The 113,928-nt window shown below is 63.3% G+C and carries 101 protein-coding genes and 1 pseudogene (2 of these 102 running past the window's edge); 42 read left to right on the top strand and 60 right to left on the bottom strand.

The window, feature by feature from the left end; genetic code table 11:
- From J2Y48_RS10310 to J2Y48_RS25345, 3 genes are all read right to left on the bottom strand, one after another.
- A protein-coding gene (locus J2Y48_RS10310; protein WP_310416709.1) for a hypothetical protein crosses the window boundary here: on the bottom strand, window positions 1–247 show its 5' portion. Its footprint begins 194 nt before the window's first position; only the first 247 of its 441 coding nucleotides appear in the window; its start codon is at window positions 245–247; the stop codon falls past the left edge of the window.
- Window positions 248–441: 194 nt separating this feature from the next.
- A complete protein-coding gene (gene corA / locus J2Y48_RS10305; RefSeq protein ID WP_310416706.1) occupies window positions 442–1,437 on the bottom strand; it encodes a magnesium/cobalt transporter CorA in 996 nt (331 codons plus the stop codon).
- 894 nt (window positions 1,438–2,331) lie between these two features.
- Entirely contained in the window at window positions 2,332–2,493 is a 162-nt protein-coding gene (locus J2Y48_RS25345; RefSeq protein WP_405030192.1) for a DUF982 domain-containing protein, read from the bottom strand.
- Between the two features lie 142 nt (window positions 2,494–2,635).
- Here J2Y48_RS25345 and J2Y48_RS10300 point away from each other — a divergent pair, with 142 nt between their 5' ends.
- Window positions 2,636–3,100, top strand: coding sequence for a BA14K family protein (locus J2Y48_RS10300; RefSeq protein ID WP_310416837.1), 465 nt, complete (start codon window positions 2,636–2,638; stop codon window positions 3,098–3,100).
- A gap of 53 nt (window positions 3,101–3,153) precedes the next feature.
- On the opposite strand, the gene J2Y48_RS10295 is transcribed toward J2Y48_RS10300, so the two are convergent.
- On the bottom strand, window positions 3,154–3,549 hold the full coding sequence (locus J2Y48_RS10295; RefSeq protein WP_310416704.1) for a PRC-barrel domain-containing protein: 396 nt from the start codon (window positions 3,547–3,549) through the stop codon (window positions 3,154–3,156).
- Window positions 3,550–3,737: 188 nt separating this feature from the next.
- Window positions 3,738–3,896, bottom strand: a complete 159-nt coding sequence (locus J2Y48_RS10290) for an entericidin (RefSeq protein WP_310416701.1) — start codon at window positions 3,894–3,896, stop codon at window positions 3,738–3,740.
- Window positions 3,897–4,463: 567 nt separating this feature from the next.
- Here J2Y48_RS10290 and J2Y48_RS10285 point away from each other — a divergent pair.
- Complete coding sequence (locus J2Y48_RS10285) at window positions 4,464–6,134, top strand: calcium-binding protein (protein WP_310416699.1); 1,671 nt, start codon at window positions 4,464–4,466, stop codon at window positions 6,132–6,134.
- A 74-nt stretch (window positions 6,135–6,208) separates the two neighbouring features.
- Here J2Y48_RS10285 and J2Y48_RS10280 read toward each other — a convergent pair whose 3' ends face one another.
- Window positions 6,209–7,000: a Hint domain-containing protein gene (locus J2Y48_RS10280; protein WP_310416696.1), complete on the bottom strand. Its 792-nt coding sequence runs from the start codon at window positions 6,998–7,000 to the stop codon at window positions 6,209–6,211.
- A gap of 307 nt (window positions 7,001–7,307) precedes the next feature.
- The gene (locus J2Y48_RS10275) at window positions 7,308–7,724 is read right to left on the bottom strand and encodes a septal ring lytic transglycosylase RlpA family protein (protein WP_405030191.1); all 417 of its coding nucleotides are present in this window, start codon (window positions 7,722–7,724) and stop codon (window positions 7,308–7,310) included.
- Window positions 7,725–7,899: 175 nt separating this feature from the next.
- Between J2Y48_RS10275 and J2Y48_RS10270 the strand changes: the two genes are divergently transcribed.
- From J2Y48_RS10270 to J2Y48_RS10260, 3 genes are read left to right on the top strand one after another with little or no spacing between them, the layout of a single operon-like run.
- Window positions 7,900–8,217, top strand: a complete 318-nt coding sequence (locus J2Y48_RS10270; RefSeq protein WP_310416691.1) for a PepSY domain-containing protein — start codon at window positions 7,900–7,902, stop codon at window positions 8,215–8,217.
- Window positions 8,218–8,234: 17 nt separating this feature from the next.
- Window positions 8,235–8,825 carry a general stress protein gene (locus J2Y48_RS10265; RefSeq protein ID WP_310416688.1) on the top strand — a complete coding sequence of 197 codons (591 nt, stop codon included), beginning with the start codon at window positions 8,235–8,237 and terminating at the stop codon, window positions 8,823–8,825.
- Window positions 8,822–9,901: a DNA topoisomerase IB gene (locus tag J2Y48_RS10260; RefSeq protein WP_310416834.1), complete on the top strand. Its 1,080-nt coding sequence runs from the start codon at window positions 8,822–8,824 to the stop codon at window positions 9,899–9,901. The genes J2Y48_RS10265 and J2Y48_RS10260 overlap by 4 nt, the downstream gene beginning before the upstream one ends.
- A gap of 66 nt (window positions 9,902–9,967) precedes the next feature.
- Here J2Y48_RS10260 and J2Y48_RS10255 read toward each other — a convergent pair whose 3' ends face one another.
- Window positions 9,968–10,396: an HD domain-containing protein gene (locus tag J2Y48_RS10255; protein WP_310416686.1), complete on the bottom strand. Its 429-nt coding sequence runs from the start codon at window positions 10,394–10,396 to the stop codon at window positions 9,968–9,970.
- Window positions 10,397–10,547: 151 nt separating this feature from the next.
- Here J2Y48_RS10255 and J2Y48_RS10250 point away from each other — a divergent pair, with 151 nt between their 5' ends.
- Window positions 10,548–10,730, top strand: a complete 183-nt coding sequence (locus J2Y48_RS10250; protein ID WP_310416831.1) for a DUF3008 family protein — start codon at window positions 10,548–10,550, stop codon at window positions 10,728–10,730.
- 72 nt (window positions 10,731–10,802) lie between these two features.
- On the opposite strand, the gene J2Y48_RS10245 is transcribed toward J2Y48_RS10250, so the two are convergent.
- Window positions 10,803–11,729 carry a LysR substrate-binding domain-containing protein gene (locus J2Y48_RS10245; protein ID WP_310416683.1) on the bottom strand — a complete coding sequence of 309 codons (927 nt, stop codon included), beginning with the start codon at window positions 11,727–11,729 and terminating at the stop codon, window positions 10,803–10,805.
- Between the two features lie 218 nt (window positions 11,730–11,947).
- Here J2Y48_RS10245 and katG point away from each other — a divergent pair, with 218 nt between their 5' ends.
- Window positions 11,948–14,140 (top strand): catalase/peroxidase HPI, encoded by a 2,193-nt coding sequence (gene katG, locus J2Y48_RS10240; protein ID WP_310416678.1) that lies wholly within the window; start codon window positions 11,948–11,950, stop codon window positions 14,138–14,140.
- A 208-nt stretch (window positions 14,141–14,348) separates the two neighbouring features.
- The gene (locus J2Y48_RS10235; protein ID WP_310416675.1) at window positions 14,349–16,052 is read left to right on the top strand and encodes a diguanylate cyclase; all 1,704 of its coding nucleotides are present in this window, start codon (window positions 14,349–14,351) and stop codon (window positions 16,050–16,052) included.
- Between the two features lie 94 nt (window positions 16,053–16,146).
- Here the strand turns inward: J2Y48_RS10235 and J2Y48_RS10230 are convergent, their stop codons facing one another.
- On the bottom strand, window positions 16,147–16,680 hold the full coding sequence (locus J2Y48_RS10230; RefSeq protein WP_310416672.1) for a DUF1643 domain-containing protein: 534 nt from the start codon (window positions 16,678–16,680) through the stop codon (window positions 16,147–16,149).
- The gene (locus J2Y48_RS10225; RefSeq protein ID WP_310416668.1) at window positions 16,677–16,853 is read right to left on the bottom strand and encodes a hypothetical protein; all 177 of its coding nucleotides are present in this window, start codon (window positions 16,851–16,853) and stop codon (window positions 16,677–16,679) included. Before J2Y48_RS10225 ends, J2Y48_RS10230 begins: the two co-directional genes overlap by 4 nt.
- Window positions 16,854–17,081: 228 nt before the next feature.
- Between J2Y48_RS10225 and J2Y48_RS25340 the strand changes: the two are divergent.
- The 4 genes and pseudogenes from J2Y48_RS25340 to J2Y48_RS10210 form a co-directional block, all read left to right on the top strand.
- Window positions 17,082–17,450 (top strand): annotated as a pseudogene (locus tag J2Y48_RS25340) (adenylate/guanylate cyclase domain-containing protein); the annotation flags it as partial.
- 48 nt (window positions 17,451–17,498) lie between these two features.
- Window positions 17,499–19,583, top strand: coding sequence for a BTAD domain-containing putative transcriptional regulator (locus tag J2Y48_RS10220; protein ID WP_405030201.1), 2,085 nt, complete (start codon window positions 17,499–17,501; stop codon window positions 19,581–19,583).
- Between the two features lie 13 nt (window positions 19,584–19,596).
- Window positions 19,597–20,379 carry a transporter substrate-binding domain-containing protein gene (locus J2Y48_RS10215; protein WP_310416662.1) on the top strand — a complete coding sequence of 261 codons (783 nt, stop codon included), beginning with the start codon at window positions 19,597–19,599 and terminating at the stop codon, window positions 20,377–20,379.
- Between the two features lie 103 nt (window positions 20,380–20,482).
- Complete coding sequence (locus J2Y48_RS10210; RefSeq protein WP_310416659.1) at window positions 20,483–21,724, top strand: YcaO-like family protein; 1,242 nt, start codon at window positions 20,483–20,485, stop codon at window positions 21,722–21,724.
- 23 nt (window positions 21,725–21,747) lie between these two features.
- Here the strand turns inward: J2Y48_RS10210 and J2Y48_RS10205 are convergent, their stop codons facing one another.
- Complete coding sequence (locus J2Y48_RS10205) at window positions 21,748–22,170, bottom strand: hypothetical protein (RefSeq protein ID WP_310416657.1); 423 nt, start codon at window positions 22,168–22,170, stop codon at window positions 21,748–21,750.
- Window positions 22,171–22,198: 28 nt separating this feature from the next.
- Window positions 22,199–23,656, bottom strand: coding sequence for a hypothetical protein (locus J2Y48_RS10200; protein ID WP_310416654.1), 1,458 nt, complete (start codon window positions 23,654–23,656; stop codon window positions 22,199–22,201).
- Window positions 23,657–24,097: 441 nt separating this feature from the next.
- Between J2Y48_RS10200 and J2Y48_RS10195 the strand changes: the two genes are divergently transcribed.
- Window positions 24,098–24,715, top strand: a complete 618-nt coding sequence (locus J2Y48_RS10195) for a hypothetical protein (protein ID WP_310416651.1) — start codon at window positions 24,098–24,100, stop codon at window positions 24,713–24,715.
- Between the two features lie 16 nt (window positions 24,716–24,731).
- Here J2Y48_RS10195 and J2Y48_RS10190 read toward each other — a convergent pair whose 3' ends face one another.
- Window positions 24,732–25,373, bottom strand: a complete 642-nt coding sequence (locus J2Y48_RS10190; RefSeq protein WP_310416648.1) for an alpha/beta family hydrolase — start codon at window positions 25,371–25,373, stop codon at window positions 24,732–24,734.
- Window positions 25,374–25,637: 264 nt separating this feature from the next.
- Between J2Y48_RS10190 and J2Y48_RS10185 the strand changes: the two genes are divergently transcribed.
- The 3 genes from J2Y48_RS10185 (at window position 25,638) to J2Y48_RS10175 (ending at window position 27,887) form a co-directional block, all read left to right on the top strand.
- Window positions 25,638–26,186 (top strand): threonine transporter, encoded by a 549-nt coding sequence (locus J2Y48_RS10185; protein ID WP_310416643.1) that lies wholly within the window; start codon window positions 25,638–25,640, stop codon window positions 26,184–26,186.
- A gap of 164 nt (window positions 26,187–26,350) precedes the next feature.
- A complete protein-coding gene (locus J2Y48_RS10180) occupies window positions 26,351–27,301 on the top strand; it encodes a formylglycine-generating enzyme family protein (RefSeq protein WP_310416641.1) in 951 nt (316 codons plus the stop codon).
- Between the two features lie 82 nt (window positions 27,302–27,383).
- Window positions 27,384–27,887: a heme-degrading domain-containing protein gene (locus tag J2Y48_RS10175; protein ID WP_310416638.1), complete on the top strand. Its 504-nt coding sequence runs from the start codon at window positions 27,384–27,386 to the stop codon at window positions 27,885–27,887.
- A 3-nt stretch (window positions 27,888–27,890) separates the two neighbouring features.
- On the opposite strand, the gene J2Y48_RS10170 is transcribed toward J2Y48_RS10175, so the two are convergent.
- The 11 genes from J2Y48_RS10170 to J2Y48_RS10120 all read right to left on the bottom strand — a co-directional run bounded on the left by J2Y48_RS10170 (window position 27,891) and on the right by J2Y48_RS10120 (window position 38,761).
- The gene (locus J2Y48_RS10170; protein WP_310416636.1) at window positions 27,891–28,169 is read right to left on the bottom strand and encodes a hypothetical protein; all 279 of its coding nucleotides are present in this window, start codon (window positions 28,167–28,169) and stop codon (window positions 27,891–27,893) included.
- A gap of 214 nt (window positions 28,170–28,383) precedes the next feature.
- Window positions 28,384–29,142 carry an ABC transporter ATP-binding protein gene (locus J2Y48_RS10165; RefSeq protein WP_310416634.1) on the bottom strand — a complete coding sequence of 253 codons (759 nt, stop codon included), beginning with the start codon at window positions 29,140–29,142 and terminating at the stop codon, window positions 28,384–28,386.
- Window positions 29,139–29,972, bottom strand: coding sequence for an ABC transporter ATP-binding protein (locus J2Y48_RS10160; protein WP_310416631.1), 834 nt, complete (start codon window positions 29,970–29,972; stop codon window positions 29,139–29,141). The genes J2Y48_RS10165 and J2Y48_RS10160 overlap by 4 nt, the downstream gene beginning before the upstream one ends.
- Window positions 29,969–30,889, bottom strand: coding sequence for a nickel transporter permease (nikC, locus tag J2Y48_RS10155; protein ID WP_405030200.1), 921 nt, complete (start codon window positions 30,887–30,889; stop codon window positions 29,969–29,971). The genes J2Y48_RS10160 and nikC overlap by 4 nt, the downstream gene beginning before the upstream one ends.
- A 5-nt stretch (window positions 30,890–30,894) precedes the next feature.
- Entirely contained in the window at window positions 30,895–31,953 is a 1,059-nt protein-coding gene (locus tag J2Y48_RS10150; RefSeq protein WP_405030199.1) for an ABC transporter permease, read from the bottom strand.
- 24 nt (window positions 31,954–31,977) lie between these two features.
- Window positions 31,978–33,621 carry an ABC transporter substrate-binding protein gene (locus J2Y48_RS10145; RefSeq protein WP_310416624.1) on the bottom strand — a complete coding sequence of 548 codons (1,644 nt, stop codon included), beginning with the start codon at window positions 33,619–33,621 and terminating at the stop codon, window positions 31,978–31,980.
- A gap of 41 nt (window positions 33,622–33,662) precedes the next feature.
- A complete protein-coding gene (locus J2Y48_RS10140) occupies window positions 33,663–34,715 on the bottom strand; it encodes a dipeptidase (protein WP_310416622.1) in 1,053 nt (350 codons plus the stop codon).
- A gap of 168 nt (window positions 34,716–34,883) precedes the next feature.
- Window positions 34,884–36,062 carry an N-acetylglucosamine-6-phosphate deacetylase gene (nagA, locus tag J2Y48_RS10135; protein ID WP_310416619.1) on the bottom strand — a complete coding sequence of 393 codons (1,179 nt, stop codon included), beginning with the start codon at window positions 36,060–36,062 and terminating at the stop codon, window positions 34,884–34,886.
- Window positions 36,059–37,087: an SIS domain-containing protein gene (locus J2Y48_RS10130; RefSeq protein WP_310416616.1), complete on the bottom strand. Its 1,029-nt coding sequence runs from the start codon at window positions 37,085–37,087 to the stop codon at window positions 36,059–36,061. The genes nagA and J2Y48_RS10130 overlap by 4 nt, the downstream gene beginning before the upstream one ends.
- A 22-nt stretch (window positions 37,088–37,109) precedes the next feature.
- Complete coding sequence (locus J2Y48_RS10125; protein ID WP_310416612.1) at window positions 37,110–37,874, bottom strand: GntR family transcriptional regulator; 765 nt, start codon at window positions 37,872–37,874, stop codon at window positions 37,110–37,112.
- Entirely contained in the window at window positions 37,871–38,761 is an 891-nt protein-coding gene (locus tag J2Y48_RS10120; protein ID WP_310416608.1) for an N-acetylglucosamine kinase, read from the bottom strand. Before J2Y48_RS10120 ends, J2Y48_RS10125 begins: the two co-directional genes overlap by 4 nt.
- 196 nt (window positions 38,762–38,957) lie before the next feature.
- Here J2Y48_RS10120 and J2Y48_RS10115 point away from each other — a divergent pair, with 196 nt between their 5' ends.
- The 9 genes from J2Y48_RS10115 to J2Y48_RS10075 all read left to right on the top strand — a co-directional run bounded on the left by J2Y48_RS10115 (window position 38,958) and on the right by J2Y48_RS10075 (window position 50,679).
- Window positions 38,958–39,851 (top strand): N-acetylmuramic acid 6-phosphate etherase, encoded by an 894-nt coding sequence (locus tag J2Y48_RS10115; RefSeq protein ID WP_310416605.1) that lies wholly within the window; start codon window positions 38,958–38,960, stop codon window positions 39,849–39,851.
- A gap of 46 nt (window positions 39,852–39,897) precedes the next feature.
- Window positions 39,898–41,157: an ABC transporter substrate-binding protein gene (locus tag J2Y48_RS10110; RefSeq protein WP_310416603.1), complete on the top strand. Its 1,260-nt coding sequence runs from the start codon at window positions 39,898–39,900 to the stop codon at window positions 41,155–41,157.
- A gap of 365 nt (window positions 41,158–41,522) precedes the next feature.
- Window positions 41,523–42,473: a sugar ABC transporter permease gene (locus tag J2Y48_RS10105; RefSeq protein ID WP_310416600.1), complete on the top strand. Its 951-nt coding sequence runs from the start codon at window positions 41,523–41,525 to the stop codon at window positions 42,471–42,473.
- Window positions 42,474–42,485: 12 nt separating this feature from the next.
- Entirely contained in the window at window positions 42,486–43,325 is an 840-nt protein-coding gene (locus tag J2Y48_RS10100) for a carbohydrate ABC transporter permease (protein ID WP_310416597.1), read from the top strand.
- Window positions 43,322–44,386, top strand: coding sequence for a Gfo/Idh/MocA family oxidoreductase (locus J2Y48_RS10095; RefSeq protein WP_310416595.1), 1,065 nt, complete (start codon window positions 43,322–43,324; stop codon window positions 44,384–44,386). The genes J2Y48_RS10100 and J2Y48_RS10095 overlap by 4 nt, the downstream gene beginning before the upstream one ends.
- A 13-nt stretch (window positions 44,387–44,399) precedes the next feature.
- Window positions 44,400–45,401 (top strand): ABC transporter ATP-binding protein, encoded by a 1,002-nt coding sequence (locus tag J2Y48_RS10090; protein WP_310416592.1) that lies wholly within the window; start codon window positions 44,400–44,402, stop codon window positions 45,399–45,401.
- Window positions 45,402–45,589: 188 nt separating this feature from the next.
- A complete protein-coding gene (locus J2Y48_RS10085; protein WP_310416589.1) occupies window positions 45,590–46,825 on the top strand; it encodes an efflux RND transporter periplasmic adaptor subunit in 1,236 nt (411 codons plus the stop codon).
- A gap of 11 nt (window positions 46,826–46,836) precedes the next feature.
- Window positions 46,837–49,977: an efflux RND transporter permease subunit gene (locus J2Y48_RS10080; protein ID WP_310416585.1), complete on the top strand. Its 3,141-nt coding sequence runs from the start codon at window positions 46,837–46,839 to the stop codon at window positions 49,975–49,977.
- Window positions 49,978–50,055: 78 nt separating this feature from the next.
- The gene (locus J2Y48_RS10075; RefSeq protein WP_310416583.1) at window positions 50,056–50,679 is read left to right on the top strand and encodes a TetR family transcriptional regulator; all 624 of its coding nucleotides are present in this window, start codon (window positions 50,056–50,058) and stop codon (window positions 50,677–50,679) included.
- A 51-nt stretch (window positions 50,680–50,730) separates the two neighbouring features.
- Here J2Y48_RS10075 and J2Y48_RS10070 read toward each other — a convergent pair whose 3' ends face one another.
- The 4 genes from J2Y48_RS10070 to J2Y48_RS10055 all read right to left on the bottom strand — a co-directional run bounded on the left by J2Y48_RS10070 (window position 50,731) and on the right by J2Y48_RS10055 (window position 55,534).
- Entirely contained in the window at window positions 50,731–51,054 is a 324-nt protein-coding gene (locus J2Y48_RS10070) for a hypothetical protein (protein WP_310416580.1), read from the bottom strand.
- A 46-nt stretch (window positions 51,055–51,100) separates the two neighbouring features.
- Window positions 51,101–52,273 carry an aminomethyltransferase family protein gene (locus J2Y48_RS10065; protein ID WP_405030198.1) on the bottom strand — a complete coding sequence of 391 codons (1,173 nt, stop codon included), beginning with the start codon at window positions 52,271–52,273 and terminating at the stop codon, window positions 51,101–51,103.
- A 62-nt stretch (window positions 52,274–52,335) separates the two neighbouring features.
- Complete coding sequence (locus J2Y48_RS10060; protein WP_310416574.1) at window positions 52,336–53,928, bottom strand: NAD(P)/FAD-dependent oxidoreductase; 1,593 nt, start codon at window positions 53,926–53,928, stop codon at window positions 52,336–52,338.
- On the bottom strand, window positions 53,915–55,534 hold the full coding sequence (locus tag J2Y48_RS10055; RefSeq protein ID WP_310416572.1) for an NAD(P)/FAD-dependent oxidoreductase: 1,620 nt from the start codon (window positions 55,532–55,534) through the stop codon (window positions 53,915–53,917). The genes J2Y48_RS10060 and J2Y48_RS10055 overlap by 14 nt, the downstream gene beginning before the upstream one ends.
- A gap of 159 nt (window positions 55,535–55,693) precedes the next feature.
- On the opposite strand from J2Y48_RS10055, the gene J2Y48_RS10050 reads away from it, so the two are divergent.
- The 3 genes from J2Y48_RS10050 to J2Y48_RS10040 are packed head-to-tail and all read left to right on the top strand — an operon-like array spanning window position 55,694 to window position 58,311.
- On the top strand, window positions 55,694–56,506 hold the full coding sequence (locus tag J2Y48_RS10050; RefSeq protein ID WP_310416569.1) for a methyltransferase domain-containing protein: 813 nt from the start codon (window positions 55,694–55,696) through the stop codon (window positions 56,504–56,506).
- A 41-nt stretch (window positions 56,507–56,547) separates the two neighbouring features.
- Window positions 56,548–57,207: a TetR/AcrR family transcriptional regulator gene (locus J2Y48_RS10045; RefSeq protein WP_310416828.1), complete on the top strand. Its 660-nt coding sequence runs from the start codon at window positions 56,548–56,550 to the stop codon at window positions 57,205–57,207.
- 27 nt (window positions 57,208–57,234) lie between these two features.
- Window positions 57,235–58,311, top strand: a complete 1,077-nt coding sequence (locus J2Y48_RS10040) for an ABC transporter substrate-binding protein (protein ID WP_310416826.1) — start codon at window positions 57,235–57,237, stop codon at window positions 58,309–58,311.
- A 249-nt stretch (window positions 58,312–58,560) separates the two neighbouring features.
- Here J2Y48_RS10040 and J2Y48_RS10035 read toward each other — a convergent pair whose 3' ends face one another.
- The 3 genes from J2Y48_RS10035 to J2Y48_RS10025 are packed head-to-tail and all read right to left on the bottom strand — an operon-like array spanning window position 58,561 to window position 61,414.
- Entirely contained in the window at window positions 58,561–59,658 is a 1,098-nt protein-coding gene (locus J2Y48_RS10035; RefSeq protein ID WP_310416823.1) for an ABC transporter ATP-binding protein, read from the bottom strand.
- 26 nt (window positions 59,659–59,684) lie between these two features.
- On the bottom strand, window positions 59,685–60,497 hold the full coding sequence (locus J2Y48_RS10030; RefSeq protein WP_310416566.1) for an ABC transporter permease: 813 nt from the start codon (window positions 60,495–60,497) through the stop codon (window positions 59,685–59,687).
- The gene (locus tag J2Y48_RS10025; RefSeq protein WP_310416563.1) at window positions 60,497–61,414 is read right to left on the bottom strand and encodes an ABC transporter permease; all 918 of its coding nucleotides are present in this window, start codon (window positions 61,412–61,414) and stop codon (window positions 60,497–60,499) included. Before J2Y48_RS10025 ends, J2Y48_RS10030 begins: the two co-directional genes overlap by 1 nt.
- A 226-nt stretch (window positions 61,415–61,640) precedes the next feature.
- Here J2Y48_RS10025 and J2Y48_RS10020 point away from each other — a divergent pair, with 226 nt between their 5' ends.
- Complete coding sequence (locus tag J2Y48_RS10020; RefSeq protein ID WP_310416560.1) at window positions 61,641–63,065, top strand: aminotransferase; 1,425 nt, start codon at window positions 61,641–61,643, stop codon at window positions 63,063–63,065.
- A gap of 279 nt (window positions 63,066–63,344) precedes the next feature.
- Here the strand turns inward: J2Y48_RS10020 and J2Y48_RS10015 are convergent, their stop codons facing one another.
- The 5 genes from J2Y48_RS10015 to J2Y48_RS09995 form a co-directional block, all read right to left on the bottom strand.
- Complete coding sequence (locus J2Y48_RS10015) at window positions 63,345–64,535, bottom strand: aromatic ring-hydroxylating dioxygenase subunit alpha (protein WP_310416558.1); 1,191 nt, start codon at window positions 64,533–64,535, stop codon at window positions 63,345–63,347.
- A gap of 189 nt (window positions 64,536–64,724) precedes the next feature.
- A complete protein-coding gene (locus tag J2Y48_RS10010; protein WP_310416555.1) occupies window positions 64,725–65,519 on the bottom strand; it encodes a DUF1194 domain-containing protein in 795 nt (264 codons plus the stop codon).
- A 380-nt stretch (window positions 65,520–65,899) separates the two neighbouring features.
- Window positions 65,900–66,580, bottom strand: a complete 681-nt coding sequence (locus tag J2Y48_RS10005) for a redoxin family protein (RefSeq protein WP_310416552.1) — start codon at window positions 66,578–66,580, stop codon at window positions 65,900–65,902.
- 16 nt (window positions 66,581–66,596) lie between these two features.
- A complete protein-coding gene (locus J2Y48_RS10000; RefSeq protein ID WP_310416549.1) occupies window positions 66,597–69,881 on the bottom strand; it encodes an adenylate/guanylate cyclase domain-containing protein in 3,285 nt (1,094 codons plus the stop codon).
- Window positions 69,882–70,020: 139 nt separating this feature from the next.
- Window positions 70,021–70,869, bottom strand: coding sequence for a LysR family transcriptional regulator (locus J2Y48_RS09995; protein WP_310416547.1), 849 nt, complete (start codon window positions 70,867–70,869; stop codon window positions 70,021–70,023).
- A 129-nt stretch (window positions 70,870–70,998) separates the two neighbouring features.
- On the opposite strand from J2Y48_RS09995, the gene J2Y48_RS09990 reads away from it, so the two are divergent.
- The 5 genes from J2Y48_RS09990 (at window position 70,999) to J2Y48_RS09970 (ending at window position 79,625) form a co-directional block, all read left to right on the top strand.
- Window positions 70,999–73,449, top strand: a complete 2,451-nt coding sequence (locus J2Y48_RS09990; protein ID WP_310416543.1) for an FAD-dependent oxidoreductase — start codon at window positions 70,999–71,001, stop codon at window positions 73,447–73,449.
- Entirely contained in the window at window positions 73,446–75,893 is a 2,448-nt protein-coding gene (locus tag J2Y48_RS09985) for an FAD-dependent oxidoreductase (RefSeq protein WP_310416540.1), read from the top strand. The genes J2Y48_RS09990 and J2Y48_RS09985 overlap by 4 nt, the downstream gene beginning before the upstream one ends.
- The gene (locus tag J2Y48_RS09980; RefSeq protein WP_310416537.1) at window positions 75,890–76,720 is read left to right on the top strand and encodes an isocitrate lyase/phosphoenolpyruvate mutase family protein; all 831 of its coding nucleotides are present in this window, start codon (window positions 75,890–75,892) and stop codon (window positions 76,718–76,720) included. The genes J2Y48_RS09985 and J2Y48_RS09980 overlap by 4 nt, the downstream gene beginning before the upstream one ends.
- A 90-nt stretch (window positions 76,721–76,810) precedes the next feature.
- Complete coding sequence (locus J2Y48_RS09975) at window positions 76,811–78,040, top strand: aromatic ring-hydroxylating dioxygenase subunit alpha (RefSeq protein ID WP_310416534.1); 1,230 nt, start codon at window positions 76,811–76,813, stop codon at window positions 78,038–78,040.
- Window positions 78,041–78,080: 40 nt separating this feature from the next.
- Window positions 78,081–79,625: a trimethylamine methyltransferase family protein gene (locus J2Y48_RS09970; RefSeq protein ID WP_310416531.1), complete on the top strand. Its 1,545-nt coding sequence runs from the start codon at window positions 78,081–78,083 to the stop codon at window positions 79,623–79,625.
- 104 nt (window positions 79,626–79,729) lie between these two features.
- On the opposite strand, the gene J2Y48_RS09965 is transcribed toward J2Y48_RS09970, so the two are convergent.
- Window positions 79,730–80,176 (bottom strand): Lrp/AsnC family transcriptional regulator, encoded by a 447-nt coding sequence (locus J2Y48_RS09965; RefSeq protein WP_310416528.1) that lies wholly within the window; start codon window positions 80,174–80,176, stop codon window positions 79,730–79,732.
- A gap of 120 nt (window positions 80,177–80,296) precedes the next feature.
- Here J2Y48_RS09965 and J2Y48_RS09960 point away from each other — a divergent pair, with 120 nt between their 5' ends.
- Complete coding sequence (locus tag J2Y48_RS09960; protein WP_310416525.1) at window positions 80,297–80,875, top strand: cysteine hydrolase family protein; 579 nt, start codon at window positions 80,297–80,299, stop codon at window positions 80,873–80,875.
- Window positions 80,876–80,924: 49 nt separating this feature from the next.
- Here the strand turns inward: J2Y48_RS09960 and J2Y48_RS09955 are convergent, their stop codons facing one another.
- The 6 genes from J2Y48_RS09955 to J2Y48_RS09930 all read right to left on the bottom strand — a co-directional run bounded on the left by J2Y48_RS09955 (window position 80,925) and on the right by J2Y48_RS09930 (window position 87,293).
- Window positions 80,925–81,431 (bottom strand): hypothetical protein, encoded by a 507-nt coding sequence (locus J2Y48_RS09955; protein WP_310416522.1) that lies wholly within the window; start codon window positions 81,429–81,431, stop codon window positions 80,925–80,927.
- 212 nt (window positions 81,432–81,643) lie between these two features.
- Entirely contained in the window at window positions 81,644–83,071 is a 1,428-nt protein-coding gene (locus tag J2Y48_RS09950; protein ID WP_310416519.1) for a gamma-aminobutyraldehyde dehydrogenase, read from the bottom strand.
- Window positions 83,072–83,102: 31 nt separating this feature from the next.
- The gene (locus J2Y48_RS09945) at window positions 83,103–83,915 is read right to left on the bottom strand and encodes an ABC transporter permease (protein WP_310416516.1); all 813 of its coding nucleotides are present in this window, start codon (window positions 83,913–83,915) and stop codon (window positions 83,103–83,105) included.
- Entirely contained in the window at window positions 83,905–84,855 is a 951-nt protein-coding gene (locus J2Y48_RS09940) for an ABC transporter permease (protein ID WP_310416514.1), read from the bottom strand. The genes J2Y48_RS09945 and J2Y48_RS09940 overlap by 11 nt, the downstream gene beginning before the upstream one ends.
- Complete coding sequence (locus J2Y48_RS09935; protein ID WP_310416511.1) at window positions 84,852–85,850, bottom strand: ABC transporter ATP-binding protein; 999 nt, start codon at window positions 85,848–85,850, stop codon at window positions 84,852–84,854. The genes J2Y48_RS09940 and J2Y48_RS09935 overlap by 4 nt, the downstream gene beginning before the upstream one ends.
- A gap of 282 nt (window positions 85,851–86,132) precedes the next feature.
- Entirely contained in the window at window positions 86,133–87,293 is a 1,161-nt protein-coding gene (locus J2Y48_RS09930; RefSeq protein ID WP_310416508.1) for an ABC transporter substrate-binding protein, read from the bottom strand.
- A 260-nt stretch (window positions 87,294–87,553) separates the two neighbouring features.
- On the opposite strand from J2Y48_RS09930, the gene J2Y48_RS09925 reads away from it, so the two are divergent.
- Entirely contained in the window at window positions 87,554–88,147 is a 594-nt protein-coding gene (locus J2Y48_RS09925; protein ID WP_310416505.1) for a CatB-related O-acetyltransferase, read from the top strand.
- A 44-nt stretch (window positions 88,148–88,191) separates the two neighbouring features.
- On the opposite strand, the gene J2Y48_RS09920 is transcribed toward J2Y48_RS09925, so the two are convergent.
- Window positions 88,192–89,100: a LysR family transcriptional regulator gene (locus J2Y48_RS09920; protein WP_310416502.1), complete on the bottom strand. Its 909-nt coding sequence runs from the start codon at window positions 89,098–89,100 to the stop codon at window positions 88,192–88,194.
- Between the two features lie 149 nt (window positions 89,101–89,249).
- Between J2Y48_RS09920 and J2Y48_RS09915 the strand changes: the two genes are divergently transcribed.
- Entirely contained in the window at window positions 89,250–91,856 is a 2,607-nt protein-coding gene (locus tag J2Y48_RS09915; RefSeq protein ID WP_310416499.1) for an AMP-binding protein, read from the top strand.
- A gap of 87 nt (window positions 91,857–91,943) precedes the next feature.
- Entirely contained in the window at window positions 91,944–92,357 is a 414-nt protein-coding gene (locus J2Y48_RS09910) for an ACT domain-containing protein (RefSeq protein WP_310416497.1), read from the top strand.
- 70 nt (window positions 92,358–92,427) lie between these two features.
- Here the strand turns inward: J2Y48_RS09910 and J2Y48_RS09905 are convergent, their stop codons facing one another.
- The 3 genes from J2Y48_RS09905 to J2Y48_RS09895 form a co-directional block, all read right to left on the bottom strand.
- Complete coding sequence (locus J2Y48_RS09905) at window positions 92,428–92,892, bottom strand: SRPBCC domain-containing protein (protein ID WP_310416494.1); 465 nt, start codon at window positions 92,890–92,892, stop codon at window positions 92,428–92,430.
- A gap of 354 nt (window positions 92,893–93,246) precedes the next feature.
- Window positions 93,247–95,247, bottom strand: coding sequence for a CocE/NonD family hydrolase (locus tag J2Y48_RS09900; RefSeq protein ID WP_310416492.1), 2,001 nt, complete (start codon window positions 95,245–95,247; stop codon window positions 93,247–93,249).
- A 26-nt stretch (window positions 95,248–95,273) separates the two neighbouring features.
- Window positions 95,274–96,863 (bottom strand): ABC transporter substrate-binding protein, encoded by a 1,590-nt coding sequence (locus tag J2Y48_RS09895; protein ID WP_310416489.1) that lies wholly within the window; start codon window positions 96,861–96,863, stop codon window positions 95,274–95,276.
- 122 nt (window positions 96,864–96,985) lie between these two features.
- On the opposite strand from J2Y48_RS09895, the gene J2Y48_RS09890 reads away from it, so the two are divergent.
- On the top strand, window positions 96,986–97,780 hold the full coding sequence (locus tag J2Y48_RS09890) for a helix-turn-helix transcriptional regulator (RefSeq protein ID WP_310416486.1): 795 nt from the start codon (window positions 96,986–96,988) through the stop codon (window positions 97,778–97,780).
- Window positions 97,781–97,790: 10 nt separating this feature from the next.
- Here J2Y48_RS09890 and J2Y48_RS09885 read toward each other — a convergent pair whose 3' ends face one another.
- The 12 genes from J2Y48_RS09885 to J2Y48_RS09830 all read right to left on the bottom strand — a co-directional run bounded on the left by J2Y48_RS09885 (window position 97,791) and on the right by J2Y48_RS09830 (window position 112,113).
- Complete coding sequence (locus J2Y48_RS09885) at window positions 97,791–98,189, bottom strand: cupin domain-containing protein (RefSeq protein ID WP_310416483.1); 399 nt, start codon at window positions 98,187–98,189, stop codon at window positions 97,791–97,793.
- A 37-nt stretch (window positions 98,190–98,226) separates the two neighbouring features.
- Window positions 98,227–98,613, bottom strand: coding sequence for a lipocalin-like domain-containing protein (locus tag J2Y48_RS09880; protein WP_310416479.1), 387 nt, complete (start codon window positions 98,611–98,613; stop codon window positions 98,227–98,229).
- Window positions 98,614–98,734: 121 nt separating this feature from the next.
- Window positions 98,735–99,706 (bottom strand): threo-3-hydroxy-L-aspartate ammonia-lyase, encoded by a 972-nt coding sequence (locus tag J2Y48_RS09875; protein ID WP_405030190.1) that lies wholly within the window; start codon window positions 99,704–99,706, stop codon window positions 98,735–98,737.
- Between the two features lie 71 nt (window positions 99,707–99,777).
- On the bottom strand, window positions 99,778–101,409 hold the full coding sequence (locus tag J2Y48_RS09870; RefSeq protein ID WP_310416476.1) for an ABC transporter ATP-binding protein: 1,632 nt from the start codon (window positions 101,407–101,409) through the stop codon (window positions 99,778–99,780).
- Window positions 101,402–102,229, bottom strand: coding sequence for an ABC transporter permease (locus J2Y48_RS09865; protein ID WP_310416474.1), 828 nt, complete (start codon window positions 102,227–102,229; stop codon window positions 101,402–101,404). The genes J2Y48_RS09870 and J2Y48_RS09865 overlap by 8 nt, the downstream gene beginning before the upstream one ends.
- Window positions 102,226–103,257 carry an ABC transporter permease gene (locus J2Y48_RS09860; RefSeq protein ID WP_405030197.1) on the bottom strand — a complete coding sequence of 344 codons (1,032 nt, stop codon included), beginning with the start codon at window positions 103,255–103,257 and terminating at the stop codon, window positions 102,226–102,228. Before J2Y48_RS09860 ends, J2Y48_RS09865 begins: the two co-directional genes overlap by 4 nt.
- A 95-nt stretch (window positions 103,258–103,352) precedes the next feature.
- Window positions 103,353–104,942 carry an ABC transporter substrate-binding protein gene (locus J2Y48_RS09855; RefSeq protein WP_310416471.1) on the bottom strand — a complete coding sequence of 530 codons (1,590 nt, stop codon included), beginning with the start codon at window positions 104,940–104,942 and terminating at the stop codon, window positions 103,353–103,355.
- Between the two features lie 297 nt (window positions 104,943–105,239).
- Entirely contained in the window at window positions 105,240–106,022 is a 783-nt protein-coding gene (locus J2Y48_RS09850; RefSeq protein ID WP_310416468.1) for a carnitinyl-CoA dehydratase, read from the bottom strand.
- A 4-nt stretch (window positions 106,023–106,026) separates the two neighbouring features.
- Window positions 106,027–108,081: an acetate--CoA ligase family protein gene (locus J2Y48_RS09845; RefSeq protein ID WP_310416465.1), complete on the bottom strand. Its 2,055-nt coding sequence runs from the start codon at window positions 108,079–108,081 to the stop codon at window positions 106,027–106,029.
- Between the two features lie 8 nt (window positions 108,082–108,089).
- Window positions 108,090–109,250, bottom strand: coding sequence for an acyl-CoA dehydrogenase family protein (locus J2Y48_RS09840; RefSeq protein ID WP_310416462.1), 1,161 nt, complete (start codon window positions 109,248–109,250; stop codon window positions 108,090–108,092).
- A gap of 247 nt (window positions 109,251–109,497) precedes the next feature.
- On the bottom strand, window positions 109,498–110,988 hold the full coding sequence (locus J2Y48_RS09835) for a carnitine 3-dehydrogenase (RefSeq protein ID WP_310416461.1): 1,491 nt from the start codon (window positions 110,986–110,988) through the stop codon (window positions 109,498–109,500).
- Between the two features lie 222 nt (window positions 110,989–111,210).
- Window positions 111,211–112,113 carry a 3-keto-5-aminohexanoate cleavage protein gene (locus tag J2Y48_RS09830; RefSeq protein ID WP_310416458.1) on the bottom strand — a complete coding sequence of 301 codons (903 nt, stop codon included), beginning with the start codon at window positions 112,111–112,113 and terminating at the stop codon, window positions 111,211–111,213.
- Window positions 112,114–112,224: 111 nt separating this feature from the next.
- Between J2Y48_RS09830 and J2Y48_RS09825 the strand changes: the two genes are divergently transcribed.
- The 3 genes from J2Y48_RS09825 to J2Y48_RS09815 all read left to right on the top strand — a co-directional run.
- Complete coding sequence (locus J2Y48_RS09825; protein ID WP_310416456.1) at window positions 112,225–113,199, top strand: GlxA family transcriptional regulator; 975 nt, start codon at window positions 112,225–112,227, stop codon at window positions 113,197–113,199.
- A 166-nt stretch (window positions 113,200–113,365) separates the two neighbouring features.
- Window positions 113,366–113,887, top strand: coding sequence for a DUF4142 domain-containing protein (locus tag J2Y48_RS09820; RefSeq protein ID WP_310416453.1), 522 nt, complete (start codon window positions 113,366–113,368; stop codon window positions 113,885–113,887).
- A 9-nt stretch (window positions 113,888–113,896) separates the two neighbouring features.
- Window positions 113,897–113,928 carry the 5' portion of a cupredoxin family copper-binding protein gene (locus J2Y48_RS09815; protein WP_310416450.1) on the top strand. It continues 298 nt past the right edge of the window, so 32 of the gene's 330 nt are visible here — the first part of the coding sequence; it begins with the start codon at window positions 113,897–113,899; its stop codon lies off the right edge, out of view.

Below are 113,928 nucleotides of genomic sequence, written 5' to 3'. Positions count from 1 at the left end.
TCATCGTTGGCTTTTCAGGCTCGGAGTTGTCGTTTGCGTTCAGGGTAACATCCGGCTCAGCGGTGGCGTCCGGCCCGCATTCCGCTTTTCTGAAATCGTTCCACTTCATGGTATTGCCGCTCCCCTGCGCGGCTTTGTATTTCGCGCTGCACTCCTTCATGGTGAGGGCAGCCGCCGGCGTTGCGATCGAAACGCTTCCAAGGGTGAGCAGGGTGATTGAGGCGAGGAGTGCAACACGAGACATCATAGCGATATCCTCCGATGGTGCTCGGATCATGCCACCACCAAACTACGCCAAATTGATGTCAGTTGCAGTTGACAGAGCTGTCCCCGGTCTCGCTGTCAGCGATTCCGGAGACAACCGGATCGTCGCGGCGGCTTCGTCCAAGTTCCTGTCGAGACGATGGGCTCGACGCGAGAATAAGCTGCCCGACCTTGCCGCTACAGCCAGCCTCGACGCTTGAAATAGAGGAACGGAAGGGCTGCCGAGAGGACCATCAGCAGGATGGCCCAGGGATACCCAGCGCCCCATTTCAATTCTGGCATGATCTCGAAGTTCATACCGTAGACCGAGGCCACTAGCGTTGGCGGCAGGAACACGACCGACGCCACCGTGAAAATCTTGATGATCTGGTTCTGCTCAAGGTTGATCAGCCCCAAGGTTGCATCGAGCAGGAAGTTGATCTTCCCCGACAGGAAGGCAGCGTGATCGCCCAGTGAACTTGCATCGCGTTGCAGGAGCTTTGTTAGCTGTCGCACTTCCTTGGATGGTTTCGTCGTCGGATGCTCGACGGCAACATGGTAGGCGACCAGCCGAGATATGCTGACCAGGCTCTCCCGAACACTGCTCAAGAATTCTCCCTTCTGTCCAAGCTGCTCGATAAGGGATTGCAGATTGCTGGTCATTTTGATCGAGGACTTGGATTTGCTCCGGAACACCTCGCGCGAAATGAGATCGATTTCATTGCCGATGCGCTCGAGCACGTCGGCCATCCGGTCAATGATGGACTCGATGATCCCGAGCATGACTTCTTCTCCAGAAGCGCAACTGCTCGAGCCGTTCGACCTCAAGACGCGATGTACGAACATCTGGAACGGTTTCGGGTCGGCATATCGGACCGTGACGAGTGTCCGGTCCTTCAGGATGAAGGTCACCGGGGTCTTGACTGGCCCATCGCCGTCGAGGTTCGTAAGCGCGGTGAGCGTCATGATCTCCGCCCCGCTTTCCTGGTAGAGGCGGGCGGATGGCTCGATCTCCTCCATCTCATCGCGCGTTGGGATTGAAATCCCCAGAGCCTCTTCCACGTGGTGGCGCTCGGCGGATGATGGACGGATAAGGTCGTACCACAACGCTGGAAGTGCAGCCTCGACGTGGACGAGACTATTGTTCTCGCTCAGGACGATGTGATCTGCTTCGCGGACGAAGATTTGCAGCATGATATTCGCTCCTTCAGGGCTATCGCCATCCGGAGCAGGATCAAGCGAATGAATCCCTTACCGGACAGTTCGGCAAAACGCGGTCGATGTTCGACTAGAGGGGTCCATTTACATGTCCTCAGAAACTGCGGTGTGAAGCGCCGCAACGGTTACCCGATGCGCCCAAAAATGAGCGTCGTCAAGCAAGATAAGGGCCTGATGTGAAGCGGAAATGTTGTCGCCTGGGGGCTCAGCCTAGGCGCGATAGCCAGAAAGAGCCTGCAATCAGTTAGAGCAATCGGCCGGTCCCTGTGTTGAACCGCACTCGCGGAACTGCCGGTTGGCGATCACTCGTCCAACCGACAGCGGATCTCGGCAAAAGTGCTAGCGTTCGGTGTAGTTTGCATCGACTAGTGCGCGGGCCACGGGCACCAAGCCCGGTTGCAGAACTCGTCGACGTAGTGATCTTGGCCTTGGTTTGTATGACCGATCAGGTTACTGTCGTGAAAAACATGCTCGGCATGTTCATTATGTTCGTGATGGGAGCCACTTTCTCTGGATAGTGCTCCAGTCGGCGAAGCAGCGAGCGCTATCGTTGCTATCGAAGCGATTGTTATTGCTAAGCGCATGGCACATCTCCAAGTTCTCTTTGTGCGTTCAAAGAAAACAGTACGTAACGATGACTAGGGAATCGCGTTTTGCAAACGCGTATCCACTAATAATAATATACACCCCTCTGTGCAATATACGCGGTAACTTCACGGTTCCAGACGATCACTCCGGCGTGACGATCAATTGACCGCCCTTCAGGCTAGAAGAAACCCGCCAAGGCGGGTTTAGGGCTTGGGAGGGGAAACTGCCCGTGCCGGGAAGCAGGAGGAAGGCAAGGCGGGTAGCGGCCCCATTAGCGCACAGCTATTCGATGGGAGGCAACTCTGCCAGGAACACTCCGGCCTCCCGGCATGCGGCGAGGAAGGCTTTGCGGCACTCTTGCGTCGTTCGGTTACCGCAAAGCGTGGCAATGCAGGCTCGCCTGGCCGTTCTGTAATGCGGCCCGTCGGTCGACGACCAAAGCAAGCTGCATGCTCACGGATTTCAAGCTCCCTGCAATCGTCTCGACGCAATGCCTCACGAGATTGTGAGGAGGGCCCTCAGCAGCCGTTCATGCCCTGTTCAACTGGCGCACGCATTTTAGGGGCGCAAATTGAAAGGGCAGAAAATGAAAAAACTCTCTGTTGTCGTCTTGGCTGCGCTAACCGCTTTCTCGGGCGTTTTGCCCGCCGGTGCAGCACCGTTCAACGTCGCTCCTCCGCATGCGAGCGCAACCGCTGATGTGCACGAGGTCCAGCACCGGCGCGACGGTCATGACCGGCGCCATGACTATCGGCGCGCTCCGCCACGCCATGGCTGGCATAACGGTCACAGGGGCTACAGAGACCATCGACCGGGCTATCGTCGTCACAATGATGGTTGGTGGTATCCGCTGGCTGCGTTCGGAGCCGGGGCCATCATCGGTGGGGCGATTGCAAGCCCTCCGAGATATGCGCCTCCGCCGCCGCGGTCGAACTACGCCTCAGCTCATGTCGAATGGTGCGCATCGCGCTATCGCACCTACAGGGCGTACGACAACACGTATGTCCCGCAGGTCGGCTACAGAGCGAAATGCGTCTCGCCCTATTACTGACCCGATAGGCCCGCCCGCCGCGGCAACCGCGGCGGGCAATTTTTTGGGCGCCGCTAGCGCTCCCAGCGACCTTCGTACTTGAATGCAGGGGCCTTCTTCAGTTCTTCCTTGGACGCGTTCATCACGGCCGTCCACTTCTTGTCGTTTTCCAGGTAGGTGACTTTTACCGCCGACGGGCCGACCATGACGTAGTGGTCACCCATGCCAAGAAAACCGCCGACCGAGACGACATACCCGTTCAGTTTGCCCTCGCCGATGACGAGGTCCTTGATTTCCCCGATCGTCTCGCCGGCATCGTTGGTGATGTTAAGGCCGATGAGGTTGTAGCTCAGGACGTCTGTCGGCTGGGCCGAGACGAAGGTCTCGGTCGTCGTTGTTTGTGCCGTCTGGGCGTGAGCCGCACTGACAAGCATCGTCGTCGTAGCAAGTGCAATCCATAAATTTCGCATGGCGACCACCTCCGGTGAAACTCCCCCAACGTCGGTGACGCGACCAGAGTTCCGGGCGGAAGCGACGAGTTTACAAGAATCAGCGATCGATTCGTTGCGGTGAACGAGCGGCTTGCCCGCTTTTGAGCAGGGCGCAGCATCCGGCGTCTCATCCGGTAGACCACGCGGCGCTCCGCCGACGCATGCCGTCATTGGGCGGCCTTTTCGACCGACCGTCCAGCAGACTGCGTCGCGTTGACAGTGTTGGCGGTGTCCTGCCCCATTCCTCTGATGGTATTGGCGCATCCGGAAAGCATCGAAATGGCGATGCAGATGATGCCGATGCCGGCGATTGTTGACTTGGTCATGGCAGATGTCCTCTGGAAGACTTGGGGACAATGCGACAACTGAGCGGCTTTCCCAAAGTGCCCGGCGTTGTGGGCAAACGCCGGGCAAAAGCACGGTTGGAAGCAAGTGGCGGAAGGGAGCCGCCACAGTTAAGGTATACCCTTCACCTGCCATCATTGCGATAGCCAAATGGAACTACTCGCGTAGACCGATCGAGCGACCGGCGGAAGCTCAGCTCCCGCCGGTCACGCTCGACCGCCAAGTCAAGCCGGTGCCCCGATTGGGGCCCCGACCGGCATGGTGTGCATCTCTTCCTGACAGGTGAATGAACGTCGGCGTTGGTAGAGGCGGGTGCGGGCGCGTGTCCCATCGGCTGCTGCCGGTTTCGTCCGGCCTCCCGACAACACCAGTCCGTCGAGCACTCGGTCGTTGTCTAAACATCAGAAAACCATGTGCTTCCTCGGTCGAAATAGCCTCCACGCCGGTGCTGTGGGGAACGAATACATCGTTTTTAGCAGAAGGCCACGAATATCTGAGTGCACCCGGACGTAGTACCTCGCAATGCAATACAAACGAGGATAGTGCACATGGCATTCCATCTTTTCACGTCAGACTCCATCGGCGCAGGCGTACAAGCCACTCTTGCAAACTGGGACGATCTCTATGTTGCCGCCGGGGTGACGGTCGCTCGAACAGAGGCCACAGTTGGTGTCGACGCCACGATTCTCGGCACAGGCGGTCAGCACCGGGTGGACATTGCCGGCACCGTTCTCGGTCCGGAAGTCGCGATCGATATCGGCGATTCGAGGGATGATGCCGATAACATCGTGAGCATCGCGGCAAGCGGCGTTGTGAGAGGGTACGATTTCGCTTCGGCCGCCGTTCGTATGAACGGGACCAGAAGCGAGCTCATCAACGCCGGCGATTTATGGGGGTGGAGCTCGGGCGTCATCATGTGCTCCTACGGTGACACGACGTCGAAGATCACAAACACCGGCACGATCGCAAGCAGCAGTAACGGCATTGTCAGAGTTGGCTTGGCCGAGATCGATGGGATCATTTCAGTCGACAACAGCGGGACCATTTCCGGAAAGGCTTCCTCGTACAGCGGAGGCAATGCCATCGCAAAGGATCTCATCACGAACGCCGGCCGCATGAACGGAGACATTTTTTTATACCGTGGCGATGACGTCTACAACGGCACGAACGGACGACTGTCGGGTTGGGTCTATGGCGGAGAAGGCAACGACGAGATCCGCGGCGGCATCGACAACGACACCTTTGACGGCGAAGCGGGTAACGACAAGCTCTATGGCGGTGTCGGCAACGACACGCTCAACGGCGGTGCGGACAAGGATCTACTGGACGGCGGCGTCGGCGCGGACACGATGTCCGGCGGCCTGGGGAACGACACCTTTGTCGTCGACAGCACCGGTGACAAGGTGATCGAAAAGGCTGATGAGGGCACCGATCTCGTCCAGGCGTCGATCTCCTACACCCTTGGCGCAAACGTCGAGAACCTGACGCTGACCGGCACGGGGAAGATCGACGGCACCGGCAACAGCCTGGCCAATGTCCTTGTCGGCAACGCCGCCAACAACGTTCTCGACGGCAAGTCCGGTGCCGACAAAATGCAGGGCGGCGGCGGCAATGACACCTATATGGTCGACAATCTCGCCGATGCCGTAGTGGAGAAAGCAAACCAAGGCATCGATCTCGTCAAAGCATCCGTCAGCCATAGCCTTTCAGCCAATGTCGAAAACCTTGCGCTGACGGGGACGGGAAACATCGACGGCACTGGCAACGGGCTTGCCAACGTGATCAAGGGAACCGCAGGGATCAATACGCTGAAGGGTGGTGCCGGCAACGATACGCTGATGGGCGAAGCCGGCAACGACCGACTCCATGGCGGTGCGGGAGCAGACAAACTCTACGGCGGATCCGGGGCCGACACCTTCGTTTTCGCGGCGATAGGTGACTCCACGGTGACTGCGAGCGACGTCATCTACGACTTCAACCGCACGCAGAAGGATAAGATCGACCTCAAGGCGATCGACGCCAGCACGAAGACCGGCGGCGACCAGGCCTTCACCTTCATCGGCACGGAGGCCTTCCACAAGAAGGCCGGTGAACTGCGCTACGAGATCAAACGCGGCGACACCTACATCCACGGCGACGTCAACGGCGATGGAAAGGCCGACTTTTCGATGGTGCTAGATCTCGCGCTGGCAATGAGCAAGGCGGACTTCGTCCTCTGAAGCGGATAATCGCGGACATCAAAAGGCCCGGCGCAGTTGACGCCGAGCCATTGGGAAAGTCACAATTCGATCGGCTAGGCCGCAACAACTTCGGCCCGCTTCGCAAGCCGTACATGGATCTTGTCGATCGGGTCGTTGTCCGCCGCGAAGGGGTGGATCGCTAACCGAAGCAGGGCTCTAAGATGATCACGCCCGCGGCAATGCAGGATCGGTGCCACAGGTGCCATTGCCGGTATCGTCCCATCCGGGAACAGACGCATGACTTCGGCAAAATTCGAGAATGCTTCGTGATTGTCTGCCTCGAGAAGAAGCGTCTCTGCCGGTACGCCTTCGGCGACCACCACCTCATGGCTATCGAGCAGAATATGATAGTACTCGATGGTGTCACGCCCCACCGGCAGGGCAGGGGCGATCGTTGTCCCGTTGACGAGATCCTTCGCCCTGATCAGCACGCCATCGATCAGCAGAGCGTGATGGGGAGAGACATAAAGATCGCTATGCGGCATGTTGTCTTCCAGGGCATGGCGAGAAATTCGGATAGGCAGGGCTTCCCTGTTCCGGGACACCCCGAAGGCCTGCCGACCGATCCACTTGATTGCCATCGATCGGCCGCGGGCGGTGCGAACGAGATCGCCAGCCTTTAGACTTTCGACGGCGATTTCGCCCGCCGGTGTCGCAATCATGGTTCCACGCAAGAAGCAGCGGTGGCGACCTCTACCCCTCCCGCCGTGCGCTGAGGCTAGCCCGGCGATCAGCGATGGAAGCGCTGCCAGGCCACCGACCGTCGCAATCTTGGTGCCAGCCGATGCAGCAAGCCCCAGAAAATGGCGTCTCGCGCGATTGATCTTGTCTGTTGATGAGAACATCACTCGGCTCCTTCGTTGGGCTTGCCCCCCGTCCTGGCACACCGTGAGTGGAATTTTCAGAATGGCGCGCTTCTAATCCCCGGATCAACCTGCCTGTTCGCAGCTTGAGTTTCCCAAAATGGATGCGGGGCCCACCAAAGGGTGTAGATAAGTTGTACCGACCCGAGAGGAGACCGCGAACGACCCGACGACCTGTCGGATCGCTTGGCTAGGCGTCACCAACATCAGTCATGGTTGCCGGCGTCAGAGCTTCCTCTTGACCGTGCTTGGTGCTGGGCGCGCCGCGCCGCCGATGAAGCGGGCCAGCCTAGCTGCCACTGCAGCCAAATGCAGCGGAACACAGAGGCGTACGTCCGCTGCGCGACCTCAATGGGATTTGCTGGAAGCAGACCTTGGTGTGGCCACTTCGGATCATGCCGATCTGGATCGCAGCCGCCCTGGACAGGTCGAGCACCCGGCCGCGCACGAACGGTCCGCGATCATTGATGCGTACGACGACGCTGCGGCCGTTGCTGGCATTGGTGACTTTCAGCTTCGTTCCGAAGCGAAGCGTCTTGTGGGCTGCCGTCAGGTGCGCCGGGTTCATGCGCTCACCGGAAGCCGTCTTTGAATGGAGGGCATACCAGGATGCGCGGCCACAGCCATCAGCCGCCGCGACGCATGGAAAAAATGCGTCGATGATCAGTGCGGCAACTGCGGCAGTAGCGAACGCGATCGACATCATCCTTTTTTCCAGTCGTGAAGTTTAACGGCCGCCCACTCGCGCCGCGGCTAGGCGAGGAACTCCTCAACCAGGGTTGGGTTCCAAGTGTGCTCCGGTACCCATGATGGTGCTGGAACAAACAAATCTCGGTGGGGGTTATGCCCCAGGTCAGACACCAGTGAACGAGGAACGGACAATGAAAACCGCCGTTTTTGGAGCCATTGCATTAATTGTGGCAGCGCCCGCTGCCTGGGCGCAGAGCAACGCACCGGCCGCAAAGCCGGGTGACAAGCCTGCGATCGTGACGCCGGGCGAGCAGAACCCGGCAGCACCGGTGACCGGCGAGAACAGCTTTACAGAAGATCAAGCCAAGGCGCGGATCGGCGACGCCGGCTACACCGGCATCTCGGATCTGGCCCTCGACGACACCGGCGTATGGCGCGCCAAGGCGATCAAGGATGGAAAGCCCGTCGTCGTTTCGCTCGACTACCAGGGCAACATCGTTGCCAATTGAAGACGAGGAGCACTGCCATGAGGACCGCAACAGGACTGTTCGACACGTACGAAGATGCCCGGCGCGCTGTCACCGACCTTGAGGCCGCGGGGATACCGGCTGACGACATCAGCATTGTTTCCCACGCTGGCGGCGCGGACAAGTCGTACGCCGCGGAAGGGCTAGGGGCGGGGGCCGGCCTCGGCGCGCTCGCCGGCGGTGCAGGGGGACTGCTGGCCGGACTGGGGCTCATGGCGATACCCGGCGTCGGGCCTGTTGTCGCAGCAGGTTGGCTGGCGGCAACTGCGGCTGGCGCAGCGGCCGGTGCCGCCGCTGGCGGCGCAGCCGGAGGGATTATCGGCGCGTTGATAAACGCGGGTATCTCCGAGGAAGAGGCGGACATCTATGCCGAAAGTGTCCGTCGCGGTGGGGCGATGGTCGTTGCCAAGGTCAGCGACACGCAAATGGCCGAGGCGGAGGACATTCTTCAAAATGCCAACCGCGTGGATGTTGCCTCGCGCGGCCTCGCATATCGGGAGGCGGGATGGAGCCGTTTCGACGAGTCCTCCCCTCCATATAGCGCTACGGAAATTGATGAGGAGCGCCGTCGCTGGCGTGCGGAACCATAGTCGCCCCTGAGATAAAAGAGACCACGTTTGACCGAGTATCGCCGGATGTTGACCTGGTCTATGTCAATGACAGCGAACCAGGCATCCGGCGAGAGAAGCGCGGGCGTGGGTTTTGTTACCGCTTGCCCAGCGGCGAAGCGGTGAGCGATCCGGCGATAAAGGCAAGGATCGCGTCGCTTGGTTTGCCACCCGCCTACACGGATGTGTGGATTTGCCTGCACGAGAACGGCCATTTGCAGGCAACGGGCTACGACGCGCGCGACCGTAAACAGTACCGATATCACAACGACTGGCAGGCACTTCGCAGCACCGACAAATTCGGACAGTTGATTCCGTTCGCAAGAGCTTTGCCGCGGTTCAGGCGGATCGTCCGACGACACCTCGAGGGACCTGTCTACAGCGCCGATACGGTTCTGGCGGGTTTGGTCACGTTGCTGGACGAGGAGCATCTGCGGGTCGGAAGCCAGGCCTACGCCGTGCAAAATCGCACCTACGGAGCCACCACCCTGTTGAAGCGCCATGTCCGACTCGACGAGGAACGGATTGAACTGAGTTTCGTCGCCAAGGGTGGCAGGCGCATACGTCGCGTGCTTCGTAATCCTCGGCTGCACCGAATCCTGGAGGCTGTGGCCGACCTGCCGGGGCGGCAGTTGTTTGTCTGCAGGAAAGAAGACGGTACGGTTCATCCGATTGATTCCGGCAGGTTGAACGCTTATTTGGCCGAGCATTTGGGCGCCGGGATCACGGCCAAGACATTTCGGACCTGGGCGGGGAGCGTTGCAGCCTTTGCGGCGGCGCGGGACGCATTGGAACGGGGAGAAAGGCCCACCATCCGCCGGATGTGCGAAGCGGCCGCGGCTACGCTGCACAATACGCCGGCAATCTGCCGCTCAAGCTACATTCACCCGGATATCATTGCACTGGCAGAGCGCGATGGTTCGCCCCCGGACCTCGGCGAACCTCGGGCCCTTGCGGGGCTGCGGGCGGAGGAAAATCGGCTGTTGGGTTTCTTGCTGCGCTCCAGCGACAACGATATCGCATCGCAGACGATGCCGACCTCTGTCGCGCGGCGATAGAAGCGCTGCTGTTGCGGGGACGGGCCTCTCGGAAAGCGGATCTGCCCGAGTGCCTCTGCTGGGTGGCTACGCCGCTCTCAAGTCCGCCTTCGCGATCGCGAGCTCGCGCGTCACGCGTTCAACATCACCCTCCACCTGCAAAACCTGTATGAGATTGTCATTCAGATCCGCGATTTTGACCTCACGGGCCAAACTGTTGCTGATGGCCCTGCGAACAAAGTTCTCGTCGCTCTCGTTCGGTGATCGTGTCAGCGCCTGAACGGCCTGGAGGATGGGGCTTGGAAAGCCCTCGGCCGCGAGCCGGTCAATCGACCAGGAGCGTGTCTTCTCCACAACGTCGTGAAGATAGGCGACTGTCTTCTCATCGGTGGACGCAACGTTTTCGGCGACGCGCCTGCAGTGCTCGAAATATGGCTCGCCGGCCTTGTCCAGCTGTCCTTGGTGCGCTTCATGTGCGATCTCGATCGCGCGGTTCAGCATCTCATTATCGTGCATGGTCGGCCTCCTGCGCCTGGACCTTGGCGAGGAATTGCAGGCCGCAACTTTTGTTCCTCCCAACCCGTTGGATCACCAAAAATGTTTGCCGGAGCGGAACCAGGCAACGTCCAAGCTGTTTCCATTTACCTGTCAAAGAGGAGGCATTCCCATGCCCGCAAAGTCAAAAGCCCAACAAAAGGCCGCCGGCGCCGCCCTGGCTGCGAAGCGCGGCGATATGAAAAAGAGCGAACTCAAGGGTGCTTCGAAAGAAATGGAAAAATCCATGACCGAGAAACAGCTCGAAGAGTTTGCTTCCACAAAGCGCAAAGGCAAACCGGAACACGCCAAATAACCGGAGACACGGCTCACGGAGGCCGAAATGCCCACTGCATGGGTGACGGCTCGGCAAACCCTGTGATGTTCGTTAAGATCCGCGCTTTCTTGGAGTTCTCTGCTGGCGTAGTGCGACGGCAGATTGGCGGACTACTTCGGAGATGCGCAGGTACTGTTCGGACAGCGGGCTCGCCTTCCGCCAGATCATGCCGATCGTCCGCGAAGGTTGAGGCGGCTCGAAACGGGCGACGGAAACCGGCGCTGACCGTGTTTCCACAGCAACGGCCATTTCCGGAATGAGGGTGACGCCGATGCCGGCGCCGACCATCTGGACGAGCGTCGATAAGGAGCTGCCGTCGAGCAGTTCCCGCGGTCGCGCCGATTGCAGGTTGCAGAACGACAGCGCCTGTTCGCGAAAACAATGCCCCTCTTCGAGCAGGAGCAGGCGCATTTCGCCGAGCATCTCGCGATCGGGCACCGGCTTTCCCGCGTCGTGGCCCGGCCGCACGAGCACGAAGTTTTCCTCGAACAGGGCAACCTCGGTGAGCGAGGGTTCGGACACGGGCAGGGCGACGATGGCCGTGTCGAGCCGGCCTTCCGTCAATTCCTGGATCAGCTTCTGCGTCTGGGTCTCTCGCACATGGATGTCCAAGCCGTCATGCAGCCGCGCAAGGTCGCCGATGATCCTGGGCAGCAGGTATGGCGCCACCGTCGGGATCACGCCCATCCGCAACCGTCCCACCAGTTGCTGCCGCGACGCGCGCGCCAGATCTTCCAGCTCGTCAACGGAGCGCAGTATATCGCGGACACGCTCGGCGAACCCCTCGCCGAAGCTGGTCAAGCGGATCTGCCGGGCGCCTCGTTCGAATAGCTCGGCGCCCAGTGTTTCCTCCAGTTCCTTGATCTGCACCGACAGCGCTGGCTGGGAGATCGCGCAGGCATCCGCTGCGCGGCCGAAGTGACCGTGCCGGGCGAGCGCCTCGAAGTAGCGAAGTTGTTTCAGCGTCAAATTCATCATAACTATCTCTTATCACAGTTATCAGGAAATCCAACTTCGGATTATCGGGCTGGTTTGCTACAGATCGAAGGCGGGGAGGAGAAGTCTCGTTCGCTGGCGTCGAACAGATTGCCGGCGGCAGTGACCCATCCCCTACACGGCCATGGAATCGACCGCCTTTTGGGGGTAACTTCCTGTGCAGCAAGTCCAACCAACGCAGCCACGACCGGAGAATTGAAATGGATACAAAGACTGAGAAGATCGAGAGCAAGTGCCCGGTCGCGCACACGAAGGCGGGCAAGGGGAACCGGGACTGGTGGCCGAACCAGCTCGATCTCCAGGTACTTCATCAGCATTCACGCCTGTCCAATCCGATGGACGAGGCGTTCGACTATGCCAAGGAGTTCGAAAGCCTCGACCTCGACGCTGTGATCAAGGACCTTCACGCCCTGATGACGGACTCGCAGGATTGGTGGCCGGCCGACTTCGGTCACTACGGGCCGCTGTTCATCCGCATGGCCTGGCACAGCGCGGGCACCTACCGGATCGGCGACGGGCGCGGTGGCGCCGGCGCCGGCCAGCAGCGGTTCGCCCCGCTCAACAGCTGGCCGGATAACGTCAACCTCGACAAGGCGCGCCGCTTGCTGTGGCCGATCAAGCAGAAATACGGCCGGAAGATCTCCTGGGCGGACCTGATGATCCTGACCGGCAACGTCGCCTTGGAGTCGATGGGCTTCAAGACCTTTGGCTTTGCTGGCGGGCGCGCGGATGTCTGGGAGCCGGAAACGGATATCTACTGGGGGCCGGAAGGCACGTGGCTGGCCGACGAGCGCTATAGCGGCGAGCGTGACCTCGACAACCCGCTCGCGGCCGTGCAGATGGGCCTGATTTACGTCAATCCGGAAGGTCCCAACGGCAATCCGGATCCGCTTGCCGCGGCACGCGATGTCCGCGAAACCTTTGCCCGGATGGCGATGAACGACGAGGAGACCGTCGCGCTGATCGCCGGCGGACACACCTTTGGCAAGACCCATGGCGCCGGTGATGCTGCTGCGGTGGGGCCCGAGCCGGAAGCCGCCGACATCGAACAGCAAGGCCTCGGCTGGGCGAGCAGCTTCGGCACCGGCAGGGGCGGCGACACGATCGGTAGCGGTCTGGAGGTTACCTGGACTTCGACGCCGACCAAGTGGAGCAACAACTTCCTTTGGAACCTGTTCGGTTACGAATGGGAACTGACGAAGAGCCCGGCCGGCGCACACCAGTGGACGCCGAAACATGGCATGGGCGCTGGGACCGTGCCGCATGCGCATGACAAGTCGAAGCGTCAAGCTCCGTCCATGCTGACCACCGACCTGGCCCTGCGCTTCGACCCGGAATACGAGAAGATCGCGCGGCGCTTCCTCGAAAATCCCGACCAGTTTGCCGATGCGTTTGCCAGGGCATGGTACAAGCTCACCCACCGCGACATGGGCCCGATCGCGCGCTATCTCGGCCCGCTCGTCCCGAAGGAGGTGCTGTCGTGGCAGGATCCCATTCCGGCGGTTGATCATGAACTGATCGGCGAGCAGGACGTGGCGGCGCTCAAGGCCAAGATCCTTGCGGCGGTGCCGTCGGTGCCGCAGCTGGTGTCGACCGCTTGGGCTTCGGCATCGACGTTCCGCGGCTCCGACAAGCGCGGCGGCGCGGACGGCGCACGCGTCCGGCTTGCGCCGCAGAAGGACTGGGAGGTCAACCAGCCTGCCCAACTGGCGGCCGTCTTGGAGAAGCTCGAAGCGATCCAGCGGCAGTTCAACGGGGCGCAGTCGGGCAGCAAGAAGGTCTCGCTTGCCGACCTGATCGTTCTTGGCGGCGCTGCTGCGGTCGAAAAGGCGGCGAAGGATGCCGGCTACGACGTGAAGGTACCCTTCGCGCCGGGCCGCATGGATGCCTCTCAGGAACAGACGGACGTGGCATCCTTTGCCCCGCTCGAGCCGATGGCGGACGGCTTCCGCAACTATGTCCGCGGCGGGCTGCGCCTGCCGCCGGAGATGGCACTGGTGGACAAGGCGCAGCTGCTGACGCTGACCGCACCGGAAATGACGGTTCTCGTCGGCGGCCTGCGCGTGCTCGGCGCAAATGCCGGCGACAGCACGCATGGCGTCTTCACCTCGCGGCCGGGCACGTTGACGAACGACTTCTTCGTGAACCTGCTCGACATGGGCACGCAGTGGAAGGCGGTCTCTGAGGCCAGGGACGTGTTCGAAGGACGCGACCGGAACACAGACGAGGTGAAGTGGACCGCCACCCGCGTCGACCTCATTTTCGGCTCGCATTCGCAGCTTCGGGCCCTCGCCGAAGTCTACGGCAGTGCCGACGCAGGGGAGAAGTTCGTGAGGGACTTCGTCTCGGCGTGGACCAAGGTGATGAACGCCGATCGTTTCGATCGGGCCTGATCCATATATAAGAACTTTCGGACGCAGCCGATGGACGGCTGCGTCTGATCGATGCAACGGTCTATGGCCAATCCGAGGCGGTGGAGACAATTGCCCTTGAGCTTTGTCCCAGTCATGGCGTGCCGACTAATTCGGGGTCGGTAACCGCATTTCAATGCTTGGCGTGTAGCGTCAATCCATGTCCTGGAATGTCCTCCGAAAAGCACTCGTGACGACGGTGCTGAGCTTCGTAATGCTTGCATCTCTGCACGCTGCCCCCCTTGGCGCTGCTGAATCTGTGAACATTCGCAGCTCGTGCTGGATGTCCAGCAGTCTATCGGACGCCTTGGTCACCGTCATCCGCTCGCCCGGGCGCTGGACCTGCGGAGATCGGACCTATTCGCTCGAAGGCGAGCGGACGCTGCTGCGGTTTGAAATCGGTCCAGACGATGCTCTTCCCCAATACCTCTTTTCAAGGCGAAGTGCGCTCACGGCTGTGCATCTGCTGGCAATCGATCGAGACGGCGCAATGCGCCAGACCTCTGTGCCGGCGGGTGACCTGTCTAGCGCCCTGTCTGGCGGGTACTTCAAGGCCGCTCTGCCGGAGATAACCCGCGACACACGAGAGGTCGTTGTCGCGTTCGATCTGCCGAGCCACCGGATGACGCTGGAGAGAGCCTATCTGTCACCGTCTGACCTCGTTCTGAGCCCGGACTTTCTGCGCTCCCTGCTCCTCCTGGCCACCCTTGCCGGAATGCTGTCCATGCCGCTCATTTTCAACGCGGCCTTCTACCGGATCCTGCGCGAGCCATTCGTGCTGTGGCATTCGATGCTCACTATCTCCTTGCTGCTGACCATCCTGGTGACTTCCAGTCTTGCAGTTGTTCTCTTCGATCCGCCGGCCATGACGTTGAGCTGGATGACGACGGTGATCTTCGGTCTCTCGGTCGCTTGCGGAGCGATGTTCACCCACAGTTTCATCGAACCCGGCAGCATGCATCCGTTCCTGCGTCGGGCGCTGCTCTATTGCGCCGCTTGGGCGATGCTTCTCAGCACGGCTCACGCGGCATTTCCGTTCGTGGGGCGCTCTGTTCAGTCGACAGTGTACACGGCGGCTTTTGCGCCGGTGGTCGTCATTTTCATATTGTCGGTTGCCGACGCGCTGCGGCGCGGAAGTCGCGCCGCCAAGTTCCAGGCGGTCGGCTATATGCCCATAGTTTTGGCCGGATTGGTGCGCTTGGTTACGGGCGTGGTTCCCTGGTTGCAGAGCAGCGATGCCATGCTCCTGTTCTATGTGGGTTGCGTATGCGAAGTCCTGTTCACCACGCTCGGCGTGGCAGACCGCTTCATGACGATCAAGCGCGAGCGAGACCACGCACGCTTCGAAGCTGACGTGCTCGAGCGCCTGTCCGAACGTGACGCACTGACGGGATTGCTCAACCGGCGGGCAATCGAGCAGAATTTTGCGAAGTTCCGAGCCGACGGCTACCGCACACTTGCCGTGCTCGACCTGGATCACTTCAAGCCGATCAATGATATTCACGGCCACGTGGTCGGCGATGCCGTGCTGAAAGCCGTGGCCGACGCGCTCCAGGCGGACCCGAAGGTTCATGCGTTCCGCCTCGGCGGCGAGGAATTCGTGCTGCTTGTGCGGGGAGAAGATGCCCAGGTTCGGGCGGAGCGCCGGCGCCAGGCGATTCCCGCGGTCGTCGCCAATGCCGTTCCAGGACTTGGGCGACCCGTGACTGCCAGCATGGGCATGACGGATGCGCCACCAAATGCTGATGCGCAGTTCGCAGAGCTCTACGAAGAAGCTGACAAGCTCCTTTACAAAGCCAAGCTTGCCGGCCGCAATCGAACCAAAGCAGCATCGGTGCGAGAATCGAACCATGAGATGGATCCAGTCTTCGGTGCTGTGGCCAGGCGGAGCTGACGGATTTGACCAAGGTGAATGCTGCCGCGATGGAAACGACGGCCGCTGAACTGCGCTTCGTTTTTCTCGACGTGCGGCAGTCCGTCCACACCGCCTAGATGTTGAAGGGCATCGCCGGCGGACAGTAGGCGACGCGTGGTTGCGTGGCCGGCACGTAGAGCGGGTGCCGCGGATACCCGGTCCCGGTCAGGCCGAGGCAGTCGATGTGGCGGCCGGCAATCGACAAGACTTGCCCTGCACGCGCCTGTGCCAGCGGATGTGCCCCCCAGGCGGCGATGATGGCACGGCGGCGTGCCGATGAAAGTGCTGCGCAAATTCTAGCCAAGTGGAAGTCATTATCCGGCCCGACTGGGTCTGCAACGCCCATCAGTTCCTTGGGTTTCGTGGCGCACTGCGCATAGAGGTTGACGACGATCAGCGCCCCGTAGCCCCAGAACCGGGTAAAGCACATGCACCGCCGGATGGTCGCATCGTCGACGTCGCCGTCCGCCCTTGACGGATTGAGCATGATCCAGACGAGTTGCCCGCCATCCTCGGACCAGCGTCGGTCGAGCGTGTAGCGATAGCGGCCGCAACGGGAAAAGACCGCGGCCCGCTCGCAGGGCGGAAAAGCCCGTCCCGGGCTCACGGGCGGGCCTTCGGTCCACGGCCAAGGCAATCGGGGCAGTGCTGCTTCAGCCATTCCACGGAGCGGCCCTGTTGCTTTTCGATGTGGCCAGCCGGTGTTTCGCCACTTTCGAACTCGTTTGTCGCGCAAGAGGCAAGGGCAGCCAGAACGAACAGGACGATCCCTTGTTTCATTGTTGCCTCATGCACCGTGCTCGGCAAAAGCGGGCATTTTACATCAGCCGCTGCCTTGAGGCGATGCTTGGGCGTGCGGTGATGTGCCGGCTGAAGTTTCACCGGAGCCGGCGTGCTTTCTTTAGTCTGTGCAACTCTGGAGCGGTGTTTTTCTCGCTGAGCCCAACGTAATTTGTACTGGGACCTACAGTTGTCGGTTAGTTGCAGCCAACACAGCGGCAGGAAACTATGCGGCACAGCATGCTAAAAGCTATCCTGTTTGCCGATGCTGTGCAGTATAGCCAGCATATGGCGGTGGACGAGCCGTCGACGGTTGAATCCATCCAGCGTTGTTTTGATGTATTTCGCACGCTTGCGCCTCAATACAGAGGTGAAGTCCTCAAGACGATGGGGGATGGTGCGCTCGCGGACTTCGAATCTGCGGTTGAAGCGCTTCGCTTTGGCTTGGAGGTCCAGAGCCGATTTCGCGAGATGGATGCGGCCCTTGCCCCCGATCGAAGAATAGACTTTCGAATAGGAATCGATCTTGGTGAGGTCCAATTTCGCGACGGAGAACTGTTCGGCCACATCGTCAACGTCGCCGCACGCCTGCAGTCGCTCGCTGAGCCGGGCAGCATCTGCATCTCGCAGGCGGTGTTTGACCAGGTGCATCGCCAAGTCGCCGCGACCTATCGCAGTCTCGGCCCCCAGGCCCTCAAGAATATCCCTCGCCCTGTTCTTGCCTATCAGGTCCAAGCGGGGGAGGAAAATGCGCAGGTTCGGGATGACCGACTGTTCCGCAGGCTGACGATCTCGGTCCTCGATCAGTTTTCCGTCCGGAGTTCCCTCGGTGAAGAGTTGACACCCGGTTCGCTGAAGGCACGGGCGCTGCTCGGCTATCTCGTTCTTAGCCATCGCTCTGGCGAGATGCGGGAGCGTTTGGCCGGACTTCTCTGGAGCGACCGGAACCGCATGGCGGCGCGGCACGCGCTTGCCGCTGTTCTAAAGCAGATCGGCGAGGCGTTCAGGCGAGCCGGCTCGGATGCTCTGACGAGCGGCAGCGACAAGGTCAGCGTGGCGCCCGCCGGCCTGGACGTCGACCTGCTCTCGATCAGCGAGGCGTTGGCACAAGGCTCAGTCTCGAATGCCTTGCTGGAGGGCCGTGTCTCGCCGGACGGCATACTGGCCGGGCTCGATCATGTCGATGACGTTTTCGCGTCATGGTTGCGCGTGGCAAGGCATCGCTGGCGAGAGCGCCTTGTCGAGCAACTGGAGCGATGCATCGAGCGCTTCGGCGGCGACGTGGTGTCGATGAAGCATGCCGCAACTGCGCTGCTCGCCATTGACCCAAGTCACGAGCGCGCCGCCTGCGTGCTGATGCGCGCCTATGCCTCTGAGGGGCAGGGGGCGGCGGCGCTGCGCGTCTATCGCGCGCTCGCCGACGTGCTGTCGTCCGAGTTCGGTATCGGTCCTTCCCCGGAGGCCGAGGAGATCGTCGCCGCTATCCGGTCCGGTCGCTCCGGGGCAGGCGCGATCGCGGCTCCGTCGGTCATCGCAAAGGGGCAGGCCGGCCGCTTGCCGGTCATCGAAGTCCGCCCGTTCGTTGCCCCCGACGCCATGATCGCCTCGGCCCATCTTCTGAGCGGGTTCCGTGCCGATATCATCGGGTGCCTGACCAAGTTCCGCGAATGGGTGATCATCGAGGATCAGGACAATGCGCTGGCCGAGCCGGGCAATGCGACGATCGACTACATGCTCGACGCACGCTCGCCGGTGGGCGAGGGCGTGGTGGTCGTCACGCTCATCGAGGTCAAGAGCAACCACGTCCTTTGGAGCGAGCGTTTCCCGCTGGCGCTGGAGGACTGGATCCAGACCTCGGCAGGGATTGCGCGACGGATCGCGGCGACGCTGGATATCTACCTTTCAGCCGAGCGCGTGTCTGGCAGTCACGGGCGGCGCGATCTCTCGCTCTCCGCCTACGACGCCTGGCTGCGCGGCGAGAACCTGCTGCTGCGCTGGGCCCCGGAGGCGGAAGCCGAAGCGGAAGTGTTGTTTCGTGAGGTCATCCAGACGATGCCGCAGTTCGCCCCGGCCTATTCCAGCCTCGCCAGCATCTTCAATGTCCGCCACCTGATCGTGCCGGGATTTCGTCGCGATCCACAGCTTGCGGCCGAGGCCCTCCGCCTTGCTCAGACGGCTGTGCAGCTCGATCCGCTCGAAACACGCGCCCACCTGACGCTTGCCTGGTCCTGTATCATGGCCGGCCGCTTCGAGCAGGCGGCGATCCACTATGACCTTGCCTTCGAGCTCAATCCCAACAACCCCCGCACGCTGCTTTCCTGCGCCCACGGACTTGCCTTTCTCGGTGATAGTGACAAGGCGGCGTCACTTGAGCGGCTGGCGCTGGAACTCTCGCCGGTGGTGGCTTCCTATCAATGGGGGTACATTGCCGGCATCCACTTCATCGCCGAGGACTACGCGGGGAGCGTATCGGCGGCTGAAAGAGGCGCCGGAAGCCTGCTCGACCTGCACGCGTGGCGTGCGGCTGCGCTGGCGCATCTAGGGCGGCCGCGCGAGGCGGGCGAAGCCTCGGCGGAATTCCTTGCCTCGGTGCGCCGGCAATGGGGGGACGCAGCACCGGACGATCCGGGCATCGTCTCGTGGGTGCTCCACGGTCTGCCGTTCAAGGACGAGAAGTGCAGGCAGCGGTTTGTGCATGGCCTTCGCATTGCCGGGCTGAATACCGAATAGACGGGAGGGTGAGATGAAAAGCCTGATCAGGATGATTGCACTTTCGTTCGCGCTCGTTGCCCTCGGTGTGTCGACCGTGCGCGCCGAGCCGATCAAGATCGGTATTGCTGCGGAGCCCTATCCGCCCTTCGCCTCGCTCGACGCGTCGGGCAAGTGGGTCGGCTGGGAGATCGAGTTCGTGAACGCGCTCTGCGACGAGGCGAAGCTCGACTGCGTGCTGACGCCGATCGCCTGGGACGGCATCATCCCGGCGCTCAACACCGGCAAGATCGATGTCATTGCTGCGTCGATGTCGATTACCGACGAGCGTAAGAAACTGATCGACTTTTCCGATCGCTACTATCGGTCGCCCGTGCGCATCGTCGGCCTGAAGAGCAAGAAGATGGACGCGACGCCGGCGGGGCTGAAGGGGCTGGTGCTCGGGGTCCAAGCCTCGACGACCCACGAAGACTATGCGCGCAAGCATTTCGCCGACTCTGTCGCCGAGGTGAAGATCTACCAGACGCAGGACGAGGCACAGCAGGATCTGGTCGCCGGGCGCATCGATGCCATCCAGGCCGAGGCGATCGGGCTTGATGCGTTCCTGGCGGCGGACCCGGGAAAGTCCTGCTGCGAGTTCAAGGGCGACGTTCCGGACGACCCGGAGATCCTTGGGCTGGGTGCCGGACTGGGGTTGCGCAAGGACGACGCCGCGCTGCGGCAGACCCTCAATGCGGCGATCAAGGGGATCCGCGCAAACGGCAAGTACAACGAAATCACGACGAAGTATTTTTCCTTCGACATCTATGGCGATTGAGGCGACCTGAAATTGCGCGCTGTTGTGGTGCCGTGAATCCGGCTACGATGCCGCCCTGATCCGGCCTCGCTGGTCTGGACGGTTGGCTGGCGGAGGCGATCCGATGCACGGTTCTGCGCATGACTTCATCGCAACCGCATTCGACCCGGTCCTGGTCAGCCCTGTGGATTTCCCGGTGGCCTTGAACGTGGCGCTGCCACGGGTCGCCGATAACGCGCCGCTCGAAATTCCGGCCGCGGCCACGCCCGAAAAAGGACGGATTGCCTCGGGCCGAGGCCTGACGGCCGAACAGGCGCAGGTGAGTTGCCTGGGCGAGGCGGCGGAACTCGTGTCGTCCTGCCGCTGGGGAGACGAGGCATTTCATAGCGCGTCCTATGGGATGGTGAAGGAGCGCGCCGTCCACCCGGTTTCGTTGCTGCTTGCGAGCGAAGCTCAATACGAAAAGCGGCAGGAATGGAACGCCAGGCACGGTGAATACGACTGGCTGCCGGAACGCTTCGATGAAGAAGAAATCGTCGATTGGGTTGAGGCGGTCGATCCAAATGGCGGCGCGCCGAAGCTCGTCACCGCTGCCCAAACCTATCTGGGATATGCCGAGACGGGCGAGGCGGGCGCCTTCGCCGTGGCCGACAGCAATGGCTGCGCTGCCGGCGCGGCGCTCGACGAGGCCGTGATCGCCGGATTTCTTGAACTGGTGGAACGCGACGCGATCGCGCTGTGGTGGTACGGCAAGCACGCGCGTCCAGCCGCCGATCCTGCCGAGGCCGACGCGGCGAGGGAGATCCTTGAATGGCTCGCCGACAAGGGGCGCGATTGCCATCTTCTCGACCTGACGTCCGATTTCGGCATACCCGTGCGCGCGGCGATCTCGGCCGATCGAGCCGGCGGCAGTGTTGCGATCGGTGCGAGCGCGCATTTCGATCCCGAGCGTGCGGCGACGTCGGCGTTGACGGAAATGATGCAGAGCTTGCTGTCGCTGGAGATGCGCAAGGCGATACCGACCGAGCCCGGCGATCCGTTCCAGTTCTGGCTGAATTCGGTCAGCTTTCATTCGATGCCGCACTTGTTGCCGTCGGCACGAAGCGAGGGACAGGGGAATGCGGCAATCTCTGCTTCGCTCGATGCCTGCGTGGCGCTCTGCCATGACCGCGGCCTGCGCCTGCTCATGGTCGACCTGACCCGTGCCCGCGTCGGCGTGCCGGTTGCGCGGGTTGTCGTACCGGGCCTGAGGCCGCCGCACGCCCGGTTCGCCGCGGGGCGGCTGTTCGATGTGCCAAAACAGCTAGGCTGGTGCCGAACGCCACCAGCCGTTGCAGAGTTGAACGATGTGCCGATGGCCATTTGAGCCTCGGCTTGCCGCGGCTGCGATCAGCGGCAGCGCCTCAAGAGGATCGTTCCGAGAAGGTAGGCCATTGCTTGCGGTTGGCTCGCCGCCTTGATGTTCGCGACGATGTTGGCAAGATACTGATCGTTCAGTTCCGGCTTCTGTCCCGGTTTGATCATCATGACCTTCTTTGTATTCTTGTTGTCGTCATCTCCCTTCAGCTTGAGATCATACTGGGTTCCGGCCGCGTCTGTCGCGATGAACTTGTTGCTCTGAAAAGATACGGCCCAGTCGTTGTCGCCATATGTGACGCGAACGCCACCTCCCATATTGATGAGTTTCTTGATCCACTCCTCGAAAAGCTTCGTCGGATCTATTGTGGGCGTATACAGTCCATTGAATTCTGTTGCTGCAATGATTGATCCTGCGACTTCATCGTTTCCTTGGTATACCTTGAACGTTGACATTGCCTGGTCCTTTCCTTTGTTGGGCATGTCACTGGTTTGAGAGGCCTGCGAAGGAAATCAGATCTGCAAACGTGTAGTGGTCGGCGGCCGTGGGTTTGAGGTCGGGATCGGGCTTCCACCGGGGTGCGAGGATCGAGTGCTGCGCGGCCTCGATTGCCGCATGCACGGTTTCCATGACGATGCGGCTTCCCATCGGCCCCAGCCGCATTCCGTTGTTTAAGATCGCGGCTTCCTTCAGCGTGTAGAGCAGCAGCGGCGTGCTTTCGGCGAGCGTTCTGGCGCCGCCCCGCGCCTCGCTAAGCAAGGTTCGCACGGCTTCCGGTTCGTCCTTCACGATCTGGTCGGCGGTGAGGACGGGGAAGGTCGGTCCGCCGCGATCCATGACAGCGGCCAAGACTTGCCTTGCGACCGTCTGGCCGCTACTCAAGCGCAGAGACAGACCGCGCAGCAGCGACAGCGTAGCAATGTTGGCGGACGGCAGCAGGCTGCTGGAGGCGAGCGCCGGCAGGGCGATTTCCGGTATCTGCGCCAGCGGATAGGCAAACACCGTGTCGATCCGGGAGGCGAGCAGGGGGGGCTGGCCGGATGAAGACGGCCACGGCGACAGCAACCGCTCCCACTCGGCGATCCATCGGTCGGACAGCTGTATCCGCGGCTCGTCAAGCGTGCCGTCCAGAGGTGGATCGCTGCTGTTGTAGGTGTTTTTCCAGAAGCCGAAGAGCATGGCGCCGGGATTTGCGGCATTCCAATGCTGGTAGACCGTCCGGATCATTGAATGGCCGAAACGGGCACAGGCGGCGGCGAACTCGAGTGGGATTAAAAATTCGGTGACCTGCGGATCGACATGGATGACCGAGCGCCCGTTTTGCATGACGTCGGCATAGACGACAGGATCGGTCAGGCGCGGCAGGAGGTCATGAAGGACGATTGATTGGACGTGCGTGACCGCGAGCGCTCGCGCCTGGCGCTCGGAAATGCCCGGGTATCGCGCGATAATGGCATTGTAGAAGCGGATCACGGCCATGTGCGTTTGCGCCAGCGCCAGGTTGTCGTCGTTCCGCGGGTCGGCGATCACAGACCGGCCGCTTGCGTCGCGCGGCAGGTCGCAGGGTCGGGCACCAGGTGCGGTCCGGCCGAGGGCCATCGGCGTCGCCGGCTTTGTCGGGTCTGTGGTGCCGGTCCCGAACACGCCGTCCAGATCTAGCCTGCCGGAACGGAGGTTGATCGGTTCTCGGCCTGCCTCCGCGACCATCGACGTCAGGTCGTGAAAAACGAATTGGCAGAGGTAGGTGTATCCAACGGGAATCTCGGTTTCGGCCTCGGTATCGGTGACATTGAAGCGAAACGCAGCGCCGAGTTCGCAGAGGAGGGCTGCATCGGGCAGTTCTGCTTTAGGCGTGCTGCCGAAGCAGCGCTTGAACGGCCTATGGAGGGGAGGGGCAGGTTGGTTTCCGGAGGTCGGTGCGCTCTCATGCGGTCCCGGCATTTCAATCTGTATCTGGAAAGTGAGTTTGGAAGTGCCGTGTGGGCGAGGCCCATTTCTGCGGGAGGTGGCGCCCGCATCGGCAGTCGATCCACGATGGCGCCGCGTCACCATGCCGAAGAGCCTCCCTGGCCCTGGAACACACGCGTGATCCAAAGCCGGGTACGCGCGCTTCAGCTGACTGACAACACTTGCATCTAGACTGCAATCTCTGGTTTTTCAGTCTTGCGACGAATGTCGGCTATGCTTGCGCATAATCCGGGGATCTGCACAAAGCGTGGCATGGTCGTTCGAATAACTGTTGCTGCGGCAGCGAATAAATTGTCGCCACACGGCACGCTATGATCGTAACATTCGGCGTCGCTGCTGTCGATGCGCGCATTTTCGGCCTGCAGATGCGCATCCGAACTCGAGCACGCTTCGTAGAACCCGGAGGAAAACGACTTGCCGTTGCAGAACCGTGTCACTCCGTTTGGCGAAATCGTTTCGGTTGATGCGCGCGGCATGTTCATCGGCAATCGCGGCATCATTCATGACCCGGCCACCCGCACCCTCACGGCGCGGCGATGGACGTCCAAGGCGTGGATCACCTGCACATGTGACTACAGGGGAATCCGGCGTGTCGTGATGGCGCAGCGAAGCTGGACGGAGCTGTTCTTCCTCGACGAGGCGACGGCACTTGCGGCCGGACACCGGCCCTGTTTCCTGTGTCGTCGAGTTGCTGCCGACGCGTTTCGCGGCGCCTGGAGCATCGGCAACCGTGTTGCGCCTCCGCCGGCCATAAAGATGGACGCGACCCTGCATGCCGAGCGGCTGGATCACGGTCGCAAGCGGCTGCATGCGCTTGCGGTGCCGTTGGAGGAGTTGCCCGATGGCGCCTTCGTCGCATCGGGGGCGTCTGCCTATCTCCTTGTGAACGGCCTACCATATCTGTGGGCGCCGTCCGGCTACCGACGCGTGGCGGCAGCTGGCCCTATTGACGGTGTTCTGACGCCGCCGTCGACGCTGGCGACGCTTGTGGCCGGTTACAGGCCGGTCCTGCATCCTTCCGTCGACGGTTGACCACTGGCACGGACCGTTACGTGCCGAGACTGTTCGCCCAGTTCTGCACGGTCTGAGCCATGGTGCGCAGATGGTCGGCTGTCGAAAATCCGGAGATGCTTTTTCGTGGTTTCAGGTCGTGATCACCGTCCTCCAGCCAGAGGAACCGGATGCTCTCGGAGAGACCGTAGCCGTCGACTTCATCCTTGGTCCCGAACTCGTCGCGGGTTCCCTGGCAGATGAGTGTGGGTGTCGCAAGATTGGCGAGGTGACGCGTACGAAGCGCCTCCGGCTTTGCCGGCGGGTGGAACGGGTAACCGAGGCACAGCAAGCCCGCGATCTTTCCGGTCGAATGAAGGTCGTCCGCCACCATGCTCGCCACGCGCCCACCCATCGATTTGCCGCCGATAATCAGGGGACCGGTTGTGTTGAGCTGCCCGATGGCCTCGAGGTATTCCGGCTTCAGCGTTTCGGCGCGCGGCGGCGGCTTTCGGTTGCCCGAAGTCCGCCGGGCCGCCATGTAGGCGAATTCGAAGCGCGCGATACGAAAGCCCGCGTCGGCAAGCGCGCCGGCGGCCGCTGACATGGATGCGGAGTCCATCGGAGCGCCGGCGCCATGCGCCAGCAGAATCGTGATCCCGGCGTCCTTTGGGCCATCCAGCAGAAACCTGTCATCCATTCTCTTCTCCTTGAAATCGAGCGCGAGGCGCCACATATCCTGGCCATGCCTGGAAAACGGACAAGTGTGGTATCGGCGATCGCCGAGCCGCCGGCGTTCGACAGGATAAGGGCGCTCCCCGAAAGGGTCGAGCGCCCTTTTTGTATTCGTGGCTGCCGCGCCATGCGGCCGAAGCGCACATTGTGGGGATGGTGAGCTTGCGCTAATACGATCGCATCTGGATGGGCATCCGCCCGCTCGCACAACGGCTTCGCAAACCGCATGATGACGACGTTTCTATTGACCTCCGCGGTCATCCTCATGACGCCCGGCCCGACCAACACGGTCCTGGCCGCCTCCGGTGCCGCCCGAGGGCTGCGAGAGGCCCGGCTGTTGCCGCTGGCGGAAGCGGCAGGCTATGCCTTGGCGATTTCGTTCTTTGTCTTCGTTGCGGCGATGGTGAGTGGCCTGTGGTGGGCATTGCCCGCCATGAAGATCGCGGCTTCCGCGTGGCTGGCGCTGTCGGCCGTGAGGCTCTGGTCGGCATCGCCTGATATGGTGCAGAGCGGAAGCGGCGCTTACGCGCGCGTGTTCTTCACGACGATACTGAACCCCAAGGCGATGATTGTCGGCACGATGATGATTCCGCAGACGACGGGCGATGAGGTGACGTTGAGGATCGCGTCCTTCGTGCTGCTGTCGACCTTGGCCGGGATCGGATGGGTCGCGCTTGGTTCGTCGCTTCCAGGCAGCATCAAGCGGCATTCCTACAAGGGGGCGGCCTTCATCCTTGGCGGCTTTTCCCTCGCCGCCATCACCAGCGCATTCGCCTGACCGACCTGTTCCCTCGGATGCGGCATGCCGCGCCGCCGGGCTGGTGACGCCTTGCCCGCCAGTCTGGCGAGCTTCATGATTCCGCAAGCCACTTGATCTGCCGGCCGGACTGGGCGAACCTCGTGGCTATCGCGGCATGGTGTTGGGGCGTGGAAGGTTGGCCGATGAACGATCGAGTGCAAGCCGGTCCAAAGGTGGCGTCCGCCGAAGTCTGGATCGAGGGCGGAACCTTCACGATGGGCTCCGATCACCATTATCCGGAAGAAGCGCCCTCGCACCCCGTCCGGGTCGATGGCTTCTGGATGGACGTGACACCCGTCACGAACCGCCAGTTCATGGCTTTCGTCGAGGCGACCGGATACGTCACGGTGGCGGAGCGGAGGTCTAATCCCGAGGACTATCCCGGCGCTCAGCCACACATGTTGCGGGCTGGCTCGGTCGTGTTCGAGCCGCCAAAGCGAATTTCCGGAACCGATCCGTCCCAATGGTGGAACTTCAGGTTCGGCGCCGACTGGCGCCGACCCTATGGCCGGCAGAGCAATATCCGCGGCAAGTACGACCATCCGGTGGTGCAAGTTTGCTATGCGGATGCCAAGGCCTATGCCGACTGGGCGGGCAAGGATCTGCCGACCGAAGCCGAATGGGAGTTTGCTGCCAAAGGCGGGCGCGAGGGCACGGAGTTCGCCTGGGGTGACGAACTGGTGCCGGACGGCCGCTTCATGGCGAACACCTGGCATGGGATGTTTCCGACCGAAAACCTGAAACCGGACGGCTTCGAGCGCACCTCGCCGGTCGGCAGCTTTCCACCGAACGGCTACGGCCTCAACGACATGATTGGCAACGTCTGGGAATGGACCAGCGATTACTGGTCCTCCCGCCATCCGGAGCCGGCACAGAAGAGTTGCTGCGTGCCGGTCAACCCCCGCGGCGGCGGCATCGAAGGCAGCCGCGATCCGCGCCAGCCGGATATCCTGATCGCCCGCCGGGTGGTCAAGGGCGGCTCCCATCTCTGCGCGCCGAATTACTGCCGGCGGTACAGGCCGGCAGCGCGGCATGCGCACGAGGAAAATGCCGCCACGACCCATATCGGCTTTCGCTGCATCAGGCGGCCGTGAGTGTGGTTATGCGCCCGGCCCTTGTAGGAAGGCTCATGGCGGGCTACCCAGACACCACAGATCCAGCCGAGGGGAGGCGACGATGACGGAAGATCTCAAGGGCGATATCGCGCGATTGGAGCGGCAGGAGGACCTGCTGCGTTTCAATCGCTTCGACGCGGATGCCGCATGGAAGCTCGGCGGCATCTTGCGCGAGATCGCCGTCGAGCGCGGCGCGGCGATTGCCATCGATATCTCGCTGCGCGATCGCATCCTCTTCCACTGCGTCCTTGACGGCACGACGACCGACAACGCGGAATGGATCCGCCGCAAACGCAACACCGTGCTGCGTCTCTGGCATTCCTCCTATCTCGTCGGGCGGCGACTGGCGTATTCGCACCGCGTCCAGGAAGAGGCGCACAATCTGCCGCTATCCGATTTTGCCACCCACGGCGGCGGATTTCCCATCTTCGCCGACGGACTCGGCTGTGTCGGGGCCATCACCGTTTCGGGCGTGCCACAACGCATCGACCATGCGATCGTCGTTGACGGCGCAGCGCGCTTTCTCGGTGTCGATCTGGGTGATGCACGTCTGGCGGAATCCTGACCGTCAATCGCTCAGTGTGTCTTCGACAATGATGAGGCGGTTCACCAGCAGCAGCGACCGGTCAGGTTGGATGACGTAGGTCTCCTGGACCAGATTGCCAAACTGGTCCGTGAAGCGATGGTGGAACCAACTGCCGACGGGGGATTTGCTAAGTTTCGTGCGCGGTTGTCCACCATAGGTGATGCTCCCCGGAATCGGCTCGGGATAGTTTCCCGTGCCCGCCGTCGGTGAGCAGCCTGCCAGGCATAATGAGAAGGCGCAGAGCAAAACCTGGCGTCTCATCAGCGTCGCTCCCCGCCACAGGCGGCACTACCGACATTGGCACCGATGCCGCCCGGCTGATCGAAACATATCAATCTTTGCCGTTCTGCGCTACGCGCAGCGCTTGGCGCTGCGCGTAGCGTCAACTCCTTGCCGCGTTGACCACCCTGTCAGGGTGCATGCAGCATGATGCTGCCAAAATCCTCCCGGGCAGCGCGCGTGCAGGGGAAGGGGATCAGGCCTGCTCCCTGCGGGTGAAACCGTCGCTCGCCTCGAAGAGCTTTTTGGTATAGTCGGCCTTGAAGGCATGGTCGGCCAGTGCTGTGGCCGGCAGGGTCTCGACCACGTGGCCGCCCTGCATGATCGCCAGGCGCTCGCACATGTGGTTGACGACCGCGAGGTCATGACTGACCATGACAAAGGTCAGTTTGCGGGCCTTGCGGGTCTGCTCCAGCAGGTTCAGGATTTCCGCCTGCACCGAGGCGTCGAGTGCGGATGTCGGCTCATCGAGCAGAACGATCGATGGCTCGACGATCAGCGCGCGGGCGATGGCGACGCGCTGGCGCTGGCCGCCGGAGAGCTGATGCGGATAGCGGAAACGGAAGCCCTTGCCGAGCCCGACCTCTTCCAGCGCACGGACGATGCGGTTCTCGGTGTTGTCGAAACCGTGGATTGCGAGCGGCTCCAGGAGCGCGCGGTCTATCGTCTGGCGCGGGTGCAGCGAGCCGTAGGGGTCCTGGAAGACCATCTGCACTTCGCGATAGAAGGCGCGGTCGCGCTTGCCCTGCCGCAACGCCTTGCCATCGATTGCGATTGAGCCGGCGCTGACCGGCGCCAGCCCGGCGACGGCACGCAGCAACGTCGATTTGCCGGAGCCCGACTCGCCGACGAGGCCGAAGGACTCGCCGCGCGCCACCGAGACGCTGACGTTATCGAGTGCCTTGTGCCCATGGTATTCGACGCCGAGCGCCTTGACTTCGAGCGCCGCGGTCATAGGGCCCACTCCGGTTTGCGGTCGAGAACGGGAAGCGGATGGCGATCCTGGCCGATGCGCGGCAACGAGTTCAAAAGCCCGCGTGTATAGGGATGCTGCGCGTTCGCAAGGTCGGCACTGGCGAGTTCTTCGACGATCTTGCCGGCATACATGACGATCACCCGGTCACAGAAGGTCGAGACCAGGCGCAGGTCGTGCGAGATGAAGAGCAGGCCCATGCCGCGGTCGGCGACAAGCCGGTCGAGAATGGCAAGCACTTCAAGCTGCACCGTGACGTCGAGCGCCGAGGTCGGCTCGTCGGCGATCAAAAGCTCGGGGCCGGCGACCAGCATCATTGCGATCATGGCGCGCTGGCCCATGCCGCCGGAGACCTCGTGCGGATGCAGGTCGAACACGCGCTTCGGTTCGCGGATCTGCACCGCCTCCAGCATGGCGAGCGCCCGGTCGCGGGCCTCGGCGCGCGAGACCTTCTCGTGGGTCTTCAGCGTCTCGATGATCTGGCGGCCGATGGTCATCACCGGGTTCAGCGAATATTTCGGATCCTGCAGGATCATCGCCATCTGCTTGCCGCGCAGCGAGCGGCGCTGCTTCGGGCTGGCTGTGAGAAGGTCGATGTCGTTGAACATCATCTTCTTCGCCGTGACCGTCGCCTGTGGCGGCGTCAGGCCCATGATGGCGCGGCCGGTCTGCGACTTGCCGGAACCGGACTCGCCGACAATGCCGAGCCGTTCGCGGCCGAGCTTCAGGGAGACGCCGCGCACCGCCTGGATCGGGCCGGAGCGGCCGGGGAAGGTGACGCGCAGGTCTTCGATGTCGAGGAGGGGCTTCACCGGCCTTCCTCCTTCGGATCGAGCGCGTCGCGCAGGCCGTCGCCGAGCAGGTTGAAGCCGAGGCTGACGATCAGGATCGCCGCACCCGGGGCGGCGGCAACCCACCACTGGTCAAGAATGAAGCGGCGGCCGGAGGCGATCATCGCGCCCCACTCGGGCAGCGGCGGCTGCGCACCAAGGCCGAGGAAGCCGAGGCCGGCGGCCGTGAGGATGATGCCGGCCATGTCGAGCGTGACGCGGACGATCAGCGACGGCATGCACAGCGGCATGATGTGGCGCAGCACGATCCGCATCGGCGAAGCGCCCATCAGTTGCACCGCCGAGATGTAGTCGGCATTGCGGAAGGTCATCGTTTCCGCCCGCGCGATGCGGGCATAGGGCGGCCAGGAGGTGATGGCGATCGCGAGCACGGCATTTTCGATGCCCGGGCCGAGCGCCGCAACGAAGGCGAGCGCTAGCACGAGCTTTGGAAAGGCGAGGAAGATGTCGGTGATCCGCATCAGCACCGCGTCGATCCAGCCGCCAGCATAGCCGGAAACGGTGCCGATCAGCAGCCCAACCGGGGCGGCGATGATGGCCACCAGGATGACGACGAACAGAGTCAACCGCGAGCCGTAAATGACGCGCGAAAGGATGTCGCGGCCCTGATCATCCGTACCGAACCAGTGCAGCGCACTCGGGGCCAGCAGGCGCTCGTCCTTCAGGTTGCCGATGTAGGGCGAGTAGGGCGCAAGGAGATCGGCGAACGCCGCCGTCAGCAGCAGCAGCAGCAGGATGAGAAGCCCCAGGAGCGCCAGTTTGTTTTCGCAGAAGCGCAGCCAGGTCGTGTAGGTGCGGCCGAGACGGGCCTGCGTGCGTGAGCCGGGTCGCTCCGTCATCAGCCATTCCCGCCAGCTGAGCGGGGTGGGGGAGATCATGTCGCTCATCGGGTGCGCGTCCTCGGGTCAAGTGTCCGATACAGCAGATCCGACAGAAGGTTGATGGCGATGAAGACGGAACCGATGACGATCGTCCCGCCCAGCACCGCGTTCATGTCGGCGTTCTGGAGCGAATTGGTGATGTAGAGGCCGAGGCCCGGCCACGCGAAGACCGTCTCCGTCAGCACCGAGCCCTCGAGAAGGCCGGCATAGGAGAGCGCGATCACAGTGACGAGCGGGACGGCGGCGTTGCGCAGCGCGTGCCCCCAGATGATGCGGGTCTCCGAAAGCCCCTTGGCGCGAGCGGCGACGATATATTCCTGGCTCAGTTCGTTGAGCATGAAGCTGCGGGTCATGCGGCTGATATAGGCGAGCGAGAAATAGCCGAGCAGGCCGGCGGGCAGGGCGATGTGGCGGATCAGGTCCCACAGCACGTCCCAGGCACCCTGCATCGTCGCATCGATCAAATAGAAGCCGGTCACCGGGGTGAAGGAATATTCGTAGACGACGTCGACGCGGCCCGGAAACGCCGCCCATTGCAGCTTGGCGTAGAAGACGACGAGTGACAGCAGGGCCAGCCAGAAAATCGGCACGGAATAGCCGATCAGCCCGATAACCCGGACGATCTGGTCGGCGAGGCTCCCGCGCTTGACGGCGGCAAGCACGCCGAGCGGTATGCCGAACAGTGCACCGATGATCGTGCCGAGCGTCGCGAGCTCGATCGTCGCCGGGAAGACGCGGCGGATGTCGTCCATCACCTGGTTGGTAGTGAGAACAGACGTGCCGAAATTGCCCTGCAGCGCGCCCTTCACGTAGATGAAGAACTGTTGGTAAATCGGCAGGTTGAGGCCCATCTCCTCGCGCACGCGGTCGACCACCCGCTGCGGCGCGCGGTCGCCCAGGACGGCAAGAACCGGATCGATCGGGATGACCCGGCCGATGAAGAAGGTGACGGCGAGCAGGCCAAGATAGGTGGTCACCACGATGACGAGAAAACGCACCGTGGCGAGGAACAGCGAACGGGCGCGGGCGCTTGTGCGCCCGGCCCCTGCTTGTGTTGGAATAGGAGACAAGGTTTCTCTTTCCGATCAGTCCTTGGAGACGGACCAGACGAAGTTCGTGTCGAAGGTCGGCCCCAGCTTGAATTCCTTCAGGTTGGCACGGTAACCGGCCACTTCGGTCTGCTGGAAGATGACGACGAAGGGACTGGTCTCGAGCACGGCCTTCTGCAGTTCCTCGTACATCTGGGCACGCTTGGCGCTGTCCTTCTCAAGAAGGGCAGCTTTTGTCTTCTCCGTCAGATCCGGAACGTCCCAGGCGTTGCGCCAGGCAAGCGTCTTGTTCTTTCCTTCATCCGAGTTGTCGGTGTTGGACGTGAAGGTCTCGGCGTTGGAGTTCGGATCGAAGTAGTCCATGCCCCACTGGCCGATATACATGTCGTGGTTGCGGGCGCGGTACTTCGTCAGCGTCTGCTTGCCGTCGCCCGGGATGATTTCAAGCTTCACGCCGGCTTCGCCGAGCGTCTGCTGGAAAGATTCGGCAATGCCGGACACCGGCTGGGTGTTGCGCACGTCCATGGTGACGGTGAAGCCGTCCGGAACGCCGGCCTTGGCAAGCAGTTCCTTCGCCTTGGCAACGTTCTTCTCGAAGGGGTTTTCGTCGAGTGCGCCGAGAACGCCCTTCGGCAGGAAGGTCTGGTGAACCTCGCCGATGCCCTTGATCAGGGTGGAACCGATCGCATCGTAATCGACCAGATACTTGAAGGCTTCGCGCACTTCCGGCTTGGCCAGCGTCTCGTTCTTCTGGTTGAGGCTGATGTAGTAGAGGGTCGTCTTCGGCGCGCTAGTGGCGGCGAGATCGGCGTTCTTGGCGATCGCGTCGAGATCGCCGGGATCGAGGTTGCGGGCAACATCGACGTCACCGGCTTCGAGCGCAAGCCGCTGGCCGGAGCTTTCCTTCATGTGACGGTAGATGACGCGGGCGAGCTTTGCTTTCTCACCGTTGTAGTTGTCGTTGCGCTCGAGCACGACGAGCTCGTTGGCGCGCCATTCGCGCAGCTTGAAGGGGCCCGAGCCGGCAAAGTTGGTCTTCAGCCATTCGTTGCCGAAATCCGTGTCGTACTTGTACTCATCCGTCGGCGTAACCGACTTGGCGTGCTCCGTCACGAGCTGCTTGTCGAGAACGGCGGCGACGGTTGCCGTCAGGCAGTTCAGCACGAAGCTCGGTGCATAGGGCTGGTCGACGGTGAAGACGAAGGTCAGCTCGTCGGCGGCCTTGGCTTTTTCGGTGACATTGTCGCCGTTGAGACCGAACTGGGTGAGGATGAAGGCGGGGCTCTTGTCGAGCTTGACGGCGCGCTCGAACGAGAAGGCGACGTCCTCGGCGGTGATCGGGTTGCCGGAGGCGAACTTCAGGCCGGGCTTGAGCTTGAAGGTGTAGGTCAGGCTGTCATCCGAGACCGTCCAGCTTTCGGCGAGATCGCCCTTCACCTTCGAGGTGTCGGCCGGATCGAGGCGGATAAGGAAGTCGTAGGTGTTGCCGGTCATCTCGGCGGCAGAAAATTCGAAGGCTTCGCCCGGATCCAGGGTGATGATGTCGTCGAAGGCCATCGCCTCGACCAGCGTGTCCTTGGGCGTTTCCGCAAGTGCGGCCGGCGCAGTCATCATCAGAAGCGAGAGTGCGGCGCTCGTTGCGAGCAACCTTGCGCGGCCATTCAACATTTTCATCGTCATGATCCGTTCCCTTGTTTTCCTTTAGTTTCAATACCGGGGCATCAGGCTTCGTGCCATGCCTGCCCAAGCACTCTCAGCCAGTTTTCCCGGCATATCTTTGCAAGTTCGTCGGCGCCGTATCCGGCAGCGGCTAGGGCGGCAACGAGCTTCTGGTTTCCGGCGGCGTCACGGATCTCGGCGGGAATCGTTGCTCCGTCGAAGTCCGAGCCCAGTGCCACGCAGTCAATGCCCATGCGCTCGACCATGTGGTCGACATGGCGAACCATGTCGGAAAGCGGCGTGTCCGCGCTGTCCTGGCCGTCCGCGCGCAGCATGGTGGTGGCGTAGTTGAGGCCGACGAGGCCGCGGCTCTCGCGGATTGCGTCCATCTGCCTGTCCGTGAGGTTGCGGGCGACCGGCGTCAGCGCGTGGGCATTGGAGTGGCTGGCGATCAGCGGCTGGTCCGAGGTCTTCGCCACATCCCAGAAACCCTTTTCGGTGATGTGGGAAAGATCGATCAGGATGCCGAGGCGATTGCAGGCCCGGACGAGATCGAAGCCCGCTTCGGTGAGGCCGGGGCCGGTATCGGGGCCCATCGGATAGGCGAAGGGGACGCCGTGGCCGAAAATGTTGTTGCGGCTCCAGACGGGGCCGAGCGAACGCAGGCCGGCGGCATAGAAGGTCTCGAGCGCAACCAGGTCCTTGTCGATCGCCTCGCAGCCTTCCATGTGCAGAACGGCGGCAAATTTGCCTTTCTCGATGGCGGCGCGAATATCCGCCGTCGTCCGGCACAGGGTCCAGGCGCCGGCGCAGTCGAGCCGGTAGGCGATCGCGGCCATGGCGAGCGCGATGTCGAGCGAAGGCTGCCGTTCCAACGGCGCTTCGAGCGGCGTGGCGTAGTGGCCGTTCTCTCCGGGTTGGCGGAGTTCGAAATGGCCCGAGGAGATGTAGATGGCGCAGAGGCCGCCGGCGAGCCCACCGGCGCGGGCGCGCGGGCCGTCGATGTGGCCATGGTCGGTGCCGTCCCTGAACTCTGCGACGGGATCGCTTCCGCCCTGCATGTTGTTGAGCAGCCGGAGCAGCACGTCATTGTGCCCGTCGAAGATCAGTTGCATGCGGTTACCTGTCATTAGGGTGACTGGGATTTCCATGACGGATCACGAAGGGGGAGGCCAACTTCGTCAAAGCTCCTGCGACGCGATCCGGGAAGTCCCTGTCTGGATGTATGAGAAAATGATCCTAGAACTGAAAAGCGGCGCCCCGCAAGGGCTTAAACCGGATATCTACGAAGTTGATTCCGAACCGGCAACGAATACGGGCTTGCCTCCGATGTAGGTCGCCAGGACGCGGAGACGATCATCAAGTACTGTGAAATCTGCATCATGCCCGTGCGTCAGCCGGCCCTTGCGGCCGGTCATGCCGATCGCTTCGGCCGGATAGAGCGAGGCCATGCGAAGCGCTTCCTCGAGCTCCAGGCCGACACGTTCGTGCATGAAGCGCACACAGGAGACCATGTCGATGTCGGCGCCGGCGAGCGTGCCGTCGGCCAGCCTCAGGCGTCCGTCCTTGCGGAAGATTTCGCGGCCGTTGAGGGTGAAACTCGTCATGTCCGTGCCGATCGGGGACATGGCATCGGTGACGAGGAAGATGCGCCCCGGTCCCTTCTTGGCTCGCAGCGCCACGCCGATCGAGACGGGATCGACATGATAACCGTCGGCGATCAGGCCGGCATTGATATGGCCGAGATCGAGCGCCCCGCCGACCATGCCGGGTTCGCGGTGGCCGAGCGGGCTCATAGCGTTGAAGAGATGCGTCATCATGCGCGCGCCTGCAGACACCGCGGCACTGACGGTGGCGTAGCTGCTGTCGGAGTGGCCGAGGCTAACGGTGACGCCGGCTTCCGCAAGAGTGGCGATCTGGTCGTTCGTCACGCTCTCGGGGGCAACGGTCATCAGAAGTGCTGCGAGCTTGCCGCGCGCCTCGACGGTGCGGGCAAGGTCGTCGGCTTCCATCGGACGAATAAGCTTCGGGTCGTGGGCGCCCTTGCGGGCGATCGACAGGTGTGGCCCTTCGAGATGCAGGCCGAGGAAGCCCGCTACGCCCGCCTGCTGCGCGGCGTTGCCGGCTGCGATCGTCCGGATCGTGATTTCGCGTGTATCGGTGATCAGCGTCGGCAACAGGGCGGTGGTGCCGAAGCGGGCGTGGGCGGAACAGATGGTGCGGATGCCTTCGAGATCCGGCTGTTCGTTCAGGAGGACGCCGCCGCCGCCATTCACCTGCAGATCGACGAAGCCGGGGACGATGCGGGCGCCGTCCATCGGCTTGCGGGCCGTAGTTGGCGGAATTTCGTCGCCGCCGACAATGCCGACCACCTTGCCGCTCTCGATCAGGAGCGCCTTGTTGTAATGCCAGAGGTCACCGTCGAAGATCCGGGCGGCGGTGATAGCGGTTTGCGCGCTCATCTTGTCTCCGTCACTTTCTTGAGGTTGACCGGCTTGTCGGGGTCGAGCCCGCGGGCCCGCGACCAGGCTTCGACGAAGCCGTAGAAGGGGACTATCAGCGTCAGCGCGTCGGTGATCGGGTGACCGGTGGCGATGAAGGGCAGCTTTCTGGCCGACTTCGCGCCAGCCGAGGTGACGCAGGCATAGGCCCCCTTGTCGGCCAGACCGTCGGCCATGCCGGTTACGGATTGTTCGGCGGCATCCCGGGCGGCGAGCGCGATGACGGGGAAGGACTGGCCGACGAGGGCGACGGGACCGTGGAGTACCTCGGCGGACGAGTAGGCTTCCGCGTGGAGCCCCGACGTTTCCTTGAACTTCAGCGCCGCCTCGCTGGCGATCGCAAGGCCCGGTCCGCGGCCGAGGACGTAGAGCGACTGGGTGTCGGCGAGGTCCTCGATCAGACCGCTCCAGTCGAGTGCCACGGCCTTGCCGAACTGCTCGGGGAGGGCTTGGACAGCGTTTCTGAGCAGTGAGTCCCCAGTCCATTCGGCGAGGATCGCAAGGCCGGTGACGATCGAGTTCACGTAGGATTTGGTCGCCGCCACGCTCAATTCCGGTCCGGCACAAATGTCGAGCGCATGGCGGCAGGCTTCGGAGAGGGGGGACGGGATGGTATTTGTCAGCGCCAGCGAGAGCGCGCCGGCATCTGTTGCTGCGCTGGCCATGGCGACGATGTCCGGGCTTTTGCCGGACTGCGATATGGCGATGGCCGCAGCACCATCGAGCTTCAGCTTCGCGCCGTAGATGGAGGCAAGCGAAGGGCCAAGCGAAGCGACGGGGCGACCGGCGGTCAGTTCGATCGCATATTTCAGGAACAGGGCAGCGTGATCGGAGGAGCCGCGCGCGACGGTAACGACGAAGCGCGGATCGGCCGTCTTCAGCGCCTTGCCGGCACTGGCGATTGCGTGCGCCTGCTGCTCCAGCACACGGGCGGCCGCTTCCGGGATTTCGTTGATTTCGCGACGCATATTGGTTTGCATGATCATGCCTTTCTTTGGACCGGCCGGCTCAAGCGTCCGGTAGCGTCAGTTCCGCGACGAAATCATAGGCGTCGCCGCGGTAGAGCGAGCGGGTGAATTCGACGACCTTGCCGGAAGCGAGATAGGAGACGCGCTCGATCGACAGCCCGGCCGCACCAGCGGCAACGCCGAGCAGCGCGGCATCCGGTTCCTTGATATTATAGGCGGAAATGCGCTGAACGGCACGTACCGGGCGGCAACCCTGCTGGTCGAGGGCCGCGTAGAGCGAGCCCGTGACCTGGGCGGGATCGGGAAGAAACTCGGACGAGATGCAGGCCCGTTCGATCGCAAGGGGCATGTCGTCGGCAATCCGCAGGCGCCCGAGCCTTGCCACGAGCGCATCGGCGGGCAGGCCGAGGATCATCATCTCGTCCGGCGATGGATGAAACAGGCCGCGATCGAGCCACTGCGCGCGCGTGGTGAGTCCGCGGCGTGCCATGTCTTCGGTAAAGGAGGTGAGGCGCGACAGCGACTGCTGTACCTTCGAGACCGGCTTGACGACGAAGGTGCCCGACCCGTGACGCCGCACCAGCAGGCCGTCCTTGACGAGGTCGTCAACCGCCTTGCGCACCGTCACGCGGCTTATGTTGGCATACTCGGCGAGATCGCGCTCCGGCGGCAGCGCATCGCCATGATTGAGCCTGCCGGAATTGATCGCCTCTTCCAGCGTCTGGCGCAGCTTCAGGTACAGCGGGCCGGACCCGCCCGCCTGCAGGCGTTCCGGTGACAGGATGGAGGCGAGGAGGTCGGTCATGCGGCCGCTCCCCCGTTTCGGGCGTGGAAGCGGTTGGCGGCAAGTGCCACGGCTCCGGTCAATGCATCGGCCTGCGGCTCCACAAGAATGGCCCTGTGGCGCGGTTCGAGCCAGGCCGGGTAGAGCGGTGCCAGGCCGCCGAGCAGGCAAAGGCGTTCGTTGCCGCCGATTGTCGTGATCGCATCGAGCGCCTCGTTGACGGATCTTGCCGCCGCCTCGACCAATGCCAGCGCGCCCGGGTCCTTCTGTTCCGCATATTGGAAGACGAGTGGCGCATAGCGGCCGAAGTCGCCGGGCTTTGAGAGCCGCGCGAATTCGACCATCGCGGTCGGGTCGTTCTTAAACTCGGTCAGGATCGCTTCGGTGACGGCGGAACGCGGATGAATGCCGTCATGGGCGAGCAGCGCTTCCTGCAGCAGCGCATGGCCAAGGCGGGCGCCGCCCCCGAGGTCGCCGATCATGAAGCCCCATCCGCCGATGTAGTGAACCGTGCCGGCCTTGCGGGCCATGAAGATCGTACCCGTGCCGAGAATTGCGACGGAGCCCTCCGAGTCGCCGATCGCGCCCTGCAGGGCGATCAGGCCATCGGAGTCGATATCCGTGTGGCGGAAGGGCAGCCGCTCGCGCACATACTGGGTGAGGTTGCCGACATTGGTTCCGGCCAGGCCGAGAAAGGCGCAGGCCTTGGCGACGTTCGCGGGCGGAATGCCGGCGTCACGAAAGGCGGCCTCGGCAGCCTCGGTGATGCTGTTTATGGCGTTGTTCGGGTCGGTCAGAATGTTCGCAGCACCACTCTTTCCCCGGCCGAGGATGGCTCCATGCGGATCCGCGACCGCGGCACGGCAACTGGTGCCGCCGCCATCGATGCCGATGATAAAGTCTGCCATGAAACACCTCCGAGAGAGACAATACCAAAAAAATACCATTAACCAAGCGGAAAACCGAGCGTTGTTCCGGCTAATCACTCAATGCATTGAATTGTGACGGTAATTTCCTGGCCATCGATTTTTCTGCCACCAGAAGTTAATTTCCTATAGACAATTGGTATTTTTTTGGCATTAACTTGTCGCGAGGAGAACGACAATGACGGCAGGCAGAACCGAAGCCAGGCATGAGCAGGCCGAAGGGCTGGACGCGCGCAGTCCCATGGAGGTTCTTGCGGTCCTGTCGGCGGCGCAGCAGGCCGCGGCAGCCGTCGTTGATGCGGCGATTGCAGATCTTGCCGAAGCGGCGAAGCTTGCGGCGAATGCCCTGCGATCCGGCGGGCGCCTGGTGTATGTCGGCGCCGGCAGCTCCGGGCTTATGGCCATGGCCGATGCGCTCGAGCTTCCGGGCACCTATGGGATCCCGCGGGATCGCATCGTCATTCTGCTGGCAGGCGGGGCCGCCAGCCTTGAGGATCTTGCCGGCGGATACGAGGACGACGAGGCGCTCGCGATTGCGGACGCCGAAAAAGCCGGTATCGGCAAGGGCGATTGCGTCATCTGCGTCACCGCAAGCGGGTCGACCCCCTATGCCATCGCGATTGCGGACTATGCGCGGGAACGCGAGGCGCAGGTGATCGCGCTTGCCAACAACCCCGGCGCGCCGTTGTTTGCCTATGCCGATATTTCCATTTTGCTGCAGACGCCACCGGAAGTCATTGCCGGCTCCACACGGATGGGGGCGGGCACGGCACAAAAGATTGCTTTCAACATGCTGTCGACGCTTGTCGGAATTCAGCTCGGCCACGTCCACGACGGATACATGGTCAACCTGAAGGCCGACAATATCAAATTGAAGGCGCGCGCCGGCCGCATCGTTGCCGGGATCGCCGGCGTCGGCACCGACGAGGCGCAGAAATTGCTGGAGCAAGCTGAAGGATCGGTCAAAGTTGCGGTCCTGATTGCCGCCGGTGCGCCGGACGTCGCTGCGGCGAAGGCCGCGCTGGACAAATCCGGGCAGAACCTGCGAAGCGCCTTGAAGAGCCTAGAATAACGAAATCAGAACTGCGCCAGCGTGCGCATCAAAAGGGGAGAATGTGATGACTCGTAACGCAATCAAGGGCTTGCTCCTTGCCACGAGCATTCTCGGCACCGCCGGGATCGCGCATGCGCAGGACGTGACGCTGACCATCGAAAGCTGGCGCAACGACGACCTGCCGATCTGGAAGGACAAGATCATCCCGGCCTTCGAGGCAAAGAACCCGGGCATCAAGGTCGTGTTCTCGCCGACGGCGCCGACCGAATACAACGCCGCCCTCAACGCCAAGCTCGATGCCGGCTCCGCGGGTGACCTCATCACCTGCCGCCCGTTCGACGTCTCGCTCGAACTGTTCAACAAGGGGCAGCTTGCCGACCTGACCGGACTCGCCGGCATGGAGAACTTCTCCGACGTCGCCAAGTCCGCCTGGACGACCGACGACGGCAAGGCCACCTTCTGCGTGCCGATGGCCTCGGTCATCCACGGCTTCATCTACAACAAGGACGCCTTCGACCAGCTCGGCATCTCCGTTCCGGCCACCGAGGCTGAATTCTTCGCCGCCCTCGACAAGATCAAGGCCGATGGCAACTACATCCCGATGGCGATGGGCACGAAGGATCTCTGGGAAGCCGCGACGATGGGCTACCAGAACATTGGCCCGAACTACTGGAAGGGCGAGGAAGGCCGCCTGGCGCTGATCAAGGGCGAGCAGAAGCTGACCGATCCGCAGTGGGTCGAGCCCTTCAAGACGCTCGCCAAGTGGAAGGACTATCTCGGCGACGGCTTCGAGGCCCAGACCTATCCGGACAGCCAGAACCTCTTCACGCTCGGCCGCGCCGCCATCTATCCGGCTGGTTCGTGGGAAATCGGCCTGTTCAACACCCAGGCCCAGTTCAAGATGGGCGCATTCCCGCCGCCGGTTCAGAACGCCGGCGACACCTGCTACATCTCCGACCACAACGACATCGGCATCGGCCTGAACGCCAAGAGCGCGAATGCGGACGCGGCGAAGGCCTTCCTGACCTTTGTCGCCTCGCCGGAATTTGCCGACATGTACGCCAACTCGCTGCCGGGCTTCTTCAGCCTGAACTCGACGGCGGTGAAGATGACGGATCCGCTCGCCCAGGAATTCGTCTCCTGGCGCGAGAAGTGCAAGCCGACGATCCGCTCGACCTATCAGATCCTGGCGCGCGGCACGCCGAGCCTCGAAAACGAGACCTGGACGGCGTCCGCCAACGTCATCAACGGCACCCAGACGCCGGAAGATGCCGCCAAGAAGCTGCAGGAAGGCCTCGACAGCTGGTACAAGCCGGCGAAGTAAGCGTCGGGCGGGGCAGACTTGCCCCTCACCCTAGCCCTCTCCCCGCAGGCGGGGAGAGGGGACTGGCGCAGCGCTCCTCGCCCGCGTTTTTGGGCGCTTCTTGCGCTACGAGGGCAGCGGGTGCGCGGTTGCGGCATGGTCCACCTCCCCGCTCGCGTGGGGAAGGTGCCGGCAGGCGGATGAGGGGCAATTGCCTGCCCTGTTGATTGCGGTCCGAGGTCCGCGCCATTCGCTAAAAAACGTGTAAGCTGAATGTCATCTGCCGGGATCTTCCGGCGCGGCATCATGCGGCGGGACCGGCCGTGTGACGCCGATCCGTCACCGGGTAACAGTCGAACCATCGGTCGCAACGAACGGGCAGGGCCATGACGGACGCCACATCATCTCGGGACGAAATGGAAGTCGTACGCCGCCCGCGGCGCTGGCACATCGGCGTGTTCCTGTTGCCGGCACTGGTCGTCTATTCGGCCGTGATGATCCTGCCGCTCCTCGAGACCCTGCGGCTGTCGTTCTACAACACGGTCGACGGGCAATACACCTTCGTGGGGCTCGACAACTTCCGCGTTCTGTTCGGCGATGGACGCTGGGCTTCCGACTTTTGGAATGCGCTGAAGAACAACTTCATCTTCTTCGTCATCCACATGCTGGTGCAGAACCCGATCGGGATCGCGCTGGCTGCCCTGCTGTCGCTGCCGAAGCTGCGCTTCACCGCCTTCTATCGCACCGCGATCTTCCTGCCGACACTACTCTCCTTCGTCATCGTCGGCTTCATCTGGAAGCTGATCCTGTCGCCGATCTGGGGTGTCTCGCCCTACCTCATGGACCTCGTTGGTCTGAAGTGGATGTTCGCGCCCTGGCTCGGCAAGCCCGGGTCGGCGCTGATCGCCGTGTCGCTGATCTCGGTCTGGCAATATGTCGGCATCCCGATGATGCTGATCTATGCTGCTCTCCTGAACATTCCCGAGGAGGTGATCGAGGCGGCCGAATGCGACGGCATCACCGGCTGGGCGCAGTTCTTCAAGATCAAGCTGCCGCTGGTGCTGCCGGCGATCGGCATCATTTCGATCCTGACCTTCGTCGGCAACTTCAACGCCTTCGACCTGGTCTACACCGTGCAAGGGGCGCTCGCCGGGCCGGACGGCTCGACCGACATCCTTGGCACGCTGCTCTACCGCACTTTCTTCGGCTTCCAGTTGCAGCTCGGCGACCGCTCGATGGGGGCGACGATTGCGACGGTGATGTTCCTGATTATCCTCGCCGGCGTCTCGCTCTATCTTTTCGTCATCCAGCGGCGCATCCGCCGCTACCAGTTCTAAGGGGAGGCGGTCATGTCCAAGGCACGCACGTCCTACGGTCGCATGGCGCTGGTCCACCTCGCGCTGATCGCCTACACGCTGGTCGCCGTCTTCCCGGTGTTCCTGACGCTCATCAATTCGTTCAAGAACCGCAACGCGATCTTCCGTAACCCGATGCAACTGCCGACGCCGGAGACGTTCGACCTCGTCGGTTATGCCACGGTGCTCGGGCAGGGGGACTTTGCGACCTATTTCCAGAATAGCTTGATCGTCACCGTCGTCTCGATCGCCCTGGTGCTGCTCTTCGGTGCGATGTCCGCGTTCGCGCTCTCCGAATACCGTTTCCGGGGCAACACGCTGATGGGGCTTTATCTTGCGCTCGGCATCATGATCCCGATCCGTCTCGGCACGGTGGCGATCCTGCAGGGCATGGTGGCGACCGGGCTCGTCAACACGCTGACGGCGCTGATCCTGGTCTATACGGCGCAGGGCCTGCCGCTCGCGGTCTTCATTCTCTCCGAGTTCATGCGCACCGTCTCCGACGACCTGAAGAATGCGGGTCGCATCGATGGGCTTTCTGAATACTCGATCTTCTTCCGTCTTGTTCTGCCGCTGGTGCGACCGGCCATGGCGACGGTCGCCGTCTTCACGATGATCCCAATCTGGAATGACCTGTGGTTCCCGCTGATCCTCGCGCCGAGTGAAGCCACGAAGACCGTCACGCTCGGCTCGCAGATCTTCATCGGCCAGTTCGTCACCAACTGGAACGCGGTACTCGCGGCGCTCTCGCTGGCGATCCTGCCGGTGCTTGTCCTCTATCTCGCCTTCTCGCGGCAGCTCATCCGCGGCATCACCTCAGGAGCAGTGAAATGACCCCTTCGTCCGCCCCGATCCGCGTCCTGTCCGCCGGTCTCGGTAATATGGGCCGCAGCCATGCGCTCGCCTATCACGAAAACCCTGGTTTCGAGATCGTCGGGCTCGTCAATCGGTCGAAGGTTGCGGTTCCGACCGGGCTGGAAGGCTACGAAATCCACCCGTCTTTCCCAGAGGCGCTGCGTGAGCTGAAGCCGGAACTCTGCTCGATCAACACCTATTCGGACAGCCATGCCGACTATGCGATCGCGGCGATGGAGGCGGGTGCGCATGTCTTCGTCGAGAAGCCGCTGGCGACGACCGTTGCCGATGCCGAGCGGGTGGTGGCCTGCGCGAAGGCCAATGGCCGCAAGCTCGTGGTCGGCTATATCCTGCGCCACCATCCTTCGTGGATGCGGCTGATCGCCGCGGCCCGCAAGCTCGGTGGTCCCTACGTGTTCCGCATGAACCTGAACCAGCAGTCGAGCGGGCCGACCTGGGCGACGCACAAGCAACTGATGCAGACGACGCCGCCGATCGTCGATTGCGGCGTGCATTATGTCGATGTCATGTGCCAGATCACCGACGCCAGGCCGGTCGAGGTGCGCGGCATGGGGCTGCGCCTCTCCGACGAGATCGCGGCTGACATGTACAATTACGGCCACCTGCAGGTGCTGTTCGACGACGGTTCGCTCGGCTGGTACGAGGCCGGCTGGGGACCGATGATTTCGGAAACCGCCTTCTTCGTGAAGGACGTGATGTCGCCGAAGGGCTCGGTTTCGATCGTCATGGACCCGAACGCCAAGTCCGACGACATCGACACCCACACGAAGACGGCGGTGATCCGCGTCCACAACGCCGAAACCGGCCCGAATGGCCGGTTCCTCAAGGCCGACGAGGACCTGAAGATGGCCGGCGAGCCGGGGCACCAGGAGCTCTGCGATCGCGAACAGGCCTATGTGCTGAAGGCGATCCGCGAGGACATCGACCTGTCGCGCCACATGGAGGATGCGGTGCAGTCGCTGCGCATCTGCCTTGCCGCCGACGAAAGCGTGCGCACCGGCAAGCCGGTCAAGCTGTAAGAAGGAAGCATCGATGGGCTCTCTGCAACTGAAATCCGTCCGCAAGTCCTTCGGCCCGGTCGACGTGCTCAAGGGCATCGACCTCGAGGTAAAAGACGGCGAGTTCGTCATCTTCGTCGGGCCGTCCGGCTGCGGTAAGTCCACGCTGCTGCGCATCATCGCCGGGCTCGAGGATGCCACTTCCGGCAACATCCTGATCGACGGTGCCGAGGTCAGCGCCGTGCCGCCGGCCAAGCGCGGCATCGCCATGGTGTTTCAGTCCTACGCGCTCTATCCGCACCTGACGGTGAAGGACAACATGGGGCTCGGGCTGAAGCAGGCAGGCGCGCCGAAGGCGCAGGTCGAGGAGCGGACGAAGAAGGCGTCGGCCATGCTGTCGCTCGATAAGCTGCTCGAGCGCCGTCCGGCCGAGCTTTCCGGCGGCCAGCGCCAGCGCGTGGCAATCGGGCGCGCCATCGTGCGCGAGCCGAAACTGTTCCTGTTCGACGAGCCGCTGTCGAATCTCGATGCGGCGCTGCGCGTCAACACCCGCCTGGAGATCGCGCGGCTGCACCGCGAGCTGAAGGCGACGATGATCTACGTCACCCACGACCAGGTCGAGGCGATGACGCTGGCGGACAAGATTGTCGTGCTTGACGCCGGCGTCATCCAGCAGGTCGGTTCGCCGATGGATCTCTACAATCAGCCCGCCAACCTCTTCGTCGCAGGCTTCATCGGTTCGCCGGCGATGAACTTCATCGATGCGGAACGGCTCGGCCAGAATGGTGCCAAAACGCTCGGAATTCGCCCCGAGCACATCACACTTTCGCGAGAGCAAGGTGATTGGATGGGCAGGATCGTTCACGTCGAGCACCTCGGTGCCGACACGATCGTCTATCTGCAGAGCGACCAGGTGGGCCTGCTGACCGCTCGACTTTTCGGCGAACATCACTACGCATCCGACGACATTGTCTATGCAACGCCGAACGCTGGACAACTGCATCGCTTCGATGCGGAAGGCCGGGCGATACGTTGAGGCCCCTCATCACAATTCCGTGATATGGGGTATTGTGCGGCGCAGTAATCCATTGCGCTTCCGCAAGATCCAACATACATGACTGATTGTATATCTGCGATGCGGGGAGCGACCGGCTTTCCGCATCGAGTCTTTTCAAGGCCTTCCGACCGTATGCTCAACGGTTCTGGACGCTGCCAACCCTCTTGATGGAAGAACCCATGCGTTTGACGAGACCTTTCGTGATTGCGACTATGAGCAGCCTTCTTGTGCTGGCGGGATGCCAGAAGGAAGAAGGCCAGCAAGGCGCTGGCGGCTTTCCGCCGGCCCAGGTGGCGGTCATCACCACAAAAACCGAGGAAGCGCCCATCACCAACGAACTGCCCGGCCGCATCGCCGCGACGCGGACGGCCGAGGTGCGGCCGCGCGTCTCCGGCATCGTGGTCGAGCGCGTATTCCAGCAGGGCTCGATCGTGAAGGAAGGCGATGTGCTCTATCGGATCGATCCGAAGCCCTTCCAGGTGCTGGTCGACAGTGCCGAGGGCACGCTGCGCCGTGCCAAGGCCGTACAGTTGCAGGCCAGGCAGGCGGCAAGCCGCCAGGAGCAGTTGAAGAAGTCGAACGTCGCTTCCGCCCAGCAGTTCGACGACGCGGTTGCGCAGCTTGCCGCCGCCGATGCGGATGTCGCGATCGCGGAAGCGGGTCTGGCGACCGCAAAGCTCAATCTGCAGTATTCCGAAGTGACCGCGCCGATCGGCGGCCGCATCGGCCGTGCCGTGATCACCGAGGGCGCCCTGGTCAGCGCCAACGGCGCCGAGGCGCTAGCCACCATCCAGCAGCTCGATCCGGTCTATGCGGACTTCACCCAGTCGGCGACCGACCTGATCCGTCTGCGCAAGGCGCTGGAGGAAGGCGATCTGATGAGCGATGAGAACTCGGCTGACGTCAAGCTGCTGTTCGACGACGGCACAGCCTATGAGCATCAGGGCAAGCTGCTGTTCTCGGAGGCGGCGGTGGATACGACCACCGGTCAAGTGACGCTGCGCGGCGAATTCCCGAACCCGACGGACGACCTGCTGCCCGGAATGTACGTTCGCGTGCAGATCCAGCAGGGCATCGAGAAAAACGCCATCCTCGTTCCGCAACAGGCGGTGCTGCGCGACGGCGCCGGCTTGGCACAGGTCTATGTCGTCACCGCCGAGAACACGATCGAACTTCGTCGCATCACCGTCGGCCGCGTCGTCGGCCAGCGCTGGGTTGTGACCAGCGGCCTGCAGTCCGGCGAGAAGGTTGTCGTCGAGGGCTTCCAGAAGGCACGTCCCGGCGGCGCGGCCGCTCCGTCGGATTGGAAACCGGCGGCAACTGCGCCGGCTTCGGCCGAGGAGACCGCAGACGCCAAGCCCGAGGGCGATGCGAAGGCCGAGCCGGCCGCCGCAGCGAATTGAGGTCCTGAACAATGCCACGTTTCTTTATCGACAGGCCGATCTTCGCCTGGGTCGTCGCCATATTCATCATGATTGCGGGCTTGATCACGATTCCGATGCTGCCGGTCGCGCAGTATCCGAACGTCGCTCCGCCGCAGATTTCGATCGGAACGAGCTATCCCGGCGCCTCGCCGGAAGATATGTACCAGAGCGTGACCCGCCCGATCGAGGAAGAGCTGAACGGTGTTCCCGGGCTGCTCTACTTTGAATCCACTTCCGAGTCCTCGGGCCGCATCTCCATCAACGTGACGTTTGCCCCCGGTACCGACATCGGCGAGGCTCAGGTCGAGGTGCAGAACCGCATCGCTCGCGTCGAACCTCGCCTTCCGCGATCGGTGACCCAGCAGGGCATGCGTGTCGAGCAGGCCGGCACCGGCTTCCTCATGGTGGTCGCGCTCAGTTCCGACGACGGCAACACGGATGCCGTCGGTCTTGGCGATTACCTGAGCCGCAACGTTCTCGGCGAAATCCGGCGCGTGCCGGGCGTGGGTAGCGCGCAGCTCTTCGCCACCCAGCGCTCCATGCGCATCTGGGTCGATCCCGACAAGATGGTCGGCCTGAATCTGACCGTCGATGACATCACCAAAGCCATTTCCGCGCAGAACGCCCAGGTCTCCGCCGGTAGCATTGGTGCGCAGCCGAACCCGATCAACCAGCAGATCGCGGCGACCGTGCTCGTGCGCGGACAGCTTGCGTCGACCGAACAGTTCGGCTCGATTGTGCTGCGCGCCAATCCCGACGGTTCGTCGGTGCGCCTGCGCGACGTCGCGCGTATCGAGGTCGGTGGCGAAAGCTACAACTTCTCGACACGTCTGAACGGCAAGCCGACTGCCGCGGTCGGCGTCCAGCTGTCGCCGACCGGTAATGCCATGTCGACCTCGGAAGGCATCCGGGCGAAAATGGATGAATTGTCGAAGTTCTTCCCGGCGGGCATCAGCTACGAGATCCCGTATGACACGACGCCCTTCGTCGAAGTGTCGATCGAGAAGGTCATCCATACCCTGATCGAAGCCATCGGCCTCGTGTTCCTGGTGATGTTCCTGTTCCTGCAGAACATCCGCTACACGATCATCCCGACACTGGTCGTTCCGGTGGCGCTGCTCGGCACCTGTGCGGTCATGTTTGCGGCTGGCTTCTCGATCAACGTCTTGACCATGTTTGCGATGGTGCTGGCAATCGGCATCCTCGTGGACGATGCGATCGTCGTCGTCGAGAACGTCGAACGCATCATGGCGGAGGAGGGGCTTTCGCCGAGGGAGGCGACCCGCAAGGCGATGGGCCAGATCTCCGGCGCCATCATCGGCATCACGCTGGTGCTGACGGCGGTGTTCGTGCCGATGGCCTTCTTCCCGGGCGCGGTTGGCATCATCTATCAGCAGTTCAGTCTGACGATGGTAGTCTCGATCCTGTTCTCGGGCTTCCTCGCGCTTTCGCTGACGCCGGCGCTCTGCGCCACGTTCCTGAAGCCGATCGGGCATGGACACCACCAGAAGCGGGGCTTCTTCGGCTGGTTCAATCGCACGTTCGACCGCACGGCGAACGGCTACTCGAAGATGGTCGGCGGCGTCGTCAAGCGCTCCGGCCGGATGATGGTCGTCTACCTGGCGCTGCTGGTCGGCCTCGGCTATGCCTACGTCCAGCTGCCGACTTCGTTCCTGCCGAACGAGGACCAGGGCTTCCTGATCGTCGACATGCAGGCGCCGGCCGAGGCGAGCGCCAGCCGCACGGCAGACGTCATCGAACAGGTCGAGCAGATCTTCATGAAGGAGAAGGCGGTGGACCGCGTGGTGGCCATTTCCGGCTTCAGCTTCTCCGGTTCCGGACAGAACGCGGGCCTTGCCTTCGTGACCTTGAAGGACTGGTCGGAACGCGGACCGGAAGATTCGGCGACAGCGATCGCGCAGCGCGCCAACGGCCAGATCTTCGGTGGTATCAAGGACGCGATGGCGTTCTCGCTCTCGCCGCCGCCCATCCAGGGCCTCGGCAATTCGAGCGGCTTCACCTTCCGTCTGCAGGACCGAGGTGGCATGGGCCAGGCGGCCCTGTCTGCTGCCCGCGACCAACTGATGGCCGCCGCCCAGCAGAGCACGGTGGTAGCGGGCCTGCGCGTCGAAGGCATGCCCGACGCTGCGCAGGTCAACCTGATCATCGACCGCGAGAAGGCCAACACCTTCGGCGTCACCTTTGCCGACATCAACTCGACGATCTCGGCGAACCTTGGCTCGGCATACGTCAACGACTTCCCGAACGCCGGCCGCATGCAGCGCGTGACGGTGCAGGCGGATGCGGAAAAGCGCATGCAGACGGCCGATTTGCTGAACCTCAACGTTCGCAATGCGAGCGGTGGCATGGTGCCGCTGTCCTCCTTCGCCACGGTGGAGTGGATTCGTGGTCCGCAGCAGATCGTCGGCTACAATGGCTATCCGTCCGTCCGTATCTCGGGGCAGGCTGCGCCCGGACACTCGTCCGGTGAGGCGATTGCAGAGATGGAACGACTGGCGAAGGAACTGCCGAACGGCTTCGGTTACGAATGGACCGGCCAGTCGTTGCAGGAGATCCAGTCGGGCTCGCAGGCGCCGGCGCTGATCGCGCTGTCGATCCTGTTCGTCTTCCTGCTGCTGGCAGCACTCTATGAAAGCTGGTCGATCCCGCTGTCGGTGATGCTGGTCGTGCCGCTCGGCGTGATTGGCTCGGTGCTGGCGGTGATGCTTCGCAGCATGTCCAATGACGTGTACTTCATGGTCGGTCTCATCGCCATTATCGGCCTGTCGGCGAAGAACGCGATCCTGATCATCGAGTTCGCCAAGGACCTGCGGGCCGAGGGCAAGTCGCTGAAGGAGGCGACGGTTGAGGCCGCGCGCCTGCGCTTCCGCCCGATCCTGATGACTTCGCTGGCCTTCACGCTGGGCGTTCTGCCGATGGCGATCGCGTCGGGCGCGAGCGCGGCGAGCCAGAACGCCATCGGAACCGGAGTCATGGGCGGGATGATCTCGGCCACTGTGCTCGCGATCGTCTTCGTACCCGCCTTCTTCGTGTTCATCATGAAGCTGTTCGGCCGCAAGACGAAGCCGACGGAACCGGCGGTGGAAGCCGCACCGGTCGCTGGCGAGTAAGACACGAATGCCCGCCGCAAGGCGGGCATTCCCTTGGGCACGCATCTTCGGCTGCGTGCCGCAGTGATGGAGGAATAATTGCGACGGACCAAAGCCGAAGCGGAAGCGACGCGCCAGCAGATCCTATGCGCGGCCGAGCGGGTCTTCTTCAGGAAGGGTGTGTCCACCGCGACGATGGAAGACGTGGCGAAGGCTGCCGGCGTCACCCGCGGTGCCATCTACTGGCACTTTGCCAACAAGACCGCTCTCTTCATGGAACTCTACAAGTCCGTGCCGCTGCCGCAGGAAGACATGGTCGCGCGCGAGCTCGAATCCGAGGATGCGGATGTGCTCGCCGTCGTGGAGCGGGCGGCAGCTGGCTGGCTCGACGCGCTCTCCACCGACGAGCAGCGCCAGCGCATCCTGACCATCCTGTTGCGCTGCGACTATTCCGGCGAGTTCGCGCCGGTCCTGGAAAAACAGCAGCATGTCGACGACGACCATATGTGCAAGCTCGAAAGCGCGCTGACGCGCGCGGCCGCGAAAGGGCAGCTCGGTGCCTGCTGGACGCCGAAGTCTGCCTCGTCGGCGCTCCGGTGGATGATGAAGGGGCTCTGCAGCGAATGGCTGCTTTATGGTCGCCGGTTCGATCTCGCCAGGGAAGGGCGAGAGGGAGTGCGGCGCATGATCGCGAGCCTCAGGCCGGAAAAGAACATCTCCTGAGGTACGGCGACAGGAACGGCCGTTGCTGCCGCTAAAGCGCGTCGCGATCTTTCAGATTCGCTTATCACGCTTTAGCTCCTTGTTCTTTCGCATGTCTTTGTCCCGAAACCGGTTCCCACTTTCGCGAGACATGCTGTAGTCCGGTCCAGCCTCCAGCCGGCCGATCCAATCTTCACCTATTTTCCAACGCTTTAGCACCGAAATCGGATCCTCTGAATCAAGCCGGGAGCAGATGCGGTAGACCTCCAGCACCTCCGCACTCATCTCGCCCTTCTGGAAAAAGTACATGGCTGCCGCATAGCGGGTACGGCCCGACCAATCGATGCCGGTCGGGGTGCGGAGCAGGGTCCAGTTGTGGCGGCTGTCTTTGTCCATGAGGCTTCACCCAGGCATTCTCAGGCGACGCGCAGCCATTCCCGGATCACCGCAATCCTGGCGGCGTGGCGGTGCGGCGCGCCAGCTTCACGAATGGGCGCGGGACGATTGTCGCGCGTTTCATCATCTTCTGGTAGCGCAGCTCCCGCATGGCATAGATTTCCACCCAAAGATCGCTGACGAACTTCGTGCCGTAGGGACGGTCCAGGCTGGCTATGGCGATGTTGCGTTTCGCCGTCGGCGACCAGATCGCGGCGGTGATAAGGCCGGCCTCGTGCTTGCGGCGATGGTAGACGATCGCGTGCTCGGCAGGGATATTCCCTTCGATTTCAAGGCCTACCAGGATGTGCTTGAGAGTTTGGTTCTGCCGCGCCTCGAGGATGGCCTTTCTGCCGTTGAAATGCGGCTTGTCCGGATCGACCAGCCAGTCGAGACCGATCTCGTCGGGCAGACGGACGCGGTCTGAGCGAAGGGCGCCCTCGGCGGTGACGAAATCGGCATTGGCGACGATGAAGCCGGCCTCGATGCGGGTGCGATTCAGCGCAGAGTAGCCGATTGCGCGGATGCCGTGCTCGGCGCCGGCCCTCCAGAGCCGATCCCAAAGCGAGAGCGCCGCCGCGCGCGGCACGAACAATTCATAGCCGAGATCGCCGCTGAAGCCGGTCCGCGAGATGGTGACCGTCCCGCCGTCATGCGCGAAGGTGCCGATCTCAAACGGCCTGAGGAGCTCCGCGCCGGCAAAGCCGGCCTCCTTCAGCACGGCATGGCTCGTCGGTCCCTGCAACGCTACGCCGGCGATCTCTTCGGTCTCCTCTCGAATCTCGACGGAAAAGCCGATGGCGCTGTCGAGCAGCCAGGGCAGGTGGCGCTCCTGGCAACAGAGGCGGAAATCCTGCTCGCCGAGCCGAAACAGCGTGCCGTCGTCGAGCACGTGGCCGTGATCGTCGCACCAGGCGGTGTAGTGGACGCGGTTGATGCCGAGCTTTCGCACGTCACGCAGAGTCAGGCGGTTGACGTAGCGTTCGGCGTCCGGGCCGGCGATGCGATATTTCACCATCGGCGAGATGTCGAAGAGCGCCGCCGTCGAGCGGATGGCGAAATACTCCAGTTCCTCGTCAAAGAGCGAATGCGGCGCCTTGTAGCCGGCCCAGTTGTACCAGTCGTTCACTTCGTCGAGGGCTGTGAGGCGGGGATGGAACGGTGTTTCCAGGCGCGGCATCAGGATGTGGTTGCGTGCGGCACGGCGGGATTCGGTAGTGTTCTGGGGCTGGGTCAGCGCGTTCATCGTTTGGCTCCCGACAGAATGTGCCGTGCGGCGTTCCAGCCGGCGAGCCCGGAGATGCCACCGCCGGGGTGCGCTCCGGCACTGGCAAGATACAGGCCGTCGATCGGCGTCGCATAACCGGAAGCCGCACGGGTCGGCCGGTTGATCAGCAGTTGGTCGGCCTGAAGCTCCCCATGGTGCCAATGCCCGCCGGGCAGGTCGTATTCCGTTTCGATATCGGTGGGTGCGCTCAGATCCGCCGCAATGATCGTCTTGCCGATGCCGGGTGCATGGCGTTCCAGGATGTCGAGAACGATTCGGAGGAAAGCGGGCTTGCCTGCTGCCCAGCCCATCTTCAGCTTGTACGGAGCATACTGGATCAACGCTGAAAGCGTGCAGGCGCCGTCTGGCGCGAGCGTTCGGTCGGCCAGGCTCGGCAGCACGATCTCCATGACCGGGTCGGGGGAGAACTCGCCGTATTTTGCCGGATTGAAGGCCGTCTCCACGTGCTCCATCGAGCGGGCGATGACGATCCGGCCGTTGTGGTCGCGACCCGTGAGGCCGGAAATGTTCGGCATGCGCTCAAGCGCGAGGTCGAGTTTGGCAACGTTGCCGGCCGTGCGGATATGGCTGATGGAGCGGAGGAAGCCGGTATCGCTCTCGGCCGGATCGAGCAGATGCAGGAAGGTCGTTCGCGGATGTACGGCGGACACGATCACTGGCGCGGCGAACTCCGCGCCGTCCGCCAGCACGACGCCGCTTGCCCTGCCGCGATCGGCGAGGATGCGGCCGACGCGGGCGCCGCAGCGGATGGTGACGCCGGTCTTTTCAGCGGCTTTCAGGAAGGCAGGCGCCACCGCCGCCATGCCGCCTTCGGGAATGAACTGGCCGCCCGCTTTCCCGTACACTTCGCCCGTCAGGCGATAGTAGAGCCCGAGCAGCGACGTCGGTGAACGCGGTCCGAGATGGATGCCAAGCGTGGCGTCAAAGGCGAGTAGCCCTTTCAGGCGGTCGTCCTCCAGGTACTCGTCGGCGACGTCGGCGACGTTCATCAGCAGCATGCGCAGGAAGTCACGACCCTCGGCACGGCCCTTGCGGATCAGACCGAAGCCGGCCGCGGCGAGCGTCGAGATGTCGCCGATGCCGATTGCGCCGAGCTGAGGCGGCGGGCGGCGCAGGAAGCGTTTCAGGATGCCGGCTTGATAGACGAGTTTTTCCCGCAGCTTCCCGAAGGCTTCGGCCTCGGAGACGGAAACGCCGTCGATCGTCTCGCCATAGGCGCCGCGCAGCACCGCGGGCTCATTCGCTCCATCGAGCACGACGGTCGGCATGGCCGCGCCGGATTTCGGCGCAAGCGTCAGCCCGAGGTCGCGGGCGACCTCCGGGTCGAGCCGGTTGACGAGGTGGGCGAGGCCGGCGGAGCGGAAGCCGGGGGCGAATTCGCGGCCGCGGGCGGCGCCACCCGGAGCACTCGCGGCCTCGAGGACAAGGATCTTCCGGCCGCTCTTGCCGAGCTTGGCGGCGGCGGCGAGGCCGTTGTGGCCGGCGCCGATGACAATGGCGTCGTAGGCGTTCGTAGTGACCCTGGCGGGCACATCAAATGACGTCATGGGCCTTGCTCATCTGCTCGGGGCTGCGCTTGAGATCGCGAAGGATTTCCATCGCGGCATTGCGTCCGGGTGCCCCCATCACACCGCCGCCCGGATGGGTGGAGGAGCCGCACATGTAGAGGCCGGCGATCGGGCTGCGGTACTGGGCGTAGCCCGGGACCGGTCGGTTGAAGAGCAACTGGTCGAATGTCAGTTCGCCCTGGAAGATGTTGCCTTCGGTCAGGCCGACCTCGTTTTCGAGTTCGCGTGGCGTCCGCACCTCCATGTGGACGATCCGGTCGCGGAAGCCGGGCGAGTAGTCGGCGATCTGGCTGACGACGGTTTCGGCGAAAGCGTCCCGGTCGGCATCCGTCCAGTCGCGGCCTTCGACCTTGGGCGGGCAGTACTGCACGAAGCAACTCATGAAGTGCTTGCCCGGCGATGTCATGGTCGGATCGAGTGTTGTCGGGATCATCGTGTCGAGCATCGGATCGGCCGACCAGCGGCCGGCCTTCCAGTCGTCATAGGCGCGCTCCATCCGTTCGATCGTATCGGTGAAGTGCAGGTCGCCGCGAATGCAGGAGGATTCGTGCGGCAGTGCCGGGAACTCCGGCAGGCTGTCGAGCGCGATGTTCACCTTGCCGGAGGAGCCACGCATCTTGAAGTGCTTGACGCGGTGGACGAAGTCCTGCGGAAGGGTTGCTTCGTCAACAAGCGTGAGGAAGGTGCGCTTCACGTCGGCATTCGACACCACGAGCTTGGCGCGCACCTCTTCACCGCTGGCGAGCACCACGCCGCTGGTGCGCCCGCCGCGCGTGAAAATCTTGTCCACCTCGGCATCGGTGCGGATCGTGCCGCCGGCTGCCTCAAAGGAGCGCGACAGGGCCTGTGTCACGGCCCCCATGCCGCCGCGCGCATAGCCCCAGGCACCGACGGAGCCGTCGACCTCCCCCATGTAGTGATGCAGAAGGACATAGGCCGTGCCTGGCGACATCGGCCCCAGCGCCGTGCCGATGATGCCGGAGATCGCCAGATAGGCCTTGATCACGTCGGTCTCAAAATATTCATCGAGAAAGTCGGAGATCGACATGGTCCAGAAGCGCAGCGTCTCGGCCATCTCGCTCGGGCTGAACTCGCCGAACTTCTTCGCCAGATAGAGCAGTTCCGACAGGTCGCGCGGCCGGAACCCGAACGGATCGGGCGCGGTGCGCATCAGGAGCGGCTGGATGAAGCGGCATTGCCGGGTGACGTCGCGGGCATAGCGGTCATAGGCTTCGGCGTCGCGTTTCGAATAGCGGGCGAATTCACGGCGATGGCTGTCGTGGTCGCGATAGGAAGCCAGATAATCACCGTCGCGGGTGAAGACCGCGCCGCCCTCATAGGCGACGACCTGCAGGCCGTGCTTCGGCAGTTCGAGATCGCGCATGATCTCCGGACGAAACAGCGAGCAGACATAGGAGCAGTTGGAGTAGACGAAGCCGGGCGCGAGCTCGCGGCTGGTCGCAGCACCCCCGACCCAGCCGTTCTTTTCCAGCACTGCGACGTTCAGTCCGGCCCGCTGCAGGTAGCATGCCGTCACCAGCCCGTTGTGGCCGCCGCCAACGATCAGGGCGTCGTATGTTTGCATTCTACGTTCTCCCTCGCTGCGAGGAAGGCTGCACCAATCGCCAAACCTTGTCCAGATATTTTGAATGAGCATTCAGCAAGCATGTTGCAATCGCCTGATTATCCGCTAGAATTTTGCTGCGGTGACGATGAACATGCAAGCAGTCTGGCGGGAGGCCTCATGACGGCGGCAGGGTCAGGATTAGAGCACGAACCGGAATATGACGAAGCGGCGATTCGCTTCCTCGAGGTTCTCTGGGGGGAGGGGTTCTTGTCGCCCGGCGGGCCGGCCGAGGTGGATCGCGTCCTGGCAGGGCTCGATCTTGCCGGCAAGACGATCCTCGATTTCGGCTGTGGCGCCGGCGGCGTTTCGCTGCATATCGCCAAGACCTACGACCCGGCCGAGGTGGTCGGCTACGATGTCGAACAGCCGGTGATCGATCATGCCCGGTCGGCCGCAGTTCAGGAGGGGTTGTCATCGCGCGTGCGCTTCGTCGCGGGTTCGTCCGGGCGTTTGCCCTTCGATGACGCCGAGTTCGACATCGTCTTTTCCAAGGATGCAATGGTGCACGTGCCGGACAAGGAATGGCTGTTTGGCGAGCTTTTCCGTGTCCTGAAGCCCGGCGGCCGGCTTGCTGCGTCCGACTGGCTGATCTCGCATGACAGTGAGCCGTCGCAGGACATGCAGGATTATATTGCCGCTGAAGGTTTGAGCTTTGGCATGGCCTCGCCGCAACGCTACATGGCGGCGATGACCGCCGCGGGTTTCACCGACTTGTCGGCGGAGAGCCGCAACGCCTGGTACCGCGAGACCGCACGCAGCGAGCTGGAGCGTCTGCGGGGCTCGCTGCATGCCGAGGCGACGGCGGCAGTGGGCGAGGAGTATGTCGCCAAGAACATTCGCACCTGGACTGCCACGCAGAAGGTGCTTGACACCGGCGAGCATTGCCCCACTCATCTTCGTGGCAGCAAGCCGGCCGGAGGCCATCCGTGAACGAGGCGCTGCGAGACCCCAAAACGAAAACGGCGGTGAAGATGCGGGCTGGCGCAGCGCAGAAGGTAGTGACTGAAGTCGAGAAAAAGGGACGCAAGGCCTCCAAAGAAACGAGGCGGCTGCAGTTGATCGAAGCGACGATCGATTCGCTGGCCAAGCGTGGTTATGCCGAGACGACACTTGCCGATGTGGCGGATGGGGCGGGACTTTCGCGCGGCATCGTCAACTTCCATTTCGAGAGCAAGGAAAACCTGCTCATCGCGACGCTGCAATACATGGCTGACGAGTATGCCAACCATTGGAATTCGGCGCTGGAAAAGGCGGGCGATCGTGCCGCGAACCGGCTCTGGGCGCTTGTTGCGGCCGACTTCGACCGCAAGATCTGCACCAAGCGCAAGCTCGCGGCCTGGTGTGCCTTCTGGGGCGAGGCGAAGTCGCGGCCGACCTACCAGGCGCTCTGCGGCGCGCGTGACGTCAAGTACCAGGAAACCGTCATCTCGCTGTGCACAGCTCTCAAGGAAGAGGGCGGGTACAGCTATGCGCCGGAAGCGATGGCGCTTGCCGTTTGTGCCACGCTCGAAGGGCTGTGGCTTCGCCTGATGATGGGCGATGGAACCACGCGTGAGAACGCGCTCGCGGCAGCAATCGAAGCGATCGTCGCGCTCTTTCCGATGCACATCGCGCGAAACGGACCAAAATAGCCAACCAAGAAGGGGAGCAGCATGAGCATTTCGAACAGAACCAGGCAACTGGTCACAACCGCCTTCGTCACAGCCCTTGCGCTCTCCACTGCCATGCCGGCCGTTGCCGGCGATGGACTTACCGTCTTCGAGTGGTCGGGCTACGAGGATCCGGCGATCCATCCCGCCTATACGGAGAAATACGGTGGCGAGCCCGACTTCGCCTTCTTCGGCGACGAGGAGGAAGCGTTCCAGAAGTTGCGCTCCGGCTTCAAGGCGGACATCAGCCATCCCTGTTCGCAGAGTGTGGTGAAATGGCGTGAAGCAGGCCTGCTGGAGCCGCTGGATACGTCGAAGCTGAAGTATTGGAACGACGTGCTGCCCGGCTTCAAGGCGATGAAGGACCTCATGACGTCGGCCGACGGCACCGCATGGATGCTGCCGTTCGACTGGGGCAACACGGTCCTGACCTACCGCTCCGATGCCGTCAAGCCGGAGGAGATCGAGTCCCTCAAGGTCTTCGCCGATCCGAAGTTCAAGGATCGTGTCTCGATCGGCGACAACGTGGATGACGCCTATGCACTCGCCAGCCTCGCCATCGGGGTGAAGGACTGGACGAAGATGACCGACGAGCAGTTCAAGGAGGCATCCGACTTCCTGCGGCAGGTGCACAAGAACGTCCGCCTGTACTGGACCGACAACACCGAACTCAGCCAGGCCATGGCAAGCGGCGAAGTCGATCTGGCCTGGGCCTGGAACGACACCTCGACCCAGCTTCAGACCGACAACGTGCCCGTCGCGATCAAGAAGGACACGAAGGAGGGCCTTTCGACCTGGGTTTGCGGTTTCGTACACCTGAAGGGCGGGGAGGGCAGCGAAGACAAGGTGTACGACTACCTCAACGCCGTGACCGATCCTGCGGTCTCGAAGTACATGGTGGAAGCCTGGGGCTACGGCCATTCCAATGCAAAGGGCATGGCTGCGGTCGATCCGGCGATGCTGCAGCAGAAGGGCTATGGCGACATCGACAAGTTTGTGGCCAACACATTGTTCCAGTCGCCGATGCCGACCGAGTTGCGGCAGAAGATGATCGCCGAGTTCGAGAAGATCAAATCGGGCTATTGATGCCGGTATCGCAGCGGCGGCCGGCTTCGGCGTCAAGCTGGCGGGGTCCGGTATTCGGTCCCCGCAAACCATCGAGGGATGCTTAGCGAAGAGCATAGTTGGAGCCCCCTGGTCGCTTTGCCGGCCCGGGGGCCAATCGCCAACAACCGGAAAGTATCAAGCGGGAGCGGTTTCCGTCACGAAGCCAGCTTCGGCGGCAGTTGCCAATTGCGCTCTTGCGCCGAGGCCTAACCCGCTCGGATTCCCGGGTTATCCCACCCGCGACACCGCTTCGTCCTCCACCAAAAGCACGAACGCATCCGGATCATAGGCCAGCCGGATCTCGGCACCGATCGGCAGGTCGTCGGCGCCGTAGTCGTTCGTCTCGACCATGGATAGCGGCTGTTCCAGTCCTTCGACACCGATGGTGAGATAGGTCACCTCGCCGAAGTAGGCGCGGTTTTCCACCCTTCCCGTCAACTCATGAGGCGCGCGTTCCTCATCCCAGAGTAAGCGAAGCCGCTCCGGACGGATGCCGACGGTGACATGGCCGTTGGCCGCGGTGAAACCCTGCGGCTTGCTGAGGTTGATTGTACCGAACCTGGATGTTTCGACCGAGACGTTCCCCGAATGGTCGCCGAGCAGCTTCGCCTGCAGGAAGTTCATGCCGCCGAGGAAGTCGGCGACCTTGCGTGTCCGGGGGTGCTGATAGATCTCCTTCGGTGTGTCGATCTGCGCAATTCTACCGCCAAACATGACGGCGATGCGATCGGACAGGGCAAGCGCCTCATACTGGTCGTGCGTGACGAGAATGAAGGTGATGCCGACAGCCTTCTGCAGGCTGCGCAGTTCCACCTGCATCTGTTCGCGCAGCTTCTTGTCGAGTGCGGAAAGCGGTTCGTCCAGCAAGAGCACCTTCGGGCGCATCACGAGTGCGCGTGCCAGTGCCACCCGCTGGCGCTGGCCGCCGGAAAGTTCGTTCGCCTTGCGCTTGTCGAGCCCGGTCAGTCGAACCTGGTCGAGGGCGTCGGAAACACGCTTGCGCTCTTCGGCCGCGCCGAGTCGCAGACGCTTCAGGCCATACGCGACGTTCTCGCCCACATCGAGATGGGGGAAGATGGCGTAGTTCTGGAAGACCATGTTCGTCGGGCGCCTGTTGGCCGGCAACAGCGTGCAAGGCACGCCGTCGATGCGAATTTCGCCATTGGTGGGCACATCGAAACCGGCAATCGAGCGCAACAGCGTGGTCTTTCCGCAGCCCGAGGGACCAAGCAGTGAAAAGAACTCGCCTTCGCCAATCTGCAGCGAGACGTCGTCCAGCGCCTTGTAGATTCCGTAGTACTTGGAGACGTTTTCGATGGAGAGCATCGGACGGTCCGGCATGGTGGCTCCTGTCAATGTCCAAGTGCAGCCTGCGTGCGTCGCTCCGCCCGCCGGCGCAAGACTTCGGCGGTGGTCAAAAGCAGCACGGAAGCGACGATCATGAGGCTGCCGAGCGCGAGCACGGCCGGCAGTTTGGCGGCGAAGCGAAGCTGGCCCCAGATGTAGACGGGCAGCGTTGGCTCGGTGCCGGAAAGGAAGAAGGCAAGGATGAACTCGTCGAGCGAGATGGTGAACGTGACAAGCAGGCTGGAAACGATAGCCGGTGCGACGACCGGCAAGGTCACACGGCGAAAGGTGCCAAACGCGGTTTCGCCGAGATCGTAGGAGGCTTCCTCGAGGCTGCGATCGAACCCCTCGAAACCGGATACGAGCACGGACATCGAATAGGGGATGCAGAAGACCACCTGGCCAAGGATCACGGTCAGGAGCGATAGTTCAAGGCCGAGCTGCAGCGTGATCATCAGGAGCGACACGGCCACGATGATCTCGGGCAGAAACAGCGGCGCCATGATCAGGCCGGTGGCCGGGTGCTGGCCGCGGAAACGATAGCGCGTGATGGCGCGTGCAGCGCAGATGCCAAGCGTCGTGCTGAGCAGGGAAACGCAGATGCCGACCATGAGGCTGTTGCGGGCCGCCTCCAGCAGGACGGTGTTGCCCCAGAGCGAGGCGTACCACTTGGTCGTGAAGCCTGCGAGCGGGAAGGTCGTGGTTGCGGCGTTGTTGAACGAGAAGACCGGCAGAAGCAGGATCGGCAGGTACAGGAAGACGAAGTAGACCGCCACATAGATCGGCAGGAAGGGCAGGAGGCGCATCCGTTGCAACATCAGCGGAGCCTCCGCACACCATAGCGCAGCGACAGCACGATGACGGCTGCGGCGAGCGAGACGAGAACCATGGTCGTCACCGAAAGCGCGGCGCCCAGGGGCCAGTTTGCGCCCTTGCCGAACTGCGCCTGGATGGCGGTGGCGATCATCACGCCATCCTTGCCGCCGACGAGCTTTGGCGTGACGTAGTCGCCGACCGTCGGGATCATCACGATCAGGAAGGCGGAGATGACGCCCGGCATCGACAGCGGCAGGGTCACGCGCATGAAGGCGCGCAGTGGCGTGTCGCCGAGGTCCCGCGCCGCCTCGATCAGCGACCGGTCGATCTTCTGCAGCGAGACGTAGATCGGCAGGATCGCAAAGGCCGCCCAGCTATGGACCAGCGTGATGACGACGGCGTTGGCGTTGTAGAGCAGCGACGTGATCGGCTGGTCGATGATGCCCGCCGACATGAGCCCGGTGTTCAGCACGCCGCCGTAGCCGAGGATCACCTTCCATGACATGACGCGCAGAAGGTAGCTCGTCCAGCAGGGGATCGTCACAAGGAACAGCCAGAGGTTCTTGTGCACCCCACCATGGAACGAGATGTACCAGGCAATGGGGTAGGAGAAACCGACGGTGATGGCGCTAGTCAGCAGCGAGATCCACAGCGAGCGGACGAACAGGTCGCGATAGATCGGTTCGGTCAGCGCGAGGCGATAGTTCTCGAAGGTGAAGGTCCGGTCGATTTCCAGATAGTTCTGTGTCCAGAAGCTGTAGGCGATGACGAGCAGCACCGGCACGAGCAACAGCGCGAGCGCATACAGCAAGGTCGGTGAGATCATCGCGAGGCCCCTGGCCTCCTCGCTTCGCAGCCACCGGCTGCCAGCGGAAGGGGACGGCGTTTCCGCCGTCGTGACGATCGCCGCCGCGCTCATCGTTGCTTTCGCCGGTCGGGACAGGGCCCGCTTGCGTGGATTGCCGAGTTCATCGCGCCCGCCTTTCCGGCTGTTTGCTGTTCCCAGCTCAAAGATGAGCGCAAATCGCCATTGAAATCAAGCGCTATTTCTGCCATATTGATTGAACAAACATTCAATATGATGGAAGAAAATTCTTTATTGTCATCACCTTGTGTGCTTTGTTGTAATTTAAATGGGGGTGAGCATGGCTGCAATACCGAGGGCAGACGGCGGCAATGATGATGCGATTTGCGATGGGCCGGACGAACTGACCTTGCTTGCCGAGCGCCATCTGGTGCAGCCGTGGCCTGTCTCCGGCTCCATCGGCGCCGAGGCGCGCGGGCGACTGCAGGCGGGCGAGGGGATCTATGTCACCGACGCGGCCGGCCGCAGACTGATCGATGGTCCCGCCGGCATGTGGTGCGTCAATGCCGGCCACCGGCGCAAGGAGCTTGCCGATGTCATGGCCGCGCAGGCCATGGAACTGTCCTATAATTCGCCGTGGTACACGACGAACGCGGCATCGGCGGTGCTGTCGAAACGGCTGGCCGATCATGCACCCGACGGCGTTGACCACGTCTTCTACACGACGGGCGGCTCGTCGGCGGTGGAAACGGCGCTGCGCTTCATGCAGTTTGCCAACAACGTGAAGGGGCGGCCGGACAAGAAGCTGATCGTGTCACGCCAGGGCGGCTACCACGGGTCCACCTATCTCTCTGCCTCGCTGAATGGCCGTCCGCGCGACCACGACTGGATGGACAGTGCCGAGGGACTGGTGATCAAGTTGGCCTGCCCCAATCCCTTCCGCCGGCCCGAGGGTGCGAGCGAGGCGCAGTTCTGCGACATTCTCGTGGCCGAGTTCCGCGATGTGATCGAAAGGGTCGGCGCCGAGCGCATTGGGGCGTTTATCGCCGAGCCGATCATGGCATCGGGCGGTGTGATCGTCCCGCCGGCGGGCTATCTCGTCCGCGTGCGCGAACTTTGCCGGGACAACGATATCCTCTTCATCGCCGACGAGGTGGTGACCGCCTTCGGCCGGCTTGGCCATGTCTTCGCGTCGAAGGATGTCTTCGGGCTCGATCCGGACATGATCACCTTCGCCAAGGGGGTGACCTCGGGCTACTTCCCGCTCGGCGGCGTGATGATCGCAGGGCGGCTGTTCGAGGAACTGCGCCAATCCAACCATTCCGACGCGATGTTCGCGCATGGCCTGACCTATTCCAGCCATCCCGTCGGTTGCGCGGTCGCGCTGAAGAATCTGGATATTCTCGAGGGCGGGCTACTCGACCACGCGCGCGCCGTGTCCGGTCACTTCCAGGCGAGCCTCAAGGCGCTGGAAGACCTGCCGCTGGTCGGTGAGGTGCGCGGGCTCGGGCTGATGGCGTGCGTCGAATGCGTCGCCGATCGCGCCAGCAACAATCCGCTGACACTGGACCTGGAGGTCGGCAAGCGCATCGACAATCATTGCCAGGAACTCGGCCTTCTGGTGCGACCGCTCATCAATATGTGCGTCATGTCCCCGCCGCTGACGATCACCAAGAGCCAGATCGACGACATGGCGACGATCCTGCGCCGCGGCATCGAGTTGACGATGGACGATCTGGTGCGCGAGGGATTGTGGCGCGGATGACGACGAAAATTGCGTGAACGTCAGGGCTTCTCGTTCCAGGCCTTGGCACATTCGGCCCGCGAAAGCGGGCCGAGGCCGCTAACAGACAACGATAGCCGTAAACGACCTTCCGTCACCCCGGACTTGATCCGGGGTCCAGCGGCGCCGCGTCTGCGGCGCGGAAAAAGTTCTTTGCGCTCAAGAATTTGAGCGCGCTGGATGCCGGGTCAAGCCCGGCATGACGGACAGGCTTAATGCTGCTTGCTCCAATTTGATGTTGTGACAACTGCAGGTCGGAGACTACATCATCGCCGCGTTCACCGCCGGCATGTCGTTCTCAGCCGGTGCCTCCTTCAGCGTCATGACCGGGAGCACCTTGCGCAGATGGTCGTGGTGGGTGCGTACGCCGTATTCGAGGTCGGACAGATAGAAGCCTGCAAAGGCAGCCGAGGTCATCGCCTCGTTTGACCAGATCGTCAGTTGAACGTCCTCGGCCTGGGTGTCGCGATCGATGCGGGCGGCGAGATAGCGGGCAGCGGCCTGTTCCCGCGTCTCGTCCCGATAGCGGTAGACGCCGCCGCGCAGCAGCGTCCTGCCGACGGACAACGGGAACTCCTGATAGAACTGCACCGCCTCCGGCGTCACGGCGAGCACGGAATTCGGAAACAGGCCGTAGTAGATCCAGGCCTTGCGCAGCTGTTGCGGGAGGCGCGCGTTCTCCGGGGCGATCTTCATATAGTGGCCGACGCTCCAGCGCCGGCCGGCGTGCGGATTGTAGGTGGCGAACGAGCGGCTGACGCCGTTGACGAAGGGTTCGTCGAAGTAGGTCGAGCCGTAGAGGTCCTGAAGGGCGGGGTGCGCCATCGCTACGTGGTAGCCCTCGTTGTCGACGTCGCGCACCGATTTCCAGTTGACCGGCGTTTCCTGGGTGTAGATGCCGCCTGCCGGCACCATGTCGGCGGGCCGATAGCAGGACAGTTCCGCCTCGAACGGCCTCATCAACTCGGCGACCGAGGGTTGCGGGCCGGGCGCGAACCGGACGAAGACGAAGCCCTGCCAGACTTCGCATTCGATGGCCTTCAGTGCAAATTCGTTCTTGTCCATCGGCGGAAAGGAGCGGGGACGAGCCGCCCCGCGAAGGGTGCCGTCGAGATTGTAGACCCAGCCATGGAACGGGCAGACCAGCGCGTTGCGGCAGGTGCCCTTCTCGTCGGCCACAAGCCGTGAGCCGCGATGGCGGCAGATGTTGTGGAACGCTTTGATCTCGCCGCTCTGGCCGCGCAGAACCAGGGCGCGCTCGCCAACGATGTCGAGGGTAATGTAGTTGCCCGGCTCGGCGACATCGGAGACGTGGCAGGCGATCTGCCAGTGCTCGCGGAAAATATGCTGCTTCTCCAGTTCCAGCAGGGCGGCACTGTGGTAGCACCAGCCCGGCAGGCCGCTGCGGTCCCAGTCATTCGGAATGGTGATGTCGCGCACAACCGTGTTCATGACCGCCCCTATATCTTGCTGAACGTTCATTCAAGTAAAGCATATTTCCATAGAGGAAGGAATAGGTTGGTTCCGTGCATTCATGCGCGAGCGAATCTCCTCCGCACCGGATAGGTCGGAAAAGGGCGCGGCCCACTTGCCGATGTTTTGCTATTCGACCTTATTGGCGGCACGCCCCTGCAGTTCGGGCTACCGGTCCAGTTCGGGATACCGCTCGAAGGCGGGGCGCAGCTTTTCGCCGATCATGCAGTCGGTGTCGTTCGCAACCGGAACGAAGCGGGCCGAGGGCTGGCGGCCGCTGACCTCGAGGACCAGCTTGCGACGAATAGCCATGGCGAAGTCTTCCGGCTCCTGCACCGCGACGACGAAAGCCCCGGGGCCGCCGATGACGCAATCGGCATAGTAGCGGTCGAGCGGACCAAAGGCGGCCGAGGGGCGAACCATGATCGCAAGCCCGTTGACGACGATGCCGAGGGATGTTGCCGCGTCGCGGGCTGGCGTTACCGGTGCGCCGTAATTGTTCGGCCCGTCGCCGGAAATGTCGATGACCCGCCGCGCGCCGGAAAAGCCGTTGGCGTCGAACAATTTCGAACCGTAGGCGATGGCCGTGGAGAGCGAGGTTCCGCGCAGGGACGCGAACGGTCGTTTCTTGATCAGTTCGGCGAAGCGGGCGGCGTCATCGGCCGTCGCGATCAGCGTCCACGGCAGCTGCGAGTTCTGGCCGATGACCCCGCCCCACTCGAAATAGCTGATGGCGATGCGTCCGTTGAAACCTTCGTGAACTGCGGCGAGAAACTCAGGATGCGTCAGCGCGGACACGTAGCCGGCGCGCTGGATCTGCGCTTCCTCCAGGTCCATCGATCCGGATATATCGACGGCAAGCACAAGCTCGAGGTCGACGGCCGTCTCGGATGCTGCGGCGACGTCCCTGGTTTCAGCGAAGGCTGACAGACTGAGAAGCATGGCGAGTGCGGCAATTAACATCCTGCACCTCCTTGTCTCCGAACCGGTCTCCGCCGCGCCTCGGGCGGGCAGGCGGAGCATTTACAACATGCAATAGCGGACGATCGGATGTGGTCGGCGGTATCGGACGGCTCGCGTGGCGCCGTACGCACCATCAGCTACCTGCTCACCCAGTCAGTTTCCGGGCCATCGGTACCAATAAAACTCTAGCACATGCGGCTGTTTCGACCGATCCGCATGCGCGTTCAACTCTCGGTGAGGTATGCCTGTTGCGGGGCATGGCTCTAGTCTTGGCCACCCCGCGGAGCCATGATGCTGTTTCGTGCGTGACCCTATGCAGGGGGGTGAGCGGGTTGGCACTGCCGTGCCGGAAGCGCATGGCAGTACTGTCACTGAAACCCTCAGTGGGTGAGTTGGGAGGCGACCGACATCACTTCGTCTGCCTTGGGGATGGCAAACATGTTGCTGCCGCCGCCTTCAACCTCGGTGAAGGACCAACGCACGATGCCGTCGCGGTCGAGCAGGAACTCGCCGACGAGTTGGCCGCCATATTTTTCGTCCGTCTGCTGGTCGGCCGGCGTCATCTCGTAGCCGTCCTGGTTGTTCAGGAACGCTGCGGCGTCAAAGCAACTCATCGGTTCGGGAAGCTCCCCCGGCATATCGACGCGCATCGCCATCACGGTCGGCATGGAGACCTTGTATGGCCAGTCGTCCTCATTCTCGGTGAACTGCAGGTTGGGCAAGCCGAAGGCCCGGTGGGCGACGTTCTCCGGATCCGAGGCGGTGATGATACCGGGCATGGGGTGATAGCGAAAATAAAGGCGCGCCCGGTCGATCGGCGTGTTGACGACCGTGAGACTGTCGATGCCCTTCTCGCGCAGCGCCGAGGAGAGCAGGGCAGACGCCGCGATATGGCGGCGGCAGAAGGGGCACTGAAGCCCTCGATAGAGGCCGATCAAGACGGGTGATTGGCCGCGAAAGTCGTCGATTGCTACCTTGCCGCCGTGGTTGATCGCGTCGAGAACAACGTTCGGCGCGCGATCCCCCGGTTTCAGCAGCCGTTCCATTGCATGCTCTGCCATTGGTAAGTTCCTCCGGCTAGTCGAGAAAAGGCAGGACTATCAGCGCTTCAGGGTCGAGACCGTGTTTGGCGCAGACCCCCTGCGCCAGTTCGAAGTACCGCTCTGCTTCGTCCATTTCATTCATGTCGAGGCAGAGCGTCGCAAGGCCATCATAGCACGGAAAGAGCAGTTGTGCCTCCGCGCTGTCGCGGACGAGTTCAAGCGCTTCGAGATAATTTTCGCGCGCCGCCTTCGATGCACCGTGACATTGCCGGATCTGTCCGAGTACCAGCAAGGGCACCGGCAAGTGGTCTCGCTGGCCGAGCGCCCGATCGATTGCGATCGCCTCCTCGACTGCCGGCAGCCCTTCCTGCATGCATCTGTCGGTGAAGGTGCAGTAGGCGACGGCGAGATTGGTCAGCAGGCGGGCCTGATGCCCGAGATCGCCAATCCTCTTCGCCATCTCGTAGCCGCGCTTGCAAACGTCGATCGCAAGGCCCGGATTGATCGTCGTATAGAGTACGCCGAGATTGGTGTAGCCGCGGCAGGCGGTGTTGAGGTGATTTGCGGCCAGTGCGACCTCCACGCTGCGTTCCACCATCCGGACGGCTTCGCCGGTCCGATGCATGCGTGCCAGTGCCACGCCCTTGGTGTTGAATGCCCGAGCGACGGCAAGGGCGATCTCCGCTTTGCCCGCGGCATCGGTTCCTGCTGGAAGATGGTTTGCGCATTCCAACGCACGCTCGGCCCATTGCACCGCCATTTCCCAATCGCCGGTGCGGAATGCCAGATGGCCCTGCCGCTGCATCAGGTGGGCGAGTTCGATCGGTGCGTCGATGCCTTCCAGGAATTCGGCAGCTTGCGTGAAGCAGGCCGTTGCCCTGTCGCGCTCGCCGGAATCGAAGGCGAGTTTGCCGAGCTTGCGCAGGATGCGTGCCGCGCCGGAAATATCATTGCCCTCACGGCAGGCGTTGAGCAGCGCGTCGTATCGGTTTCGCGCTTCCTCTCGGCGCCCTGTCAGATTGCACAGGTCCGCATACCGCTCGCCGGGAACGCGCCAGGCATCGCCACCGGCTGCCTCGCCGGCGGAAAGCGCGCGCGCATAAAGGCGCAGGGCGTCTTCGTTCGCGTACGCCTTGCGGGCCAGGTCTCCCGCCGACGTCAGGTATCGGGCGCCTTTGGATTTATCCGACGAGGCGGAGAAATGATGCCCGAGCTCGATCAATTGCTCGAGATGCTCCGGCGTTTCGCCATATTGGCGCTCGAGCACTGAGCCGACTGCACCGTGCAATTCCGTGCGGCGACGCAGCAACAGATTGTCGTAGACGACTTCGTGCAGCAGCCTTTGGCGGAAGGTGTATCGCGGCGGCCCCTGCGCACGGATGTCCGCCTGTTCCTCGATTATGTCCGCTTCGCATAGGCGCTGAAGGTTGTCTTCGATGTTAGCGACATTGATCGGCAAGGCCCGCAGCAGGGGACTGTCGAAGCGGTGGCCAATGACCGACGCGGCCTGAGCGAGCCGCCGCGCATCCGGGGAAAGGCGGTCGATGCGCGCGAGCATCATCGCCTGGATGCCAAGCGGTGTTTCCGTCTCCTCCGCGCCGGAAGAAGTGGCCCAGTGATCTTCGCTACGCCGGATGGCGCCGGTCTCGATCAAGGTGCGCAGGATCTCCTCCAGGAAAAACGGATTGCCTTCGGCGCGGTCGATGATCCTGCTCCGAAGCCCGGCCGGCAGCACATCCGGGCCGAATGCGGTGGACAGGAGCGATTCCGCGTTCCGGTCTGACAGAAGATCAAGGCGAAGGGTGGTCTGGCTGGCACGCGCCGAGCTAAGCGCTTCCGTCTCGAAGCCGGGTCGATGGGTCACAAGCAGCATCAGCCGGCGGCGCTCGATCCGGTCCATGATGAAGCGCAGGGCCTCGAGGGATACGCGATCGGCCCAGTGAAGGTCCTCGATGACAAGGAGCAGCGGCGACTGCTCCATGCGGCGATCGAACAGCGTGCGAACCGCGTGAAATATCTGCCGGCGCAACTGATCGGGCTCCAGATGTTTCAGCGCGCCGTGGGCATCGCCGAAACCGAGAACGAACAGGAAGAAAGGTTCAAGCCGCTCAATTGCGTCGGCAGGCAGGCCGAGGCCGGTCAATCCGGTGTGCAGCAGGGCACGGGAGCGCTCCAGGTTGTCCATGACGTCGATCTGATAGGCGCATCGCAGCATGGCTGCGAGCGTACCGTAGGAGGGGTCGCCCAACGAGGAGCAGGCCGTCTGGCGGACGGTGATGCCAGCCAGCTCTGGGTCGGCCTGAACCCGGTCGAGGAAGGCGCCGACGAGGCGGGTCTTTCCGATGCCGGCGTCTCCCACGACGCGGACGAGCTGGGTGGCTCCATCGCGAATGGCGTCGAGGCATCGCATCAGGCTCGCCAACTCGCCGTCGCGGCCGATCATCGGGAGTTGAATCCCGAAGCCGCCGAGGCCGCGCGCCGTCGGGGCTGCGGCAACTGTTCCCTCCAGCCGGTACACCGGTGTTTCCTCGGCCTTGCCGCGCAACGGCAGGGTGCCGAGGGAGGCAAAGGAGAAGGCGTGCTGCGTGAGCCGGCGCGTGACGGTGCCGACCAGGATTTCGCCGGGTCCCGCCATCGCCTGCAGACGCTGGGCGGTGTTCACGGTATCACCGGTGACCGAATAGGATTTGCTGTCGCCGGCGCCGACGACGCCGGTGACGACCGGGCCGGTGTTCACCCCGATATGGATCGTCAGCGGCTGGCCGAGGCTTGTCCGCCAGCGCTCCTCGATCCCCGCCATCCGCTGCTGCATGTCGAGTGCCGCTCCAAGCGCCCGCTCGGGGTCTTTCTCGTGTGCGACCGGCGCGCCGAAGAGAGCGAGCAGGGCGTCACCTATAAACTTGTCAACGTAGCCGCCATGCGTGGCAACGGCCGCGCTGAGATCCTCGAAGATCTCGTTCTGCAGTGTCTGCAGCAGTTCCGGGTCGATCTGTTCGCCCAGTGTCGTGTAGCCGCAGAGATCGGCGAAGAGCGCGGTGACGATGCGCCGGTCGGCCTCCATTTCCGCTCTCGGTTCGGCCCGTCGACTAGTGACGGAAGGTATCGGCGGCTCGAGCGGGCGGGCTCGATCGGGCGGAGCTGGTTGCCGCGGCGAAGACCCGCTCGGCCCCGAAAGAGCGGCTCCGCATTTCGGACAGAAGGCGAATTCCGGAGGGCAGGGATATCCGCAGGAGACGCAAGCCCGCGGTTGCGGCGTTCCGCACTTCGGACAGAAGGCGAAGCCGCTTTCGACCGCAAAACCGCAGGCGGTGCAGTTCATCCGACACATGCCTCGCGAACCGGCGGACACCATCGCAACAGCGGCGCATCCGGCAGATGGCGGATCATGCGCTCGAAGCCGGACCATGGCAATGCGGGTGTCGAGAGGTGTTTTTTCCAGTATTCTGCGAAAGGGAGCGTCAGCCGTTTAGAAGTGTCTGCATCAAGCTGGTGATGCGCCGGTGCTGGTGGGCATGCCGGGTGCGGACGTTGACGGCGGCGTATACTGTCTGCCAGATGGGATCCGCCCCGGCCACACGGTTGACGGCGCCGGTGCGCAGCAGGCGCCGCGCGTCCGGTTCGATGACGAAAGCGGACCCGCCGAGCTTGGTCATGAGCGCGATGATCGCCGTTGTCTCGCCGCTGGCGATCGGCGCCGTAGACAGATGCGGATAGGCCTGCCGGTGCAGCCGGTCGAAGGCGGGGGAATAGACCGCCTGGATATAGTCCTCCGGCCGGACATCTTCGAGCCGGGTCACCTTGTTGCTCACCATCTCGTAATGCACCTCGCCGATGCGCTCATAATGCAGGTCGGGCAGGTAGTGCGGCGTGAAGAGGATCGCCAGGTCGAGGGCGCCGGCGCCGAGGTCGCGGTTCATCTGGTTGGAATAGTCGACTTCCAGATAGATCGAGGTGGCCGGCAGTTCCTTGCGGACCGCCGTCAGCCAGTCGCCGGCGTAGTGGGCGGCGAGGTCGTGCTGCAGGCCGATGCGCATCGAGCGCTCGTAGGCGCCGGCCGTCTCCACCGCGCGCGAAGCCTCGTGCCACTGGTGCTGGAGCGCTTTGGCGTGATCGAGAAACCGCAGGCCGGCCGCCGTTGGCTGCGTGCCGCCCTTGTTCCGCGCGAAGAGCTTGCGGGCGAATATCGCCTCCAGCGCATTGATGCGGTGGGTGACCGTGGATTGCGTGATGTTCAATCGTTCCGCGGTGCGGTTGAAATTTCGCGTTTCCATCAGGTCGAGGAATGTCTCAATCAGGACAATTTGCATGAATGCGCCGCAATTCCTTCGTGTTTGGCGAAACTGTAATCGATAAAGTCGATTAATAAAGCGAATTCCACCCGCTTGCCGCGGTGCGCTTTGGTTGCCACAAATCCGGTTCAAAGAAAGGGAGCGAGAATGTCCGGACTGCCAAGCCATGCCCGTGTCGTCATCATCGGCGGAGGTGCCGTCGGCGCATCCGCGCTCTATCATCTGGCCAAGGCCGGATGGACGGATTGCGTGCTTCTCGAAAAGAACGAGCTGACGGCCGGCTCGACCTGGCACGCGGCCGGCAACGTGCCGACCTTCTCCGCCTCCTGGTCGATCATGAACATGCAGCGCTATTCGGCCTCGCTCTACCGCGAGCTCGGCGCGCTGGTCGACTACCCCATGAACTACCACGTCACCGGCTCGATCCGCCTCGGCCACTCCAAGGAGCGGCTGCAGGAGTTCAAGCGCGTCGTCGGCATGGGCCGCTACCAGGGCATGGACCTTGACATCCTGACGCCGGACGAGATCAAGTCCCGCTATCCCTTCGCCGAGACCCACGACCTGACCGGCGCCCTCTACGATCCCAATGACGGCGACATCGACCCGGCGCAGCTCACCCAGGCGCTGGCCAAGGGCGCGCGCGACATGGGCGCGAAGATCTTCCGTTTCTGTCCCGCGACCGGCGCCCGCCGGGAGAATGAGGAGTGGGTGATCTCGACGCCGCAGGGCGAGATCCGCTGTGAATACGTCGTCAACGCCGCCGGCTACTACGCCCGCGAGGTGGGAAAATGGTTCGGCCGCGATGTGCCGATGATGGTGATGAGCCACCAGTACGTCCTGTTCGAGGAAATCCCGGAGCTCGCTGCCTGGTCGAAGGAGGCCGGCCACAAGCTGCCGTTGATGCGTGACGTCGATAGCTCGTACTACCTGCGCCAGGAAAAGAACGGCATGAACCTCGGTCCGTACGAGAAGAACTGCAAGGCGCACTGGACGACGCCGGACGATCCGATGCCGGACGATTTCTCCTTCCAGCTCTACCCGGACGACCTGGAGCGGCTGGAATGGTACCTGAACGACGCCTGCGAGCGCGTGCCGATCCTCGGCACCGCCGGCCTGTCGCGCGTGATCAACGGCCCGATCCCCTATGCGCCGGACGGCAATCCGCTGATCGGGCCGATGCCGGGCGTGCCGAACGCGTTCGAGGCCTGCGTCTTCACCTTCGGCATCTGCCAGGCCGGCGGTGCCGGCAAGGTGTTGGCGGAATGGATCACCGAAGGCGAGACCGAGTGGGACATGTGGTCGTGCGATCCGCGCCGCTACACCAGCTTCGCCGCGGACCAGGACTACTGCATCGCCAAGGGCATGGAGATCTACGGCCACGAATATGCGATGCATTTCCCGAAGCACGCCTGGCCGGCTGGGCGCGACAGGAAGCACTCGCCGATCCACGACCGCATCGCCGCACTCGGCGCGCAGTTCAAGCCCTTTAACGGCTGGGAGCGCGCCAACTGGTACGCCAAGCCCGGTGACGACACCTCGGAACAGGCGACGCAGACCTGGAACCGCGAAGGCCCATGGCGGCCGCGCATCGAGGAGGAATGCCGCGCCGTCACCGAGGCCGCCGGCATCCTCGATCTTCCCGGCTTCTCGCGCTTCCGCGTCAAGGGTCAGGGCGCGACGGCGTGGCTGTCGACGCTCACCACCGGCAAGCTGCCGAAGCCGGGCCGCATCGGCCTTGCCTATTTTGCCGACGACAAGGGCCGGATCGTCACGGAAATGTCGGTGATGATGCTGGACGAGGATTTCTTCTTCCTCATCACCGCGGCGACGGCGCAGTGGCACGATTTCGAGTGGCTGAAGAAGCATCTGCCCAAGGATGCCGCCTTCACGATCGAGGATGTCACCGAGGCCTTCTCCTGCCAGATCCTGTCCGGCCCCAATTCCAGGGCGATCCTGGCCGAGGTCACCGATGCCGACCTTTCCAAGGGCTGGCTGACGCACCAGAGCTGCCAGATCGCCGGCCGCTGGTGCCAGTTGGTGCGCGTCTCCTTCGCCGGTGAGTTGGGCTGGGAAATCCACACCAAGGTCGAGGACACGGCGGCGATCTTCGACGCCGTCTGGGCGGCCGGCCAGAAACACGGTCTGAAGCCCTTCGGCATGGAAGCGCTCGACAGCCTGCGCATCGAGAAGGGCTATCGTGCCTGGAAGGGCGACCTTTCGACCGACTACACGATCCTGCAAGGCGGGCTCGACCGCTTCGTCGATTGGGGTAAGCCCGACTTCAAGGGCAAGGCGGCGATGGAGCGCGAGAAGCAACAGGGTGTTTCCAAGCGTTTCGTGCTGCTGACGGTCGACGCCGGCGAATGCGACGCGCCCTACATGTCGACGCTCTGGCATGGCGGCAAGGTGGTCGGTGAAACGACCTCCGGCAACTGGGGCTATCGCACCGGCAAGTCGATCGCGCTCGGCATGCTGCGTGCCGATCTCGCCGTGCCGGGCACGGAAATCGAGGTGGAAATCTACGGCGACCGCTTCAAGGCGACCGTCCAGCCGGACGGCCCGCTCTTCGACCCCAACAATGAAAGACTGCGTGCATGAGCAAACCCATTCCCTCCAAGGCGAGAGCCGTCATCATCGGCGGCGGCGTTTCCGGCTGTTCGGTCGCCTATCATCTGGCCAAGCTCGGCTGGACGGATGTCGTGCTGCTCGAGCGCAAGCAGCTCACGTCAGGCACGACCTGGCATGCAGCCGGCCTTATCGGCCAGCTACGCGCCTCGCAGAACATGACGCGCCTCGCCAAGTATTCCGCCGACCTCTACGTCAAGCTCGAGGCGGAGACCGGCATCGGCACCGGCATGCGCCAGTGCGGCTCGATGACGGTGGCGCTGACCGAGGAGCGCAAGGAGGAGATCTACCGCCAGGCCTCGCTGGCGCGGGCCTTCGACGTCGACGTGCGCGAGATTTCAGTCGACGAAGTGAAGGCGATGTATCCGCACCTCAACACGGCTGATGTGAAGGCCGCCGTGCACCTGCCGCTCGACGGCCAGTGCGATCCGGCGAACATCGCGATGGCCTTGGCGAAGGGCGCGCGGCAAAACGGCGCCACCGTCATCGAGAACGTCAAGGTCACCTCCGTCGTCACCAAGGACGGCCGCGTGACGGGCGTCACCTGCGAGCAGAATGGCGAGACGTTCACGATCGAGACGGAAAACGTCGTCAACGCCGCCGGCATGTGGGGGCGGACGCTCGCCGACATGTCGGGCGTGACGCTGCCGCTGCACGCCTGCGAGCATTTCTACATCGTCACCGAGCCGATCCCCAACCTGCAGCGGCTCCCGGTTCTGCGTGTGCCGGACGAGTGCACCTACTACAAGGAAGACGCCGGCAAGATGCTGATCGGCGCCTTCGAGCTGAAGGCCAAGCCCTGGGGCATGGACGGCATCTCGGAAGATTTCTGCTTCGACCAGCTGCCGGAGGATTTCGATCACTTCCAGCCGATCCTCGAAAACGCGATCAACCGCATGCCGATGCTGGAAACGGCCGGCATCCACACCTTCTTCAACGGTCCGGAAAGCTTCACGCCGGACGACCGCTACTATCTCGGCGAAGCGCCGCAACTGAAGGGTTACTGGGTCGCAGCCGGCTACAATTCGATCGGTATCGTCTCCTCCGGCGGCGCCGGCATGGCGCTGGCGCAGTGGATGAACGACGGCGAGCCGCCCTTTGATCTCTGGGAAGTCGACATTCGCCGCGCCCAGCCGTTCCAGAAGAATCGCGCCTATCTGAAGGACCGTGTTTCCGAAACGCTCGGCCTGCTCTATGCCGACCACTTCCCCTACCGCCAGATGGCGACGGCCCGCGGCGTGCGCCGCTCGCCGATCCACGAGCATCTGAAAGCCCGCGGCGCCGTCTTCGGCGAGGTCGCCGGCTGGGAGCGCGCCAACTGGTTCGCGAAGGAAGGCCAGGAGCGGGAATACCGCTACAGCTGGAAGCGGCAGAACTGGTTCGAGAACCAGAAGGAAGAGCATCTCGCCGTCCGCAATGGCGTCGGCCTGTTCGACATGACCTCCTTCGGCAAGATCCGCGTCGAGGGCCGCGATGCGCTCGCCTTCCTGCAAAAACTCTGCGCCAACCAGATGGACGTCGCTCCCGGCCGCATCGTCTACACGCAGATGCTGAACGCCCGCGGTGGCATCGAGAGCGACCTGACGGTGACGCGTCTGTCGGAGACTGCCTTCTTCCTCGTCGTGCCCGGTGCGACGCTGCAGCGCGACCTTGCCTGGCTGCGCAAGCATGTCCGCGACGAGTTCGTCGTCATCACCGATGTCACGGCGGCCGAAAGCGTGCTCTGCGTCATGGGGCCGAAGGCGCGCGAGCTGATGCAGAAGGTCAGCCCGAACGATTTCTCCAACGCGTCCCATCCCTTCGCCTCGGCACGGGAGATCGAGATCGGCATGGGAATGGCCCGCGCCCACCGGGTCACCTATGTCGGCGAGCTCGGCTGGGAACTCTACGTCTCCACCGACCAGACGGCGCACGTCTTCGAGGCGCTGGAGGCGGCCGGCGCCGATGTCGGCCTAAAACTGTGCGGCCTGCACACGCTCGACAGCTGCCGCATCGAAAAGGCCTTCCGCCACTTCGGCCATGACATCACCGACGAGGACCATGTGCTGGAGGCCGGCCTCGGCTTTGCCGTGCGCACGAAGAAAGGCGATTTCATCGGCCGCGATGCGGTGCTGCGCAAGGAAGAAGAGGGCCTGAAGCGCCGTATGGTGCAGTTCAAGCTCGGCGACTCGGAACCGCTGCTCTTCCACAACGAGGCGCTGGTGCGCGACGGCAAGATCGTCTCGATCATCACCTCCGGCAATTACGGCCACCATCTCGGCGGAGCGATCGGCATGGGCTACGTGCCCTGTGAGGGCGAGAGCGAGGAACAGGTTCTGGCGTCGAACTACGAGATCGAGATCGCCGGCGTCCGCGTCAAGGCGGAAGCCTCGCTCGTGCCGATGTACGACCCGAAATCAGAGAGGGTACGCGTATGACAAATCTTGCCGGACGCCACCAGCGCTTTTTCGACCTGCACCAGTCGGGCTGCTTCGTCATCCCGAACCCGTGGGACATCGGCTCTGCGCGCATGATGGCGGCGTCCGGCGCGGTGGCGCTCGCCACCACCTCCGCCGGCTTCGCCTTCACGCTCGGCCGGCCGGACATGGGGCGGGTGACGCGCGAGGAAGCGTTGAAGCACGCCGAAGACATCGTGCGCGCGACGCCGCTTCCCGTTTCAGGCGACTTCGAGAACGGCTTCGCCGATGCGCCGGACGATGTCGCCGAGACAATCCGGCTCGCCGCGGAAGTCGGCCTGTCCGGCTGCTCGATCGAAGACACGCAGATGGTCGACGGAAACCCGGCCTATGCTTTCGACCTAGCGGTAGAGCGCATCCGAGCCGCCGTCGACGCTGCCCGCTCGCTCGGCCGGCCCTTCATTCTCTGTGCCCGCGCAGACGGCGTGATGAACGGCGTCTACGATCTCGACGAGGCGATCCGGCGCGTCCAGGCCTTCGAGAAGGCCGGCGCCGACCTGCTCTATGTACCGGTGCCGCCGGGTGAGGAGGAACTGCGTCGCGTCGTCCAATCGGTTTCAAAGCCGGTGAATGCACTCGCCGCCGGACCATTGCGCCAACTGACGGTGCCGCAATTCGCGGAGATCGGCGTGCGCCGCATTTCGCTCGGCTCGATGATCGCCCGCGTCACCCATGCGGCGATTGCCGAGCAGATGGAGGCCATCGTGAAGGATGGCAGTTTTGCGAAATTGTCCGCCGCCGCGCCGGGAAGCCGGATCGACGAGATGCTTCTCGCCGGTGCCGGCTGATGCGGATGCGCCGTCGGCGCATCCGATGAACATGCTGAAATAACCTTGCCGGTCGAGGCGCACCGGTACCGATCCTCCCGTGAGAATGGCATGCTTCGACCTGACAACACGAATATCCCGCTCGAGGCCGATCCGATCGATCGTCTCATCGCCGCGCACCGGCCGGGCTACGGTCTCACCCGTCCGTTCTACCACGATGAGGCGATTTACCGGCGCGACATGGAGCGCGTCTTCCGCCGTCACTGGCATTGCATCGCCCACGAGAGCGTCATCCCGAACGTCAACGATTTCGAGGTGTTTCGCATGGACACCGAGCAGGTGATCGTCGCCCGCGCCCCGGACGGGTCGGTCCATGCCATGCTGAACGTCTGCCGCCATCGCGGCGCGGAGGTCTGCACGAAGCAGAAGGGAAATGCACGCGTTTTCGTCTGTCCCTATCACGCCTGGACCTATGGAAACGATGGCAGCCTTCGCGCCGCCCGCCTGATGCCGAAGGATTTCCAGCGCGAGGACCATGGGCTGAAGAAGCTCCATGTGCGCGTCGTCGAAGGGCTGATCTTCATCTCCTTCGCCGACCAACCGCTCGACTTCTCTGAGGTCGAGCACCTGCTGCATGCGACCTGCGGCCAGTACGGCTGGGGGAGCGCCAAGATTGCACACCGCGAGACCTATCCGGTCGCCGCCAACTGGAAGCTCGCCGTCGAGAACTACGTCGAATGCTATCATTGCGGCCCGGCCCATCCGGAGTATTCGCAGACCCACGCGCTGGAACAGCCGCTGCACATGATCGAGGCACTGAACGCCGCGATGGAGGAGCGAACCTGCGATCTGGGCATCGAAATAGGCTCGGGTAATCACTGGCAGACCTCGCGCGAGGGCCGCGAGGCGATCCATGCCTTCCGCTACGCGCTTTATGAGGGCGTCGAGAGCGGCAGTGAGGATGGGAAGGCCGTCGCGCCACTGATGGGCCGCTTTTCCGATTTCGACGGCGGCGTCACCTCCATCCATCTCGGCGGCACGACCTTCCTCGTCTGCTATCCCGACCACGGCATGATCTACCGCTTCATCCCGAAGACGGCGGAAAGCTGCGAGATGGAACTGATCTGGCTCGTCGACGGCAAGGCCGAGGAGGGCCGCGACTACGACCTCGAAAAGCTCACCTGGCTTTGGAAGGTCACGACGGTGGAAGACAAGGCGATCATCGAGCACACGGCGCGGGGCGTGAAGTCGCACTATTTCGTGCCCGGTCCGATCGCGCCGATGGAACATAACGAACTTCGCTACATCGACTGGTATCTGGACGAGATCGGCCGGCCTTGAAACGGGCCGAGATTGCCGTGGACAAACGAGGGGGAATGGAATGAGCATTGCCGAAGCAACCCAGACGTCCCGGCGGGCCGGCGGCCGCGCCGCCCGCGTCGCCATGCGGGCAGCACCCTTGGCGGAAAACATCCGCCCGGTGCGCCCCGGCCTGCCGGGCGGCCAGTACAAGCCGCTGACGGAGGCGGGCGTGCGCCGTATCCACGAGGCGGCGCTGGATGCGCTTGAAAACATTGGCCTGTCCAACGCGCCGAAATCCGGTATCGAGATCATGACCGGCGCCGGCGCCATCCTTGGTGACGATGGGCGCCTCCGCTTCCCGCGGGCGCTGGTGGAGGACATGCTGGCGATCGCCGCGCGCGATATCACGCTCTACGGCCGTGATCCGAAGTATGACCTCGAACTCTCCGGCACCCGCGTCTACTACGGCACCGCCGGCGCTGCCGTGCACATTGTCGATGTCGAGAAGCGCGACTATCGCGAGTCGACGGCGAAGGACCTGTTCAACGCCGCCCAGCTCGTCCACCACCTCGACAACATCCATTTCTTCCAGCGGGCGATGGTCTGCCGCGACGTGGCCGACAATTTCCTGATGGACATCAACACGCTCTATGGCTGCTGCGCCGGCACCTCCAAGCACGTCGGCACCAGCTTCTCCGATCCCTCGCATGTCGAAGGCTGCTTCGACCTCATCCACATGATGGCGGGCGGCGAGGACAAGTGGCGGGCGCGGCCCTTCGTGTCGAACTCCAACTGCTTCGTCGTGCCGCCGATGAAGTTCGCGGAAGAGAGCTGCATCACTATGGAGGCCTGCATCCGGGCGGGCATGCCGATCCTGCTGCTCTCGGCCGGGCAGGCGGGCGCGACCGCGCCGGCGCCGCTGGCGACCGCGATCGTGCAGGCCGTCGCCGAATGCCTGGCGGGCGTCGTCTACGTCAACGCCATGGCGCCCGGCCATCCGGCGATCTTCGGCACCTGGCCCTTCGTTTCGGACCTGAGAACGGGCGCCATGTCCGGTGGTTCGGGCGAACAGGCACTGCTGACGGCCGGCTGCGCGCAGATGCACCAGTTCTACCGGCTTCCAGGTGGGGCCGCCGCGGGCATTGCCGATTCCAAGCTGCCCGACATGCAGGCCGGTTGGGAACAGGCGATCTCCAACGTCCTGGCCGGACTGTCGGGCCTCAACATGGTCTATGAAGCGGTCGGCATGCACGCCTCGCTGCTAGGCTTCTGCCTGGAAAGCCTCGTGCTCGGCGACGACCTTTTGGGGCAGGTGCAGCGCTGCGTGCGCGGCATCGACGTCACCGAGGATTCGGTCTCGCTCGAGACGATGCGCTCGGTCTGCATGGGCGGGCCCGGCCATTATCTCGGTGACCCGCAGACGCTGTCGGTGATGCAGACGGAGTATATCTATCCTGCCGTTGCCGACCGCACGAGCCCGAAGGAGTGGGCCGAGATCGGCAAACCCGACCTGATCGCCAAGGCGATCGAACGGAAGAACCGGATCCTCTCCGAAGCCGGCGGGCCGTTGTTCGATCGGGCAACCGATTTGGCGGTGCGCGAGAAGTTCAAGATCTATTTCTAAAGCATGTCTCCCGAAAGCGGGTACCGGTTTCGGGAGAAGGACATGCGCAATAACAAAGAGCTAAAGCGCACCAAGCGAAACCGAGATGGTGACGCGCTTTAGCGTCACCCGCCACGGCGGTCGAAGTGCGTGCGCAACGAAACATGGGTCTGCACGGTGGCGATACCGGGCGTCGTCGCGATCTGGCGGCGCACGGTGTCGAGGTCTGCATTCGAGCCGCACTCGACGAGAAGCATCAGATCGGTCGGGCCGGCAAGGGACCAGCAGGTGACGACGCTGGGGATACCCGTCAGGTGCGGCACGACATGGTCGCAATTTCGCCCCGACTGGAAGCAGACGGCGATCAGTGCCTCGACGCCCGGCCGGTCGCGGTCGGCGCCGAGCCGCACGGTATAGCCGGCGATCACACCTCTCTCTTCCAGCCGCCGGATCCGTTCATGCACGGCGCTGCGTGAAAGCCCACTGTCGCGCGCCAGTTCGACCAGACTCTTACGGGCATCCGCCCGCAGCGCTGCGATCAGCAGCCGGTCCTTCTCGTCGAGTTCGCTCATCCGGCAATCTCCCCTTCCACCCGGACATTCGTCCGGCCATCCGTCATCTTGCTGCGCGAAACCGGACGAAAAAGCAACTATCCGTCGGTCATTGACACATATCCACGCAAGGAGAACCCGATGCCGACGATACCTCAGAATGCCGCCCTCATCCCGATCGACATGCAGCAGGCCTTCGATTCCGCGCCGTGGCCGAAGCGCTGGAATGACAAGGTCGATGAGAACGGCCTTGCTCTGCTTGCGGCCTGGCGTGCGGCCGGCCGTCCGCTGATCCATGTTCGCCACGACAGCGTCGAGCCGAACTCGACGCTTCGGCCCGGCGTGCCGGGGAATGCCTTTCGGCCCGGGTTTATGCCTCGGCCGGGCGAGCCGCTAGTCACGAAGAGCGTGAACGCCGCCTTCCTCGGCACGGATCTCGACTTGCGGCTGCGCCGTCTCGGCATCGATACGGTGGTGCTGTTCGGCATCTCGACCGACATGTGCGTGTCGACAAGCGTGCGGGTCGGCGCCAATCTCGGCCTGCGCGTCGTCCTTGTCGAGGATGCTTGCGACTGCTTTGACCTGCCCGATGGCGAAGGTGGCACGATCCCGGCGCGGGACATCCATCGCGCACACGTTGCTACGTTGCGCCAGGAGTTCGCGACGGTGATGCGGACGGCTGAGGTGCTTGAAGCGCTCGGTGTCGCCGAACGAGCCTAATATTGGGTCCTCGACCTGGTGTCCCGCCGCGTTGCCGCGGATCAAAAAGCTACCGCCGTAGAGCACGCGCATCGCTGACCGACCACGACCACTGTGGAGCGGTGATTTGCAGGAGGTCGCTGCCGGTGAAGACGACGAAGGTGGTGAATGGCTGGCTCTGGCCGGGCGGCACGCGCGCGATGATGAGGGTCTTGTCGGCGCCGACCGGCGTGCAGGCGCCGGCGGGACAGTTTTCCAGTTCGACGGTCAGGCGGAAGGACTGCAGCGTGATCGCGCTGTTGTTCGTGACGGTCCCGGTGACGCGATAGCTCGTTACCGGCTGACCGACCGCGAACTGCATGTCCGAAAGCGCGATTTCTTCCGGGGTGATCGCAGTTCTCGGCTGCGCAGGCTCGGGGGCGACGCTGCGGTTGTCGGTGAACCAGAGCAGGATTGCGACGGTGAGGCCGATCGCGACGACAATGGTGAGGACGGGCTCGACCCAGCTCTGAAAGCGCTTGAAGCGCACTGCAAGGTAAAGAATTGTGACTGCCGCGACGCCGAATGCCCAGAACATCAAGGTCCTCCTGACGTTCATATAGCCTGACGCGCGAGAAGCCAAAAGCCCCGTGCAACCACTCATCCCCGGACTTCGAAGCCGTGTGCAGTTTCGGGGGAGGCTGGCGGTGGAAAACGGCCGCTGTTTGCTAAAGATTGCGGATGGTTTTTTGGTCGCAGGGTGGCGAGATCGGCCCGGCAGCGCTGCCACCGGACCGATCGGAACCCAGGTCAGCCGTGATTGATCATCACGTGACGGACAACCGTGTAGTCCTCCAGTGCGTAAATCGACATGTCCTTACCGTAACCGGACTGCTTGACGCCGCCATGCGGCATCTCGTTGCAAAGCATGAAGTGGGTGTTCACCCAGGTACAGCCGTACTGCAGGCGGGCCGCGGCCCGCATCGCCTTGGAGATGTCCTTCGTCCAGACCGAGGAGGCGAGGCCGTAGTCGCTGTCGTTCGCCCAGGCGAGCGCCTGCTCCTCGCCGGAGAAGCGGGTGACGGAGACGACCGGGCCGAACACCTCGCGGCGCACGATCTCGTCCTCCTGCGTCGCGCCGGCGACCACGGTCGGCTGGAAGAAGAAGCCCTGGTCGCTGCCGGGGCGCCCACCTGCGGTAATCTCGATGTGCTTCACGTCGGATGCGCGCTCGACGAAGCTTGCGACGCGATCGCGCTGGCGCTTCGAGATCAGCGGACCGATTTCGTTTTCGGTGTCGTCCGCCTGGTTGTAGCGGATGCTCGAGACAGCGGAGGAGAGGTCGGCGACAAACTTTTCGTAGATGCCGGCCTCGGCATAGATGCGGCAGGCGGCGGTGCAGTCCTGGCCGGCATTGTAGTAGCCGAAGGCACGGATGCCGCTGACGACCGCCTCGAGGTCTGCATCGTTGTAGACGATGACGGGCGCCTTGCCGCCAAGCTCCAGGTGCGTGCGCTTGACCGTCTTGGAGGCGGCCGCCAGCACCTTCTTGCCGGTGGCGACGTCACCGGTGATCGAGACCATGTTGATCTTCGGATGGTTGATCAGCGCATTGCCGACCGTCTCGCCGCGGCCGAGCACGATGTTTACGACCCCTTCGGGCAGGATGTCGGCCAGGAGTTTTGCCATCTTCAAGGCCGTCAGCGGCGTCTGCTCGGACGGTTTGAAGACGACCGTGTTGCCGCCGGCGATCGCCGGCGCCAGCTTCCAGGCCATCATCATCAGGGGGTAATTCCACGGCGCGATCGAGCCGATGATGCCGACCGGGTCGCGGCGGATCATCGACGTGTGCCCCGGCAGGTATTCGCCCGCGACGGTTGCGTGCAACGAGCGGATGGCACCGGCGAAGAACCGCCAGCAGTCGACGATCGCCGGAATTTCATCATTGCGCACCGCGTTGATCGGCTTGCCGCAGTTGAGCGATTCGAGGGCCGCGAAACCGTCGGCGTCGCGCTCGATCGCGTCGGCGATCTTCAGCAGGTAGCTGGACCGTTCGCCGGGCGTCGTCATCGACCACGAGACGAAGGCCTTTTCGGCCGCGTCGACGGCCGCGTCGATCTGCGCGTGCGAGGCTTCCGCAAGTCCGACCACCGTTTCGCCGGTCTTCGGGTTGAGGATTTGCTCCTCGCTTTCGGTGCCGGCCTCGAAGCGCGAGCCGATCAGCATCTGCTTGTCCATCACAAGGTCTCCCATTGTCTCATGTCGATGTTCATTTGCCGGCGCCGGCGATCTGGTCGCCTTCGCGGGTGAGGTAGTAGGCGGCGAGGATCGGCAGGAAGGTGACGAGCACCACCACCATGGCGACGACGTTGGTGACCGGGCGCTGGCGCGGGCGCACGAGTTCCTCCAGCATCCAGATCGGCAGCGTCTGCTGCTGACCGGCAGTAAACGTGGTGACGATCACCTCGTCGAAGGAAAGGGCGAAGGCGAGCATGCCGCCGGCCAACAGCGCTGTGCCGATATTGGGCAGGATCACATAGCGGAACGTCTGGAAGCCGTCGGCGCCGAGGTCCATCGAGGCCTCGATCAGCGAACCGGAGATGCGGCGGAAGCGGGCGACCGCATTGTTGTAGACGACGACGACGCAGAAGGTGGCGTGGCCGAGCACGATCGTCCAGAACGAGAAGGGGATCTCCGCGAACGAGAAGGCCGAGCGCAGGGCGATACCGGTGATAATGCCGGGCAGCGCGATCGGCAGGATGACGAGCAAAGAGATCGTCTCGCGGCCGAAGAAGCGGGTCTGGCTGACGGCGGCGGCACAGAGCGTGCCGAGCACAAGTGCGACGGTGGTCGCAATTGCCGCCACCCGCACCGATAGTCCGAGCGCCTGCCAGACATCCGGCCGGTTCCAGGCCACTGCGAACCAGTCGAGCGTCAGGCCCGGCGGCGGGAACTGGTAGCTCTTTTCCTCGGTGGTAAAGGCGTAAAGGAAGATCAGCAGGATCGGCAGGTGCATGAACAGCAGGCCTGCGGCTGCGGCGATCTTCAGGCTCAGGGGAGCGGAGGAACGGTCAGAGCGCATCGAAGGCTCCCTGTTTCTTGGCCATCCAGAGATAGAGGCCCATGATGACGATCGGAACGACGGTGAAGGCAGCGGCGAGGGGGATGTTGCCGGCCGTGCCCTGCTGGGCATAGACCGCCTGGCCGATGAAGAGGCGCGACGAGCCGATGATCTGCGGGATGATGTAGTCGCCGAGCGTCAGCGAGAAGGTGAAGATCGAGCCGGCGATGATGCCGGGGAGCGCCAAGGGAAACAGCACGTGGCGGAAGGTCTGCGCCGGGTTGCCGCCGAGATCGGCCGAGGCCTCGATCAGGTTGCCGGGCACGCGCTCGAGCGCTGCCTGGATCGGCAGGATCATGAACGGCATCCAGACATAGACGAAGACGATGAAGGTGCCGGTGTAGCTGATCGACAGCGAGTTGCCGCCGACGACCGGCAGCGCCAGCCAGGTGTCGAGCAGCCAGGTCAGGTGCAGCTTGCCGAACAGCCAGTTGAGGATGCCCTCCTTGGCGAGGATCAGCTTCCAGGCATAGACCTTGACGAGGTAGCTCGACCACAGCGGCAGCATGACCGCGAGATAGAACATCGCCTTCCATTTGCCGCGGGCGTAGCGGGCCGCGTAATAGGCGATCGGAAAGGCGATCAGGGCGGAGGCGAGCGTCACCAGCGCCGCCATGACGATCGTGCGCAGGATGATGTCGAAATTCGACGGGATCAGCAGCTGCCGGTAGGTATCGAGCGTGAACTCGTAATTGACGAGGCCGGAGAACTCGTCGATCGCGAAGAAGCTCTGCAGCAGCAGGGCCAACAGCGAACCGAGATAGATGATGCCGAGCCAGAGAAGCGGCGGCGACAGCATCAACAGCAGAAAAAGCTTCGGATTGCGCCAGAAAAAGTCCGACAGGCGCCCGAGCGTGCCCGTCCGGCGGGCAAGGATGGTCGATTCGGCGATCGCGCTCATGCCGCTTCGTCCATCAGGTGCAGGTCTTCGGCGGCAAAAGACAGCGTGACACCGGATCCCTGCGAGGGAACGTCGACCGAGGCCGGGATCATGGCGGCGACGCGGCTGCCGGCAGCATCGACCGTGATACGATTGGCGGCGCCGAGGAAGCTGGTGGCGACGACGGTGCCGGAGAAGCGCTTGCGGTCCGCGCCGCCTTCGCCGAGCGCCAAGGCCTCGGGGCGGAGACTGGCGAAGCGGGCGGGATAGCCCAGGCTTTGCACGAATTGCGGCGCCAGCACGTTCGACGAGCCGACGAAGTCGGCGACGAAGCGTGTCTGCGGGCGCTTGTAGACGTCTTCCGGCGTGCCGAGCTGCTGGATCTTGCCGTCGTTGAAGACGGCGATACGATCGGCCATCGACAGTGCTTCGCCCTGATCGTGGGTGACGAAGACGAAGGTGATGCCGAGTGACTTCTGCAGCACCTTCAACTCTTCCTGCATCTGCTCGCGCAGCTTCAGGTCGAGCGCGCCGAGCGGCTCGTCTAGCAAAAGCACACGCGGACGATTGACGAGCGCGCGGGCGAGCGCGACGCGCTGGCGCTGGCCGCCGGAAAGCTGGCCGGGGCGACGCGTGCCGTAGCCGGGGAGCTTGACCATTGCGAGTGCGTTCTCCGCCGCCTTCAACCGCTCGTCCTTGGAAACGCCCTTGACCATCAGGCCGTAGGCGACATTTTCCAGGATCGAAAGATGCGGGAACAGCGCGTAATCCTGAAAGACGGTGTTGACGTTGCGCCGATAGGGCGGCACGCCCTCGGCCGTCTCGCCGAAGATCTCGATATGGCCGCCGGTCGGCTGCTCGAAGCCGGCCATCAGCCGCAGGCAGGTGGTCTTGCCCGAGCCGGAAGGGCCGAGCATGGCGAAAAATTCACCCTCGGCGATTGCGAGATCCACGCAGTCGACGGCGCGTACGGCACCGAAATAGCGTGACACATTCTCGAACAGGACGGCGGTCATGGGAACTCCAGTCTTCGTTTCTTGCCGGCGGGGCCGCCGGTCTCGGCCCGCATCGGGCCGGCCGGACCGCCTTCTCCCGCTGGTGGAGAGAAGAGGTGCGGTGTCGCGATTCATCTGCCTTCCCCGGACGCTGTGGACGAGGGGCAGGCCACACTTTCGCTTTCCCTCTCCCCGCGTGCGGGAAGAGGGCCTGGGTGAGGGGCAGTTCTCGTTGCTTATCGAGGGAAAACCCCTCTGATGTATTATCCCTCTTCTCCCCCGAGGGGTGAAGAGGGACAGCTATCAACGTCCGCCGATCACGCCGATATAGTCGGACACCCAGCGGTGGTAGGGCACGCACTCGCCCTGGGTCTCGCAGCGCGAGGTCGGCGTCTTCCAGAAGCTGATCTTGTCGAAGTTCTCGAAGCCGTTGGTCTTGCAGCCTTCATCGGTCAGGAGCGCATTGCCCTTGCAGGCTGCAGGAACCGACGGAACGGCGCCGAACCAGGCAGCGGCGTCGCCCTGCACCTTCGGCGAGAGCGAGTGCTCCATCCACATGTAGGCGCAGTTCGGGTGCGGGCTGTCAGCGTGCAGCATCGTCGTATCGGACCAGCCCGTCACCCCTTCCTCCGGGAAGGTGGAGGCGATCGGCTGCTTCTCTGCCTGCATCAGGTTGACCTGGAACGGCCAGGAACCGGAGGCGACGACGCCTTCGTTCTTGAAGTCGTCGATCTGGATCATGGCGTCGTGCCAGTAGCGGCCGACGAGGGTGCGCTGGACACGTAGCAGGTCGAGGGCTGCCTTGTACTGCTCTTCGTTGAGCTCGTAGGGGTCCTTGATGCCGAGTTCCGGCTTGTGCGCCATCAGATACTGCGCGGCATCGGCGATGTGGATCGGGCCGTCATAGGCCTGCACGCGGCCCTTGTTCGACTTGCCGTCCGGCAGCGTCATTTCCTCGAACACGACGTTCCAGCTCTTCGGCGCTTCGCCCTTGAAAGCTTCGGTGTTGTACATCAGCACGTTGGGGCCCCAGAGATAGGGGGTGCCGTAGTGAACACCCTTGACCGTGTTCCACGGCGCGTTCTGCAGGCGCTCGTCGATGGTCTTCCAGCTCGGGATCAGGTCGGTGTTGATCGGCTGGACGCGCTTGCCGGCGACCAGGCGCAGCGAGGCGTCGCCCGAGGCGGTGACGAGGTCGAAGCCGCCTTCGTTCATCAACGCCACCATTTCGTCCGAGGTGGCGGCGGTCTTCACCGAGACCTTGCAGCCGGTCTGCTTCTCGAAATCGGTGACCCAGTCGTAGTTCTTGTCGGTCTCGCCGCGCTCGATGTAGCCGGCCCAGGCGACTATCGAGACCTCGCCTTCACCCTTGCCGAGCTCCTTCAGCGGCTCCTGCGCGACGGCGGCGGTGGCGAAGGCGAAGGAAAGGGTAAGAGCGGTGCAGGAATGCAGGAATCGCTTCATGTTGGTCTCCCGGTTTGTCCGCTTGATGTGCGGTATTGTTCCCGATGAGAAAGGTGCCCCCTTTTGGCCGCTTTCGCAAATTCATTAAACAGAAAGTCGATATCGGAGATTCCGAATTCATGTTGACCCGGGTCCGGTCGCGCTTCGCTTGCGATGTGCCGGAGTTGCCGCATCCACGCATCAACTCAAGGTTTCTCGCTCAATTTTAGTGTACTCTTTGCCCTCGGATCGGGCTTCAATCCGCCGACGGGACCATAACGATGGCACCCTTTCGCAAACTGAGAACACGGCTGGGCCTGAGAAAGAAACCCGCCGCTCTTCCACAAGGGGTTACGATCGGCCGACATACCTACGGCTTAACCCCCGCGCATTTCCATGGATCGAGCTTCGAGTGCCAGGTGCATATCGGCAACTTTTGCTCCGTTGCCGAGCACGTCGTGTTTGTGCAGATGGCGGACCACGACTTGAGCCGGATCTCGTCATTTCCTCTTGCGAGACGGTTGTTCGGCTCAACGGAAAGCAATGTGACAACCAAGGGACCGATTACGGTCGGTCACGACGTATGGATCGGCCGCAATGCGCTAATACTGTCCGGCGTGACGATCGGTCATGGCGCGGTTATCGGGGCCGGGGCCGTCGTAGCCAAGGATGTGCCCCCGTACGGTATTGCCGTCGGCAATCCTGCCCAGGTCGTCAAGTATCGCTTTTCTCCGGAAGAGATTGCTCTTCTGCTCCGGGTGCAGTGGTGGTCTTGGGATGATGCTACCCTTCAATCCCATCAAGCCCTCCTGACCGGCACATCGGAAGCCTTTATCGAACATTTTGCGGCGCTAGCGCATGGCGCTGATGGCTGAGCGGTCGAGTGGCTTGCTCGTGCGGATCTGCTTCCACATCACCCCTACCGTCCGCGTCCGCTTCGCAGTGCCTCCGCGACGCCGACGAAATCGCGGGCCGATTGCGGCAGGCTGGAGCCCTTGCGCCAGACCATGCCGACCTGCACCACCGGCAGGGCGCCGGAGACGTCGCGGCTCTCGATGCGATCGCCTTCCAGCGACCAGGGGCGGTAGACGAGATCGGGCAGCAGGGCGATGCCTGCCCCGGTGGCGACGAGACTGCGCACCGCCTCGACCGAACGGGTGCGGAAGGCGACGTGGGGGCGCGCACCGAGGGCGGACAGCAGCTTGCCGGTGTTTTCCTCGATTTCATCCACGGTCAGCATGATCAGCGGTTCCTTGGCGATGTCACTGACTGAAATGATTTCGGCCGAGACCAGCGGATGGCCGAGCGGCAGCCACAGCCGGTAGGGGGAGGTCTCGATGATCTCGGCCTGCAGGGCCATGCGGTCGCGCAGGTTGGAGATGACCATCACCGCGACGTCCAGTTCGCCGCCGATCAGGAGGTGCTCGAGATAGGAACCATTGTCCTCGATGGCGCTGACTTCTACACCGGGAAAGGCGCGGCGATAGCGCGCCAGCAGGTCGGAAAGCACGTAGCCGGCGACGAGAGAGGTGACACCCAGGTTGAGCTGGCTCCGTTCCGTGGTCCGGTTGTCGGAAAAGGAGCGGCGGGCGTCCGAGACACCGGCAAGGATCTTCGTCGCATGGCGCAGGAACTGGTGGCCATTGTGTGTCGTCGTCAGGCCGCGCGGATGCCTCTCGAACAGTTCCACCCCCAGATCGTTCTCCAGTTCCTTCATCGCCTCGGTGATCGAGGATTGCGAGATCGAGAGGATCTGCGCCGCCCGTGTGACGGAGCCCTGTTCGGCGACTGCGACGAAGTACTGCAACTGTCTGAGTGTAAAGGCCATGGCGGCAGTTAATACGCACGCAAGGGGCGAAGCAAGCCGCCTTGGCAATCACGTCGCGACGGCTGGCCGCATGAGAATAATCTTGATTATTGATGTCATGATATGCATAGGAGCGACAGCCGTTTCCATATCTTTCCAAGCTGCAGCCGATGTCTCAAAAGTTCGTTCCGGCCTTTGCCGCGCGCGGCGCCGCGCCAGCGCTCATCTTCCCGGGGCGGACCGCGATCACCTATGCCGAACTGGCGGATGCAATCACGCGTCGGATGCAGCAGTTCGGTGCGGACAAGAAGCTGATTTCGATCGAGGCCGAGCACTCCGAGCACTGCATCGTTTCCTATCTCGCCGCCCTCGAGATGGGGCATGCCGTTGCAATGCTTCCGCCCGCAACCTGCAGTGGCAGCGAAGAGTTCGACCTGGCGTTCGAGCCCGACCTTTGCTGCCGCAGGGTCGGCGAGCGCTGGATGGTGGTCGAGGCTTTGCCACAGCCACGCAATGCCCGCAGCGAATTGCATCCGAATCTTGCATTGCTTCTTTTGACTTCGGGCAGCACCGGCGGGGCAAAGGCGGTGCGCCTGTCGCGGGACAACATCGACGCCAATGCGGCGTCGATCGCGCAATATCTCGGGCTCGTCAGCACCGATCGTGCCTGTCTCGTTTTGCCGCTGCATTATTCCTATGGCCTGTCGGTGTTGCACTCGCACCTTGCTGTTGGCGCCAGCCTCTATTTTCCCCAGGGCTCGATTCTGGGCGAGGGGTTCCTCGACGGGCTTGCTAAGCAGGAATGCACGAATTTTTCCGGCGTGCCCTATTCCTATGAACTGTTGGAAAGCGTCGGCTTTCGAGAGCGCAGCTTCCCCAGGCTGCGCTTCATGACCGTCGCAGGCGGACGCCTGCCGCCGGATACCGCCCGCCTTTACAACCGACATATGCGCGCACACGACGGTGCCTTCTTCGTCATGTACGGACAGACCGAGGCGACGGCGCGCATCGCCTATGTTCCACCGGCGCTGCTCGAAGGAAACGAGGATTGTATCGGTGTCGCGGTGCCAAACGGCTCACTCTCGCTCGAGAACGCCGAAGGCGAAGAGATACGCCAGCCCGGACGGGTGGGCGAGTTGGTCTATCGCGGCCCGAACGTCATGATGGGGTATGCCGCCGGACGGGCGGATCTGGCCGGAGAGCCTACGACCGGCGCACTCAGAACTGGAGACCTCGCGGCGATCGACGAGCAGGGCCTCTTCCGAATTCTGGGCAGGACCAAGCGGATTTCCAAGGTGGCCGGCCGGCGCATCGGTCACGACATGCTGGAAGAGGCACTGGAACGGCGCGGCATCCGCGCGGTGATCGTGGGCGATGACGAAGCGCTGCACGCCTTCTTTTGCGGAACGCAGGAAGAAGCCGAGGTCAACAAGGCCCTTGCTACGGTCGCGGGCCTGACGCTCCTGCAGGTCGGATCGAAGCGGATCGAATTTTTGCCTCGGCTGCCTTCGGGCAAGATCGACTATGCCGCTCTGCAAGCGCGCTACCAGGCGGAACATAGGCAACCAAAGCAGGCGGCGAGCATCCGCGAAGCGTTCAACCAGGTGTTTTATCCGAAGAAGGCTGGTACGCGGGATAGCTTTGTCTCGCTTGGCGGGGATTCGCTGCGCTTCGTGCAGCTTTCGCTCGCGTTGGAGAAGATCCTCGGCGAGGCGCCTGCGAGGTGGGAAACGATTAGCGTGGCCCAACTGTCCGATCTCAAGCCGGTTGCGGACAAGAAGCCGGCGATCGGTGGTGATCTGCTGATCCGGGCGCTCGCCATTCTGCTGGTCGTCGTCCATCACCAGATGCTCTGGCCGATACCGGGCGGGTCGGCGGCAATGATCGTCCTGATCGGCTTCGGCCTTGCGCGCTTCCAGTCCGGTGCGCTGATGGCGGGCGATGTCAAGCGTGTCTTGCGGCCGGCGCTGCAGGTGCTGGTGCCCTACTATCTGATTGTTGCCGTCTACGCCGCCGTCTGGGGGGAGGTGCCCTGGGCCTCGGTCCTGCTGGTCGGCAACTTCGGATTTGCCGCTCCGGAAAGGCACAGCATGGTGCCTTATCTCTACTGGTTCATTGAAGCCTATTGCCAGATGTTGCTGGTGATAGCCGGTCTATTCTGCCTGCCCGCCGTGCGCCGTTTCGCGGAGACGGATCCATTCGTTGCAGGCCTGTCGTTCCTGGCCCTGGCGCTTTGCGCGAGAGTTGCCATCCCGCCGCTGCTCGACATGGGCAACCGCCAGATATTCACGCTGCCATGGATCTTCTACCTGGCGGCGATCGGCTGGTCGGCCGCCTTCGCCAGCACGACGAGGCGAAAGCTCCTGCTGATGGCGATCGGTGTCGCCGTTTTCACCACCTTTGCCTTCTACGAGAGCGTATGGATCGGCACCAGGGTAAAGTACCTGCTGCAGATCGCTGTCCTGTCTGGCCTGCTGTTTTTCCCGCGGGTCCGGCTGCCGTTTCGGCTGAAGGCAATCGTGCTGCCGCTATCGGCGGCAAGCTTCCACACCTACATCCTCCACCGGTTCGTGCCGGAACTCGTCATGGCGCCGCTCGGCACCGTTCTTCCGCCAGGGCTCTTTTCGCTCGTTGCGATTGCCGGCGGCGTCGGCCTTGGCGTGATCGTCTGGTGGCTGCAGGGGAGGCTGCTTTCGTTTCTCGCGCGTGAAAAAGACAATGGGATTCTGCACGTCCTTTCGACATATTATGAGGTTCGCGGCCCGCGGTCGACCTGAGGTAGTACCGCGAACCAACGGAATCTCGGGAGCACGCATGACGACCACACCGCCGAACCGAACGCTGACCGTCCCCAGGCCAGGCGCATGAGCGGCATCACCGATATCGAGCGTTTGCTGGCGGAAATGCAGCCCGAGCTGCGAGAGGGGACGTATGTCTATTGCGTTGTTCCCCTCGCGCAGGCGGACAGCTGCCATCGTCTCCAGCCGCTCGCCACGTTTCGTGAGGAGGAGGGGCTGAGCATGATCCTGACCGCGAGCGTGGCTGCGGAGAACGGGTTTTCCGCCAGCGCGCCGATGCGCATGGTTACGATCACCGTGCATTCCTCGCTTGAGGCCGTCGGGCTGACGGCGGCGGTCGCGACGGCACTGACGCGGGAGGGGATCAGCGCCAACGTCGTTGCGGCCTTCCACCACGACCACGTCTTCGTCCCGGCGAGCGATGCAGAACGCGCGCTCGCTGCGCTGAAGGCGCTGTCGCGGGACGGGACCCAGGAATAGCGGACGCTGTCACCCAGCGCCACGCACAGATCCGCAGCGTTTGCGTCCCGCAATTATTACGGGCATCCGATCAACGATTGTTCCAGTGGTGTCGAAGCAGATAGGATTCGAGCCTGTCGAGCCACTCGTTCCAGCTTTGCTGGTGCGTTTCGATTTCGGATTGGTGGGCGAAGGGAGCCTGATGAAGGCCAAGGCGAGTGGTGCCGTTGACGTCTTCAAGAGTGATGGTCACCAACGTCTCGCCCGCACCCTCTGCGGCGAAGGTGAAGACGATGCGTTTGTCTTCAACGATCTCGCGGTAGACGCCGAACATGGCAACATCGTCGCCCAGCGTCGAGCGGACAACCGCGCGCCACTTTCCGCCGGTGCGAAAGTCCATTTCGATCGCGTGAGGTGTGAAATCGCGCGGCCCCCACCACTGGGCCAGGCGGTCGGGCGCTGCCCAGAGCGGGAACACAACGGCGGGGCGTGCATCGAAGCGTCGTTCGATGACAAGGATTTCTGCCGGTGGAGCAGCGCGTTGCGGGATCGTCATTGCGTTCTCCCGAGGATCGGCCGGACTTCCCGAGAGCGGGCGCCGGTCTGAAGTCATCGTCAGGAAGTCAAGGCGCAAAGCGCCTGCGCCGGGAAAAGGGAGGTCACCCGGTGTCGACACGCAGCCAGCTTCCGTGAGTTCCTATCGATCGGCCGGACATCACGTTCCCGGCCAACGATTTGAGGCGCAGGGTGAAACTGAAAAGTGGCGATCCGGGGGCACGGCGACGACCTGTGATGGGTCGGACGAACACTATTTCGTGGTCGCGGACACTGCAAATGTGAAGCAGCGGAATGAGGTCGGCATACAGGCACGCGGTGCGATCCGCAACCGCGTGCCTGCCCGCCGCCAAGGCTACATCAGGTCCCGCGGGACGGCTTTCTCGAACGACTTCTCGAACACCTGGGTCTCGCCCTCGAAGGCGCGCACGCTGGCAGAGATCAACCAATCGGTCGCGGTGCAGGCGATCGTGGCGGACGAGATGGTGCGGACGAACCAGTTCGGACGCTGCATGTCACAGATCCACGTGGCGGTTCCAGTTGCCGACAGCGGGTCGCCTTCGACGATCGACCAGAGTTCATCGCGAACTTGCCGTGTGGCGAGGCCGGTGTCGGGGTGCTCGTGCAGGCCGGTGTCCTCGTAGATCGTATACTCCGTCAGGCCATTCGTCAGATCACGTTCGACGCCGCGGGCGCTCTCTGGCGGGGACAGTTCCGGATAGTTCGGCAACGGATCAGGGTTGGCCGGTTCCGGCAAGGTCACGGCCTCGTGCGCGCCGAGTTTCGGCAAGGCAAGGCCTAGCGAGGCGAGGTCGAGCGTGAGGCCTGGATCGGTCGGCGGCGGCAGCACCATCGGCCAGTACGAGGTCGACAGCGACAGCCGGATGCGATGGCCGGCAGGGAAACGATAGCCCATCGCGTCGAGAACGAGGCGGACTTCCGTCTTCTCGCCCTTGCGCATCGGCTTCGGATCGGCATTGCCGCCGCGATGGGCGAGGTTCAGCACGCCGAAGGTGACGCGGGTCGCCGTGCCGTCCGGGTGGACGTCGACGATACGGGCGCAGAGATTGGCGAGGTCCGCGTCGCAGGACAGTTCCAGATCCAGCACCGGCTGGCCGAGATATTCGCGCGCCTCGGCAAGCGGCGGCGTTTCCAGCACCAGCGAACCGGCATCATCGATACGCTGGTCGAGTGCCATCTCCGCGTCCGGCTTCAGGGTGAACCATTCGCCAGCCATGGTGCCGGTGTCGAGCGGGGAGCGCAGATAGTGATCGTGGTTCTTGGCGCCAGCGATCGGCATGCCGGGCGCCAACGTTCCGAATTGCTCGACATAGAAGCAATCCATCTCCGGGGCGGTCCAGTCAGACTTCGCGACCCAGGTTCCCGGATCGAATTCGCGCCGCAGTGACGGCTTCGGCCCGTCCTGGATGTAGGCGCGGACCTGCGGCCAGTTTTCTGCACCGTTCTGCTCATCGCGCAGCCACCGGTTCCACCAGGCGATTGCTTCCGCGAGGAAGTCCATGCGCGGCTTCGGCCAGGCGAAATGCGGATACTTGTGGACCCACGGGCCGATCAGGGCCTTGGCCTTGGAGCCGATGCCTTCCACCGCCTTCAAAGGCGTGTTGCGATAGCCGTCCGCCCAACCGGCGATGACCAGTGCCGGCACCGAGAAGTCGCCAAAATCCTCGCAGATCGAGCCGTGCTTCCAGAAGGCGTCGCGGCGCTGGTGCTGCAGCCATTCCTCCATGAAGAAGGGCTCGTTCTCCAGCCGCTCCATCCACATGTCCTTCCAGCGGTCGCCGACGACCTCCGGATCGGGAGAGCGCGACTGGTAGGCGAGCATCGTCGCCGCCCAGGAAAGCTGGGCGGAGAGGTGCGTGCCGTTCTTGTAGTGGATGTCGTCATTGTAGCGATCGACCGTCGAGGCGATCGAGATGACCGCCTTTAGCGCCGGCGGCTTCAGCGCTGCGACCTGTAGGCAGTTGAAGCCGCCCCAGGAGATGCCCATCATGCCTACGCTGCCGTTCGACCAGGGCTGGGCTGCGATCCAGGCGATCAGTTCGCAGGCGTTGGCGAGCTCAAGCGGGGTGTATTCGCCGTCGATGACGCCGTCGGATTCACCCGAACCGCGAATGTCGACGCGGACGCCGGCGATGCCGGCGGCCGCAAAGACCGGATAGGTGGATTCGTCGCGTACGCAGGTTCCGTCGCGCTTGCGATAGGGCAGGAACTCGAAGACGGCCGGAACGGGATCCTTGTCCGCTCCATCAGGCATCCAGATGCGCGCGGCAAGCCGCGTTCCGTCCGCCAGCGTGATCCATTCGTTCTCGATGACGGTGAAGCTGCGTTCTGACATCGTTCTTGTCCGATCCATTCCGTCCATCACGCGTCGAACCAGGCGCGGCTGCCAATATAGCCGTTCGACATGTCGTTTCCGATGTCGTCGGTAACGCCCTTCAGGGAGGTGGAGGCGGCCATCACATAGTCGTTGAACACCGGCAGGATGAGGCCGCCCTCGTCGCGCACGATCAGCGCCATGGTGCGGTAGAGTTCCTTGCGCTTGGTTTCGTCCAGTTCGGAACGCGCCTGCAGCAGGAGCTTGTCGAAGTCCTCCCGCTGGAAGCGGGTGTCGTTCCACTCGGCGGTCGAAAGATAGGAAGTCGAGTAACGCGAATCCTGCGTCGGGCGGCCGCCCCAGTAGGACGCGCAGAACGGCTGGACGTTCCACACGTTGGTCCAGTAGCCATCCTCCGGCTCGCGACGGACCTCGATCTCGATGCCGGCCTTCTTCGCGCTTTCCTGATAGATGACCGCGGCATCGACGGCGCCGGCAAAGGCGGCGTCGGAGGTGCGCAGCAGGATCGGCCGGTCGTGGCCGGACTTCTTGAAGTGGAAGGCGGCCTTGTCCGGATCGTAGGCGCGCTGCTCGATGTCGGTTGGCGCCAGGGCGTAGTTGCCGTTGACCGGGTAGTCGTTGCCGAGCGTGCCGTATCCGCCAAGCACCCGGTCGAGGATCGCCTCACGGTCGATCGCATATTTTAGCGCCAGCCGCAGGTCGTTGTTGTCGAACGGCGCCGTGTTGCAGTGCATCAGGAAGCTGTAGAAGCCCTTGCCGGCGCTGCGCAGGATCTCGACCTTGGGCGCGCGCTTCAGGAGCGGCACGGTCTTCGGGTCGATGTTGTTGATGAAGTGCACCTGGCCGGAAGAAAGCGCGGCAATGCGGGCGGTTGCGTCGTTCATGACGATGATCTCGACGCTGTCCACGAAACCGCGATCCGAGCGCCAGTCGTCGGCGTTTTTCTCGAAGGTGGCGCGCACGCCAGCCTCGTAACTGGTCAACTTGTAAGGGCCGGTGCCGACGGCCGCGGCGGGGTTGTCGATGCCGCCATTCGGCTGGATAACTAGGTGGTAGTCGGTCAGCAGCAGCGGCAGGTCGGCGTTGCCTTCCGTCAGCGTCAGGACGAGGTCACCACCCTTGTCCTCGATCGACTTGATTGATTGCATCAGGCCGAGTGCGCCCGACTTCGAGCCTTCGTCGGAATGGCGCTTCAAGGTGGCGACGACGTCGGCGATCGTCATCTTCTGGCCGTCGTGGAAGGCGACGTCGTTGCGGATCTTGAACGTCCAGATCGAGGCGTCCGCGGATGGCTGCCAGGAGGTCGCGATCGAGGGCAGGGGGGAGCCGGTCTTCGGATCGGTTTCGACTAGCGTGTCGCCCCACAGGCGGCCGATGACGAAAAGGACGGAGGCGCTGTAGGTGGCGGGGTCGAGGACGTCGGTGGCTGCCCCGCCCTTGAGGCCGAGCTTCAGATGGCCGCCGCGCTTCGGCTCGTCGGCGCGAGCTTCACCGGCGACAAGCGTGGTGCCCAGGCTGGCGGCGAGCCCGAGCGCGGCCGTCCCGGCCAGAAAGCCGCGGCGATTGACGCCGGCGGGGACGAGCAGGCCATCGGGGCGTTTCGTGAATTCGGTCATGGTCGGTTCCCTTTAATTTGGTGTTTCAGGGAAAATCTAGCGTGTCATAGACGGTACACAATTTCGCGACTTGACGCTGATTTTCGCTAGATTACGCTGTCTTCGCAATTGCGGAGAGAGCCGTGGCGGATGTTGACACTTTTACCCTGAACTTGCGCAGCGCCTGCGCGACGCGGCGATCGATCTCGCAGATCTGCCGCGAGATCGGCATCAACCGGCAGCAGTTCAACCGCTACATCAGTGGCGAAGCGCGCCCCTCGGCGCACAATGCTGCGCGCATCGCTGGCTTCTTCGGCCTTTCGCCTCAGGATTTCGATCTGTCTCCAAAGCTCTTTGAGACCCGCCTGAGGCGGCCGGACGGGCATCGCTCGGAAGCGGGACTGCTGCTTGAAGGTTTTCCGGGCGATATTGCGGGGCTTCGCCGGCATATCGGTTACTACCAGACCTACCACATTTCCCCCTCCTGGCCGGGGTTGGTCGTCTGTTCCTGCGCCAGGGTCTATGAGGAAAGCGGCTCCATCCGCGTCAAGTCGATCGAGCGCATCCGCGATGCCGCCAATGAAATCTGGCAGTTCTCCAAATATGTCGGCCTCGCCACCTTCTGGCGCAACCGCATCTTCATCGCCGAACGCAGCGTCGGACGCCAGCCGATGTTGTCGCAGACGATCCTGATCCCGTTCGAGGTGCACCAGCGGGTCTACCTGCGCGGCACGACGATGGGTGTTTCATGGCGCAAGGAAAATCTGCCCTACGCCTCGCGGATGATCTGGCGCCATATCGGCCAGGAACCGGACCTGCGCCAGATGCTGTCGCGCTGCGGGGTGTTGTCGTTCGGTTCAAGGCAGTTGCCCGCGACGGTGAGGAACTTTCTCGATACACCGGAAGCGGAGGTGCTGACGGTGCCGGCGGAGTATTGAGGCAGGTCGACTACGCAGGGAACACAGACGTCATTTCCCAGCGGCGAACTGGAACGTCGATCCCATCGAAATGCGCCTCGAAATGCGGCAGGGCGAGCACGGCGTGGATATGGAGCACGGTAGCCCCGACATTGCTGAAGCCGTGCCTCACCCAGGCGGGCACGATCAGCGAGGCGTCCTTCGAGAGTGTTTTGCGATGCTGGTCGAGCCAGAATTCTGCCCTGCCGCTGAGCACCGTCAGGGCTTCCTCAGCCGGATGAAAATGGGCCGGGGCGCCCGCGCCAGGATCGATCCACTGCTCGAAGATACAAATCGCGGTCGCACCGTCGCAGGCAGCAACATGTCTCCGCGTCCGCACTCCTGCGCGCCATTCCTCCAGGGCCTGTTCTGCGTGAATGATCGCTTTCATCTATGCTGACTGCGTTGGCGATACGATCGCGTTGCACCTAGACCTTCTCGAATTCCAGATCGTAGATCACCTCTTCGCCGGTCCTCGGATCCTTGCCGGGCGCTCCGCTGATAAACAGCCTGTTGCCCTCCACTCGGTAGGGTCGGATCAGCGCGCCCTTCCATGCAGGGTTCCAGGCGCCATCGACGTGGTGGATGACCCGGCCGTTTTCCAGGGTGTAGGAAGCCGAATAGGCCAGCATGGAGTCGAACAATCCGGCCTTCTCCTCATCCGTTGGCACGGCACCTTTCAAGGGGCGGTCGCCGCCGAACACCACCGCCATCATCCTGCCGTCTGCGTGGTAGGCGAGGTAGCCGAGAGGGTTCGGACCCATGGCGTCGCTGATCTGCCCGGTCGCCACGGATTGCCGCGTCCAGGAGATCATTTTCCATGTTCCAAGAAGTGCGGCTGCATCCGTCATGTGTCACCCAATGCGCCGTTGCACGTTGCGAGGATAACAAAGGCAGGCTGGGTTGAACAGGTTGTACTGCGGGGCTGGCGGTCGGCTACGCGCTGGACACGAGGGCAGCGAAGACCTTGAGGTCGACATTGCCGCCGCTCAGGATGATGCCGACGCGTTTTCCTTCACACGGCACGATGCCGTGCAGCACCGCCGCTGCGGCGAGGCAGCCGGTCGGCTCGACGATAATCTTCATGCGCTCGGCGAAGAAGCGCATGGTGTCGACCAACTGCGCATCCGAGACGGTGAGAATGCCGCCCACCTTGTCCTGCAGGATGGGAAAGTTGTGGTAGCCGACATGGGTGGACAGCGCGCCGTCGGCGATCGACTTCGGCACGGGGATGTGCACGACCTCGCCCTTTCTCAGTGATTGCTGTCCGTCGTTGCCGGCCTCCGGTTCGACGCCGAAGATGGCGCAATTGGGTGAGAGCGCCTTCGCTGCTAGCGCGCATCCGGCCAGAAGTCCGCCGCCGCCAAGGGGGACGACCAACATGTCGATCTCGCCCGCCTCCTCGATCAGTTCGAGTGCCGCCGTTCCCTGTCCGGCGATGACATCCGGATGGTCGTAGGGCGGAATCAAAGACGCGCCACGCTCCCTTGCCAGCCGCCCGGCGATCTCCTCGCGGTCCTCGTTGTATCGATCATAGAAGACGACTTCCGCGCCATAGCCCTTCGTTGCCGCCACCTTTATCTCCGGGGCGTCACGCGGCATGATGATGGTCGAAGGGACGCCCTGAAGCATGGCGGCATAGGCGATCGCCTGTGCATGGTTTCCCGAGGAGTAGGCGACGACGCCATTGTTTCGCACGGCGGTTTCAAGGGCGGCGATCGCATTGTAGGCGCCGCGGAACTTGAAGGCACCGGCGCGCTGCAGGTTCTCTGCCTTGAAGAAGAGCGTCGCCGCGGTTCGTGCGTCGGCCGTTCGCGACGTCAGGACCGGGGTTCGGTGCGCCATGCCGGAGAGACGCGCCTGCGCCGCCCGCACGTCATCGAATGTCGGGATGCGCAATGCGGCCACGGGAAACCCCTATTCTGGTGGAGGCGCAATATTGCCGCGGCGTAACCTCCGCGGCAACATCCAGTTTGCGATCAGTTTCCGGCGCTCTCCATCCGGCGCGTCGTCAGCACCTTCTCCAGCCAGCCGATCTCCATCTCCGGGACCGATTTCAGCAGCAGGTCGGTGTAGTCGTCGAACGGTGGCGACAGCACCTTCGACTTCGGGCCGAAGCGGACGAGGCGGCCGCGGTGCATCACCGCGACAGAGTCTGCGATGGCCCGGACGATCGCGATGTCGTGGGTGATGAACATATAGGAGACATGCGTTTCCTCCTGCAGCCTCAGCAACAACTTCAGGATGCCCTCCGCCACCAGCGGGTCGAGCGCCGAGGTCGGCTCATCGCACAGGATCAGGTCGGGTTTGGCCGCAAGCGCGCGTGCGATGGCCACGCGTTGCTTCTGCCCGCCGGAGAGTTCCGCCGGATAGCGGTCGAGAAAGCGTTCGCCCATTTCGATCTGGTCGAGCAGTTCCCTGACCCGTGCCGTTTTCGCCTGGCCATGCATGCCGTAGTAGAAACTGAGTGGCCGACCGACGATGTCGCGCACCGTCTGGCGCGGGTTCATCGCCGTGTCCGCCATCTGGTAGATCATCTGGATGCGGCGCAGTTCGTCGCGCGATCGCCCCTTGAGCGCACGCGGCAATGGCTTGCCGTCGAAACTGACGGTTCCCGCCTGCGGCGGAAGCAGCCCGGTTATCACCCGGGCGAGCGTCGACTTGCCCGAGCCGCTTTCACCGACGATGGCGAGCGTCTGGCCCTTCGGCAGGTGCAGCGTGACGTCCTGCAGCACCTTGAAGCCGTTCGAATAGCCGGCGGTGACGTTCTCGACCTTCAGCAGGGAACCGGTCTGATCCTTGGCTTCCTCGCGGGCAGCACCCCGGACATTGACGAGCGCGCGGGTATAGTCCTGCGCCGGGGCCTCGATGATCTGCCTGACCGAGCCGTATTCGACCATCTTGCCGTGCCGGAGCACGAGGATGTCGTCGGTGATCTGGGCAACGACGGCCAGGTCGTGGGTGATGTAGATGGCCGCCGTGCGCGTCTCCTCGATCGCATGCTTGATCGCGGCGAGCACGTCGATCTGGGTCGTGACGTCGAGCGCGGTCGTCGGCTCGTCGAAGACGATCAGTTCGGGATTGGGGCAAAGCGCCATCGCCGTCATGGCGCGCTGGAGCTGGCCGCCGGAAACCTGATGCGGATAGCGCCGGCCGAACGTCTCCGGGTTCGGCAGGCCGAGCACCTTGAAGAGGTAGAGCGCGCGCTTCTCCGCGTCTGCCCGGCTCATGATGCCGTGCCTCAGCGTAGCCTCGATGACCTGGTCGCCGAGACGATGCGCCGGGTTGAAGGCGGCTGCCGCGGACTGTGCCACGTAGCAGACCTTCGCGCCGCGCACCTGCCGGATGCCGGCGGGACCTAGCTTCAGCAGGTCCTGGCCGTTCAGCTTCACCTCGCCGCCGGTGATCCGCACGCCGCCGCGGCCATAGGCCAGCGCCGTCAGGCCGATGGTGGACTTGCCCGCACCGGATTCACCGATGAGGCCGATCACCTTGCCTTTCTGCACGTCGAAGGAAACACCCTCGACAAGGGTGACGGTCTTCGGCGCCTCACCCGGCGGATAGCTCGTCGCCTCGATCTTCAGATTGCGGACGGAAAGCAGGTCAGGCATCGCCGCGTCCTCCCTTCAGGCTCGAGGTCCGCTTCATCAGCCAGTCCACGACCAGGTTGATACAGATGGTGAGGGAGGCGATCGCAGCGCCCGGGATCAGGGCTGCGGAAATGCCGAAGATGATGCCGTCCTTGTTGTCCTTGACCATGCCGCCCCAGTCGGCGGCCGGCGGCTGGATGCCGAGACCGAGGAACGAGAGGGTGGAAAGAAACAGGATCGAGAAGGCGAAGCGCAGGCCGAACTCAGCCAAAAGCGGTGACAGCGTGTTGGGCAGGATCTCGCGGAAGATGATCCAGCCGGTGCCTTCACCGCGCAGCTTCGCCGCTTCGACGAACTCCATTACCGCGACGTCGAGCGCAACTGCCCGGCCGATGCGGAAGACGCGGGTGGAATCGAGCACGGCCATGACGAGGATCAGGATCCACAGCGCCTGCGGCAGCACGGCAAGGACCACGAGTGCGAAGATCAGCGTCGGGATCGCCATCATCAGGTCGTTGAAGCGCGAGAACGTCTGGTCGACCAGCCCGCCGGTGACGGCGGCCGTAAAGCTCAGCAGCATGCCGAGCGAAAACGACAGGACCGTTGCAGCGAGCGCGACGAAGATGGTGGTGCGGGCGCCATAGATCAGCCGCGACAGCAGGTCCCGGCCGAGGTTGTCGGTGCCCAGGAGATGTTCGCCACCGATCGGCAGCCAGACCTCGCCGACGATTTCGCTTTCGCCATGCGGAGCGATCCAGGGCGCGAAGAGGGCGCAGAAAAGCGCGATCGCGATGCCGACAAGCCCGATCCAGGCGCTCAAGGGGATGGATTTCAATCTCATCGCGGGTGCCTCAATCTCGGATTGGCGATGATCGCGATAATGTCGGCCATCATGTTGAGGAAGATGTAGAGGGCGGCGAAGATCAGGCCGCAGGCCTGCACCACCGGCATGTCGCGCACCGTCACCGCATCGACCATGTACTGGCCCATGCCCGGATAGACGAACACGACCTCGACGACGACGACGCCGACGACGAGATAGGCGAGGTTGAGCGCAATCACGTTGACAACGGGGGCCACCGCGTTTGGCGCGGCATGCTTGGCGATGATGCGCAGGCCGCTCAAGCCCTTCAGTTCAGCCGTTTCGACGTAGGCCGACGACATGACGTTGAGGATCGCAGCACGGGTCATGCGCATCATGTGGGCGAGAACGACCAGTACCAGCGTCGCGGTGGGAAGCGCGATTGCAGACAGCCGCTCGCCGAAGCTCATGGTGTCGTAGACGGTCGCCGGGAACGTTGCCATGCCCGTCTGCACGGCGAAGAACATGATGAGCAGGTAGCCGATGAAGAACTCCGGAAGGGAGATCGCGGCCAGCGAGACCACGTTGATGATCTTGTCGGGCATGCGGTCGCGGAATTGCACCGCCAGCATGCCGAGCCCGACGGCAAGCGGAATGGAGATGATCGCGGCGAAGAAGGCAAGGAAGAGCGAGTTTCCGAGCCGCTTGCCGATCTGCTCGCTGACGGATTTCTTCGAGGCCCACGAGGTGCCGAAGTCGCCCTGGAGGGCACCGCCGAGCCATTGGAAGTAGCGGGTCGTCGCCGACTGGTCGAGGCCGAGCTCCTTGCGGATGTTCGCCACCGCCTGCGGCGTGGCCGACTGGCCGAGATAGGTCGTGGCAAAGTCGCCTGGCAGCGCCTCGACGCCGCCGAAGATCAACAGCGAAACGGCAAAGAGAAGCGCCACGCTGAGGCCGAGCCGCTGAAGGATCAGCGCTGCTAGCGGGCTGCGTTTGGCAAGTCTGACCCAGGGGGACTGTGCGCCCTGGTTGGCTGCGGCACCGGTGGAAGCGGTGCTCGTCGCCATGGAAGCATTCGATCCGGCGGCACCGGCGGACTGCGGGTTTTCACCCGCAGCCGCCGGCAGCGTCAGTTCCGGACCCTGTGTCGATCCGCCCGCCATCAGGCGTCCAGCCAGACGCGGGTTGCGACATAGCCGTTCGACATGTCGTTGCCGATGTCGTGGACGTAGCCCTTTACCTGCTTCGTCGACGCGTTCACGAAATCGTTGAACATCGGCAGGATCAAGCCGCCTTCGTCACGGACCATCATTGCCATGGTGCGATACATCTCCTTGCGTTTTGCCTCGTCCAGCTCCGAACGGGCTTCGAGCAGGATCTTGTCGAAGTCCGGGCGCAGGAAGCGGGTGTCGTTCCAGTCGGCCGTCGACAGATAGGCGGTCGAGTACATCTGGTCCTGGGTCGGACGGCCGCCCCAGTAGGAGGTCGAGAACGGCTGGACGTTCCAGACGTTGGACCAATAGCCGTCACCGGGTTCGCGCTTGACCTCGATCTCGATGCCAGCCTTCTTGGCGCTCTCCTGGTACAGCACGGCCGCATCCACGGCGCCCGGGAAGGCAACGTCGGACGTGCGCAGCAGGACCGGGCCGCTATGGCCGGACTTCTTGTAGTGGAAGGCGGCCTTGTCGGGGTCGTAGGCGCGCTGCTCGATGCCTTCCGGGAACAATGCATAGGTCTCGTTGATCGGGAAGTCGTTGCCGACCTTGCCGTAGCCACCGAGGATCTTCTGCACCATCGTTTCGCGGTCCATGGCGTATTTCAGCGCCATCCGCAGATCGTTGTTGTCGAACGGGGCGGTGTTGCAGTGCATGATGAAGACGTAGTGACCACGGCCGGAGGTGGAGAGGATATCCACATTCGGCGCGCGCTTCAGAAGGTCGACCGTCTTCGGATCGACGCGGTTGATGTAGTGCACCTGGCCCGAGGACAGTGCGGCGATGCGAGCCGTCGCGTCGTTCATGGCGATCAGTTCGACCGTGTCGACAAAGCCGCGGTCGGTGCGCCAGTCGTTCTGGTAGCGCTCGAAGGTGGCGCGTACGCCGGGTTCGAAGCTGGTGACCTTGTAGGGGCCGGTGCCGATCATCGCGTCGGGATTGTCGAGCCCGCCGTTGGGCTGGATGACGAGGTGGTAGTCGGTCATGAGCAGCGGCAGGTCGGCATTGCCCTCGGTCAGCACGAGGATCAGATGGTCGCCATCCGACTTGATTTCCTTGATCGACTTCATCACGCCGAGCGCGCCCGATTCCGACTTCTCGTCGGTGTGACGCTGCAGCGTCTTGACGACGTCGTCGACCGTCAGTTCCTTGCCATCATGGAAGGTGACGCCCTTGCGGATCTTGAAGGTCCAGGTGGCTGCGTCCGCCGAGGGCTCCCAGGATTCGGCAAGAGCAGGAACGGGCTGGCCGGTCAGCGGCTCGGTTTCGACGAGCATGTCGCCCCAGGTGCGGCTGGTGACGAACATGAACTGGGAAAGATTCTTGGCGGGATCCCTCGAGTCGGTGGCGGCGGCGCCCTCGAGGCCGAGCTTGAGATGGCCGCCGCGCTTGGGTTCCTGAGCATTTGCTGCGGTGTCGAACATCGTGCCGGCGGCGGCGAGCGTGATGCCGAAGGCGGCAGCTCTGCCCATGAACTCACGGCGATTCATCTTGCCGAGCATGACCTGTTGCGTGAGAAAATTCTTGTAGTCGGTCATTCCACTGTTCCCTCTCTTTGGGCCGTTGGCGGCCTGTTGTTTTAATTGGCAGAATTATCTGGCCTTGCGCCGAAGGCTTTCCGCATCGGCGTTGCGGTGACGCCTCGCCGGGCGTCTTGCTTTCTTCTTGCTCCTCCTTGCCGTGCGCCGCCGGCGGCGCTCTCTCCCCCATTGGCGAACTTATCGCATCCGCTGCGAATGTAACGCCTCAAATTTCCGGTTTTCACCAAAAGCCCTGCTTATGGCATTGCCCGCAAGGCCTGCGGGCAATGCCATAACTTGCGTGAAATCGCCGGCTCAGCGGCCTTTCCACACCGGATCGCGCTTCTCGGCGAAGGCACGGGCGCCTTCCAATTGGTCCTCGCTCGAATACAGGATATCCACGGTTTTGAACTGTCGGCGGGTAATCCTGTTCATCGTCGTCTGGAACGTTTCGCCCTCGGCGGCACGCACCACTTCCTTGATCGCGGCATAGACGAGCGGTGGTCCGCTTTCGAGCAAACGCGCAAGCTCCCAGGCCCGGTCGAGCAGCTTGTCGGCCGGCAGGATCTCGTTGACGAAGCCCCAGCGGTGCGCCTCCTGTACGTCGAGCCAACGCCCGGTCAGCAGCATGTCCATGGCGATATGATAGGGGATGCGCTTGGGCAGTTTGATCGAGGCGGCGTCGGCGACCGTGCCCGAGCGGATCTCCGGCAGCGCGAAGGTCGCATGTTCGGCCGCAAGAATCATGTCGGTCGACAGTGCAATCTCCAGGCCGCCGCCGCAGCAGATGCCGTTGACCGCGGCAATGATCGGCTTATTGAGGTCGCGCAGTTCCTGCATTCCGCCGAAACCGCCGACGCCATAGTCGCCATCGACCGCGTCGCCGCCGGCGGCCGCCTTCAGGTCCCAGCCGGGACAGAAGAATTTTTCCCCCGCGCCGGTGATGATGGCGACGCGCAGGCTGTCGTCGTCACGGAAATCGCGGAAGATTTCGCCCATGATGCGGCTCGTCACCAGGTCGATGGCGTTCGCCTTCGGCCGGTCGATGGTGACCTCGAGAATGCCGCCTTCACGGCGTTTGCGTATCGGTCCGGTCATTGGCTCACTTCCTCAGACGGATCAGGGCATCCGCTGCGACAACGCCGTCGCCTTGCGGAAGCACCATGATAGGATTGATATCGAGTTCATCGACAATTGAAGCGTTTGAAACGACATAGGATGCTGCCGATGCGACGGCGGCCACCAGCGCGTCGACGTCTCCGGCAGGCGCGCCGCGATAGCCTTTCAGCAGTTTTGCGACCTTCAAGCCGGAAATTGCCTCGCGAATGGCTGCTTCGTCGGCCGGAAGCGTAAGGATCGCGGAATCTTCCAGCAATTCCACGAGGATGCCTCCTGCGCCCACGGTGAGTACAGGGCCCGCGACCGGATCCCGCATGGCGCCGACGATGAGTTCCGCGACCGGCTTGCCGACCATCTTCTCGACCAGAAAGCCGGAAGCGACACCAGCCATGGCCTTGGCCGCTTCCAGCATGGCCTCGCGGGTCTGCAGGTTCAGCTTCACCGCTCCGGCTTCCGTCTTGTGGGCGACGCCGAGCCCCTTCAGGACGACAGGGAAGCCGAGCGATTCGGCTGCGTCTGCCGCTTGCTCGGCGGTATCGACGGCGCGACCTTGCGGAACCTGGAGGCCATGTGCGGCAAGGGCCTGCTTGGCCTCGTGTTCGGTGAGCGTGACAGCCTCACCGTCGGCGGCCGCGATCTTGACGAGCGGAGCGGGCAGGGGCTTTGCCCAGGTCGCGCCGATGGTTGCCGCGGTTTCCGCGGCGGCCAGCGCCTCGTCGATGCCCATGAACGGGATGACGCCGTTCTCCATCAGCATCAGCGCCGTCTCTTCCGGCATGTTTTCGCCCATGCTGGCGACAATGCCAGCGACCGCCCCCGTCGCGTTCGAGGCGTCGATGACGGCATGGCAGGTGGTCACCCAGTCGGCGGCGTCGCAGCGGTCCTGGCGCGGAAAGTCGAGCACGATCAGGTTCAGCGCGTAGTCGCCCTGCATCATTGCCGTGAAGGCGGTGGTCTGCTTTTCGCGGTTGCCCCAGACGAAGGTGTGATAGTCGAGCGGATTGGAGATCGTCACCATCTGCCCGAGCGCTTCACGCAAGGGCTGGCGCTGTTCCTCGCGCAGTTCGCGGTAGACGGTCTTCCGCTTGACGCCGGCGTCGGCCATCAGCGAGGCCTCGCCCCCCGAGCAACTCATCGAGGAGACGTCGAAGCTTGCGAGCGGCCCGTGTAGGTGCAGCAGCTTCAGCGTCTCCAACAGCTCTGGCAGCGTTTCGACGCGGCCGATGCCGAGGCGGGCGAGCAGAGCGGAGGAAACGGCGTCGTTGCCGGCGAGCGAGGCGGTGTGCGACACCGTCGCAAGTTGCGCCTGCTCGGACTTGCCGACCTTGAGCGTCACCACCGGCTTCTTCAGGTCGCGGGCGCGCCGGGCGAGCCGTTCGAGCGATACGATGCTGTCGAAGCCTTCGATGTGCAGGCCGACGGCGGTGACGCGCGGATCCTCCAGAACCGCGCAGGCGAGGTCGCATAGGCCGGTCTGGGCCTGATTGCCGGCCGTCAGGATGTAGGCGAGCGGCAGGCCGCGCATCTGCATGGACACGTTGCAGGCGATGTTGGAGGACTGGGTGAGAACGGCCACGCCCTTGTCGACGCGCACCATGCCGTGCTGATCGGGCCAAAGCAGGGCGCCGTCCAGCATGTTGATGAAGCCGTAGCAGTTCGGGCCGAGGATCGGCATGTCACCGGCGGCCTCGACCAGCGCTTTTTGCAGGTCGTCGCCGTCGGCAAGCTCGGTCACGGCCTCGCGGAAGCCAGAGGCGTAGCAGACGGCGCCGCCGGCACCGCGGGCGGAAAGGTCGCGGATGATCTCGATGGTGAGCTGGCGGTTGACGCCGACGAAAGAGGCATCCGGCGCGCCGGGAAGATCGGCGACAGAGCGATAGCACTTGCGACCGCGGATTTCGTCCTTGGTCGGGTGCACCGGCCAGATGTCGCCGGTAAAGCCCATCTTGTCGCACTGCTCGACGACGCGGCCCGCCTCCTTTCCGCCGAACACGGCGATGGAGCGGGGGCGGATAAGGCGGTCCAGGGAACGGGTCATGTCGGCACTCACGCTCCCAGCGGCCGCAGCAGATCGCGGCTGATGATATGCCGCTGGATCTCGGAGGTGCCATCCCAGATGCGCTCGACGCGGGCGTCGCGCCAGAAGCGGGCGAGCGGCAGGTCGTCCATCAGGCCCATGCCGCCATAGATCTGGATCGCCTCGTCGGTGACGCGGGCGAGCATTTCGGTGGCGTAAACCTTGGCCGAGGCGATCTCGCGGTTCGACGGCAGGCCCTGGTCGAGGCGCCAGGCGGCCGACAGCGTCAGAAGATCGGCGGCGTCGATCTCGGTGATCATGTCGGCGAGCTTGAAGGAGACGCCCTGATTGGCGCCGATCGGCTTGCCGAACTGTTTTCGCTCGGCCGCATAGGAGAGGGCATAGTCGAAGGCGCGCCGCGCGCGACCGACCGAGGTGGCGGCGACCGTCAGCCGGGTGGCGTAGAGCCAGTCGTTGGCGACCTCGAAGCCGCGGTGGACTTCGCCAAGGATCTGCGACGATGGCAGGCGGCAATCGTCGAAGGTGAGGATGCAGTTCTTGTAGCCGCGGTGGGAGACGGAGTTGTAGCCGTCGCGGATCTCGAAGCCGGGCGTGCCGCGGTCGACTAGGAAGCAGGTGATCTTTTTCTTCGGGCCGCGTGGCGTGTCCTCTTCGCCGGTGGCGATGAAGACGATGACGAAATCGGCGATGTTGGCATGGCTGATGAAGTGCTTGGTGCCGTTGACGATCCAGTCGTCGCCGTCCTTCCTGGCGAAGCACTTCATGCCGCGCACGTCGGAACCGGCGTCCGGTTCGGTCATGGCGAGCGCGTCGAACTTGTCACCGCGCACGGCCGGCAGCAGGTACTTTTCGCGCTGCTCGGCGTTGCAGCCCATCAGGATGCCGGAGGGACGGCCGAAAAAGACCGTCAGTGCCATCGAACCGCGGCCGAGTTCGCGCTCGACCAGGGTGAAGGAGGTGTGGTCGAGGCCGGCGCCGCCGACTTCTTCGGGGAAGTTGCAGCCGAAGAAGCCGATCTCCTTGCATTTGCGGGCGATTTCCTGGCCCAGTTCCGGCGGCACGAAGCCGGTGCGCTCCACCTCGTTCTCGTGCGGATAGATCTCGGTCTCGACGAATGTGCGGACCGTGTCGACGATCATCTGCTGTTCGTCTGTCAGTGCGAAATTCATGGTGTTCTCCCTCGTGTTCCTTTGCAGGACAGGTTGATCTGCCCCTCATCCGCCTGCCGGCACCTTCTCCCCGCAGGCGGGGAGAAGGTAATTGCGGCGGCGCCTCGTTCTCCCGCGAAGCGCTGGGCGGTTGCGTCTTGTCCCTTCGCCCCGCGTGCGGGGAGAAGGCCGCGGCAGCGGGATGAGGGTCAGTCGCCCCCTCCCGGCCTTCCAGGCGACCCTCCCTGCAAGGGAAGGGATGAAACCGTCAGCGCTTCTGCCCCACATGCCGGCCGGCGCCTTCGGGCATCGGCAGCCCGGCATGGGCCTTGGTCAGCGCCGCCAGCTTGTCCAGCACCTTGCCGGGTGCAGGCACGGCCTTGCCGGCCTTCGAATCGACGTGCAGCATCATCTGCTCGGCGGTGGCGACCGGCTCGTTCGTCTCGGCGTTGTAGATCGTCGAGAAGAACTGCAGGCGCTTGTCGTCCGAGGACAGGATCTGGCAGGTTGTGTAGAGCGCGTCGCCGAGCTTGGCCTCGCCGAGGTGGCGGATATGGGTCTCGACGGTATAGTAGCTGTGGCCGTCGCGAACATAGTCGAGATCGACGCCGATCAGGCGCAGGACGCCGTCGGAGGTGTCGCCGAAGACCTGCAGGTAGCGGTGCTCGGTCATGTGGCCGTTGTAGTCGACCCAGGCGGCGTTGACCTTGGTGTCGAGGACACGCAGCGGCTTGACCTCGCCAAGGTCGATTTCCGGCTTCTTGGCATTGGCCCAGAGATGGTCCTCGAACTCGGCGAGCAGCTTGCCCGCACCCCAACCGCGGCCGTCGTCACCGGCCTTCAGGGCATGCATTATGCCGACGAGGTTCTGGTCGCGGATGCGCTCCAGTTCGCGGATGCCGCGGGCGCCGGACTGGGCGTCGGACTGGTTGGCGATCTTGTCGACCAGTTCGTCGGTGAGATCGACGACGTCCGTCAGCTTCGTCCAGGGCCAGGAAAGGCAGGGGCCGAACTGGGCGATGAAGTGGCGCATGCCGGCCTCGCCACCGGCGATGCGGTAGGTCTCGAACATGCCCATCTGCGCCCAGCGCATGCCGAAGGAGTAGCGGATCACGTCATCGAGCGTCTCGGTATCGCAGATGTCGTCCTTGATCAGCCAGAGACCCTCACGCCAGACGGCTTCGAGCAGGCGGTCGCCGACGAAGGCCTCGATCTCCTTGTTGATGATGACGCCCCTCATGCCGATGGTGGCGAGCTTCGCCTTGGCGTCCTGAAGGGTTTCCTTTGCCGTCTTTTGGCCGCCGACGAGTTCGGCGAGCGGCAGCAGGTAGACCGGATTGTAGGGGTGGGCGACGAACATCCGCTCGGGATGCTTCATGTCGCGTTGCAGGTCGGTCGGCATGAGGCCCGAGGTGGACGAGCCGATCAGCGCCTTCGGATCGGCAGATGCGTCGATCTGGGTGATGACGCCGCGCTTCAGTTCCAGTCGCTCGGGCACGCTTTCCTGAATCCAGTCAGCCCCTTGCACGGCTTCTTCGATGTTCTTGCAGAACGTCAATTTTCCCTTCGGCGGCAGCGGCGCCATGGTCAGCATGCCATAGGCACGTTCCGCATTCGCCATCACCTCGCCGATGATGCGCTCGGCTTCGGGATGGGGATCGAAGATGTTGACGTCAATGCCGGCGAGCACGAAGCGCGCCGCCCAGGCCCCGCCGATGACGCCGCCGCCGATGCAGGCGGCCTTGTTGATTTTGGACATGTGGTCGTTCCCGTCGTGTTCAGTTGTTATCTTGGACGTCTTTCCGGGAGGCCTTGCCCCTCACCGTAGCCCTCTCCCCGCTCGCAGGGAAATGGGACACGGCTGCAGCTGCCGCAATCGCACATCTTAGATAGAGGGGCAGAAGCGGGCCACCTGTCCCTTCTCCCCGCTCGCGGGGAGAAGGGACAGGCAGGCGGATGAGGGGCATGCCTCAAGCGTTGTTCAGCGCTTCGTCAGCTTCAGCTTTTCGCGCACCTCGGCCGGGCCGATGACGCGGGCGCCCATGTTCTCGATGACATTCACGGCCTTTTCGACGAGCTGGCCGTTGGTCGCGAATTGGCCCTTGCCGATGTAGAGATTGTCTTCCAGACCGACGCGGACATTGCCGCCGGCGAGCACGGCCGCGGCCGGGTAGGCGAGCGCATTGCGGCCGATCGAGAAGGCCGAGAACGTCCAGTTCTGCGGCACGTTGTTGACCATCGCCATGTAGGTGTTGAGGTCATCCGGCGCACCCCACGGAATGCCCATGCAGAGCTGGATCAGCACCGGATCCTCGATCAGGCCTTCCTCGACGAGCTGCTTGGCGAACCAGAGGTGGCCGGTGTCGAAAGCCTCGATTTCGGGACGGACGCCGAGGTCGGTCATCTGCTTTGCCATGGCGCGCAGCATCGACGGCGTGTTGGTCATCACGTAGTCGCCGAGCGAGAAGTTCATCGTACCGCAGTCGAGCGTGCAGATTTCCGGCAGGCATTCGGCGACGTGGGAGACGCGCTCGGTGGCGCCGGCCATGTCGGTGCCCTTTTCCTTCAGCGGCAGCGGGTTTTCAACATCGCCGAAAATCATGTCGCCGCCCATGCCGGCGGTCAGGTTCAGCACGATGTCCACCTCGGCCTGGCGGATGCGGTCGGTGACTTCCCTGTAGAGGTCGTTGCGGCGGCTCGGCGCGCCGGTCTCCGGGTCGCGGACATGGCAATGGATGATTGCCGCACCGGCCTTTGCTGCTTCGACTGCGGCTTCGGCGATCTGTTTCGGCGTGATCGGCACGTTCTTGGATTTGCCGACTGTGTCGCCCGAGCCGGTGACGGCGCAGGTGATAAAGACGTCGCGGTTCATAGCGAGGGGCATTTCATTTCTCCCAAATTTCCTCTCGCCCATTACGGGCCAATGAAACCGTCCATGCTTTTCATTATCGGCATCATCCTTTACACATTAGGAGATTTGAGGGAGATTGCACAAATGCTCGATCCGTCCCACGAGACGCTCGACATGGACATTCTGGTCCTGCCGGAAACGAACCTGATCCTTGTCGCCTCGCTGATCGAGCCACTTCGCGCTGCAAACCGTATCTCGGGTCAGGAACTCTATCGCTGGCGGATCTTTTCGCCGGACGGTGCGGCAATCGAGACACGAAGCCGCATTCCGGTTCCCGTCGACGGGCCGTTTCGACCGGAGCAGGAGACGGCGCCGCTGTTCATCCTGTCCAGCTACCAATGGCAGCAGAGTGCGACGCCCGCGCTGCGCATGCAATTGTCGAGAACCGCCCGTTACCGGACGATGATGGCCGGCATCGAATCAGGCAGCTGGCTCCTGGCGGAGGCGAGCCTGCTCGATGGCCACTCGGTGACGATCCACTGGGAGGACATGGAGGACTTCGCCGCCGCCTATCCGCAAATCGCCGTCCTCAGGGAGCGCTATGTCATCGATGGCAAGCGCATCACCACCGGAGGTTCCCTGCCGACATTGGACCTGATGCTGGAAATCATCCGCCGCCGGCAAGGCTATTCGCTGGCGCTCGAGGTGTCGCGTCTGTTCATTTACGAGCACGAGCGCACCGGAGGGCTCCTGCAGGTCCCGGCGCTCGGCAACATGCGGGTCGCCGACCAGCGGGTCAGCCAGGCGGTTCGGTTGATGGAAGAGACGGTGGAGGCGCCGATGGCACTGACTCGGCTGGCTCGCCGCGTCGGGATCAGCGCCCGCCACTTGCAGGATCTCTTTCATGAAACGATGGCGGTTGCGCCGCACCAGCACTATCTCGCCCTGCGGCTCAACGCTGCGCGGCGGAAGGTGATCGAGACGAAGCTAGAATTCGCCGACATTGCCGCTGCGACCGGATTCAATTCCTCTTCCGCTTTCTCGCGCAGCTATCGCGCCCACTACCACGAAAGCCCGACCGAGACGCGCCGCAGGTTGTGGACGGCGGGGAAAGGGTAGCCCGCCCCGGCGCATCGGCTCGGCGCGCATCGCGAAGCAAAGACCTCTTCATCGCACGAGATAAAATTGTCGGGAACCTTTTGAGCCGATCCGCATCCAATGTGTGCCAGCAGCCCGAAAGTGAGAGCTGCGGCATCACTCGATCATGGCCTCAAGGAGAACGATCATGCTGAAACGACTTCTCGCCGCAACCTTCCTGGCAGCGGCACTCGGCGGTGTTGCGTTTGCGGCAGATGCCAAGCCGAGCGATCCGCAGATCGCCCACATTGCCTATACGGCCGGAAACATCGACGTCGAGGCCGCCCAACAGGCACTGAAAAAGAGCAAGAATGCCGATGTAGTGGAGTTCGCAAAGACGATGGAGCGGGACCACAAGGCCGTCAACGACCAGGCGCTGGCGCTCGTCAAGAAGCTCAAGGTCACGCCGGAGGACAACGCCATCAGCAAGTCGCTGACCGACGGTGCCAAGAAGGAACGCGCGAAACTCGCATCGCTGGATGGGGCTGCCTTCGACAAGGCCTACATTGCCAATGAGGTGGCCTACCACAAGGCGGTTAACAGCGCCTTGGCCGACACCCTGATCCCATCTGCACAGAACGCGGAACTGAAGGCCCTGCTCGAGACAGGCCTGACGCTCTTCCAGCAGCATCAGGCCCATGCCGAGCACCTCGCCTCGACGATCGACTAAGGTGCACCGATGGGTCGAATCCTCAGCAGGGGAGCGATCGC

Origin of the sequence: Mycoplana sp. BE70 (genome assembly GCF_031455855.1) — a bacterium.
Classification (GTDB): Bacteria; Pseudomonadota; Alphaproteobacteria; order Rhizobiales; family Rhizobiaceae; genus Mycoplana.
The sequence above is the reverse complement of the archived record's forward strand: the minus strand, read 5'-3'. Positions and strand labels throughout refer to the sequence as shown.

Bases quoted from the DNA above. Each gene is read 5' to 3' on its own strand.
- J2Y48_RS09955 (WP_310416522.1), bottom strand. From the start codon at position 81,431: ATGTTCTGGGCATTCGGCGTCGCGGCAGTCACAATTCTTTACCTTGCA.
- J2Y48_RS10130 (WP_310416616.1), bottom strand. From the start codon at position 37,087: ATGATCATGCAAACCAATATGCGTCGCGAAATCAACGAAATCCCGGAA.
- corA (WP_310416706.1), bottom strand. From the start codon at position 1,437: ATGCTGCAAATCTTCGTCCGCGAAGCAGATCACATCGTCCTGAGCGAG.
- J2Y48_RS10005 (WP_310416552.1), bottom strand. From the start codon at position 66,580: ATGGCAGAGCATGCAATGGAACGGCTGCTGAAACCGGGGGATCGCGCG.
- J2Y48_RS10140 (WP_310416622.1), bottom strand. From the start codon at position 34,715: ATGCAACTGATCTTCGACGGGCACAATGACGTGCTGCTCCGGCTGCTC.
- J2Y48_RS10280 (WP_310416696.1), bottom strand. From the start codon at position 7,000: ATGTTCTCATCAACAGACAAGATCAATCGCGCGAGACGCCATTTTCTG.
- J2Y48_RS10200 (WP_310416654.1), bottom strand. From the start codon at position 23,656: ATGCCGGGACCGCATGAGAGCGCACCGACCTCCGGAAACCAACCTGCC.
- J2Y48_RS10250 (WP_310416831.1), top strand. From the start codon at position 10,548: ATGCCCGCAAAGTCAAAAGCCCAACAAAAGGCCGCCGGCGCCGCCCTG.
- J2Y48_RS09860 (WP_405030197.1), bottom strand. From the start codon at position 103,257: ATGGCGACGAGCACCGCTTCCACCGGTGCCGCAGCCAACCAGGGCGCA.
- J2Y48_RS10090 (WP_310416592.1), top strand. From the start codon at position 44,400: ATGGGCTCTCTGCAACTGAAATCCGTCCGCAAGTCCTTCGGCCCGGTC.
- J2Y48_RS10025 (WP_310416563.1), bottom strand. From the start codon at position 61,414: ATGAGCGCGGCGGCGATCGTCACGACGGCGGAAACGCCGTCCCCTTCC.
- J2Y48_RS09840 (WP_310416462.1), bottom strand. From the start codon at position 109,250: ATGAATTTCGCACTGACAGACGAACAGCAGATGATCGTCGACACGGTC.
- J2Y48_RS10105 (WP_310416600.1), top strand. From the start codon at position 41,523: ATGACGGACGCCACATCATCTCGGGACGAAATGGAAGTCGTACGCCGC.
- J2Y48_RS09870 (WP_310416476.1), bottom strand. From the start codon at position 101,409: ATGCCTGACCTGCTTTCCGTCCGCAATCTGAAGATCGAGGCGACGAGC.
- J2Y48_RS09825 (WP_310416456.1), top strand. From the start codon at position 112,225: ATGCTCGATCCGTCCCACGAGACGCTCGACATGGACATTCTGGTCCTG.
- J2Y48_RS09995 (WP_310416547.1), bottom strand. From the start codon at position 70,869: ATGCAAATTGTCCTGATTGAGACATTCCTCGACCTGATGGAAACGCGA.
- J2Y48_RS10045 (WP_310416828.1), top strand. From the start codon at position 56,548: ATGCGGGCTGGCGCAGCGCAGAAGGTAGTGACTGAAGTCGAGAAAAAG.
- J2Y48_RS09960 (WP_310416525.1), top strand. From the start codon at position 80,297: ATGCCGACGATACCTCAGAATGCCGCCCTCATCCCGATCGACATGCAG.
- J2Y48_RS10085 (WP_310416589.1), top strand. From the start codon at position 45,590: ATGGAAGAACCCATGCGTTTGACGAGACCTTTCGTGATTGCGACTATG.
- J2Y48_RS09850 (WP_310416468.1), bottom strand. From the start codon at position 106,022: ATGACCGGACCGATACGCAAACGCCGTGAAGGCGGCATTCTCGAGGTC.
- katG (WP_310416678.1), top strand. From the start codon at position 11,948: ATGGATACAAAGACTGAGAAGATCGAGAGCAAGTGCCCGGTCGCGCAC.
- J2Y48_RS09925 (WP_310416505.1), top strand. From the start codon at position 87,554: ATGGCACCCTTTCGCAAACTGAGAACACGGCTGGGCCTGAGAAAGAAA.
- J2Y48_RS09935 (WP_310416511.1), bottom strand. From the start codon at position 85,850: ATGACCGCCGTCCTGTTCGAGAATGTGTCACGCTATTTCGGTGCCGTA.
- J2Y48_RS09930 (WP_310416508.1), bottom strand. From the start codon at position 87,293: ATGAAGCGATTCCTGCATTCCTGCACCGCTCTTACCCTTTCCTTCGCC.
- J2Y48_RS10055 (WP_310416572.1), bottom strand. From the start codon at position 55,534: ATGCAAACATACGACGCCCTGATCGTTGGCGGCGGCCACAACGGGCTG.
- J2Y48_RS10050 (WP_310416569.1), top strand. From the start codon at position 55,694: ATGACGGCGGCAGGGTCAGGATTAGAGCACGAACCGGAATATGACGAA.
- J2Y48_RS10180 (WP_310416641.1), top strand. From the start codon at position 26,351: ATGAACGATCGAGTGCAAGCCGGTCCAAAGGTGGCGTCCGCCGAAGTC.
- J2Y48_RS09950 (WP_310416519.1), bottom strand. From the start codon at position 83,071: ATGGACAAGCAGATGCTGATCGGCTCGCGCTTCGAGGCCGGCACCGAA.
- J2Y48_RS10000 (WP_310416549.1), bottom strand. From the start codon at position 69,881: ATGAACTGCACCGCCTGCGGTTTTGCGGTCGAAAGCGGCTTCGCCTTC.
- J2Y48_RS10245 (WP_310416683.1), bottom strand. From the start codon at position 11,729: ATGATGAATTTGACGCTGAAACAACTTCGCTACTTCGAGGCGCTCGCC.
- J2Y48_RS10290 (WP_310416701.1), bottom strand. From the start codon at position 3,896: ATGACCAAGTCAACAATCGCCGGCATCGGCATCATCTGCATCGCCATT.
- J2Y48_RS09845 (WP_310416465.1), bottom strand. From the start codon at position 108,081: ATGACCCGTTCCCTGGACCGCCTTATCCGCCCCCGCTCCATCGCCGTG.
- J2Y48_RS10110 (WP_310416603.1), top strand. From the start codon at position 39,898: ATGACTCGTAACGCAATCAAGGGCTTGCTCCTTGCCACGAGCATTCTC.
- J2Y48_RS09885 (WP_310416483.1), bottom strand. From the start codon at position 98,189: ATGAAAGCGATCATTCACGCAGAACAGGCCCTGGAGGAATGGCGCGCA.
- J2Y48_RS09920 (WP_310416502.1), bottom strand. From the start codon at position 89,100: ATGGCCTTTACACTCAGACAGTTGCAGTACTTCGTCGCAGTCGCCGAA.
- J2Y48_RS09820 (WP_310416453.1), top strand. From the start codon at position 113,366: ATGCTGAAACGACTTCTCGCCGCAACCTTCCTGGCAGCGGCACTCGGC.
- J2Y48_RS10300 (WP_310416837.1), top strand. From the start codon at position 2,636: ATGAAAAAACTCTCTGTTGTCGTCTTGGCTGCGCTAACCGCTTTCTCG.
- J2Y48_RS09970 (WP_310416531.1), top strand. From the start codon at position 78,081: ATGAGCATTGCCGAAGCAACCCAGACGTCCCGGCGGGCCGGCGGCCGC.
- J2Y48_RS10080 (WP_310416585.1), top strand. From the start codon at position 46,837: ATGCCACGTTTCTTTATCGACAGGCCGATCTTCGCCTGGGTCGTCGCC.
- J2Y48_RS10185 (WP_310416643.1), top strand. From the start codon at position 25,638: ATGACGACGTTTCTATTGACCTCCGCGGTCATCCTCATGACGCCCGGC.
- J2Y48_RS10060 (WP_310416574.1), bottom strand. From the start codon at position 53,928: ATGACGTCATTTGATGTGCCCGCCAGGGTCACTACGAACGCCTACGAC.
- J2Y48_RS10145 (WP_310416624.1), bottom strand. From the start codon at position 33,621: ATGACGATGAAAATGTTGAATGGCCGCGCAAGGTTGCTCGCAACGAGC.
- J2Y48_RS10175 (WP_310416638.1), top strand. From the start codon at position 27,384: ATGACGGAAGATCTCAAGGGCGATATCGCGCGATTGGAGCGGCAGGAG.
- J2Y48_RS10170 (WP_310416636.1), bottom strand. From the start codon at position 28,169: ATGAGACGCCAGGTTTTGCTCTGCGCCTTCTCATTATGCCTGGCAGGC.
- J2Y48_RS10190 (WP_310416648.1), bottom strand. From the start codon at position 25,373: ATGGATGACAGGTTTCTGCTGGATGGCCCAAAGGACGCCGGGATCACG.
- J2Y48_RS10205 (WP_310416657.1), bottom strand. From the start codon at position 22,170: ATGTCAACGTTCAAGGTATACCAAGGAAACGATGAAGTCGCAGGATCA.
- J2Y48_RS09915 (WP_310416499.1), top strand. From the start codon at position 89,250: ATGTCTCAAAAGTTCGTTCCGGCCTTTGCCGCGCGCGGCGCCGCGCCA.
- J2Y48_RS10215 (WP_310416662.1), top strand. From the start codon at position 19,597: ATGAAAAGCCTGATCAGGATGATTGCACTTTCGTTCGCGCTCGTTGCC.
- J2Y48_RS10030 (WP_310416566.1), bottom strand. From the start codon at position 60,497: ATGTTGCAACGGATGCGCCTCCTGCCCTTCCTGCCGATCTATGTGGCG.
- J2Y48_RS10270 (WP_310416691.1), top strand. From the start codon at position 7,900: ATGAAAACCGCCGTTTTTGGAGCCATTGCATTAATTGTGGCAGCGCCC.
- J2Y48_RS09895 (WP_310416489.1), bottom strand. From the start codon at position 96,863: ATGACCGAATTCACGAAACGCCCCGATGGCCTGCTCGTCCCCGCCGGC.
- J2Y48_RS10120 (WP_310416608.1), bottom strand. From the start codon at position 38,761: ATGGCAGACTTTATCATCGGCATCGATGGCGGCGGCACCAGTTGCCGT.
- J2Y48_RS09945 (WP_310416516.1), bottom strand. From the start codon at position 83,915: ATGCGCTCTGACCGTTCCTCCGCTCCCCTGAGCCTGAAGATCGCCGCA.
- J2Y48_RS10070 (WP_310416580.1), bottom strand. From the start codon at position 51,054: ATGGACAAAGACAGCCGCCACAACTGGACCCTGCTCCGCACCCCGACC.
- J2Y48_RS10225 (WP_310416668.1), bottom strand. From the start codon at position 16,853: ATGAAACAAGGGATCGTCCTGTTCGTTCTGGCTGCCCTTGCCTCTTGC.
- J2Y48_RS09990 (WP_310416543.1), top strand. From the start codon at position 70,999: ATGTCCGGACTGCCAAGCCATGCCCGTGTCGTCATCATCGGCGGAGGT.
- J2Y48_RS09940 (WP_310416514.1), bottom strand. From the start codon at position 84,855: ATGAGCGCGATCGCCGAATCGACCATCCTTGCCCGCCGGACGGGCACG.
- J2Y48_RS10285 (WP_310416699.1), top strand. From the start codon at position 4,464: ATGGCATTCCATCTTTTCACGTCAGACTCCATCGGCGCAGGCGTACAA.
- nikC (WP_405030200.1), bottom strand. From the start codon at position 30,889: ATGATCTCCCCCACCCCGCTCAGCTGGCGGGAATGGCTGATGACGGAG.
- J2Y48_RS10095 (WP_310416595.1), top strand. From the start codon at position 43,322: ATGACCCCTTCGTCCGCCCCGATCCGCGTCCTGTCCGCCGGTCTCGGT.
- J2Y48_RS09835 (WP_310416461.1), bottom strand. From the start codon at position 110,988: ATGTCCAAAATCAACAAGGCCGCCTGCATCGGCGGCGGCGTCATCGGC.
- J2Y48_RS09975 (WP_310416534.1), top strand. From the start codon at position 76,811: ATGCTTCGACCTGACAACACGAATATCCCGCTCGAGGCCGATCCGATC.
- J2Y48_RS09910 (WP_310416497.1), top strand. From the start codon at position 91,944: ATGAGCGGCATCACCGATATCGAGCGTTTGCTGGCGGAAATGCAGCCC.
- J2Y48_RS10065 (WP_405030198.1), bottom strand. From the start codon at position 52,273: ATGCCGCGCCTGGAAACACCGTTCCATCCCCGCCTCACAGCCCTCGAC.
- J2Y48_RS10035 (WP_310416823.1), bottom strand. From the start codon at position 59,658: ATGCTCTCCATCGAAAACGTCTCCAAGTACTACGGAATCTACAAGGCG.
- J2Y48_RS10020 (WP_310416560.1), top strand. From the start codon at position 61,641: ATGGCTGCAATACCGAGGGCAGACGGCGGCAATGATGATGCGATTTGC.
- J2Y48_RS09965 (WP_310416528.1), bottom strand. From the start codon at position 80,176: ATGAGCGAACTCGACGAGAAGGACCGGCTGCTGATCGCAGCGCTGCGG.
- nagA (WP_310416619.1), bottom strand. From the start codon at position 36,062: ATGAGCGCGCAAACCGCTATCACCGCCGCCCGGATCTTCGACGGTGAC.
- J2Y48_RS10265 (WP_310416688.1), top strand. From the start codon at position 8,235: ATGAGGACCGCAACAGGACTGTTCGACACGTACGAAGATGCCCGGCGC.
- J2Y48_RS10100 (WP_310416597.1), top strand. From the start codon at position 42,486: ATGTCCAAGGCACGCACGTCCTACGGTCGCATGGCGCTGGTCCACCTC.
- J2Y48_RS10255 (WP_310416686.1), bottom strand. From the start codon at position 10,396: ATGCACGATAATGAGATGCTGAACCGCGCGATCGAGATCGCACATGAA.
- J2Y48_RS10275 (WP_405030191.1), bottom strand. From the start codon at position 7,724: ATGATGTCGATCGCGTTCGCTACTGCCGCAGTTGCCGCACTGATCATC.
- J2Y48_RS09865 (WP_310416474.1), bottom strand. From the start codon at position 102,229: ATGAGATTGAAATCCATCCCCTTGAGCGCCTGGATCGGGCTTGTCGGC.
- J2Y48_RS10165 (WP_310416634.1), bottom strand. From the start codon at position 29,142: ATGACCGCGGCGCTCGAAGTCAAGGCGCTCGGCGTCGAATACCATGGG.
- J2Y48_RS09855 (WP_310416471.1), bottom strand. From the start codon at position 104,942: ATGACCGACTACAAGAATTTTCTCACGCAACAGGTCATGCTCGGCAAG.
- J2Y48_RS10210 (WP_310416659.1), top strand. From the start codon at position 20,483: ATGCACGGTTCTGCGCATGACTTCATCGCAACCGCATTCGACCCGGTC.
- J2Y48_RS10295 (WP_310416704.1), bottom strand. From the start codon at position 3,549: ATGCGAAATTTATGGATTGCACTTGCTACGACGACGATGCTTGTCAGT.
- J2Y48_RS09985 (WP_310416540.1), top strand. From the start codon at position 73,446: ATGAGCAAACCCATTCCCTCCAAGGCGAGAGCCGTCATCATCGGCGGC.
- J2Y48_RS09900 (WP_310416492.1), bottom strand. From the start codon at position 95,247: ATGTCAGAACGCAGCTTCACCGTCATCGAGAACGAATGGATCACGCTG.
- J2Y48_RS10125 (WP_310416612.1), bottom strand. From the start codon at position 37,874: ATGACCGACCTCCTCGCCTCCATCCTGTCACCGGAACGCCTGCAGGCG.
- J2Y48_RS10115 (WP_310416605.1), top strand. From the start codon at position 38,958: ATGACGGCAGGCAGAACCGAAGCCAGGCATGAGCAGGCCGAAGGGCTG.
- J2Y48_RS09830 (WP_310416458.1), bottom strand. From the start codon at position 112,113: ATGCCCCTCGCTATGAACCGCGACGTCTTTATCACCTGCGCCGTCACC.
- J2Y48_RS10010 (WP_310416555.1), bottom strand. From the start codon at position 65,519: ATGTTAATTGCCGCACTCGCCATGCTTCTCAGTCTGTCAGCCTTCGCT.
- J2Y48_RS10015 (WP_310416558.1), bottom strand. From the start codon at position 64,535: ATGAACACGGTTGTGCGCGACATCACCATTCCGAATGACTGGGACCGC.
- J2Y48_RS09980 (WP_310416537.1), top strand. From the start codon at position 75,890: ATGACAAATCTTGCCGGACGCCACCAGCGCTTTTTCGACCTGCACCAG.
- J2Y48_RS09905 (WP_310416494.1), bottom strand. From the start codon at position 92,892: ATGACGATCCCGCAACGCGCTGCTCCACCGGCAGAAATCCTTGTCATC.
- J2Y48_RS09880 (WP_310416479.1), bottom strand. From the start codon at position 98,613: ATGATCTCCTGGACGCGGCAATCCGTGGCGACCGGGCAGATCAGCGAC.